Here is a 113,599-nt window from a genome sequence, read left to right as displayed (position 1 = left end):
GGCAGGAAAAGCGAACGGCGCACGGAGCATCGCGCGGTAGTTGCGCGACACCAGGAGCGCCGTTAGCACGACGGCAAGACCGGCGCCGGTCGGCAAAACCGGCAATATCGCGAGGCGCGCAACGGGGATGGCGAGCAGCAGGCAGGCGCCGCTGATTGCCAGCGCAAGCAGCCATTGCAACACCGAATTGCTGATTGGGCGGCGGGCATGATCGCGCAGGGGCAGGACCAGGACCGGCAGGGCCAGGCAGCACACGCTCGCCGTCGCCACTAAGCCGTCTGCGTCGGCGCCGGACAAGGCGCTGTGCAGGAAAGCCGCGCTTGCAGCAATTGCCCATACCACCAGGCAGCTGCGCAGCAGCGTCGACGCCAGCAGGCGGTTGAAACGCGGCGCGGTGGCGGGCATGGCCGGCGCCAGCCTGAGCAAGGGCTGGCCGGCGGGCTTGTCCGACATGCCGGCCAAGAGCATCGCATGCAGCTGAAACAGGACCAGCGGCATCAGGCTCCACATCCAGCCCGTCTTCTCGACCCACGCGCCAGCCGCGGGATCCCTACTCATATGGACCAGGCCCATCAGCGCCAGTCCGAGCAGGCCCACGGCGCCGATGGCGAGCACGATGCCGCCCGCTTGCAGGCCGGGCCCGGCACCATGCAGCAGCATGCCGCCCAGGTCGCGCCGGCTGGCCGCCCGGCGTAACGACCGGGTCTGCCACCAGCGCATGAACCGTCCACCCTCGTAATTGCCGAACGTGTGCTTGCTGCGCCACAGACCCGGTTTCGACAGCAGGCGCCAATGCCGGTCTCCGCCCTGCGGGAGGATCGCGCGCATTGTCGCCAGGCCCGGCAGCACCAGCACAGCCGCGACCAGCGGCAAAAAGGCCGCATGCGCCATCATGGCGCGTACCGTTTCCGGCACGAAGGAAGGCAGGCCCATCAGTGGCCAGATTGCGATCATGACCACGGCGCCTGCGCTGCTTCCGGTTGCCGCCAATCCCATGCCGAGCGACGCCACCATGAACCACACCACGGGCAGGGAAATAGTGGACGCGCTTCCGGCATTGGCTGCCGCGATGCCGACTATGCACAACAGCCAGACCGCCGTGCCCAGCTCCAGCAGGCGCGCACGCATGCCGGGAGTCAGCTGGGCATTGGCGGGCGTATTGAGCTTGAAGGCGCCGGGCAGATAGCCCCAGGCCAGGGTCAGCAGGGCCGCACCGAACAGCATATTGCAGCCCCACCTCAGTGCGGTCGCCGCATCATGGGCGTCCATTGCGAACACCACGGCCGCCAGCGCCGCGGCCGGCGTCAGCCACAGGGCTATACGATGGGCATACGGATGCACCTGCGCCAGCGCCGCCCGCCACAGCAGTCCATACAATGCCAGGCGCGCGCTCACCGGGTCACCTCGATGAACAGGTCTTCCAGGTTCGACGGCACGCGCACACCAGCCGGCACGTGACCGGCGGCGCCATCGAGCAGGTCGTCCAGGTCGCCTTCGAGCGCGATGCGCCCGTCCTTCAGGAAGGCAACATCCAGCGCCACCCGCTCCAGGTCGGTGAGGATATGGGTCGAGAACACCACCGTGGTGCCGCGCTCGATGACGCCGTCGATCAGCTCGGTGAGAAAATCGCGTCGGCCGGCCGGGTCCAGCGCCGACACCGGTTCGTCCAGCACCAGCAGCTCGGGATCATGGGCCAGCGCGCGGACGATCGACAGGCGCTGCTGCTCGCCGCCCGACAAACTCCGGATCGGCTTGTTGCGCAGCGCGATATCGATGCCCCAGCGATCCAGCAAGCCTTCCACCTTGGCGTCATTCCAGCGCGGATACAGCGCCTTGAAGTAGTCCAGCATCTGCAGCGGCGTCATCCAGTCGAAAAGGTCGGATTTCTGCGGCACGTAGCCGATGCGCGCGCGGGTCGCGTCCGACAGCGCGTCGGGCGATTCGCCGAACAGCGCGATGCTGCCACCGTCGATCTCGCGCAGCCCCAGCAGGCACTCCATCAGGGTCGACTTGCCGGCGCCATTGCGTCCCAGCAGGCCGATCACCTGTCCCTGCCCGACTTCCCAGTCGAGGCCATCGAGGACGGGCTTGCTGTCGAAGCGCTTGGCGACGCCGCGCATCAGGATCGGGGATGCAGTCATGCTGATTCCTTCAGGATTTGGGTAAACAGGGTAAGGATGGCGTCGGGATCGAGCTCGAGCTCGCGCGCCTCGCGCGCGGCGCGCTCCAGGGTCGGCCGCAGCAGCGCCAGGCGCTCGCCGGCGTCGCTGACGCTGCGCGGGCGATCCGCGACCACCATGCCGACACCACGCCGACGCTCGAGCACGCCTTCCAGCTCGAGCAGCCCGTAGGCTTTCGAGACGGTCATCGGGTTGACCGCGAGCTGCAACGCGGTCTCGCGCACCGAGGGCAGCGCATCGCCCGGCGCCAGCTGGCCGCCGGCCGCCATGCGGCGCACCTGATCGACCAGTTGCCGGTAGATCGGCTCGGTCGATCCGGGGACGATCGAGAACAGTTGGGGAGAATGGCTGGTCATTGCGTATTTGTGTATTAGTCGGTTAATACACTAGACTTGGATTACGACCTTGTCAACCTCGACCGCGATTTCATGCACGGTGGGTGCGTGCTGCCGTCCGCGAAAACCAGGGACGAAAAAAAACCGGAGCCTCGGCTCCGGTCTTCGTCCATTCAACGCTACCGATTACAGATGCACGGTAATCTGCGGCATCAGATCGTCGAAGGTACGGCCATTGCCGTTCTCGCCGATCGCATGCATCTTCCACTCGCCGCCATGGCGGTACAGCTTGGCCATGATCTGGGCCGAGTGCGAGCCGGTCACCGACAGGTTGAAGCGCGCCACCTCTTGCTGGTTCGCTGCATTGATCAGGCGGCAGTAGGCGTTCTCGACGGTCGAGAAATTCTGGCCGGTGAAGCTGTTCACCGTGAACACCAGTGCCTTGACGTTCGTCGGCACGGCGCTCAGGTCGACGCTGATCTGCTCGTCGTCGCCATCGCCGGCGCCGGTGCGGTTGTCGCCCGTGTGGACGATGCTGCCGTCACGGCTCTTGAGCTGGCGGAACCAGACCGTATCGATCGCATTGTTCGATTCATCGAACATCACCACCGAGGCGTCCAGGTCGACGGCTTCGGACTTGCCGCCGCCGAAGCCGAAGAAGCCCTTCGACTTGATCGCATCCCAGCCGAGACCCATCGTGACGCGGGAGAGTCCACCGCCGCCTTCCTTGTCCAGGGAAATCTTCTGTCCCTTTTGCAGATTGACTGACATTGTTTTAGCTCCTTATTTTGCGGGCGCCTGCATCCAGGCTTTGAATGCGGTGCGGTTACGCGAACAGACATAGACCTTGCCACGACCCGAGAAGCGCAGGACCATGCCCTCGCCGCTGGTCTGGCTGTTGATCAGGTTACCCAGGAAGCCGCCGCTGGTGCCGGTCGTGATCGAGATCTCGTAGCGCAGGGTGCTGTCCCAGCACACCACGTGCGAGTTGTCGATGATCGCGTCCTTGCCCGGTTCGACGTCGAGGCTCGACATGGAACCGAAGCCCGACACCACCACCTGGCCCTGGCCGCCCGTCTCGGTGACGAAGAAGCCGCCGCTCTGCGCGAACAGGGCATTGCCCAGGCTCTGCGTGCGCACCTTCAACTCCACACCCGAGGTGGCGGCGACAAAGGCGCCATCGCTGATGATGTAGTTGTTCGGACCGACGTCGACCACCTGCATCGCGCCCGGCAGGGTCGGCGACAGCAGGCAGTCGCCACCGCCGCGGGTCGCTTCGATGTGCTGCTGGAAGAACGACTCGCCGTTGGCGAAGGTGCGCATCAACGCGCTACCGAGTCCACCCTTCATCTTGCCCTTGAGATCGAGGGTCGATTCCATCATCACCATCGCGTCGGATTCGCAATAGATGGTCTCGCCCTGTTTCATCGACACATGCAGGAAGGGATCGACGTCCCCGGTCACGGTAAATACTGGCATTTGGCTCCCTTTCATGAGGCGGTCCCCAACGGACCGCCCCTACATTACCTTAAACGTTCACGCCGTAGTTACGGGCGAGTGGCCCCAGGCCGCCGTTGAAGCCCTGGCCGATGGCGCGGAACTTCCAGTCGGCGCCGTTGCGGTAGATCTCGCCGAAGATCATCGCCGCTTCGGTCGAGCTGTCTTCCGACAGGTCGTAGCGGGCGACTTCCTGGTTGTTGGCGTTGTTGACGCAGCGGATGAAGGCCTTGCCGACCATGCCGAAGTTCTGGCGGCGCGCTTCGGCGTCGTGGATGGTCACGCCCAGCACGACCTTGTCGATGTCGGCCGGCACCTTGGCCAGGTCGATGGTGACGAATTCGTCGTCGCCTTCGCCGGCGCCGGTGGTGTTGTCGCCCGAGTGGACGATCGAGCCGTCGGCCGATTTCAGGTTGTTATAGAAGATGAAGTCGCTGTCCGACCGCACCTTGCCGGACGTGTTCAGCAGGAACACGGCGCCGTCGAGGTCGAAGGCTGCGCCATCGGTGGCGCGAGTGTCCCAGCCGAGGCCGACTTTCAGCGAAGTCAGGCCCGGAGCTTCTTTCGACAGGTTGACGTTACCGCCTTTTTGCAGACTGATTGCCATGATGAAAATCTCCTAATGAATGAACACCGGTTGCAAACGCAGCGAGCTGGTGTTCTGCCGCTCGCCGCGGATCCTGCACCGCTCCCGGCGGGAGCGGCTATTCATCACACGCCGCTTTCCAGCGCCGCGTGCTTTTTCTTGTACTGCAGCGAACTCCACAGCGACGCCAGGATGAAGGCCACGCCGACGCCGCCGGTGATCAGCTCTGGCACGTGCCACTTCATGCTCGCCAGCATGATCACGGCCAGGATGCCGATCGCGTAGTGCGCGCCATGCTCCAGGTAGACGTATTCGTCCAGCGTGCCCTTGCGCACCAGGAACACGGTCATCGAACGCACGAACATCGCGCCGATCGCCAGGCCCAGCATGATGATCACGACGTCGCTGGTGATCGCGAAGGCGCCGATCACGCCGTCGAACGAAAACGAGGCATCCAGCACTTCGAGGTACAGGAAGCCGCCGATACCGCCCTTCTTGACCGCGTCGCCGACGCTGCCGCCGTCAGACTCGCTCTTTTCCAGCATGCTGCTGAGCATATCGACACCCACATAGACCAGGATGCCCCACATGCCTGCGATCAGGACCACCATCTTCTGCGCTTCGTCAACATAGGTCATGCTGAACAGCAGCGCGGCGATCGCGATCATCACGGCGATCGAGGACACCTTGCCCAGCGCGCCAATCTTTTGCTCGAAGTTGCCCAGCCAGTGGGTTTCCTTCTCGTCGTCGAGCATGAAGTTCAGGAACACCAGCAGCAGGAACATGCCGCCGAAGGCCGCTACTTCAGCGTGGTGGTTGGTCAGGTGGGTCGAGAACGCCTTCGGATCGGACAGCGCCAGGTTCCACACTTCCATCGCGCCAAGATCCGCGGCCACGGCCACGATCACCAGCGGGAACACCAGGCGCATGCCGAACACGGCGATGATGATGCCGACGCCCAGGAACAGCTTGATCCAGAACTCGTCCCAGCCCTTGAGCACCGAGGCATTGACCACGGCGTTGTCGAAGGACAGAGAGACTTCCATCACCGACAGGATGGCGGCCACGCCCAGCGCGGTGATCGCGCCGGCCATGCCGCCATGCTCGTAGCCCCACCAGGCGGCCAGTGTCAGGCAGACTGCGGTCACGATGAACGACCAGGTAAAGTACTTCATTAGTTTTTCCCTCTTATAAGTTGTGTGCCAATGGTGTCGGCCGATGCATTGTAGCCGCTGGCAATATATTGAAAAAGCGAAGATAATCGAAAGATTACTTCCGAAAAACAGAAGATATGAATCACTCGCCACCCAATTTCCGCCACCTTTATTACTTCTGGGTGGTTGCCAAGGAAGGCAGCATCACGCGCGCCGCCGAGCGCCTTGGCTTGGCGATCCAGACTGTCAGTACACAGCTTACCTTGCTTGAGCAGGCTTTTGGCAAGGCATTGTTCACCCAGCAAGGCCGGCGCCTGAACCTGACCGAGGCCGGCCGCCTGGCGCTGTCCTATGCCGACCAGATCTTCCTGCTGGGAGAGCAGATGCAGGAAGCGCTGGACGCCTCGGACAGCGCCCGCATCCGGCTTGCGGTGGGCATCTCGGATTCGCTGCCCAAGTTCACCGCCTACCGCCTGCTCGAGGTGACGACCCAGCTCGCCACGCCAGTGCGCCTGGTCTGCCATGAAGACGAATACGAGGCCCTGCTGGGCGACCTGGCCCTGCACAAGCTGGACGTGGTGCTGACCGACCGCGCGGTGCCGACCGGGACCACCCTGCGCGTGTTCAGCCACCTGCTGTCCGAGAACGAGATGTTCGTGGTCGGCGCCCCGGCCCTGGCCAGGAACTACCGCAAGGATTTTCCGGCCTCGCTGCACGGCGCACCGATCCTGCTCCCGACCCGCAACAATGCCCTGCGCGGCAAGATCGACGACTGGTTCGAGCGCCACGCGATCCGGCCCGACGTGGTCGGCGAGTTCGAAGACAACGCCCTGCTCAACACCTTCGGCCGGCGCGGGCTCGGCCTGTTCTTCACCCCGGCGGCGCCGGTGGCCGATATCAAGATCCAGCTCGGCGCCGAGCTGGTGGGCCGGGTGCCCGAGGTGCGCGAGCACTTCTATGCGATCTCGAACGAACGCAAGATCAAGCATCCGGCGGTCGAGGCCATCCTGGCCGCCGTGCACAGGGAAGCGCTGGGAGGGCAGTAAGAACCTATCCCGGTAGGTTCTAAGGGGAGTAAAGACGAACCAGGTTGTACAATGCCCTTTGGCTTTGCCTTTTGTTAATACAAAACCAGTATGGAAAACATCTTATTCCTCGTTCTCGCCTTCTTCCTGGTGGCGCTGAACGGCTTCTTCGTGGCGGCCGAGTTCAGTATCGTCACGCTGCGCAAGACCCGCGTGCGCGCGATCGCCAAGACCACGGGCCTGCGCGGACGCATCCTGACCAAGGTCCACGGCCAGCTCGACGCCTACCTGTCGGCCTGCCAGCTCGGCATCACCCTGGCCTCGCTGGGCTTGGGCTGGGTCGGCGAACCGGCCTTTGCCAGCCTGCTCGAGCCGGTGTTCGCCTTCCTCGGCGTGACCTCCGAAGAACTGATCCACGGCGTGTCCTTCGTCGTCGCCTTCTCGGTGATCTCGTTCCTGCACATCGTGGTCGGCGAGCTGGCGCCCAAGTCGCTGGCGATCCGGCTGCCGGAATCGGTGGCCCTGTGGTGCGCCATGCCGCTGTACGCTTTCTACTGGGCGATGTACCCGGCGATCTACGTCCTGAACGCCAGCGCCAACACCGTGCTGCGCATGGCCGGCCTGGCCGGCGCCGGTGGCCACGACACCCATTACTCGCTCGACGAGCTCAAGCTCATCCTGCGCACCAATACCAACACCACCACGCCGGGCGAGAAGATCACCCAGGACGACCGCAACATCCTGGCCCAGTCGCTCGACTTCAGCACCTTGCAGGTGTCCGAGCTGATGCGGCCGATCAACGAGGTCAGCGCCCTGTACGCCAGCCGCTCGCTGGAAGAGAACCTGGAAACCGTGCGCCGCAACCGCTTTTCGCGCTACCCGTATTTCGATGAAGAAGGCGAGGAGGTGCTGGGCATCATCCACCTGAAGGACCTGTATTTCGCGCTGCAGGCGGGCCGCCCGGTCACCGACCTGACGCAGTTCCTGCGTCCGGTCGAGTCGATCTCGGCACGCACCCCGGCCCAGGACATCTTCCGGCGCTTCCGCGGCGGCGCGCCGCACTTCGCCCTGATCGGCGAAAAAGGCAAGCGTCCGGTCGGCTTCGTCACCCTGGACAATCTGCTGGGGGCGATGGTGGGCGAAATCCGAGACGAGTTCCGGATGAACGAAAACGACTGGCTCAAGCAGACCGACGGTACCTATATCGGCAAGGCCAGCCTGCCGATCTTCTCGCTCGAACGCCTGCTTGGCATCGACATCGACAACGAGCAGATGGGACTGGAAGACGTGGAATCGGTCGGCGGCCTGCTGATGGAAAAACTGGGCGACATCCCCAAGCAGGGCCAGCGCATCGAATTCCCGCATTTCGACGTGGTGGTCAGGAAAATGAACGGGCCACGCATCTTGCTGGTCAAAGTCATACCGCAATTGACCCGCACAAATGAGAACGACGAGCGCGACTGAGGCGTTAACACCCTTTTTCACCCTGACCGCATGCCGCTTTTGCTGACTTCGCAGACGAAAAATGTTATTTTTGAGGCACGGCTGCGTGAAAATACTAGAAGGCATTAAATGTCCATCAAGACTCGCAACAATGTCCATGTGACCGGCCAGGGAGCGGCCACGATGGTATTTGCACACGGTTTCGGCTGCGACCAGACCATGTGGCGCTTTCTCGCGCCTGCCTACCACGAACGGTTCCGCGTCATCACCTATGACCTGACGGGCTGCGGTGGCTCCGACCTGGCGGCCTACGACCGCGCCAAATACGCGTCGCTGCACGGCCACGCCGACGACCTGCTCGAGATCGTGGACGAGTTCGCCACCGGGCCGACCGTGCTGGTGGGCCACTCGGTCAGCGCCATGATCGGCATGCTGGCCACCATCGCGGCGCCCGAACGCTTCGCGGCCCAGGCCATGATCGGCCCCTCCCCTTGCTACATCAACGATGGCGACTATGTCGGCGGCTTCAGCCGCGAAGACATCGGCGAGCTGCTCGACACCATGGAAGCGAACTACCTCGGCTGGGCGCAGAGCCTGGCCCCGGCCATCATGGGCGCCCCCAACCGGCCCGACCTGCGCGAGGAACTGACCAACAGCTTCTGCCGCAACGATCCCGACATCGCGCGCCACTTCGCCTGCGTCACCTTCCTGTCCGACCACCGGGCCGACGTGGCCAGGTCGACCGTGCCGGCCCTGATCCTGCAGTGCAGCGATGACCTGATCGCGCCGCGCACGGTCGGCGAATGGCTGCACCGTAACCTGCCCAGCAGCAGCCTGGCCATCATCGACAACGTCGGCCACTGCCCGCACATGAGCGCGCCGCACGCCAGCTCGCGCGCGATCGACGTCTTCCTCGCGCAGACGCTGCGCTAGCCTTCGATGAACGCCGCCCTGCCCGCCGTCGATACCTTTTATGAGCAGGCGGCGTGCGGGCTGCTGGCGACCGATGCAGGCGGCATGATCGTGCGCGCCAACGCCACCATCCACGCCTGGCTCGGCGCGCAAGCCGATGCCCTGACCGGCAAGCTGCGTTTCTGCGACCTGCTGTCGGTCGGCGCCCGCCTGTTCCACCACACCCGCTGCGTGCCGCTGCTGCAGCTCGAAGGCGCGGTGAACGAAGTCCAGGTCGACCTGCTCACCGTCGATGGCCGGCACCTGCCGGTGCTGCTTAATATCGTGCGCCATTCCGACGCCGACGGCGGCCACCTGGACCACTGGGCCGTGTTCAGGTCGGGCGCGCGCCACGCCTACGAACACGCCCTGCTCGGCGCGCGCAAGGTGGCCGAGGAAGCGCTCGAGGCACAGCGCGCGACCGACCTGCAGCTGCAGGCGCTGAACCTGCAACTGACGGCGGCCGACCGCCGCAAGGACGAATTCCTGGCCACCCTGTCGCACGAGCTGCGCAACCCGCTGGCGCCGATGCGCAGCGCGGTCGACGTCTTCAAGCTCAAATACGGCAGCAACGCCGACGAGCGCCTGCTGCAGGCCTTCGACCGCCAGCTGCGCCACCTGACGCAGCTGGTGGACGACCTGATGGACGTCTCGCGCATCACCCAGAACCGCATGCGGCTGCGGCGCACGCCGATCGACCTGGCGCCGCTGGTGCGCGGCGCGGCCCAGGACATGGCGCCGGCCATGGCGGCGGCCCGCCATACCCTGCGCCTGTCGGTGCCGGATGCGGCGCTGGTGGTCGACGGCGACGCCACCCGCCTGGCGCAAGTGGTCATCAACCTGCTGGCCAATGCCGCCAAGTACACGCCGGACGGTGGCCAGATCGATGTCGAACTCGCCCGCGCGGATGACCACGCCGAGCTGCGCGTGCGCGACAACGGCATCGGCATTCCGCCGGACGCGCTGGGCGCGGTCTTTAATATGTTCGCCCAGCTCGAACCGGCCCTCGACCGGGCTAGAGGCGGGCTCGGCATCGGACTGGCGCTGGCGCGCGGCATCGTCGACCTGCATGGCGGCACGATCCTGGTCGAGAGCGCCGGGTCCGGCCTGGGCAGCGAATTTACCCTGCGCCTGCCGCTGATCGCCGGCTGCGCCGCGCCGGAAGCGACGACGGCCCCGAGCGCGCTGGTCTCGCCCAGGCGAGTGCTGGTGGTGGACGACAACTTCGATACCGCCGAGACCATGTCGCTGGCGCTGGAACTATTCGGCTGCGAGACACGCATGGCGCACACCGCGGCCGCCGCGCTGGAAGTCGCGGCCGAATTCGCTCCCGACGTCGCCCTGCTCGATATCGGGCTGCCCGACTACAACGGCTACGAGCTCGCGCGGCGCCTGCGCGCCCTGCCTCGCGGGCTGGACACGACGCTCATTGCCGCCACCGGCTGGGGCCAGGACAAGGACCGCACGCTGGCGCTGGACGCGGGCTTCGATCATCATTTGACCAAGCCGATCGATTTCGAGCAGCTGCGCCTGCTGTTACGATGAGCGATTGTGAAACTCGAGCACGATCCATGACCATCCAGTTTTCACTGCTTCCCCGGCTGGCTGCGGGCCTGTTGTGCGTGGCCTCGCTGATGCATGCGGGCGCCGCTGCCGCCTGCGAGCGACGTTATCCTGAAGCCAATAAAGACGACCTCACCCGCCACGTCGCCCTGTCGGCACGCTGGCCGGACGCACAGATCCTGCAGAACCTGCGGCTGCAGATCGACCGCGCCGAAGTCAGGCAGACCGAGAGCAAGGACGCGCTCAAGACCGAGTATGGCTACTTCGGGCGCGCGGTCACGATCACGCGTTCGGTCAAGAACGGCGTCGAGGTGCAGCTGCTGGAAAAAGGCAGGGACAAGCTGGTGTGGAAGTTGGGCAGCTGCTGAGCTAGCCGATGTCCTCGTCGTGCTTGACGATTGGATCCTCGGTCCCGGTCCACTCGCTCATCAGGGAGTAGCCGACCGCCAGCAGCACCGGCCCGATGAACATGCCGACAAAGCCGAAGGCGATCACGCCGCCCAGCACCCCGAGCAGGGTCAGCAGGAACGGCAGGCTGCTGCCGCGGCTGATCAGCATCGGCCGTACGACGTTGTCGACGCCACTGATCAACACCGTGCCCCAGATCGCCATGAAGATCGCCCAACCCGTCTCACCATGGGCGAACAGCCACACCGTGGCGCCGCCCCACACCAGCGGCGGGCCGAGCGGAATCAGGGACGTCAGGAACACCAGCACCGACAGCAGAGGCACCGCCGGCACGCCGGCAATCGCAAACCCGACCGCCGCCACCAGCGCCTGGGCCAGCGCCGTGCCCAGCAGGCCGTACATCACGCCGCGCACGGTCTGGCTGACCGTGTGCTGGATCGATTCGGCGCCCTCGCCCATCACCTTGCGCATCGTCACCGCGATGACGGCCAGCAGCGCATTGCCGTCGCGGTACAGGAAGAAGCTGACGAAGGCCGCCAGGCTCATTTGCACGACGCCGGTGCCGAGCATGATGCCGCCCTTGACCAGCCAGGTACGGGCCGGCTCGATCATGCGCTGGGCCAGCGCCAGCATCTGCTCGCGGCTGGCGATCAGGTCGTGCAAGTAGGTGTCGAGCGTTCCGCCGACAAGAGGGATATCACGGATCCAGGCCGGCGGCGCCAGTTCGCGGTGCTCGACCAGGACGCGCAATTGACCGAAGCCGCGCGCGACGTCGTCGCCCAGGTTGTAGGCCACCATCGACAGCGGGATGATGAACAGCAGGGTCAGGGTAAGCGTCATCGTCAGCGCCGCGATCGTGCGCTGGCCGCGCAGCTCGCGCAGCAGGCGCAGGTACAGTGGCCAGGTCGAGATGGCGACCGCGGCGGCGAACAGGATGGCCGGCAGGAAGGGACGCAGGACGTAGAGACAGCCCAGCGTCAGCAGGACGACGATGGCGATGCGGGTGTAGTTTCTTCCTGGTCGCGCTTCCATGCCGTCCTGTGCCGATGGTGTTTACACCATCATAGCAGTTGGCGCAGGTCGTGGGCGATGAGTGCCGGCCCCTGCCCGTGGCGCACGAACAGGCGCAGCCGGCCCTGTTTGTCGAACACGAAGCTGCCGGCCGTGTGGTCCACCGTGTAGGTGCCGGGATCGGCGCCCGGCACCTTGGCGTAGAACACCTTGAATTCCTTGGCTACCCTGGCCGTCGCGGCGGCGTCGCCGTACAGGCCGACGAAGCGCTTGTCGAAGGCCGGCACGTAATGCGACAGCAGTTCCTGGGTGTCGCGCTCGGGGTCGACGGTGATGAACAGCACCTGCACGTCGGCGCTCGAGGGGCCCAGTTCATTCATTACCGTGGCCATCTCGGCCATCGTGGTCGGGCAGACGTCGGGGCACTGGGTGTAGCCGAAGAAGATCACCACCACCTTGCCCTTGTAATCTTCGAGCGTGCGCGGCTTGCCGGTGTGGTCGGTGAGCGCAAAACCCTTGGCGTAGTCGACGCCGGTGACGTCGGTGTTGTGGAAGGCCGGTGGCTTGTCGCCGAGTTTGTCGCAACCGCTTGCCAGCAGCGCGACGGCCGTGAATCCCAGTACGCCCAAGAGTTTCTTCATCGTTGAACCCGTCCTATCCGAACCTGAAGTAATGGTCGACCAACAAGGCCGCGAACAGCAGCGACAGGTAGACGATCGACCAGGTGAAGGTCTTGCGCGCCGCCATATCGCTGTAGTTGCGGTGCACCCGCCACGCATGGCGCAGGAAGATGGCGTTGAGCGGCACCGCGGCCGCCAGGTAGATCAGGCCGCTCATGCCGACCGCGAACGGGAGCAAGGTGGTCGCGGCCAGGCCGATCGTGTACAGCCACACCTGCAGGCCGGTGAATTTCATGCCGTGGGTGATCGGCAGCATCGGCAGGCCCGAGCGGGCATAGTCGTCGCGGCGATACATGGCCAGCACCCAGAAATGCGGCGGGGTCCACATGAAGATGATCAGGACCAGCAGCCAGGCTTCCATCGGCACTTCGTTGGCCACCGCGGCCCAGCCCAGCGCCGGCGGCATCGCGCCCGACAGGCCGCCGATCACGATGTTCTGCGAGGTGTTCGGCTTGAGCAAAAGGGTATAGATGAAGGCATAGCCGACGAAGGTGACGAAGGTCAGCCACATGGTCAGCGGATTGACGAAGGCGTACAGGATGACCATGCCCAGGCCGCCCAGCACGAGCGAAAAGGTGATCGTCTGCGACTGGCTCAGTTCGCCCGATGCGGTGGCGCGGCGCGCGGTGCGCGCCATGCGCGCATCGACCTCGGCCTCGACCAGGCAATTCACCGCGAAGGCGGCGGCAGCCAGCAGCCAGATGCCGGCCGTGCCGGCGACCAGCGTCTGCCAGCCCGGGAAGCCGTCGGTGGCGAGGAACATCCCGATCACGGCGCAGAACACCGCCAGCTGCGTCACGCGCGGCTTGGTCAGGGTCCAGTATTGCGAGAACCGGCTCGAGGTTTTGGGGATGGCTGTCTGGATCGTCATCTGGGGGCGCTAGCAGGCGCGGCAACTTCTGGCGCCGGGGTGGCGCGGGCCGCGTCGAGTTGGAACTTCACCCGGTAGTTTAACATGGTCACCAGAATGACAAGCAGGGCGGCCCCGGCGTTATGCATCACGGCGATCGCCAGCGGGAAGTCGAAATACACGGTGGCGATGCCGGTGAACAGCTGCACGACCATCACCAGCAGCAGCCGGCGCGCGGTCTTGCCGACTTCCGGCAGATGCCAGGCGCGCCAGGCCGCCAGGCCCAGCACCAGCACCACCGCCAGCGCGAACGCCCGGTGCACCCAGTGGATCGCCACCAGGGCCGAGAACGGCAGGTAATGCCCTTCCTTGGTCATGCCCAGCTCGCGCCACAGGTGGAAGCCGTGCTCGAAGTCGAGTTCCGGCACCAGTGCGCCCTGGCACAGCGGGAAGGTGTCGCAAGCCATGGTGGCGTAGTTGGTGCTCACCCACCCGCCAAGCGCGATCTGCGCCGTCAGGACGACGGCTGCCAGCAGCGACAGGATACGCAGGCCGCGCAGGCGGCGCACGAGGCCCAGGCCCTGGCTGCGTAGCAGCGGCGGTGGTTTCAGCAGATAGTCTTCGCGGCAGCCCATCCAGACCAGCATCGCCAGCAGCATCATGCCCAGCAACAGGTGGATGGTGACGATCACCGGCTGCAGCTTGAGGGTGACGGTCCAGGCGCCGAAGGCGCCCTGCACCAGCACCGACACCAGCAGCGCCAGCGGCATGCCGGGCTTGAAGACCTCATTGTGGGTGCGCCGCCATTGCTTGACCGATGTGAAAAGCAGCGCCAGGATCAGCGCGCCGATACCCATCGCCAGGTAGCGGTGGATCATCTCGATCCAGGCCTTGGCGACGGTCACCGGGCCGGTCGGCATCGCGGCCTCGGCGGCGGCGATGTGTTCATGGGCCAGGAAGGGATTGGCTTCGCCATAGCAGCCCGGCCAGTCCGGGCAACCGAGGCCCGAGTCGGTCAGGCGGGTGAAGCCGCCGAACACGATCAGGTCGAAGGTCAGGAACACCATCACCCACACCAGCTTGCGGTATTTATTGGGGTCGGTCGACATCCAGACGATCGCCAGCGGCAGGCTGGCGACGAGTAGTCCCATCAGGAGCAGATGAAGCAGTGAAGACAGATCCATGTATTTCTTTTAACTGTGACTATGAAGCTCAACCTTGGAGGCTCAACCGATCGACGAGGCCTTGAGCAGCTTGGCGATGTCCTTGTACACGCGGCCCGGTTCCGGCTGGTAGGGGAAGCGCATCATGAGGTTGCCGAGCGGGTCGATCAGGTAGATGTGGTCGCCCATCTTTTGGCCCGACTCGACCGGCAGCCATTGCGCCACCGTCGCGGCGGGCGCGCGCAGCAGCTCCATGCCGTCGTACTCGCGCATCAGCACGGTATCGAGCGGCTCGTTATCGGTGATCAGCCAGACGCGCTCCATGCGTTCCATATTCTTGCCCTGCATGGTGCGCCACTGGCGCATCGCGTACAGCTGGCGCTGGCACTCGTCTTCGCAGACGCCACCGCCCACGCGCAGCATGACCCACTTGCCCTTCAGGTCGGCCAGGGTGCGCGGTTTGCCGTCGAGCGTGGTGGTGGCCATCTCGGGGATCGGCAAGGCGCGCGCGTCGAGGATGGTGCCGTAATTGGTGCGGCCATCCGGCTTGACGATATAGAAGGTGATGTACGACACGATGATCGGCAGCGCGCAGATCAGGAGCACGATCATCAGCTTCATGCGGCCGCGACGGCGCGCTGCGTTGGGGTCGCTCGGAGGTTTTGGGTCAGCGATTTGTTCTTGAGCCACGTCGGAATCCCGTTATCACATAAAAAAGAAGGGCCAGCGCCGCCAGTGCATACCACTGGAAGGCGTAGCCGCGATGTTTGTCGATGCCCGCATCGGGCGCGGGCCAGTTGCGGGCGAGCGCGTCGCGGCGGCCGGCGGCCTGGGTCTGCTGCACCAGGAAGGGCTGCAGCTTCAGGCCGCTGGCCGCGGCGAGCGCCTCGGGCGTCAGGTTCTGGACCATGGCGCCGGGCGTCAACGGCGGCCCCTCGCCCAGGTCCATCACCTTCCCGGCGCCCGACACGATCCGGCCCTTGAGCAGGAGCGGGCCGGCGGGCGTGGCAAACGCGGGCAGCTTGCCATATTCGGCCCCGGCGGGCCGCGGCAACCAGCCACGCAACACCAGCACGTGCGTGTCTGAGCCCGCTATTTTAAACGGCATTGCGAGATAGAACCCGGACTGGCTTCCCATGGGCCGATTGGCGAGGAAGACCGGCCAGCCGGCGACGAACTCGCCCTGCAGGCGCACGGTCCGGAATTCGTCATCCGGGCTGAGCATGGTGGAAGGGGTGATTTCGAGCAGCGGTTCGGCGGCGCGCGCCAGCTGGCGCGCCTGCAGCTCGGTTTTATAGGCGGCCCGGCCCTGTTGCCAGTTGCCGAGCAGGATGCCGATGATGGCCACGACCAGGGCCGCGGCAAAGGCCACGGGGCGAAAACGGAAGCCGAACCGCATTACAATGAAGCCTCAACCTTTCGCAGGTCCACCATGAAAATCTTCGTCGCCATCGCCTTCGTCCTGATCCTGGCCAGCCTTGGGTCGGCCCTGTTCTTCCTGATGCGCGACAAGGGGCGCAGCAACCGCACCGTCAATGCGCTGGCGATGCGGGTCGGCTTGTCGATCGTCTTGTTTCTTTGTTTGCTGGCGGCCTACCAGTTGGGGTGGATCGCCCCAACCGGCTTGCGTTGAACCTTACAGCCAATAGATGACGACGTACAGCCCCAGCCACACCACGTCGACAAAGTGCCAATACCATGCGGCGCCTTCGAAGCCGAAGTGGTTATCTGCCGTAAAGTGCCCTTTCATGACACGATACAGGATCACCGCCAGCATGATCGCACCCATCGTCACGTGGAAGCCGTGGAAGCCGGTCAGCATGAAGAACGTCGAACCGTAGATGCCCGAGGTCATCTTGAGGTTCAGGTCGCGGTAGGCGTGGATGTATTCGTAAGCCTGGAAGCCCATGAACACGGCGCCCAGCAGGATCGTCGCCGCCAGCCAGATCGCGGTCTTGTTGCGATGTCCGGCGCGCAGCGCGTGGTGGGCGATGGTCAGCGTCACGCCCGAGGTCAGAAGCAGCGCGGTATTGATGGTCGGGATCGGGAACGGTCCCATGGTACGGAAGCCGTCGACGATGTTGGCCGGGCCGGTGTTGCCCCACTGGGCCGAGAAGTCGGGCCACAGGATCTGGTGGTCGAGGTCGGCCAGCCAGGGCATCGAGATCGCGCGCGCATAGAACAGCGCGCCGAAGAAGGCGCCGAAGAACATCACCTCAGAGAAAATGAACCAGCTCATCGACCAGCGGTAGGACAGGTCGATGCGCTTGCCGTAGAGCCCGGCTTCGGATTCGCGGATCGCGTCGCCGAACCAGAAGTACAGCACCACCAGCATGGCGGCGATGCCGGCCAGGCACACGGCCGGCGCCCATGACATGCTGTTGACCCAGCCGGATGCGCCGGCCATCGTCACCAGCATCGAGATGCCGGCCAGCAGCGGCCAGCGGGAGGGGCCGGGGACGTAGTAATAGGGGGCGGTGCTTGGGGAAGTCACTGGTGACGAACTCATGGTTATCTCCTTCGTGATTCTATTTATGCTGCGTCTATTCTGATGACCTTAGGTTCTCGCCTGCGCGGGAACGACGTTGTTTGGGTGTGACTAAACTGTTGATACTGCGAACCGCACCGCCAGCATGATCAGGCCGATGAAGATCGCGACGCCAATCAAGCCGGCGATGATGACGTGCACCGGGTTCAGGTTGGCGGCATCGTTTTCGTAGTCCTTGCGCTTGCGTACGCCGAAGAAGGACCAGAACACGGCCTTCATGGTGGCGAGGAAATTCGCCTTGCGCTGGTGTGGCTTATCCATTCTTTCCAGATCCGGGTGGCGCTGCCGCCGCCCTGAACGCGCCGCCGATCTCGAAGAAGGTGTACGACAGCGTGATGTTCTTCACTTCGCGCGGCAGCTTGGGATCGATGAAGAATACCACCGGCATCTGGCGCGCCTCGTTCGGCCCCATGGTCTGCTCCTGGAAGCAGAAGCAATCCACCTTCATGAAATGCGGCGTGGCCGATTGCGGCGCGTAGCTCGGGATCGCCTGGGCCTTGACCGCCCTGCCCTGGGTGTTGACCACCTCGTACATGACGGTGGCCAGCTCGCCCGGGTGCACGTCGATGCTGCGCGTGGTCGGGCGGAAGCGCCACGGCCCCTGCGAATTGCCGTCCAGCTCGATGGTGATCGTGCGCGACTTGTCGACCTGGGTGTTGGTGGGCGCGGCGACGAACTCGCCCTTCTGGGTCAGCACATTAATACCGAGCACCTCGCAGACCTGGCGGTACACCGGTATCAGCGCATAGCCGAAGCCGAACATCCCGATCGCCACCACCACCAGCTTGCCGAGCATGGTGCGATTCAAGCGTAGCAACTTGCTGCTCATGGCCGACCTCAGCTCAGCAAGGTGAACTTGACGAACACGCTGGCGAAGAAGAACAGCGCCAGGCCGCCCACCCACAGGGCGGTCCGGACATTGTTCGGTTTGCGCGCGCTCATCATTTCACCAGCGGTGGATGTTCGAAGGTGTGGAACGGCGCCGGGCTCGGCACGGTCCACTCCAGGCCTTCCGCGCCTTCCCACGGTTTCGCAGGGGCCTTGGCGCCGCCGCGGATGGTCGGCAGCACCACCGCGAACAGGAAGTACACCTGGGAAAAGCCGAAGCCGAAGGCGCCGATCGACACGATCATATTGAAGTCGGTGAACTGCACCGCATAGTCGGCATAGCGGCGCGGCATGCCGGCCAGTCCCAGGAAGTGCATTGGGAAGAAGGTGATGTTGAACGTGATCAAGGAAAGCCAGAAGTGGATCTTGCCGCGGCCTTCAGGATACATATGGCCGGTCCACTTCGGCGCCCAGTAATAGAAGCCGGCGAACAGCGCGAACAGCGAGCCGGCCACCAGCACGTAGTGGAAGTGAGCCACCACGTAATAGGTGTCATGTACCTGGATGTCGATCGGGGTCACGGCCAGGATCAGGCCGGTGAAGCCGCCCATCGTGAACACGAAGATGAAGCCGACCGCGAACAGCATCGGGGTCTCGAAGGTCATCGAGCCCTTCCACATGGTGGCGACCCAGTTGAACACCTTCACGCCGGTCGGCACCGAGATCAGCATGGTGGCGTACATGAAGAACAGCTGCGAGGTCACCGGCATGCCGGTGGTGAACATGTGGTGGGCCCAGACGACGAACGACAGGATCGCGATCGAGGCGGTCGCGTACACCATCGAGGCGTAGCCGAACAGGGGCTTCCTCGCAAAGGCCGGGATGATCTGCGAGACGATGCCGAAGGCCGGCAAGATCATGATGTAGACCTCTGGGTGGCCGAAGAACCAGAAGATGTGCTGGTACATCACCGGGTCGCCGCCGCCGGCGGCGTTGAAGAACGAGGTGCCGAAATGGCGGTCGGTCAGGGTCATGGTGATGGCCCCGGCCAGCACCGGCATCACGGCGATGAGCAGGTAGGCGGTGATCAGCCAGGTCCAGCAGAACATCGGCATCTTCATCAGCGTCATGCCCGGCGCGCGCATGTTCAGGATGGTGACGATGATGTTAATCGAGCCCATGATCGACGAGGCGCCCATGATGTGCATGGCAAAAATCGCCATGTCCATGCCGACGCCCATCTGGGTCGACAGCGGCGCATACAGGGTCCAGCCGGCAGCGGTGGCGCCGCCCGGCACCAGGAAGGAACCGGCCAGCAGCAGCGCGGCCGGCGGTAGCAGCCAGAACGAGAAGTTGTTCATGCGCGCGAACGCCATGTCCGAGGCGCCCACCTGCAGCGGCAGCATCCAGTTGGCAAAGCCCACGAAGGCCGGCATGATCGCGCCGAACACCATCACCAGGCCGTGCATGGTAGTGAGCTGGTTGAAGAATTCGGGACGCACGAATTGCAGGCCGGGCTGGAACAGCTCGGCGCGGATCATCAGCGCCAGCACGCCGCCCGAGAGCAGCATGATGAACGAGAACCATAAATACAGCGTGCCGATATCCTTGTGGTTGGTGGCGAACAGCCAGCGGCGCCAGCCGTGTGGATGGTCGTGATGGTCGTCGTGGCCGTGGTCGTGGCTGTGCGCCTGGTCGTGCTCGTGATTGTGGCCGTGGTCGATCGTCGTGGTGCTCATGTCGTTACCCCTGCATTATTTGCGTGCGGCCAGGACTTCGGCCGGTTGAACGATATTTTCCGCAGCCTTGTTCGACCAGGTATTGCGGGTATAGGTGATCACGGCGGCGATCTCGGTATCGGACAACTGTTTCCACGCCGGCATTTCGGTCGGGAACTTGCCGGACTTCTGGCCGTTGAGCAGGATGTCGATCTGGTGTGCCTTCTCGCCCAGCACGTTCGGCGAGCCGTCCAGCGCCGCGAACGCGGCCGGCACGCCCTTGCCGTTGGCCTGGTGGCAGGCCACGCAGTTGGCGGCGTAGACCTGCTCACCGCGGACCTTGAGTTCGTCGATGGTCCAGGTCTTGGTCGGATCGTCGGCCAGGGCCGCCATTTCCTTCTGCTTGCCTTCGACCCAGGCGGTGTATTCGGCGTCAGTCACCACGCGCACCACGATCGGCATGAAGGCATGGTCCTTGCCGCACAGCTCGACGCAGTTGCCGCGATAGACGCCGGTCTTCTCGGCGCGGAACCAGCCGTCGCGGACAAAACCGGGGATGGCGTCCTGCTTGATCGCGAACGCCGGAACGGTCCAGGCGTGGATCACGTCATTGGCTGTGAACACCATGCGGATTTTCTTGTTCACCGGGACCACCATCTCGTTATCGACTTCGAGCAGGTAGTTCTCGGTGCGCGCCTCGGTGGGCTTGACGCCCGGCTCGCCGATCTGGGAGCGCGGGGTGGACAGGTTCGACAGGAACGAGATGCCTTCGCCCTCGCCTTTCAGGTAGTCGTAGCCCCACTTCCACTGCATGCCGGTGGCCTTGATGGTGAGGTCGGCGTTCGAGGTGTCCTTCAGGGCGACCACGGTCTTGGTCGCGGGCAGCGCCATGCCGATGACGATCAGGAACGGCACCACGGTCCAGGCGATCTCGACGGCGGTGGACTCGTGGAAGGTGGCGGGTTTGTGGCCCAGCGATTTGCGGTGCTTGAACACCGAATAGAACATGACGCCGAATACAGCGACGAAGATCACCAGGCAGACGATCATCATCCAGTTGTGCAATGAATAGATGTCGGCGCCGACGGCGGTGACGGGGGCCTGCATATTGAGCTGGTGCTCGAGAGGCCGGCCTGTGATCGGCTGTTGCTGCGCCCATGTCGGCGCAGAAACAGCTACTGCGAGTACGGCAAAGCCGGACAGCACGGCCTTCAGTCGCGTTGCATATGTCATGTATGTCCCCAACCACCCAAAAAATAAGAATATTTTTAACGGGCCAGCAATTCCGTGAACGAACCGCTGCCGCTCCGTACTGTTCACAGAGGGCTTGCCGGGTCGTCCCGCGAAATTGCGCTGCGGAATGGTGGGAAACCATCTCGCCCCCTGGCAATACGTTGCTGCCAGGACCGGGCGACTCTGCGACTGCTGCAATTCTTTTTTCTACTTTTCGCCCGAATCTGCCGCTTTTTTAAGCGATTCTATTGGTCAGACGAAAAAAATAGCAATTGATTATATCTAAAGCACTAATTTTTATTCAAGGAAAATCGCCCTGATTGCAATATGTGCCATGCAGAACGGGTATTAGGGCTTGCGAGGCTGGAAGCGCACGATCGACTCGCCCGAGGCAGTGGTGCGCGGCGCGGGGCGGAAGGCGTGGCCGTAGATGACTTCGAAAGTCAGGCCGAGCTTGCCGTCCGGGCGGCGCTGCGCCTCCAGGGCGTCGAGCATGCGCTGCCAGGCCGCGCGGCCGATCAGGCCGCGGCGGCGCGATTCCAGCGGATTGCCGCCCAGCGCCCGCACGTCCGCCAGCACCGCCTGCGGCGTGTCGTAGGTGACGGTGATGCGTTCCATGTCCATCACGGGCGTCGAAAAGCCGGCCTCGACCAGCTGGTCGCCGAAATCGTGCATATCGACGAAGGGCAAGGTGTGCGGGTAGGCATCGAGCGCGGCGAAGGCGCTGCGCACCTCGGTGAACGTGTCCGGGCCAAAACAGGAAAACATCAGCAGGCCCTCCACCCGCAGCACGCGGCGCCACTCGGCGAACACGCGGTCGGGCAGCGGGTGCCAGTGCAGCGCCAGGTTCGACCACAGCAGGTCGAGCGAATTCGGTCCGAACGGCAGGTTGCCATAGTCGCCGCACAGCACGTCGACGCCGGCCTTGGACGGCATCAGGCGCGTCAGCAGCTGGTTCAGCGCGCCGCCCTGCGCTACCGGCCCCTTGGCCGCGCGCGCCATGGCCCCTGCCCCATCGAGGCCCAGGATCTGGGCCGCTGGATAGGTTTTCTGCAGCAAGGCCAGGTCGGCGCCGGCGCCGCAACCCGCGTCCAGCACCTGCTTCGGGACGAGTTTGACGAGGCTCAGGCGCTCATGCATCCGTGCCGCGATCTCGCGGCGCAGGAAATCCGACGGGGCGATGCGTTCGGGACGCGCAAACAGCTCGCGCGCGCGGGACAGGTCGATCGGGGCACTCAGCCTGGACGACGATTGAGGAGAAGCCATGGGATGCAAGTCGAGATGAGATAATGTTGGCAGTTTAACCGGTTGTGGGAAGTCGAGCCGATGCTGGACCTTCGCGCACTGCCCGGCCGCCTGCTGGGCGCCATGCTGCCGTCCGCCTGCGCCTTGTGCGCAGGCTATTCGGGTCAAGCCGTGTGCGCGGCCTGCGAGCAGGCCTACGTCCTGCCCGTGACGCGCTGCCCGTGCTGCGCCAATCCGACCGGCGCGCCCGATCTCGGCCGTCATTGCGGCGCCTGCCTGGCCGACAGGCCCGCCTTCGACGCCACGGTGGCCGCCTGCGATTACGCGGCGCCGCTCGACGGCCTGGTGCTGCAGCTGAAATTCGGGGGCCAGCTGGCGCTGGCGCCGTGGATGGCGCGCGTGCTGCAGGGCGCCATTGCACGTGCAGCGCCAGCATTGCCTGACATGCTTTGCCCGGTACCGCTGGGGCAAGGCCGCCTGGTCGAGCGCGGCTACAACCAGGCGCTCGAGGTGGCGCGGCCGCTGGCCCGCGCCTTGCGCGTGGCCGTAGCGCCGCGGCTCTTGCAACGGGTGCGGGAAACCCAGGCGCAGTCGAATGCCGCGCCGGGAGAACGCAAGAAGAATGTGCGCGGGGCGTTCGGGGTGGACGCCGCGTGCGACGTGCGCGGACGCCATGTGGGCGTGGTCGACGACGTCATGTCGAGCGGGCATACGCTCGATGAAGTCGCGACGGTCCTGAAACGGGCCGGCGCCGCGCGCGTCACGAACCTCGTGTTCGCGCGCACCCCGCCGCATGCCTGACCTATCACTGAGATCACTGAAATCACCGAGGAGAAGTACCTTGTTTCACGTCGTCCTGGTCGAACCAGAAATTCCGCCGAATACCGGCAATGTGATCCGCCTGTGCGCCAACGCCGGCGCCCAGCTGCACCTGATCGAACCGCTCGGCTTTCCGCTGGACGACGCCAAGATGCGCCGCGCCGGACTGGATTACCACGAGTACGCCGATATGAAGGTGCACAAGGACTGGGATGCCTTCCTCGAGACGGTCAAGCCCGACCGGTCGCGCCTGTTCGCGCTCACCACGCACGGCTCCTCGCCGTTCGCCGAGGCCAGCTTCCAGGCGGGCGACGTGTTCGTGTTCGGACCGGAGTCGCGCGGCCTGGCGCCGGCCTTCAGGGAAACCTTCCCGCCGGCCCAGCGCATCCGGCTGCCGATGCGGCCCGACAACCGCAGCCTGAATCTGTCGAACACGGTGGCGATCGTGGTGTACGAGGCCTGGCGCCAGAATGGTTACCAGGGCGGGGCTTAGTGTTGCGCCTTGCCTGACGCGACCTGTCGTCTGCCCGAACGTCGCCTCAGACGGCCTCCACAGCTCAATTCCCGGAATCCTCGAGGCTCGATGCGGCGTACGGCCCGTCTGCCGCAAGCAGGTCCGCGATCGCATGGTAGCCATACAGAAGCGCCAGCGCATGTGGCGTCAAGCCCGCATGCGAGACAAGATCGCGCCTCGCCCCGGCCTCGACCAGTGCACGCGCCGCATCGGCATGGCCATGCCAGACCGCGTCGTGCAAGGCGCTCAAGCCATTGTAGTCACCCTGCGCGTCGATCGCGGCCACATGACCTCCGGCACATGGCCCTGTCAGGATGCGCACCACATCGGCGTGCCCGAAGTACGCCGCTTCATGCACGACCGTGGCCTTCATCGGACCGCAGACCAGTCGCGCGTCGGCGCCTGCATCGAGCAGCCTGCGCGCGATCTGCGCGTGGCCCATGCGCGCAGCCATGCCGAGCGGCGTGCAATCCTCGTCCGGACCGCCAATGGCGGGCGCGCGTTGGTCCAGCGGATGCCCCAGGGCGATCAGGCGCTCCACGGCTGTGAGGTCGCCCTGCTTGACCGCTGTCATCAACGCCTGGTCGCGGGTGCGCGCCGCATCGCGCGCTTCGCGTGCCACGATCAGGCCGGCGATCGTGTCGAGGCCATCCTCGCGCGCCAGTTCGAGCGCATTCCGGCCGGCATGACCGCGCGGCGTGGTGCGTGCGCCGCGATCGAGCAACAGCGCCACGACCCCCGCGTGCTTGTGCAAGACTGCATCCATCAGCGCCGTGTGGCCGATGCTGGGCGACTGCAGATCGATGAACGCACCGTGCGCCAGCAGCAGAGCCGCCACATCGGGATTGCCCGACTGCGCCGCCTTGTGCAGGGCCGTGGCGCCCATGCGCGGATCGAGCGTGTGGACATCGGCGCCTGCCGTGAGCAGGAGTTCGACGATCTGCGACTGGCCCAGGCCGGCCGCGATCATCAGCGGTGTGAAACCGTCGGGCCCGCGCCGGCTCACATCGGCGCCCCGGTCGACCAGCACGCGCACCGAATCGATGCTCCCGCTGCGAATCGCGGTCAAGAGATTCATGGCGCCCCCAGCGCGCCGAGAAACTTGAGCAATTCGGCATTCAGACGGTCGGCCGCCTCGTGCTGGACCCAGTGGCCCACACCCTCGAGCCGCACTTGGCCAACCAGGCCCGGTTGTCCGCGCCGCAGTTCGGCCATTGTGGGCGGCGTCTTGTGGAAGAACTGGCACAGGCCATCTTCTGCCCCCCAGATGTAGAGGGACGGCTGCCGGATGACGGCGCCCTTGAAGGCGGAAAGCAGGTCGAACGAGCCTTGCGTGGCCCGGTAATGGTTCAGGCCACCGCGAAATCCCGTTTTTTCGAAGGCCGCGATGGTGTGCCGTACATAGGCGGGGTCGGCCCACGCCGGCAGCGTGGCTGGCGCAGGACGCAACAGGCTGCGACGTGGGTCGATCGGGTCCCAGCGCTGATCCGCCGGCGGGCTGGCGGAAGGCCAGTACAGGATGGATGGAATCGACTGCGCGGGCGGCGCGAACAGCGCTTCGGCGCCAGGCTTGATCCACTCGAGCGCGTAATAGCGATCGCCCAGTCCGCGCTTGCGCAGATCCTGGTACAGGCTCGCCTCGCCACGCGGCGCAAACGGAATGCTGATGCTGACCAGCGCGCGGAAGCGGTCGGGCCGCATCAGCGCAGCGCGCTGGGCGTGGTCCGCGCCCCAGTCGTGGCCGACGACGACGGCCGTGTCGATCTTGAGGGCGTCGAGCACGCCCACCAGGTCGCCCACCGTGTACATCGACGTGTACAGAGCGGGGTCGCGCGGCGCGAAGCTCTGGCCGAAGCCGCGCATGTCGAGCGCTACCGCCCGGTAACCTGCGGCGGCGACGGCCCGCATCTGGCTGCGCCAGGTGTCGGCGGTATCGGGAAAGCCGTGACAGAACAGCACTGCGGGGCCGGCGCCCTGCTCGATGACGCGGAACGGTTCACCGTTGATTCGAAGCAAGCTCTGGCGCACCGGCAAAGCGCCCGTTGCCGACGCTGCCAACGCGCCGGGCGCGACCAGGCCGAGACCGGCAAGCGATGCGGCGCGCAGCACGCTGCGCCTGCCCGCCAGTCGCGGCGCACCTCTGTCGGCGTTCGGGTCGCGCAGTGAATGCGCGGCCGGGATAGGGAACGAATTTGGTATCGGAATCATGCGAGCAATCTCCTGGTGGGTGTCGATCGGTGACGGCGCTTTCTGTCACAATGTGGCTGACAAGATCAGCACGCACCGCCTGCGCCATTCATATTACGTTTAGTAGGTTACCATAGGTAACATGAATGTGCAGGCGAATCGTGTCGCTACGCGTAAGGACGAGCATTGACGAACAAATTACCCCGGGCCGATCGCAGGGCCCAATTGCTGGAGACCGCATACGCCATCGTGCGTGAACACGGCACCGATGCCCTCACGCTTGGCGCCCTGGCAAAAGAAGCCGGCGTGAGCAAACCGATCGCCTACAGCCATTTCGAGACCCGCTCGGGCTTGTTGACCGCGCTGTACCAGGAAATCAACGAACGCCGGCTCGCCGCGGTGGCGGCCGAATTGACCGATACGCCCGCGAACCTGCCGGCCATCGCGCGCATGATGGCGGCCGCGTACATGAGCTGCCATGCGGCGCTGGGACCCGAGTGGCACGCCATCGGCGCGGCGATGCAGGGCGACGCCGCGATGCACGCGTGCCATGAGCGCATCATCGACGGCTACGTCGACTTCTTCCACGACGCGCTCGCGCCCGTGTCACCACTCGAGAGTGAGCCGCTGCGCCGGCGCTGCATCGGCATCATCGGCGCGGCCGAGGCGCTGTCGGCCGCGATGGTGCGCGGACACGTGAGCGAACGGTTGGCGGCGGCCGATCTCGAGTCCCTCATCGTCGCTGCGCTGGCGCCGGCCGCCAGCGCCGTCCATTAGCCGGACGGGCCCAGCGCCCGAGACATCATCGGTGGGATGGCCAAGCCAATGACTCGATTCATTGCCAATCGAAATTCATGCAAGTCATTTGCTGCTGTGAGCTTTGCGCCATCGACCGGCGAGCCATGACAGAGTGACAGCCGGAATGGAAAGAATAGCGGCGTAGAGAATCCCTGCGCCCAACAATGCAGAGACGCCGGAATACGCGAGAATGACCGGGATCTGGGCGAACATGACAATGGCGCCTGCGGACCATTGGGAGCTTTTCAGCATTGCCCCCATGACCACGGATAAAGCGAGCGCGGCGGGGTAGATGACGGTCCAGTAACTGGCCAGGTCCCATGGTTCCTCAACGCCTGTAATGACGGAGACACCGGCCCAGAAAACCAGGGATACAACGCAGGCAGCAATGAGTGCCATAAATTTCCTCGATGTAGACTGCAACGCGCAGTCCATTGAATGCCAATACTGCGGCGAGCGCAGCGAGAATGTGCCTGTTTATTTCCTTGTTCTGCCGCTACCCGTGCGCCTCTTCGCAACCTCATCATTACGCCAGACGTGCGATCAGTTCCGAATGCTCGGGCCAGTCCTTCCTGAGGAGACTCTCATCCCCGATCTCGAATTCGTCGAATTCAAAGCCCGGGGCTACCGTACAACCCACCAGGCTGTAGCCCTCGGACTCTTCGCATTCGGCGGCGAACCAGCGCCCGGCAGGAACCAGCGCCTGGAAATTCGTACCTTCATGCCGCAACGGATTAGCGAGCCTGAGAACGCTGAGTCCTCCACCGGACTCCAGGATGTAGACGCGAAGTGGCGCACCATCATAAAAATGCCACATTTCGTCGGATCGGATCCGGTGCCAGGTTGATCTCTCGTTTCCGCGCAAAAGGTAATAGATCGCGGTCGAAGCAGAGCGGCTGACCGCGTCCTCACTCCTGTTCACACGGTGCTCACTTCGGTATGTTTCCTTGAAGTGGCCTCCTTCCGGATGCGGCATGAGCGACAGCAGAGAGATCAGATGGTCCGAACTGGTTTCAGGAGTCATGGCGTGCCTCGGGTCAAAGGGTCATTGTTTTCAGGAAGGTCATCGGTTGACAAAGGATCGATCCGAACTCAGGCCACGCCTTCGCCAAAGGCGCCGGCACGAAACGCCAGCGCGCAAAAGCGTTCGCCGATCAGGCGATGCGCCTCTTCCTCGGGATGCAGTTCGTCAGGCAAAGGATAACGCGCATTGTCCTCTGGGCCGTAAAGCGCGCTGCCGTCGAGGTAATGGATATTCGCATCGTCCGGCGCCCGCTGCCGGACGATATTCTGCAGCTGCTCGCGGATCACGCCCAGGGTCAGCTTGCCCTGCCTGCGCTCGGCGTCGTTGCCCATCGCCCGAAACAGCAGCGTCCCTTTTTCCAGCGCCTTGCCATCGAACATGGTCGGGCCGGGCGTGGTCTCATGGATCGGGCACCAGGTCGGCGAGATCACCAGCAGCGGCGTGGTCGGATGCCCTTCCCTGATCGTATCGAGAAAACCGTGGACGGCCGGTCCGAAGGCGCGCAGGCGCATCGCATCCGTGTTGACGAGGTTGATCCCGAGCTTGAGGCTGATCACGTCGGCCGGCAGGTCACGGATCGTGCGCGCCGTGAACGGATCCAATAATGCACTGCCGCCAAAGCCCAGGTTGAGCAGGTCAACGCCAGCCAGCCGGGCGGCGACCGCCGGCCAGATACCGGTGGGATTGGTCGCGTTCGAGCCCTGGCTGATGGAACTGCCATGGTGCAGCCAGCGGCGCTGGCCCAGGCCCGTCAGCGGCGCGATCGGCGCATCGGCATGCAGCGCCACCAGCTCGGTCGTCTCGTCATGCGGCAGCCAGATCTCCACCGTCTTGTCGCCCGGCGGCAGGCCGGCAAAACGCAGCCGCTGCACGTCGCCCGGCTGCACCCTGGCCGCGCCTGACAATACGTCGATGTCCATGATCTTGCCGCCCGGCGCGCTGGCCTGCTGCGTCAGCTCGCCATCGACGAGCAGGTCATAGATGCCGTCCGGGCGCGGCGCCATGGCGCCATAGCGGCGCTTGGTCGGCAACACGACCAGTTCCATGACCGTCGCCGCGGTGCGCAGCGCCAGGCGCACGCCGGAAGGCTGCGCCTCCACCATCGCCAGCTGCGGATCCTGGTACTGGGCGCGTGCCCAAGCCGGCAGGCGGTGTGGCAGCAGGCCCGCTTCGGTGCACTCGAGTTCGACGGCGCCATGAACCAGGTCCCGCGTGATCGGTGAGTGGAAGGACAGCGTCATCACGATATTCCTCGGAAAATTTATGCAGCGCTCATTATAAGGACCCCAGCCGTTGACACCAGCGGCGTCGATGCGTACTTTGCTCATCCATTGCCCTGCCCTGGAGATCGCGCTTGCCCAGATCGCCGATGCCCACTCGCCGCCGCCTGGTGCTCGCCCTCGCCTCGCTCGGCCTGCCCGCCCTTGCCCGCCAGCCGGTGGTGAACGACGCGACGCAGCTGAACCCGGTGAATGTCGAGCGCATCCTGGTTCCGCGCACCGTGGACCAGATCGTCACCGCGCTGCGCGCGCATGCAGGCCCGGTCTCGATCGGCGGCGCCCGCTACAGCATGGGCGGCCAGATCGCCGCCGAACGATCGCTGCACCTCGATATGCGCGGTTTCGACCAGGTAGTGCGCTTCGTGCCCGCCGAGCGCAGCATCACGGTCCAGCCGGGCATCACCTGGCGCCGCATCCAGGCTGTCATCGATCCGCACGACCTGGCGCTGCAAGTGATGCAGTCGTATGCCGACTTCACCGTGGGCGGCTCGCTTGGCGTCAATGCCCACGGCCGCTATGTCGGGCAAGGTCCGCTGGTGTCGAGCGTGGAAGCGATCCGTCTAATGCTGGCCGACGGCACGCTGCTCGCCGCCAGCCCCACCCGCAACAGCGATCTCTTTTATGGCGCGATCGGCGGTTATGGCGGCATCGGCGTGATCGTCGAAGCGACCCTGCGCCTGGCCGACAACGGCCCGCTCGAGCGGCGCTCGCAGGTCATGTCGCTGTCAAGCTACCGCCGTTTCTTCGAAGCGCGTATCGGCGCCGATCCGGATGCCGTGATGCACAACGCCACCTTGTATCCCGACGACTACTCGCTGGTGCGCGCGGTGACTTTTTCGCGTACCCTCCGCGCGGTGACATTGCCTAACCGTCTCACCGCAACGGGCGGCGATTACCGCATCGAACGCCGGCTGCAGGAAGTGATCTCGGCTTCGCACTGGGGCAAGGAGCTGCGCCGGCGCATCCTCGAGCCGCTCCTCTATTCGACCGACGCGGTCGAGTGGCGCAACCACCAGGCTGGCCTCGACATCCATTCGCTCGCGCCGCTGGCCGGCGCCGGGACCGCCTACGCACTGCAAGAGTATTTCGTGCCGGTCGCGGCGATGGAGCGCTTCGCCGGGCGGCTGCGCGCCATCCTGCGTCAGCACCATGTGAACGTGATCAACGTCTCGATCCGCCATGCGCGCAAGGACCCGGGCACGCTGCTGGCCTGGGCCCGCAGCGACGTGTTCGCCTTCGTGCTGTACTACCGCCAGCAGACCGCGCCGCGCGACCGGGACGCGGTGCGCGCCTGGACCCGCGCGCTGGTCGACGCCGCGACGGCGCTGGGCGGCTCCTATTACCTGCCCTACCAGATCCACGCGACCGTGGCGCAATTCCACGCCGCCTATCCGGAGGCCGAACGCTTTTTCGCGCTCAAGCGCAGGGTCGATCCGGCGTACAGGTTCCGCAACAAGCTGTGGGACGCGTACCATACCGGTTGATCCAAACAATGAAAAGAAAGCCAACACCATGCTGATACGTGTCTTCACGACCGATGACCAATCCGAATCCACCCTGGCGATGGAAACGCAGGTCGATGCCGCCGCGCTGATGGCGATGGCGCAGCCGCGCGCAGCCGAGGCGCACGAACGTGGCGCCGAATGGACCGCGGGCGCCATCCCCTTCTTCGTCCAGGAACTGGTCGATGCGCTGCAAGCGGGCAAACCCGGCCAGGAAATCGAGATGCAGGCGACGAACGCCGCGATGGCTGCATGGCTCTACGACTCGGTCCACGACGGCGTGAGCGCCGACATCTTCGCGCAGTGCGACCTGGTGTTCACGCTGTCGGAGGGCGGCGTGGTGCAATACGACCGCACGCCCGCCGGCGCAAGCTAACGGCTGGTCTAAGCGGACCGCCCGGCGGCTTCGCGCGCCAGCACACGCAGGGCGTCTACCAGGCGATCCAGCTCACCCGTCGTCGTGGTCAGCGCCACCGTCACGCGCACGACGCTCGTGTCTCCCACGTGGCGCTCGACCGTGAACACGCCAAAGCGCTCCAGCAGCGCGCGCTGTACCTCGCGCGCCGTCGTGCCGGCTATCGTGAACGCCGCCAGCGCCGTGCCGCCGTCGAGCGGCGTCAGCAGGCGCAATCCCGGCAGCTCGGCCACGCGCCTCATCCAGTAGCTGCGCAGCCAGTTCAGGCGCGCTTCCTTCGCCGCGGCCCCACCAAGCATCGCATGGACATCGAGCGCGCTTGGCGCCGCCATGATGGCGCTCACCGGCGGCATGCCCGCATGCAGGCGGGCGCGGATGTCGTCGTCCGCATAGTCGCGGTCACCGAAATGCGGCTCGATCTTCTGCAGCTGAGAAGCGCGGATATAGACGAAGCCCAGTCCCGGGGGCGCGCCGATCCACTTATGCAGATTGAAGCCGGCGAAGTCGACGCCCAGCGCCTGCACGTCCACCGCCACCTGTCCCAGCGCATGCGCGCTGTCGACCAGCACGTCGATGCCGCGTTCGCGCGCCAGCGCCACGATCTCGCGCACCGGCGCCTGCTGACCATTGGCCGGATAGACCTGGGACAGCAACATCAGCTTCAAGCCCGGCGTGTCGCGGATCGCCGCCGCATACCGTTCGAGCAGTGCGTTGCGGCTCAGCGGCAAGGTGAGTTGCAGTTCGACCGGACGCGCGCCGCGCCGTCCTTCGAGCCAGGCCATCGCGTAGCGCATGGCCGGATAGTCCAGGTTCGACCACAGCACCGCGTCGCCCGCCTCCAGAGCGCGATACTGCCCAATCAGCACCTGCATCGATTCGCTGGCGCTGCGCGTGAGCAGGATCTCGTGCGGCTCGGCGTTGATCAGCTGCGCCAGGCGCGCGCGCAGGGTTTCGGCATGCTTGTGCCCGAACTCGCCGCGCAGGAAAGGACTCAGGTGCGCGTTGGTATACCGAATCGCCTCCTCCAGCGCCTGCTGCACCGGCAGCGCCATCGCCCCGAAATAGCCGTGCTCGAGATTGACGATGGCGTCCGGCGCGCGCGGATACAGTGCGTCGAGATCGGCAGGCAGGGCAGGAAACGGCGACATGCCGGTCAGCCGCGAATGCGCGCCACCAGCTTGGTGGTCGAGCGGTCATGCTCGAAGTCGATCGCGACCGCCCGGCCGCCATAGGCCAGCACCGCCTTGCCTTCGGGGATCTGGTCCATCACGTAATCGCCACCCTTGGCGTAGATGTCGGGCCGGCCCTCCTGCACCACTTCCAGCGCCGTGTCCTCGTCGAACTCGACCACCAGGCTCACCGATTCCAGCGCCGCCAGCACCGCCATGCGGTCGGCCAGCGTGTTGTGCGGCCGGTCGTCGCCCTTGCCCAGGCGCTTGACCGAGGCATCGGTGTTCGCCGCCACCACCAGCGCCCCTCCCAACTCGCGCGCTTGCGCCAGGTAGGTCACGTGGCCGCGGTGCAGGATGTCGAACACGCCGTTGGTCAGCACGACCGGTTTCGGCAGTGCGGCGATACGCGCAGCCAGTTCGGCGCGCGTGCAGAGTTTGTTTTCAAATGAAGGCATGGATGAATAAAGCAAAAGTCAGTGTGTTGGAGGTTCGTCGTCGGGTTCTTCCTCGATCGCCATCGACAGCTCGGCCGGTTGCACCGCGCCGCCGCCCGGTTCCCGGCGCTCGCCCGACAGCTTGATCTGCAGTCGCAGGCCGTTGGCCGAGTCGGCATTGCGGATCGCCTCGTCGTAGCCGATCAGGCCCTTGTTGTACAGGTCGAACAAGGCCTGGTCGAAGGTGCACATGCCCAGTTCGCGCGACTTGTGCATGATCTCCTTGATGTTCTGGAAGTTCCCTTTCAGGATCATCTCGCCGATGGTCGGCGTGTTCAGCAGGATCTCGATGGCCGCCTTGCGGCCCTTGCCATCCTCGGTGCGCACCAGGCGCTGCGAGACGATGGCGCGCAGGTTCGACGACAGGTCCATCAGCAGCTGATTGCGCCGCTCTTCCGGGAAGAAGTTGATGATCCGGTCCATCGTCTGGTTGGCGTTATTGGCGTGCAGCGTGCCCAGGCACAGGTGGCCGGTTTCGGCAAAGGCGATCGCATGTTCCATCGTCTCGGTATCGCGGATCTCGCCGATCAGGATCACGTCCGGCGCCTGGCGCAGCGTGTTCTTGAGCGCGTGATGCCACGACAGGGTGTCGACGCCCACTTCGCGGTGCGTCACCAGGCACTGCTTGTTCTTGTGGACGTACTCCACCGGGTCTTCCACCGTGATGATGTGGCCGGCCGAGTTGCTGTTGCGGTAGTCGATCATCGCCGCCAGCGTGGTCGACTTGCCGGACCCGGTGCCGCCCACGACCAGCACCAGGCCGCGCTTGGTCATCACCACGTCCTTGAGCACCTCGGGCAGGTCGAGCTTTTCGAAGTTGGGGATCTCGGAGGCGATCGTGCGCACCACCATGCCCACGCTCTGCTGCTGCACATAGACGTTGACGCGGAAACGGCAGACGCCCGGCAGCGAGATCGCGAAATTGCACTCCATCTCGGCCTCGAACTCGGCGCGCTGGCGCTCGTTCATGATCGACAGCGCCAGTGCGCGCGTGACTTCGCCCGTCAGGCGCTGCTGGCTGAGCGCCTTCATCGCCCCCTGGTGTTTGATGCTTGGAGGAAAGTCAGCCGAGATGAAGAGGTCGGAGCCGCCCTGGTGGTGCATCACCGTCAGGAGCTTGTGGATATAGGCCTGGGCTTGTGCCGGGCCGAACGTCGAGGACATGCGGGCCTTTCAAAAATTGCAGCAACCTAACCTGCCGGGCAATTATATCGACTATGATTCTCGTTAAACTATTATTTCATGGCTAAAACGGGTCTGCCGCCCCGGTCCGCCGCCCCCGGCGCCGGCCACGGTGCGCTACCCGAAACATATAAACATGACACTGACCGAGCTGAAATACATTGTCGCCGTCGCGCGCGCCAAACACTTCGGCCATGCTGCCGAGGCCTGTTTCGTGGCCCAGCCCACCCTGTCCGTCGCCATCAAGAAGCTCGAGGACGAACTGGGCGTGACCTTGTTCGAGCGTGGCGGCTCCGAAGTCTCCGTGACGCCGCTGGGCGCCCAGATCGTGGCCCAGGCCGAGCGGGTGCTGGAACAGACCGCCGCCATCAAGGAGCTGGCCAAGCAGAACAAGGACCCGCTGGCCGGCCCGCTGCGCCTGGGCGTGATCTACACCATCGGGCCCTACCTGCTGCCGCCACTGGTGAAGAACCTGATCGACACCGTGCCGCAGATGCCGCTGGTGCTGCAAGAGAACTACACGCATAAACTGCTGGAGCTGCTGCGCCAGGGCGAGCTGGACGCCGCCATCATGGCGCTGCCGTTGCCCGACCACGGCATGTCGGTGCAGCCGCTGTACGACGAGCCCTTCGTGGTGGCCATGCCGCGCAGCCATCCGTGGGCGGGCCGCAAGGAAATCTCGGCCGAAGACCTGAAAAGCGAAACCATGCTGCTGCTGGGGGCCGGCCACTGCTTCCGCGACCAGGTGCTTGAGGTGTGCCCGGAAATGGCGCGCTTCTCGGCGCCGGTGGCCGGCAACGGCATGCAGCGCACCTTCGAAGGCTCGTCGCTCGAGACGATCCGCCACATGGTCGCCAGCGGCATCGGCCTGACCGTGCTGCCGCGCGCCTCGGTGGCCGATATGCGCGACCCGAACGGTCTATTGGCCTATGTGCCCTTCTCGCCGCCGGCGCCATCGCGCCGCGTGGTGATCGCCTGGCGCAAGAGCTTCACCCGCCGCGCCGCGATCGATGCGGTGGTGCGCGCGGTGGGCGAATGCCACCTGCCGGGCGTCGAGATGGTCATGCTCGAGGCTGCGGCGTAGATTTGTCGAGCACCACCAGGCCAGGCTCGGCCTCGGCCGCGGCCTCATTGCCGCTGCCGACCAGCTGTTCCCTGGCCTCGGCCAGCTGCTCCGGCGAGAACACGATTCTCTGGGTCGGGAAGGCGATGCTGATGCCTGCCGCATCGAGCCGCTCGTAGATGGTCAAGAGCAGGGTCTCGCGGATGATCACCTGGGTATCGAATTCGCTCACGTTGATGTATGACCAGATGTCGACGTTGAAGGCCCGGTCGCTGATGCTGCCCAGCCGGGCGCGGTGACCCTCGGCCATGTTCTTCTCTTCAGTCAGCACCTGCTGGACGATTGAAATCGCCTCCTTCAGCTTGGCCGGCGAGGTGGCCGGTTCCACCGCGATGGTCGGGTTGAACAGGAAGCGGTCGCGCGCCGCGAAGTTCTCGATCTGGCGCGCCGACAGGTCGCCATTGGGGATGGTGACGACAGTGCGCTCGCCGGTGCGGATGCGGGTCGAGCGGATGCCCACGTCTTCCACCGTGCCGACCACGTCGCCGACCTTGACGAAGTCGCCCACCTGCAGCGGCTTGTCGGCGATCACCGTGACGCTGCCGACCAGGTTTTCCACCGTCTTCTGGGCGCCCAGCGCCAGCGCGATACCGCCGATACCCAGCGCCGCGATACCGGTCGTGACGTCGATGCCGAAGGTGCCGAGGATGGCAATGCCCGAGAACACCAGCAGCAGGATCTTGGCGGCGCGCCGCGCCAGCGTGATGACGGCCACCACCTGGCGCCGCTGGCTGCGCTGCATGCGCGCGGTGGCCAGCTCGGCGACGGCATCGATCAGCCGCAGGCCGAACCACACCAGCGCGATGACCGAGACGATGCCGGTATAGCGCAGCAGGGTCGTGCGCGCGACGATCGACACCGGCAGCCGTTCGGCCCAGCTGTAGAACAGGCCGACTGCGATCAGCAGGCTGGCCGGCGGCAGCGCCGCCTCCATGAAGCGCACCAGGCCGTTGGCATCCGCGTCGGGCACCAGCCTGCGCATGGCAGCGACGATCAGGGCAGCCACCGTCCACAGGCCGCCGAAGATCAGCACACCAAGCCCGACCAGCATCGCCCAATCCTTCAGCGGCGCGCCGGCAAAGGAAAACTCGTTCTTGTCGGGCTCCTGCACCACCGGCTCCTGGCGCGCCGCCTGTGCGACCTGGTCGATCGTTTCGCGCGACACGCGCCAGACCTGGTGGTCGCCGTCCTGGCTGCGCGTCAGCAGGACCGGGACCTTCTTGTCCTGGATGGTCAGCACACCAACATTTTCCTGCTCGGCCGGCAGGTCGTCGTCGATCTTGCCGATGGCTTCGTTCGACAGCGCGACGAAGGGCGACAGCGAACCGCCGTTGTCCAGCAGCGCATGGAAGTTGCGCGCCTGCGAGATGGCGTTGGTACGCTGGCGGTTGGTTCCGGCCGGTGTATCGAGGTACTGGGCGGCGCGATCGTAATCAGGCTCGGCCAGGGCGGAAATCAGACCCGAGACCATCGAGCGCGGCGTCTCGCGCTTGAGCGGATCAGGAATGACTTCCTCGGCGGGCGCCGCTTCTTCGGCCTGGCCGGCGGCGAAGGCGGTCGGTGACAGTGGCCCCGCCAGGGCGATCAACAACAGGAACAAGAAACTGAAATGGGCGCGCATAAGCAAGTCGACTCCTTTGACTGGGCATCTGGCCGATGCGGAACAAAAGCAAAAGCTGAAAATGAAAACGGACAATCTCATGTCCGCTTTCAACAAAGTCTAGCATCCGGCCGAGTCCGGCCCTCGCACTATTGCCCAGCTTCTACGTTCATTCCACCGCCAACGCCGTCCAAACCGCGGCAAACGCCCATTTATCGGCCATCTCCGCGATGGCCTTGGCGGTGGGCTTGCCGGCGCCGTGGCCAGCCTGGGTCTCGATGCGCACCAGGTGCGGACGCGGCCCGGCATCGATGTGCTGGAGCGCCGCGACGTACTTGAAGGTATGGGCAGGGACGACACGGTCGTCGGTATCGGCCGTCGTGGCGAGGATGGCCGGATAGCGTTTGCCGGCCGCCACGTTGTGATACGGCGAATAGGACAGCAAAGTGCGGAACTGTTCTTCATTGGCCGGATCGCCGAATTCGCCCACCCACAGGCGCCCGCCCGTGAAATGGTGGAAGCGCAGCATGTCCATCACGCCGACACCGGGCAAGGCCGCCGCGAACAGTTCCGGTCTCTGGTTGACGACCACGCCCACCAGCAGGCCACCGCCGGATTCGCCATGCACGGCCAGGCCGTCCGGCGTCACGATGCCTTGCGCGTGCAGGTATTCGGCGGCGGCCAGAAGATCGTCGTAGCTGGTCTGCTTTTTGTCGAGGCGGGCCGCTTCGTGCCAGGCCTTGCCATATTCTCCGCCGCCGCGGATATTGGCGATCGCCACGATGCCACCCTGCTCGATCCAGGCCAGCAGGCTGGGCTCGTAGTACGAGATCATGCTGATGCCGAAGCCGCCGTAACCATGCAGCAGGGTTGGCGCCGGCCCCGTGACGTCGTTGCGGCGGATGAGGAACATCGGCACTTGGGCGCCGTCACGCGCCGCATAGAAGCGCTGTTCGACCACGATGTGTTCCAGGTCGGCGTCGACCGTTGGCGCCGCCCACGCGCTGGCCGTGTTCGCAGCCACGTCGTAGCGGTAGATCGTCGTCGGCGCATTGAAACTGGTGAAGACGAAGAAGGCTTCGTTGTCGTCGAAGTGGCCCTGGAAGCCGCCCGCGCTGCCGATGCCGGGCAGCGGCACGATGCCATCCGGCCGGCCGTCGAGCGTAAAGCGCCGCAGCTGGGTTTTTACGTCAACCAGATAGGTGCCGATCAGGCGGCCGCCAACCAGGCGCGCATCGCCCAGCACGGCGCTGTCCTCGGCGACCAGTTCCCGCGGCGCGGCGCCGGGGTCGGCCAGGTCGAGGGTGGCGATCCGGCGCCGTTCGGCGCCCTCGCTGGTCAGCAGGTACAAGGTGCTGCCGGCGTCGCCCACCGGCGACCATTCGGCGTCGAAGCCTTTGACCACGGTGCGCGGCTGCCAGCGTTCGTCGTGCAGGTCGATGACGACGAGGTTATTGGTCTGGGTGCCGGGCGTGGACGTGATCACCGCGTAACGGCCGCTGTCGGTCACCTCGACGAAGTGCAGCAGCTCGGGACGTTCTGGTGTCGCATACAGCAGCCGGTCGTCCGACTGCGGCGTGCCCAGCGCATGGAAATAGACCGCGTGGTCGGCCAGTGCGGCATCGCCCGCCGTCGATTCGGGATAGCGCGTGTAGAAAAAGCCGGCGCCATCGAGCGCCCAGGCGATGGTCGTGAAGCGGGCCCAGGCCAACGCATCGTCGAGGATTTTTCCGCTGGCGACCTCGATCACCTTGATGGTGCGCCAGTCGGCGCCGTCTTTCTGCACGGCGTAGGCGAGCAGCGCGCCGTCCCGCGATGGCGCCCACTCGGCCAGCGCGAGGGTGCCGTGTTCGGACCAGGTATTGGGGTCGATCAGCACGCGGTCCGGGCCGTCGACGCTGTCGCGCACCAGCAAGGTCGCCTGATTCTCGAGGCCGGGATTGCGGGTGTAGAAATAACGCCCGCCCCGCTCGCGCGGGATCGTGAATTTCTCGTGATTCTGCAGCGCTTCGAGCCGCGCGCGGAAAACCTCGCGGCCCGGCAGCTCGGCCAGGCAGGCATTCGTCACCGCGTTCTGCTCCGCGATCCAGGCCGCGACCTCGCCGTCGCTGCGCGCATCGCCTTCCAGCCAGCGGTAAGGATCGTCGATCCGCTGTCCGTGCAGGATGTCAAAGGTGTCGATGCGGCGGGTGGAGGGATAGACGATGGGATGCATGGCGGATCTCCTTATTCAGGCAAGGACCGGATCGCAGATCGGCAGGGTGCTGGCCACGCGAATGGCGTGCGCCAGGCGGTCGATCACGTCCTGGGTGGTGAAGGTTTGCCGCTGCTTCACGGCGGCGATGCTGATGGTTTCGTCGACCACGCGAATGGCGGCCATGACGGTCGCGGCGCACAGCCGCACTTCGAGGTCCCTGGGTGAACGCTCCAGGCGGTCGGCGACGATCGCGGCCAGCGCGTCTTCGGCGCGCTGGGTCGCCATCAGCCAGGAAGCGCGCAGGTCCGGCTCGTCCGGCAGCATGGCCAAGAGGCGCACGGCCAGCACATCGTCGGCCAGGTCATTGGGGGAACGCTCGCTATCCAGGCAGGCCTGCAACCAGGACTCGATCGATGCGTCGCGTGGCCAGTCGCGCAGCATGGCGATGAAGCGCAGCGAGGTCGCATCGAACAGTGGCTCGACGCAGCTTTCCTTGTTGCGGAAGTAGCGCCAGACCGTGCGCTTCGACAGGCCGGCCGCCGCAGCGATGTCGTCGCCGCTGGTCGCGGCCACGCCGCGTTCCACGAACAGCCTTGCCGCGTGGCGCGATACCGCCAGTCTTGCTTCGTCGTGCACTCCCATGATGCTCCATACCTGTCACTTAGTGACGCTTACTATGTCACTAAGTGACAGGCATGTCAAACGCCCTGCCTCGGAGCTCAGTCGCGCTTGCGGCGGCGCGCCAGCAGCAGGCCCACCATCAGCGGCAGCATCATGGCCACGGTCGATGGTTCCGGCACCTGCGCCACGATCGAGAAGGTATCGCCCGCCGACAGGCCGGTGGTGTCGAGCAGCCAGTCGCTGCGGCCGTCCAGGAAGGTCGGATTGCCGAACAGGACGTCGGCCGTCTCGCCATTGGCGAACTTGATGACGGCGTTATTGCTCGAGTAGCTGGCCGCGGCGCCGGAGAACGAGGACACGCTGCCCGCCGCTGCGTAGCCGATGCCCTGCAGGCCGAAGTTGAACTGGTACATCGACAGTCCCACGAGGTTGCGGATGATGGCGTTGAAGCTCAGCGGGCCGGCCAGGTCGGCTTCTTCCAGCACGAAGTTCAGCGTGGTGGTGCTGAAGTCGACCAGGTCGAGATCGAACGACACGACGCCGGCTTCGCTGTAGTCGGTCACGATGTTGGCGCCGCTGCTGCTCGTCAGGACGACGGCGCTGGCGGAGTGCGACAAGGTCAGCGCGCTCAGGGCGACGGCGGTGGCGGCGACGAGTTTGTTCATGTTCATGTTCGGGTTCCTTGTGATTGAAGGTGACGGTTACAGCGGGCCCTTGGCCCACGGGCCCGAGATCGCGAAGGTCACGCCCGGGGTCTGGATGTTCACGAACAGGTAGCGGCCGGTGGGGTCGAAGCAGGCGCCCGCGAATTCGTTGCCGCGACGATCACCGGCCAGCGAGGTCAGCTTGCCAGCACCCTGCAATTGTTCAGCCGTCAGGTTGATATTGTTCTTGGCAAAGATATACGCATCGCCCGCGCCGGTCAGGCCCATCAGGCGCTGGCCGTAGCCGAAATGGTCGGTGATGGCGCTCGACGCGTCTTCGCAGATCAGGATCGCGTTGCGCGGGCTGACCGTCAGGTTATCGCCCATATTGCCCACCAGCTGGCTCGGGCTCGAGTAGATGCATTTCAGGGTCTGGCGCGCCAGGTCGAGTTCCCAGATCGCGCCGCGGTTGACGTGGCCGCCCGAGGTGTCCATCACGTACATCTTGCCCTCGGCATACCAGATGCCTTCGCCGCGGTTCATGCGCAGCGCGCCCTTGGTCCAGCCCTGCACGAAGGGACCTGCGGCGCTGTTGATCGTCTCGCCGTTGAGGCCCACGCCGCTGCCGCGATTGGCGTCCGGATTGGCGATCGGCACCCACTCCAGTTCATAGGTATCGTCGACCGAGGCCACCGCCAGGTTGACGTTGTTGCGGCCCTTGACCTTGGCCATCTCGAGCACGCCGCCCATCGCCAGCGAACCGGGCGCGCCGGTCTTGACGTCGGGGATGTAGCGGTAGAAGCCCGACTTGCCCGAGGAATCCTCGGTCAGGTAGACATTGCTGTTGTTCGGGTCGACGGCGGCGGCTTCGTGCGCGAAGCGGCCCATATTGACGATAGCCTGGCCCGTGACCTGCTGCGGATCGGCCGTCACTTCGAACACATAGCCATGCTTCTTGCCGCCGGCGCTGACCGTGTCCGAACCGATCTCTTCGCAGGTCAGCCAGGTGCCCCAGGGGGTGATGCCGCCGGCGCAGTTCTGCTGGGTGCCGCCCAGGCTCGGGGTCATGCTGACCCAGTCGCCGTCGCGGAACACCAGGTTCGTGGTGCCGCCGCAGGAACGGTTGCTCGAGCTGCCGCTCACATTGCCGGTGTCGTACAGGCCGTAGGCATTGATGAAATTGACAGCGGCACTGCCGCTGATTTCATGATTGCGTACCAACACCTGTTCCGTACTGCGACCAACCTTGCGCGTGACGATCACGCCCATGCCGTCGTGGCCGCCCGGGCAGGGACGGCCGTCGCTCATGGTGTCGCCGCGCCAGCCATAACTCTTGTAGCTGAAGCCCGGCGGCAGTTGCAGCAGCGGCAGGCCGGTGGCCAGGTCGTTGACCGGGGCGATCGGACCGTAAGGGCTGTCGACCAGGGCGGTCGCGCCATTGGCCGCCAGCGCTTCGCGGGCGTGCAGCGCGGCGAAGGCGCCGACGAAAGGCAGCGCGGAAGCGCCGGCCATGCCCTTGAGCAGGTTGCGCCGCGAAAGCGACATATCGTGTTCGTTCATTGAGATACTCCAAAGAATAGGATCGAGCCGGTGGTCCGGCGTCTGGTGTCGTTGGCGGCGCCCCTGCATCAGGCCCATCCCGTCCCTACCACCCCCGGTAGGACTGATGCATTAAAACAAACAAAAATGTCAAATCCATGACGATAAAATGACAACAATGATGCATTCGCCATGCAGTAAAGACACGGCCGTGTCATGCAAAAACGATAGCGCCCGCATGCACAAGGCCACATAGCCGCCATGTCGCCAAACGGGCTAGAATCGCTGCTTCCTGCTCAACAGTGCTTCTCTGACAAGACGCGATTCACCATGAACAAGCTGGCGCTCTATTTCCGCCTGGTCCGGGCCGACAAGCCGATCGGCATTCTTCTCTTGCTGTGGCCCACCCTGTGGGCGCTGTGGATGGCGTCCGGCGGCGTGCCGGACCTGCAGGTGCTGGCGATCTTCGTCATCGGCACGGCGCTGATGCGCTCGGCCGGCTGCGCCATCAACGACTACGCCGACCGCGACTTCGACCGCCATGTCAAGCGCACCGTCGACCGTCCGCTCACCAGCGGCAAGATCAGCGGCAAGGAAGCGGTGATGGTGGCGGCGGTGCTGGCCATCGTGTCCTTCCTGCTGATCCTGCCGCTGAACGCGCTGACCAAGCAGCTGTCGGTGGTGGCGGTGGTGGTGGCCGGCACCTATCCCTATTTCAAGCGCTTCTTCGCGATCCCCCAGGCCTATCTCGGCATCGCCTTCGGCTTCGGCATCCCGATGGCCTTTGCCGCCGTGCAAAACCAGGTGCCGGCCGTGGCCTGGTGGCTCTTGGCGTCGAACGTGTTCTGGGCCGTGGCCTACGACACCGCCTACGCCATGGTCGACCGCGACGACGACCTCAAGCTCGGCATGCGCACCTCGGCCATCACCTTCGGGCGCTTCGACGTGGCCGCGATCATGCTGTGCTACGGCGCCTCGCTGGCGATCCTCCTGCTGTGCGGCTGGTCGCTGGGCCTGCGCTGGTGGTTCGTGGGCGGGGTGGCGGTGGCCGGCTGCATCGCGCTCTACCACTACACCCTGATCCGCGATCGCGACCGCATGAAGTGCTTCAAAGCCTTCCGCCACAACAACTGGCTGGGGGCCGCACTGTTCATTGGTGTCGCGCTCGACTATGCATTAGGTTAATATTGTCCAAAAGGCATTCACCCACCACACACAAGAGGCTCACGATGATTGAAAAAATCCCGACCCAGACCGGCACCCGCGACCAACTGGTCAGCGACCTGAAGACCGTGATCCACGACGCCGAATCCTGGCTGCGCAACGGCGGCCAGCTGACTGGCGAAGAACTGAAGGCCGCCAAGGCAAAGTTCGAGCAGACCCTGGCATCGGCCAAGATCGGCCTGATCCACGCCGAAGAAACCGTGGTCGAGCGCACCAAGGTCGCCGCCAAGGCCACCGACGAATACGTCAAGGACAACCCGTGGAAGTCGGTCGGTCTGGGCGCTGCAGTCGGCGTCGTGATCGGCATGCTGATCGCGCGTAAATAAGATGACGATTTCCGCGACCGTCGGAAGGATAGGATCCAACCTGCTCGCCATGGTGCGGACCAGGCTGGAACTGGCAGCGATCGAGCTGCAGGAAGAGACGCACCGGCTGATCGGCTATCTGGCCTGGGGCGTCGCGGCCGCCTTTTTCGCGGTGGTCGCGGTATTGCTGGCGATCCTGTTCGTGCTGGTCCTGTTCTGGGACACGCATCGCCTGCTGGCGATCGGCGTCATGACGGGGCTGTTCGCGTTGCTCGGCCTGCTCGCCTTCTTCAAGGTGCGCGGCGACCTGGTAACCCGTCCGCCGCTGATGGCCGCCACGCTGGCCGAACTGCGCAAGGATGCGCAAGCCGTCAAAGGAGAGCCTGTCCATGAGCAGCAATGAAACCCTGGCGGCGCGCCGCCGCCTGCTGGCCGCCCAGTGCGCCGAACAGCGCGCACTGATGGCGCATGACGTGGCGCTGCTGCGCCATCCGTCCGAACTGGGCGGCGCCCCCGGCTACGTGGCGCAGCACAAGACCGCCGTCCTGGCCGCCGCCGGCCTGGGACTGGGCTTTTTGATCACCAAGCCGAAGTGGGTAGTCGGCGCGGTGACCGGCGCCCTGTCCGCCTACAAGCTGGCGCAGAAGGTATTGCCGGTGCTGGGCTGGAGGAAGTTCGAGATCCACTGATCCGGGTGCGCGTGAACGCGCCAACCGGGCCGCTGTCCAACCGGACGAGCGACCACGGTTGGAGGCGATATGCGCACACGAATCCTGCGGCCTGTTCTGGCGCTGACCTTCCTGGCACTGACCTTCCTGCTGCCGCTCTCGGCGGCAGCCATGCAGGCGCAGCCGCCAGATACGCTCGCTGCGCGCATCGATGGCGCCTATCGCGTCGGCGCCTTCTCCCTGTCCTTCTCCAATAACGGCCTGCGCATCAGCCATGCGGCCGAGCCGGCGCGCATCCTGTGGGCCAGCGTGCCCGGCCGCGCCTTCCTGGGCGCGGCGCAAAGCCAGGCCGACATCCGCCAGTTCGGCACGCCCGACGGCTCCTACCGCATCGATGAACGCCTGCTGGCGCAGTGACTTAGTCAGAGCATCGATGCGCTCGAGCCCGCGCCGGACACGCTGGTCGTGCGCGGCCGCTTGCGCGGTCCGGGCTGCGACGTGGGCTACCGCCTGGCATTCGACGGGGCCGATGCCAACCAGCTGCGCTTTCGCCTGCAACTCGACGGGCCACAAGCCGCACAACTGAACCGCAGCTTCGTGCGCCACGCCTCGAGCGCCGACGAACGCTACTTCGGCATGGGCCAGCAACTGACCTGGTTCGACCAGAAGGGCAAGACCATCCCGGTGCTGGTACAGGAACACGGCGTCGGCCGTGGCCTGCCCGGCTTCACCCAGCTGTTCGACCTGCTCGAAGGCGGCGGTGGCGGCAGCGAGGTGTCCACCGGCGCGCCGGAGCCCCACTACCTCAGCAGCAAGCTCAATTCGCTATTCCTCGAAAACACCGAGTACAGCATCTTCGATTTTCAGCATCCCGAGCGGGTGGAGATCAAACTATTCACGAGCGCGCTGACGGGCCGCATCCTGTACGGCCGCACGCCGCTCGAGCTGATCCGCGAGTACACGGCCTATGCGGGCCGCATGCCGCCCCTGCCGGACTGGGTCGGGCGCGGCGCGATCGTCTCGGTCCAGGGCGGCACCGACGAGGCCAACAGAAGCTCGATACCTTCGAGCGCGCCGGCATTCCACTCGCGGGACTGTGGATCCAGGATTGGCCGGGCGTGCGCATCACGAACGCCGGCAAGCAGCTGTGGTGGAACTGGGAGCTCGATGAAAGCTACTACCCGCGCTGGGACGCACTGGTCGACCGGCTCGCGCGCCTCGGCGCCCGCATGCTGGTCTACATCAATCCCTTCCTCAGCACCGAGGCCGGCCACGACAGCCTGTACCAGCAGGCACGCCAGGCCGGCTACCTCGTCAAGAAACAGGACGGCACGCCCTATCTGATCCGCAACACCAATTTCGATGCCGCGCTGGTCGACCTCAGCAACCCCGAGGCGCGCACCTGGATCAAGAACGTCATCAAGAACGAACTCCTCGGCAGCACCCGCGCGTCCGGCTGGATGGCCGATTTCGGCGAGGCTCTGCCATTCGATGCGGTACTGGCGAACGGCAACGACCCGGCCACCTGGCATAACCGCTATCCCGAGGAATGGGCGGCGGTGAACCGCGAAGCGATGATGGAGGCCGGACGCGAAGGCGATGTCATCGCCTTCCACCGTTCGGGCTTCACCCGCAGTCCGGGTCAAGGCACCCTGTTCTGGCTCGGCGACCAGTTGCAGACGTGGGACGGCTACGACGGCATCCGCACCGCGATCGTCGGCATGCTGTCGGGCGGCGTGTCGGGCTTCAGCCTGCTGCACAGCGATACCGGCGGCTACAACGCCTTCGGCGTGACGGTGCTCGGCCGGCAGGTGCCCATCATCGCGCGCAACAAGGAATTGTGGATGCGCTGGGTCGAGCTCAATGCGTTCACGGGCGTGCTGCGCACCCACGAGGGACTGAATCCGGCCATCAGCTGGCAGGTGGATAGCGATGCCGAGACACTGGCCCACTTCGCGCGTATGAGCAAGATTTTTCGGGCGCTGGGTTCTTATCGGCAGGGGTTGATGCAAGAGGCGGCGGACAGCGGTGCGCCGCTGGTGCGGCATCCTTTTCTGGAGTTTCCTTCCGATCCGGTTACCTACGGGCTGCGCTACCAGTACATGCTGGGGTCGGACTTCATGGTGGCGCCGGTGGTGACGCGGGGCGCGCAATCGGTGCGGCTTTATCTGCCAGCCGGGACCTGGACCGAGCTCTGGGCCGGCCGTCCCTTCGATGCCGGCGCGGGCGCGTGGACCGAGGTCGCGGCGCCGTTTGGCAAGCCGGCCGTGTTCTACAAGGCGGGTTCTGCCGCGGGCGAGCGCCTGGTTGCGGCGTTGAAATTAGAAGGACTCAATTAAGCGTCCTTGGCTACGTATAGCACCCGTCAGTTCTCTGAGGTTGCCATGGACGCGACCTCCGAATACACTCAGTCGTTTCGAGCGTCTGCTATCGACCAGGAGCGGACCTCCGCTGAGTCGTAACATTTTTGCACGAGATGAGCGATCAATACATCTTTTCACGCTTTATGACGAAGCGCGCGAGACCAAAAGAATCACTTTACATTGCTCCCGCTCCCAACGTTTGCTGCACTGAACCAACTCATGGCAAGATTGCAGCATGACTACCAAACCTGATTACGAGTCTCTGTTCAGAGCATCGCCTTATCCGTCATTGGTGCTGGATACGACGCTTACTATCCTTGACGCTAATCATGCCTACCTTAAAGCAGTTGACAGACTCGCTGAAGATTTGCTGGGGAGATCCCACTTCGATGCCTTTCCTAACAATCCCACTGACCCTTCATCGACGACGAACTCCAAACAGGTGAAATCGTCGATGGAGCGTGCTATCGCGAGCGGTAAGCCGGATATAACACCCGTGCTTCGTTACGCTATTCCGGTCGGTGGCAGCGACAACGCTGAATTTGTAGATAGGTACTGGAACGCCGTTCATACACCTGTATTTGGAGACAATGGCAAGGTCACTATTGTTATTCATAACCCAATTGACGTCACCTCCCTTTACGTCTTCGACCGGGATTCAAAAGAAAATCCCGATAGTGCATATTCTGACGAAGAGTCCAGCGCGAACGCGTTGAGTCGTGCGCAGCTACACGAGGCCATGACGAGGGTATTGAAGGACGAGCGCAGTCACCTGCGTAACCTGTTCAATCAGTCGCCAGGCTTCGTTGCAGTAACTATGGGACCAACTCATGTCTTTGAAATGGTCAACAATGCGTACGAAAAGTTGGTGGGTCGCGGCGACCTGCTTGGCAAGCCTGCGCTCGAGGCAATACCGGAACTTTTCGACCAAAGATTAAAGGCAGGCCTTGATAGCGCGTATGAGACTGGTAAACCCTGGGTCGGGCATGGCATCAAAGTAGATATTCGTTCGAAAGCTGACGGCAATATGATCGAACATTACATCGATCTGATTTATCAGCCGTTTTACAGTCCTGACAATAAGGTTGTCGGGGTATTTGCGCAGGGGCATGATGTTACGGAAGCTTATAAGGCGAGTATTGCTCTACAGGATGCCGACCGGCGCAAGGACGAGTTTCTCGCGATGCTGGCACATGAGCTCAGAAACCCGCTAGCGCCTATCGGCGCGGCTGCTGAACTTCTGCAGCGGGTCAAGCTTGACGAGGATCGGGTTAAAAAAACTAGTGCTGTCATCGGGCGCCAGGTAAAGCACATGACTGGGCTCATTGATGACATGCTTGACGTCTCACGCGTGACGCGTGGCCTAATCAAACTAGAGAACGGAGTAGTAGATATCCACCAAGTGGTCTCCGAGGCGGTTGAGCAGGTCAGTCCTCTGATCCGGTCGAGAAGACACGAGCTGACACTGCGCCTTGCGTCGCAGACGGCTTTGATTCAAGGTGACAAGAAGCGCCTTGTCCAGGTACTGGCCAACATCCTCAACAATGCCGCCAAGTACACTGCCGAGGGCGGCCATCTTGTGCTGTGTACTTCGGTCGAAGACCAGCAAGTCCTGGTTGAAGTGACCGATGATGGGATCGGCATGACGCCGCAGACCGTGACACATGCTTTCGATCTCTTTGCGCAGGCTGAGCGCTCATCTGACCGGTCTTCTGGCGGCCTGGGGCTAGGGTTGGCGTTGGTGAAGAGTCTGGTAGAGCTGCATGGTGGTGATATTTCCTGCAAGAGTAAAGGGCTTGGCCACGGCAGTACCTTCTCTATTTATTTACCGCGGCTGGGCGAGCCGGAACAGACTGCATTATCCACTGGTAGCGAAGACGTCACTCCGCCAGTCCCAACTGCGTCGTTAAAAATTCTCGTGGTAGACGACAACATAGATGCGGCGGAGATGCTCAAACTACTGTTGGAGGCGATGGGACATGAAGTGCTCGTCGAACATGGAGCGCTTCAAGCACTGGAGAAGGCCAAGCGCCATGCACCGCAAGTCTGCCTGATCGACATCGGCCTCCCGGAGATCGACGGCAATGAAGTCGCTCGGCGTTTGAGGAACCAATCAGAAAACGCCACCGCAGTGCTCGTTGCCGTCACCGGCTATGGACAGGAGAGTGATCGCGTTAGCGCCTTGGCTGCTGGGTTCGATCATCACCTGGTCAAGCCGGTTGATACTTCGGTGCTCACCTCAGTTCTCTCTGCAATCGGTAAGCACTAAACGGCCACTTTGGGTCGGTTGCGGTCCTTCGTGACAGTCTGCGATTTTTCGTCCCTTGCAATGCTGAGTTCAATGGCCGCCTTCGGCCAGAAGCGGTCGCTCGCGAGAAGAGAAGTCCCGACCTAAAGTTCGGCACCGAACAGGTTTGACGAAAAAATGATAACAATGAAATTTAGCAGACTCACAAGCGCGGTCATTCTGATTGCCGCATTCGCTTCCAGTCCCTCAGATGCCGTCGAACCTAAGATCTACACGGTGGTAAGTAACGGCGTCAAATTTCGGCATTTTGAAGTTGACCTCTCATCAACGAACACTTTGCTCCCACGCGACATTACAGGCCGCGAGCGTTTAGACGATACGTCTGAGAACTTCAAATATGGTCAGTTCGAAGTCTTTATCCGGCCGACGTCGCTCAGCTTACCGAACCGTTGTAATGGCAACTATATCGTTCGGATGCCCCAATCGATTGACGAAGATGGGCACGAAGTCGAACGAAAACAGAAGTTGTACTACCAAATCGAGCAAGCAGCGCATGACCCCGTGAAGGTTGTACCGGTCGTGCTGGAATTATCAGAAGATCCCGCCTACGCATGCAACCTCTTCTTCCGTACTGATGCGAGAGGTCGGCACATCGACTATGTTGGGAAGATTCGGCGCTAACGTCGGGATTGGGTCGGTTTCTGCCCTTCGTGACAGTTTGCGACCTTTCGCACATGACGGCCTGTTATACTGAGCTCAACGGCCGGGTTAGGTCAAAACCGGACTAAATATGACATGACATACTGCCACAATTCAACGATGAGCGAGCACGTCAGCGCGGTGAGCGCTTTGCATAGCGTCTAAATTCTGGAATGGAAAACTTCGAAATGCCGAACGCTTTCGTCGGGCCGCCCAAACTAGAGACTGACTTAGTATTTGGTAACTTCCGAACTGTAAGGACACCGTTGTTCTTGGTATGACTGGGCTCGACGTGCGCTGACATTTCAGTCAGGTCATTGTTGTCATGCCTACGAGTACGACGCTGTTCTGTGCTGGCGCGGTAGATGGCGGCAGCGGCTGCATCGAATGGTTTTTTGCTACTCATCCGTGGCCTTTCAACGAGGTTATGTGGAACATTGTCAGTGTACGTCCTTTTGGACTTGAAGCAGTACATTTATGTAAATGGTCGTACTAGATTGAAAGATGCCGGGCTTGAGCAGAAGAAGGGAGCCGTCCGCGATGTTGCGGGCAACGCGCGACAATTCCTTTTCCTTCATCTGCAACAGTATTTGGCCACTCTCACAGCCATGAAGTTTGCCTAAAGGCGAGTGCGCGCCATGGCGCGCCTGCTTGCGTACTAGTATTGCGACTCTGAAAGGAGAGATGACAGTATGCTTCGAGCCCGCTCCCGTCCTTCGTGGCAGTCAGCGATTTTTGAGTCTTGGCAACCTGCCATGTTACTCAACGCAGGAATCGGCCAGAAGCTGCCGCTCGCTTGGGGCCCCTAAACGATCAACTGCTGCCAGTGCAATCTACGGGGCAATTTGAAGACAGGAAAAAAATGCTAATACCAGTTGTTCAAGTCAATCCAACCTTTACTGGAGATTGGAAAGCCGACAAGCATATTGTAAAGGAGATAGCAGAGTCACCTATGACAGCGCAGACTGCTTACGAGCATGCTCAAGTAGTCATGACCCTGTTTAATCGACTAACTTACGGAACTCCTTCAGCCCCTGACTATCCAATGCGCTCAGGCCTTGTTCGCAAAGTTTATGATGAGCTATTCCCTATTGCTTATTTCGCAAAATTATATTTTAGCGAATCTAGCGAAGTCGTTATCTGCTGGCATGACGGGAATCAACAATTCGATGCAACTGTAAAGGATGAGCGGCCTGGCCCAGGCGAATCGCGGATTAATTATTTGGAGGTCACTACCCTTCAGAATGGGGAAGATGCACATCTCCTTTCGCGAATGGCAAAAGAAAACACAATTTGCATTGAAGGAGATCAGGACCAATTTAACTATCTGCGTAAAGTCGACTTACTTAAAGTAGCGCTCAAAAAAAAGGCCGCAATTAAATACCCCCCTCAAACAGCTCTGCTGGTGTACACCGATGAAGATAGAATCCAACGATTTTCTTTCGGGAAAGATTTTCGTAAGGTTGACAGAAAGGGGAGTTTTGCCGCGGCACTTGAGGAAATGCAGGATTTCCTAACGGGTTTTTCAGCAGTCTTTGTTTATAGCAAGCACGAAATTTATTGTTCTCTAACGATGCACATAGAGTAGGCACCGGCATTCAACTTTACTTGGCATATCAGTGAAAAATTAACATGTGCATTGACTGGCTGCCGCCGACCAGAAGCGCCCCCCAATATTGGTAGCGCCGCATCTTGCATTGAATTATTTACAATAAAAATAAAAATAAATATTAAATACTGAAATTTATGAAATATAAAACGATCCTTTCCGACGAGCTGAGCATTTTTCTGCTAATGAAAAAGCTCTCGTTACTTGCTGAGGTTGTGGAGGTTAGGAAAATTAACCATCACCCCGATTACGATTTCAGTGAGTATAGGGGCCCTGTAACTCAGACCTATTTTTTTAAGGATGAGCAACCGAAGCCTGATGATTTTTTTCGGTCTATCATGCGGAAATTTTCGATAGCCGTATACTCCATTGGGATGATATCCGCGAGTTAAGCAACAGTTTGGATTTGAATGCCTGCCCTGATGAGGAAAGTGAATGGATTTTGGCACAGGCTGTGGCAAATGACGCGAACTTCATTGGCGAAATTGGATACGACAAAATTTCGCAATTTTCTTTGCAGAAGTTGGAACTAACGGAAATTGACAACCCGAATGGTTGCGTAAAATTGCAAGGCTCGTTCGAAGGGGATGGTTATGGAATTTCGCAACCAGACTGGGCTTTGTACGCTGTGATTCGCTTCAAGGGCTTCAAAGAAGATTTCAATGATGGTGAGTTTTATCGGCAGTTATTGGTAGAAAGTTATCAGTTGCGTTCCAAAGGTGACCATCGAGTAAGTTATTTTCTTGCGTACGCGGCCTTAGAGGGCTTTATCAATCGGAAACTTAATTCCGAAAGCGAAAGTGGTCGCCTGAGTGAAAAAGGACGCGATTTATTTCGGCGAAGCTTCCCAGCCTCTGACCTGGTAAAACACCAAATTTATTCAAATGTTGTGAACGACTTTAACAATGTACTTACCTCCACTCGAAACGATATCGCACACGGACGCCTAGTCGAGGTTAACGCAAATCAATCGAGGCATATGCTCCTTGTGGCGCTTCTGTTTGTCAGTTCCGTTTCGTTTCAAGCGGAGACCTTTGCAGATATTTTCCGGAAAGACAATTCTCCAGTTTAGTTTGACTAGACCTGATTCACGAAAATATATTTCAAATGAAAATATAAAAGAGTTGCCTATTCCGGTTGGGTTAATTAAGAAAAAAGTGCGAAGGTCCGCAAAGGGTCGGTTCCGGCTTTTCGTGACAGTAAGCGACTTTTCCCGCCTTGGTGGACTGCTATGCTGAGCTCAACGGCCGCGTTCGGCCAAGAGCTGGCTGCACTGTCCGCATCATCCTTCTGGAATGATCATTGGGCTACCACGTTTGAACCACCTAGCCGACGAAGAAACAAGACCTCAACCTAGCAAATAAATTCTGATGTTCACCCAGCAAATATTTACAACGGCGCTCCCTGCATTCCTCCAATATCTAGTTGCGCCTACGACCCTGGCACTTTTTATCATATTGGCCTTTTTTTATTGGCGCAGTGGATCATCTCATCCTGTGATATTAAAAATTTGGCTCGTTATGTTCGGCCAATCCGAGGTAAATTCTGCCTCGATTAAGAAATTTTCGGATGATGAACTTGATTTAATGAAGTTTCGGTATCTGACGGGCATTAAGGCGGCGACTTTGCGTCGAGCTGAGCGGCTTATCAGATGGTCAACTGATAACGACATAGAGTTACGCTTAATCCGTAACGCTGGAGAATATTTTGACATCGAGAAACCAGAGCCGACAGATTCACTTCTTAACTTAGTTCCCGGCCATGTCCTTTGGCGGATGTTGCCACTAGCCCTAATTGCTCCATTTCTTATAATTTCGCTTGGCACAACCCAGTATAATCGCGCGATAATTAAGGTAATAGCTACCGATAAATATTTTACCATAGATCGAGAATACGCGACTCGTCCTTTTGACAATAAGCGAATTTATTTAAAGGATTGCTCTGATCTAAAATATTCTGAATACATCGACAAAGTTAGCCTTAACGTACTTTGCGAGATTGGTTCGAGTCAAGCCGCATCTAATGCACTTGCGGATTACATCGAAACACAAAAACAAGTAGCCTTGCTGGCATCCGCATATATGCTCGCTGTATTTCTTTGGCTTTTAAAAGGAATTATGCGGGCAGATGCAGCCCTGAAGATAAGAAAAGCTCTAAGGTCTAGGCAAGCAGCGGCTTAGTTTCTAAATTCAACCGGTGCCGCCCATCAGTATGTGTTGCTGAATAGAGTCTGCTTGGGCAGCTTGAAGTGCCGAACAATTAGTACAAAGTCCAGCGGCGGCTAAGCCGGTTTGCCGACCTTTCCCAAGCAGCATTCAGGCAGCAATATGATATAAACCGCAGCGTCTGCTTTGGGTCGGTTGCGGACGTACCCATGCTCAGTCCGAGCATGAAAGTAGCAGTGTTTTTGCAGCGCATTTACGACGCGCTGCTGCAACCGCCCCGCGAACACCACCAGATCATATGGGATGATCGCTCATCTATTGACGGTATGCCGAACGGTTCTGTCAGGCGCCCCTAGTCGCTGCCCAGTTCCTCACCCAATTCGCATCCACGCGCCGCCGCCGCCTTCATCGCCGCGACGATGGCCTCCTTCACGCCGGCCGCCTCCATGCTGGTGATCGCCGCATGCGTGGTCCCACCCTTGGAGGTCACGCGCTGGCGCAGCACCTCGACCGACTCGTCCGACTGCGCCGCCAGTTGCGCTGCGCCGGTGAAGGTGGCCAGCGCCAGCTCCCTGCCCTGCTCCGCGTTCAAGCCCATTTGCAGTGCCGCCTCCTGCATCGCTTCCAGGAAGAAGAACACATAGGCCGGCCCGCTGCCCGACACCGCCGTCACCGGATCGATCTGCGCCTCGTCATTCAGCCACACGGTCTTGCCGACCGCGCGCATCACGGTATCGGCCTGCGCGCGCTGGGCCTCGGTCACGCCCGGCTGCGCCACCAGGCCGGTCACGCCCATGCCGATCAGCGCCGGCGTGTTCGGCATCGTGCGCACGATCGCGTCATAGCCGCCGAGCCAACGCGACAAGTCGCTGCTGCGGATGCCGGCGGCGATCGACAGCACCAGGTGGCGATTCAACAGCGGCGCCAGCTCGGCCGCGACTTCGCGCATCTGCTGCGGCTTGACCGCCAGCACCACGACTTCGCTCTCCTTGACCTGTTCGTCGATCGCCGTCGCGATGCGCACACCATACTGTTGCGACAGGCGCTCCAGCGCTTCCGGGTTGCGGTCGACGACGTGGATGTTCGCGCCCGAACCCGCCTGGCGGACGATGCCCGAAATGAGCGCCGCGGCCATATTGCCGCCGCCGATGAACGTGATCTTCATGTGTTTTTCCTGTTATTCGTAATTGCGTACGCCAAAGATGGCGCTGCCGATGCGCACGATGGTCGCGCCTTCCGCGATCGCCGCCGCCATATCGCCCGACATGCCCATCGACAGCGTATCGAGCGCCAGGCCGTCGGCGCGCAGGGCGTCGTGCAGCATGCGCAGGCGGGCAAAGGCGGCGCGCTGCTGCCCGGGTTCGGTTGCGCGTTCGGGAATGGCCATCAAGCCGCGCAGACGCAGGTTCGGCAACTGCGCCACCGCGCGCGCCAGTTCGGGCAACTCGGCCTCGGACGCGCCGCTCTTGCTGGCCTCGCCGCTGATGTTCACCTGCAGGCAGATATTCAAGGGGCCGAGTTCAGGCGGGCGCTGCTCGGACAGGCGCTGGGCGATCTTGAGGCGATCGACCGTGTGCACCCAGTGGAAGCTGGCCGCGATCGGGCGGGTCTTGTTGCTCTGGATGGGGCCGATGAAATGCCATTCGATCGGCGCATCGGGTTGCGCCTGCGCGACGTTCACGATCTTGTCGAGCGCTTCTTGCAGATAATTTTCGCCGAACGCACGTTGTCCAGACGCCATCGCATCCAGCACGGCTTGCGCGGGAAACGTCTTGGAAACCGCGAGCAGTTGTACCTCGTCCCGGGCGCGTCCGGCGGCCTGGACAGCCTCCCCGATTGTCGCTTCGACAGCTTGCAAGTTGGCGGCGATTATGGACATAATGATTTTCTATAGGAAATATTTTTCGGGCGGCGATGATGACAAAGGCGCACCTCGAGCCACTGGGATTATAAATGGACATTTCGGAATTACTCGCCTTCTCGGTCAAGAACAAGGCCTCGGACTTGCACCTGTCGGCCGGCCTGCCGCCGATGATCCGCGTGCATGGCGACGTGCGCCGCATTAACCTGCCGCCGCTCGAGCACAAGGACGTGCACGGCATGATCTATGACATCATGAACGACGGCCAGCGCAAGCAGTACGAAGAAGTGCTGGAGTGCGACTTCTCGTTCGCGATCCCCGGCCTGGCGCGCTTCCGCGTCAACGCCTTCAACCAGGAACGCGGCGCGTCGGCCGTGCTGCGCACGATTCCGTCCAAGATCCTGAGCCTGGAAGAACTGAACGCGCCGAAGATCTTCGCCGACCTGGCCATGAAGCCGCGCGGCCTGGTGCTGGTGACCGGCCCGACCGGCTCGGGCAAGTCGACCACGCTGGCCGCGATGGTGAACCACCTCAACGAGAACGAATACGGCCACATCCTCACCATCGAAGACCCGATCGAATTCGTGCACGACTCCAAGAAGTGCCTGATCAACCAGCGCGAAGTCGGTCCGCATACGCTGTCGTTCAACAACGCGCTGCGTTCGGCGCTGCGCGAAGACCCGGACGCGATCCTGGTCGGCGAACTGCGCGACCTGGAAACCATCCGCCTGGCGCTGTCGGCAGCCGAAACGGGCCACCTGGTGTTCGGCACCCTGCACACCTCGTCGGCAGCCAAGACCATCGACCGTATCGTCGACGTGTTTCCGGCCGAAGAGAAGGAGATGGTGCGCGCGATGCTGTCCGAGTCGCTCCAGGCGGTGATCTCGCAGACGCTGCTCAAGACCAAGGACGGCTCGGGCCGCGTGGCGGCGCACGAGATCATGATCGGCACCCCGGCGATCCGCAACCTGATCCGCGAAGCCAAGATCGCCCAGATGTACTCGGCCATCCAGACCGGCAGCAATGTCGGCATGCAGACGCTGGACCAGAACCTGACGGAGCTGGTGCGCCGCAACGTGATCTCGACCGGCGCCGCGCGCGCCGCGGCCAAGATCCCGGAAAACTTCCTCGGCTAAGGATCATCCAGATGGAACGCGACCAGGCATCCAAGTTCATGTTCGACCTGCTGCGCCTGATGGTGAGCAAGGGCGGTTCGGACCTGTTCATCACGGCGGGCTTTCCGCCGGCGATCAAGATCGACGGCCGCATGACGCCGGTGTCGAGCCAGCCGCTCACCGCCGGCCACACGGCCGACCTGGCGCGCGCGATCATGAACGACAAGCAGGCGGCCGGCTTCGAGCTCACGCGCGAAGCGAACTTCGCGATCACCCCGGGCGACCTGGGACGCTTCCGCGTTTCGGCCTTCATGCAGATGGGTTGCGTGGGCATGGTGCTGCGCGTGATTACTACCGCGATCCCCAAGTTCGAAGACCTCGACCTGCCCGACACGCTCAAGGACGTCGTGATGACCAAGCGCGGCCTGGTGATCATGGTCGGCGCCACGGGCTCGGGCAAATCGACCACCTTGGCGGCGATGGTCGGCTACCGCAACGAGAACAGCTACGGCCACATCATCACGGTCGAGGACCCGGTGGAATTCGTCCACCCGCACCGCAACTGCGTGATCACGCAGCGCGAAGTGGGCGTGGACACCGAGAGCTTCGAGGCGGCGCTGAAGAATTCGCTGCGCCAGGCGCCGGACGTGATCCAGATCGGAGAGATCCGCGACCGCGAGACGATGGAACACGCGATCGCCTTCGCCGAAACCGGCCACCTATGCCTGGCCACCCTGCACGCCAACAGCGCCAACCAGGCGCTGGACCGCATCATCAACTTCTTCCCCGAGGAGCGCAGGCAGCAGCTGCTGATGGATCTGTCGCTGAACCTCAAGGGACTGATTTCGCAGCGCCTGATTCCAAAGAAGGAAGCCAAGGGGCGCGTAGTGGCGATCGAGGTCCTGCTGAATTCTCCGCTGATCTCGGACCTGATCTTCAAGGGTGAGGTGCACGAGATCAAGGAGATCATGAAGAAGTCGCGCGAGCTGGGGATGCAGACTTTCGATCAGGCCTTGTTCGACCTGTACGAGGCGGACAAGATCACTTATGAAGATGCGCTGCGCAATGCGGATTCGGTAAATGACCTGCGCTTGAACATCAAGCTCAATAGCAAGCACGCGAAGAATCGGGATTTTTCGAGTGGGACGGAGAAGTTGGGGTTGATCTGATGGTCGGCGTACTGCGGCCATCTACTTCACGCACCGCCAACATCTCCTTCCACCACCATCGCCTGCCCGTCGTTCCCGCGAAGGCGGGAACCTAAGTGTGCATGCATAGCCACTAACGTTCGTGCTAGTAGCTGCGCGAAGAACTTAGGTTCCCGCCTGCGCGGGAACGACGTGTTCAGGCCAACGATGGAATAGCGCAACAGGCACTCAGACAATTCAGAACCGCGACTCCAGCGTCACCCTCGCCATGGTCTGCCCTTCACTGAAACTGGTCCTGCGCAGCGTTCCGAATTCATCGGTATAGCGCGAATCCGAGACCCCATCCTGACGCAGCAGATTCGACGCCGCCAGCCGCAGCTGGTACTTCGGATTGAACTTCCACAGCGCATACACATCCAGATCGCGCCGCACGCTCTGGTAGCGCGACTGCTCCACATTGACCCGCACCGGGCCGCCGTCCTTGAACGCGAAGCTGGCGCCGGTGCTCAGTTTGCCGTCGCGGGTCTTGTAGTCGATGCCGAGCGTCGCCGACAGCGGCACCTGCTGGTCCAGGCGATTGTCCGGCCCCGGCACCGCATCCACCTCGGACCAGTTGCGCGACACGCTCGCGCGCAGGTCGATCTCGGGAACGTCGGCGAGCACCGCCGACAGCGGGAACTTCGCTTCCAGCTCCAGGCTGCGCGTGAGCGCGTCGCCGTCGTTGACCGGGGTCTGGATCCAGCGGCCGTCTTCCAGGATCAGGCCCTGGCGCGTGTAATCCTCGATGCGGCGCACCGACACGCTGGCGCTGAGCAGCGCCTTCTCGGCCCACCAGTGCTCGTAGGCGGCGTCGATGCCGGTCGCCAGTTCCGGCTGCAGGTCGGGATTGCCGCGGTAATCGGGCTCGGTCTGGCTGTTGTTCGGCGTCGTGAAGCGGCGCGGGATCAGGTTGCCGGCGGACGGCGCCTTGAACGTGCGGGTCAGGGCCAGGCGCACCTGGTCGCGGCTGTCCGGGATCTTGTACAGGGTCTGGGCCAGCGGCGAGAACACGCTGGCGCGGTTGGTGCTGGTCTCGAAGGTATTGCCCTCGCTGGTCGTCTCCAGCCCCTCCCAGCGCAGGCCGGCATACATCGACCACTGCTTGCTCACGTTCCACTCGTCCTGGATGTACAGCGCCAGGCGTTTGATGGTGGCGTCATACTCCTCGTTCGATGCAAGCTCGCGCCCCGCCAAGGGGAACACCTCGACTTCGCCGCGCTCGTCCTCGCGCCGCGTGTAGCCGGCATCCCAGCCCATCGCCAGCGCATGGTCTTTCCTCCACGGCGTCGTGTACTTGCCGACCGAGGTCAGGCCGCGTTCATCGACGGCGCTCAATACGCTGGAGTCGCGCGCCAGGCGATCGAGGTTGTAGTCAAACTCGCGCCAGTCGCCGCGATTGCGCATGCCGTTGACGCCGAGCTTGAGGTCGAGCTTCGCCCCCTCTTCCAGGTTGTGCACCCAGTTCAGGTCCGTGCGCAGCATCGCCTGGTTGCCGCCGCTGTTCATGTCGCGTACGTCGTACGGCGGCGGCGCGCCAAGCTCGGTCGTGGTGACGGCATAGCCATGGTAGTCGTTGCGGTTATACGAAACCATCGTCTGCCAGCTGACCGTGTCGCCATTCTCGAGCGTCCAGTTCAGGCGCGGCGTGAGATTGAAACCCTGCGGACTGCCGCTGTCATTCTGCTCGGTGCGGCGCAGCTGCGTCAGGCGGCCTTCCGGATCGGTCTGCGTTTCCTCGTACGGCTGCGGGCGGTCGAAGTTGTAGCGCCAGACGCTGGCGCCGAGCGAGTACGACAGCCCATCGAGACGGTCCGACATGTTCAGGCTCGCGCTCGGGTTGCTGGCGTCCTCGCTCTTGCCGTAGCCGACCCGCAGTTCGCGCTGGGCCTTGCGCACCACCCGCTTGAGCACGATATTGATGGTGCCGGCGATCGACTGGGTAGAAAATTCTGCACTGGCCGCGCGCAGGATCTCGATCCGTTCGATGACGTCGGGCGACAGCTGGTCGATGTCGAAGCCGGCCGGCGCCCGCTCGCCATTGATCAGGATCTGCGTGTAGCCGCTGCCCAGGCCGCGCATGCGGATCTCGCCCGCCCCACGACCGCCGCCACCGCCGACGGTGATGCCGGGCAGGCGCTTGAAGACGTCGAGCACCGAAGTGTCGCCATAGCGCTTGATCTCTTCGGTCGAGACCACGATGCGGCTGGCGGTGTCGTCACGCCGCGGGTCATAGCTGTTGGCATCGGCCTTGACCTCGACCTTCTGCATGGCATCTAGGCTGGCCGGCGGCGGGTCGGATGGCGGGCTGACTTGTGCGGCGGCGGGTAGTGCGAACAGTGACGAAAGGGTCAGCGCGATGAGCGTCGGTCTGAGCATCGGGGCGGGGATGAAGTGGACAAAGGTCCCCGCATTCTGTCACAGCTCGCCGCCCTCAAACCGCCTTGCCGGAATTATTCATCCGGCATATCGCCTGTATTTACCGGGCGTCTTTACCGTGGCCCCATGCCGCCACCCGGAGGACCGAAGCCCGGCCCGCTCGGTCCACGCGGGCCGCGCCCGCCGCCGAAGGTGCCGAAGCGGTACGACAGGCCGACGTAGACCAGGCGCCCGTCCTGGCGGCGCAGGCTGTATTCGCGCAGGCGGTCGGTCTCGGTGATCGATTCCGATTTCTGCGAGTCGAACAGGTCGTTGACGTTGACGACCAGGCTCAGGGCCTGGCTCAGGTTGTGGCGGTAATTCAGGTCGGCGGTGCGGGTCGGCTGGCGATAGCCCTCGCCGAACAGCGTCTTGCCCTGGGCATTGAGCACCAGCTGCAGGCTGTTGGCCGGATTGAACTGGTAGTTGAAGCGCGCGCGGCCGGCGATCGAGGTCGCGCTGCGCTTGTCGTCGTCCACGTTGCCGAGCACCGACTGCTCCGAATAGCCGATATTGCCGCTGGCATTGATGGTCAGCTTGGGCGTGGCGCGGCCGCTGAAGGTGAATTCCAGACCGCCCGAGCGGCTGGTGCCCGCGTTCTCGCGCGTGGTCAGCAGCACGGTGTCCGAGATGAAGTAGCGGCGCTCCGAGATCAGGTCGGTGTCGCGGCGCGCATACAGGCGCACATTGGTCTCGACGTTGCCAAGCTTGGTCTCGACGCCCAGTTCGAGCGAGTCGGACTCGGTCGGCATCAGCGCGGGATTGCCCGACGAGACGTTCGTTTCGTCGCGGTAGATCACGAAGGGATTCAGGTCCGAGGCGCCGGGACGGCGGATGCGGTGCGCATAGCTCAGGCGCAGCGCCGTGCTGTCCGACAGGTCGTAGGTGAGGAAGGCGCTGGGGATCGCTTCCAGGTAGTGGTTGCCGGCCTTGATCCCGGTCGTGACCTGGTCCATGTCGAGATCGGTGTATTCGGTGCGCAGGCCGCCCAGCACGCCCCACTTCTGGCCCAGGCGCATCTGGTAGGTGCCATACAGCGCCAGCGTGGTGTCGACCAGCTCGAAGCGGTTGGTGCGGGATGCGTTGACGCTTTCGAACAGGGTGCCCGGATCGACATTGAGGAAGCGGGTGTCGATCACGCTGCTGTTGCTTATCACCTTGTAACCCAGCTTGAGCACACCCGCCTCGCCCGGACGCTCGTAGTCGCCGGTGAAGTCGATGATGCGGGTCTCGTTCAGGTTGTCCTGGCGCGTCAGCGGATCGGACGAATTGATCGGCCGCACCGTGTAGTCGCTGGCGAAGCGGGCATCGCCCTCGCCACGGGTACCAGAGAGGCGCAGGTCGGCCTTGAAGATCTCGCCCGGCAGTTCTCCCTTGTGGTCGAGGCTCGCGCTCAGGCTGGCGCTGCGGTTGCTGTTGTCGCGCACGGTCGAGCGCAGGTAGTCGCTCTCGACCGCCCCGGACGCGTCGGCGCCGCGATAGCGCTCGGACGAGAGGCCATCCTGGTTATTGGCGTTGAAGCTGGCCTTGACCGACACCACGTCCTTCTCGCCCAGGTTGTAGGTGAGCGAGCCGTTGAAGCCGGCCGACTCGGTGTCGTTTTCGCTGGTCGAGGTCTGCACGCTGCTGGCCAGGGCGCCGGTGGCCGGGTCGATGCGGTCGCGCGTCGTCTCGCCGGTCGAGCCGCGGCTGTCGCGGCGGCCGAACAGCGCGCCCTGCACGCTCAGGCGTCCTCCCGTGTAGCTGCCGAAGGTGGAGGCATTGAAGCGGCCTTCCTGGCCAGCGTTGACATTGACCGTCCCGAAGCTGCCCGGCGTGCGTTCGCGCCGCATCACCAGGTTGATGATCGGCCCGCCGCCGCCTTCGTTGCCGAACTGCGCGCCGGGATTGTTGATCACCTCCACGGACTCCAGGTCGGCGGCCGGCAGCGCGCCCAGGGCGGCGGCGCGGTTCTCGCCCTGCATCATGGCGGACGGCTTGCCGTCGATGAGGATCTGCACATTGCTGCGGCCGCGCAGGGTCACATTGCCGTCCGGGTCCACCGCGACCGACGGCACCTTGTTCAGGGTGTCGGCGATGGTGTCGTTGCTCGCGGCCGCATCGCTCTTGACGTCATAGGCCTGGCGATCGATGCGGTTCGACGAGCGCACCGCGCTGACCGAGACCGTCGACTGGACCGGGACCTCGGCCTGGGCCGGGTGCGCCTCCGACGCCGGGGTTGCCGGCGCCGTGGCGACCGGCGTGGGCGCCGCGGGCGGCTGCTGGACGCTGGCGTGGGCGCTGATAGGAACAATCAACGTGGTGGCCACGATCGGCGCGAGCAGCAAGACGGAAGAATGATGACGTGGCATGAAAACCCGGGATGCTGGACAATTGGACGAGCGTAATTGTCGCACGCGATTTGACCGAAAATCGTTAAGAAATGCTAAGACGCAATAAAAGTCACCGCCATGATTCATCCCGCGAGGTCGCGCCAAGACGCCGTGCACGTCGCGCCGCCTTCGCGTAAACTTGGCGATTCAACCACAAGGAGAATGCCATGACCGCCTACGATTTCAACGCCACCGCCCTCGACGGCCAGCCGGTCGACCTGGCACGCTATCGCGGCAAGGCGCTCCTGATCGTCAATACCGCCAGCGCCTGCGGCTTCACCCCGCAATACCAGGGTCTGGAACAACTGCAGCGCAACTTTGCGGACCAGGGCCTGGTGGTGCTGGGCTTTCCGTGCAACCAGTTCGGCCACCAGGAGCCGGGCAGCGAGGCCGAGATCGGCGCCTTCTGCGAAAAGAACTACGGCGTGACTTTCCCGATGTTCGCCAAGATCGACGTCAACGGCGACGACGCCCATCCGCTGTTCCGTTTCCTGAAAGGCGAGGCGCCGGGCGTGCTGGGCACGGAGGCAATCAAGTGGAACTTCACCAAGTTCCTGGTCAACAAGGACGGCGCGGTGGTCAAGCGCTACGCGCCGGCTACCAAGCCAGAAGAACTGACGGGCGATATCGAGAAGCTGCTGGCGGCCTGACGCCGCCGCAAGGCGAATCAGTTAGCGAGGACGGTCACTTCGTCATCCGGCCCCGGCTCGCACGCCGCGCCGAGCGGCTCCCAACCGCGCCGCACGACGATGCGGCCCTCGTCGTGGCAGATCTCCACGCGCTGCGTCTGCGGTGCGCGCTGGCGCACGAAGGCTTCGATCGAGGCCGGCACGCTCACCTGCAGCGCGAGGGCGTGCAGGTCGTCCACCGGATGGTCGTTCACATGCACCAGCGGCACGAACTGTCCGGCGAACATCAGCATATGTCCCGGGACCCTGACTGGCCCGGCGACGTAGCCCTGCGCGCGCAGCCAGCCCTGCGCCTGCTCGCGCACTTGCCCTCCCTGTCCTTCCACGCCTCCCCAGGCGCCGGCCAGCAGTTCGGCCACCCACTGGTTGCAGTTCTGGTAATCGGTGCCGAAGGCATAGGCGTTGGCGCTGTACTTCCCTGCCAGCAGCGCCAGTGCCAGCCCCTTGTCGCGCGCTGCGCGTTCGAGCTGCGCGCCGTCTTGATCAGGCAGGAACAGCAACGACACATGGCCGCTGGATGGCGCGTCGGCCCCGAGCGCGAAGCCCGAGATGCCCTGGTCGAACAGGTGCGGACGCGCATCTTCGCAGGCGTAGTACAGCTGGCGAATGGCCCAGGCGCCGTCGGCGTCGTCGCGCAGCGCGACACCGGCATGCGAATACAGCAGGCCGAAGCGGCTCAGATCCACGCCGGCGCGGGAGACGAGGGCGACCTTGCCGCCCGAGCGTTCGAGTTCCTGGCGGACCACGCCGGCAAAGCGCAGCACACGGTCCTGCTCGAGCGCGGTGATGTCGCTCTCGCGCTCGCAGAAGGTCGGCAGGCCGGCCCAGGCGGCGCCGCTCAAGGTGGCGCACAGGCCGAGCGCCAACGCGGCGGTCGCCCTGCGCAGCCGCATCAGATGACGACTTTGCGTGACGCCAGGTCGCGCTGCCACTCGTCCTGCAGCGCCAGGAAGAATGGACGCTGGGTGTCGGCATGGGCGAATTCGTAGCCGTAGACGCGCTCGTTTACGCGCACCACCTCGCCCGCATTGACCTGGCGCTGAGCCATGGCGCGGTTCGGCACGTCGAGGAAGAAGGTGCGGGCCTGGCCGGCTTCGGCGCGCAGGGTCAGGCGGGTGGTGTCGGGCTTATTCGGGGCTTGCGCGATGTCGATCACGCGGTAATCGCCCGCCGCCACCTTGTTGTCGCCACTCGAGCTGGTGCTGGAATCGCTGATCGAATCCGAAATACTGGCCGACGACGCCGAGCCGGCGCTGGAGGCCGAGGAGGCGAAGCTTTCGGCGTGGGCCGGGATGGCGCAGGCGATCGCGAACATGCCGAAGCACAGGGAACGTGAAAAGATTGGCAAGGTCATAAGAGGCTTTCGTAGTCGAGCAAAACGCTCACATGGTACAAGCCCTTGCACTCGAACACCATAGTGCCGTCGTAACCGCTTGTGACAAGCGCACGGATTCGTCGTCAGCGCGTCTGTATGCGCGCCACGCCGTGGATCGTGCAGCCACGGCTGACGTTGTCAAGGAAGCGGATGGCCTCGGTCATCGACACGCCCGGCGGCAGCAGGCCGCCCAGTGCGGCGTTCTCGTTCAACTGGTCGAGGCCGTAGGCGATGGCGCGCGACACGTCACGCGCCATGTGGCCGTCGCTGTTGTACAGCGCGTCGTAGACGCCGGCGGCTTCCCAGACCGGCACCAGGCCGGGGCTGCTACTGTCTTCGAAGACCACGGCGGCCGGGCCGCCCTCGTCGTCACGCACGAGTTGGAAGGTAAAGCTCAAGATCGTTCCTGGTAATTGTCACTGATTTGCCACTGGGTTCCCGCCGATTGCCGGGTTCGGCGCGATCCTAACACGACCAGGAAATCGGCGTTGCCGCCCGCCGGCAATCAGCGCAAGGCCCGCTCCAGCAGCTCGATCCAGTGCGTCACCGGCTTGTCCGTCCCCGACTGCAGGTGGCTCAGGCAGCCGATGTTCGCCGACACGATCTCCTGCGCGCCGGTCGCATCCAGGCTAGCCAACTTGCGGTCGCGAAGCTGGTGCGCGATCTCGGGCTGCAGCACCGAATAGGCGCCGGCCGAGCCGCAGCACAGGTGGTTGTCGGCGCACAGCACCACGTCCACGCCGGCCGCGTGCAGCACGCTTTCGACCTTGCCGCGGATTTGCTGGCCGTGCTGCAGGGTGCAGGGCGGGTGATACACCACGCGCGGCGCGTCCTTCCCATGCGCCCGCATCCTGATCTGCTCCTCGAACTGCGGCAGGATCTCGGAGAGGTCGCGCGTGATCTCGCTGATGCGGCGGGCCTTGTCGGCATAATCCGGATCGTGCGCCAGCAGGTGGCCGTATTCCTTGACCGTGACGCCGCAGCCGGAGGCGGTCATCACGATCGCCTCGACCTGCCCCTGCTCCACAGACGGCCACCAGGCATCGACGTTGCGGCGCATGTCGTCCAGGCCGCCGTCCTGGTCGTTCATGTGGTAGCGCAGCGCGCCGCAGCAGCCGGCCTTCGGCGCCACCACCAGCTGCACGCCGAGAGAATCGAACACGCGCGCCGTGGCGGCATTGATATTCGGCGCCATCGCCGGCTGCACGCAGCCGTCCAGCAGCAGCATCTTGCGCGGATGGACCCGGGTCGGCCAGTGGCCGGCGGCGCGTGCCGGCTGCAGCTTGTCCTGAAGCCCTGCAGGCAACAGCGGCCGCAGCACCTGCCCCGCCCTGAAAGCCGGCTTGAACACACTGGCGCGCGGCAGGCATTCCTTGAGCGTGGCGCGCTTGATCCTTTCATTCAAGGGACGCGGCACCCGCTCGTCGACCAGCTTGCGGCCGATGTCGACCAGGCGCCCATACTTGACGCCGGACGGACAGGTGGTTTCGCAGTTGCGGCAGGTGAGGCAACGGTCCAGGTGGAGCTGGGTCTTGCGGGTCGGCTGCGCGCCTTCGAGCACCTGCTTGATCAGGTAGATGCGGCCGCGCGGGCCATCGAGTTCGTCGCCCAGCAGTTGATAGGTCGGGCAAGTGGCGGTGCAGAAGCCGCAGTGCACGCAGGCGCGCAGGATCGCTTCGGCTTCGGCGCCTTCGCGCGTGCCCTTGATGAAATCGGCGAGTGTCGTTTGCATGGATCAGGCGCTTTCGGGGTACAGGCGGCCCGGGTTGAAGATGTGGGCGGGGTCGAAGGCATCCTTCATGCGCGCATGGATGCGCGCCAGCGCCGGCGCCAGCGGCTGGAACACGCCACTGCCCTTGTCGCCGCCACGGAACAGGGTCGCATGGCCGCCGCAGGCTTGCACCGTGCGCCGGATCGCCCCGGCCGTCGCGGCGTCGCCTCCGGCGCGCAGCCAGCGCTGGGCGCCGCCCCACTCGATCAGCTGGTCGCCGCCGAGCACCAAAGCTCCGGTGGTCGATGGCACCGACAGGCGCCACAAGGGTTCGCGCTCCAGGAAGAATGCATGACGCTGTTCGCGCATATTGGCCCAGAACGCAGCCGCATCCGGATGTGGCACCGTTTCGCCGCCCAGCAGCCGCATCGCGGCGTCGACCGCCGCCTCGGCGCCAGACAGGCGCAACGCCAGCTGGCCGCCGCACCAGGCGCTGCCCGATAGCGGCAAGGGCTGGCCGCCCCATTCGTTGAGGCGGCGGATGGCGTCGATCTCGCTCATCTCGAAGCGCAGCGTGGCTTCGGCGAAGGGCCGCGGCAGCACCTTCAAGGACACTTCCAGCAGCAGGCCGAGCGTACCCATCGAACCGGCCAGCATGCGCGAGACGTCGTAGCCGGCCACGTTCTTCATCACCTTGCCGCCAAACGACAGTACGTCGCCCTTCCCGTCCAGCAGCCTGGCGCCGAGCACGAAGTCGCGCGTGGCGCCACTGCTGGCGCGCCGCGGGCCGCACAGGCCCGCGGCGACGGTGCCGCCCACGGTGGCGCCGGCCCTGAAATGCGGCGGCTCGAAGGCCAGCATCTGGTTGTGCTGCGCGAGCAACGCCTCGATCTCGGCCAGCGGCGTGCCGCAGCACGCCGTGATCACCAGTTCGGTCGGCTCGTAGTCGACGATGCCGGCGTAGTCGCGGGTGTCGAGGATGGTGCCCTGTGGTGCACCGCCATACCAGTCCTTGCTGCCGCCGCCACGGATGCGCAGCGGTTCACGCTCATGCGCCGCGGCCCGTACCCGCTCCTGGAATCGTTCGATCGTTCCCATATGGCTCTCGTTCAAAAACGCGGCAGGTCCGGGAATGGAACCTCGCCGTGGTGCACGTGCAGCTTGCCGAATTCGGCGCAGCGGTGCGGGGTCGGGATCGCCTTGTCCGGATTGAGCAGCGCGACCGGGTCGAAGGCATGCTTGACCGCGAAGAAGGCGTCGAGCTCCTTGCGGCCGAACTGCACGCACATCGAGTCGATCTTTTCCTTGCCCACGCCATGCTCGCCGGTGATGGTGCCGCCCACTTCGACGCACAGCGCCAGGATCGCGGCCCCGAACGCTTCGGCGCGCTCGAATTCGCCGGGCGCGCTGGCGTCGAACAGGATCAGCGGATGCATATTGCCGTCGCCGGCGTGGAACACGTTCGAGCAGCGCAGACCATACGTCTGTTCCATTGCGGCGATGCCGGCCAGCACCCGCGCCAGCTGCTTGCGCGGGATGGTGCCGTCCATGCAGTAATAGTCGGGCGAGATGCGGCCCGCCGCCGGGAAGGCGTTCTTGCGGCCGGACCAGAAGCGCACCCGCTCCGCTTCGCTCTGCGACACCGCGATCGCGGTCGCGCCGGCGCGCTCGAGCACCGCGCTCATGCGCGCGATCTCCTCGGCCACCTCGAGCGCCGTGCCGTCGGCCTCGCACAGCAGGATGGCGGCGGCGTCGAGGTCGTAGCCGGCCTGCACGAAGGGCTCGACCATGCGCACCGAAGTGCGGTCCATCATCTCGAGGCCGGCCGGGATGATGCCGGCCGCGATCACGTCGGCCACCGCATTGCCGGCCGTGACCACATCGTTGAACGAGGCCATGATGACCTGGGCCAGCGCCGGCTTGGGCACCAGCTTCACCGTCACCTCGGTGACGATGCCGAGCATGCCCTCGGAACCGATGAACACGGCCAGCAGGTCGAGTCCCGGCGCATCGAGCGCCGCGCCGCCCAGTTCGACGACGTCGCCCTCGATGGTGGCTACCCGCACCCGCAGCACGTTGTGTACCGTCAGGCCGTATTTGAGGCAGTGCACGCCGCCCGCATTCTCGGCCACGTTGCCGCCGATGGTGCAGGCGATCTGCGACGACGGGTCGGGGGCATAGTAGAGGCCGAACGGCGCGGCGGCCTCGGAGATCGCCAGGTTGCGCACGCCCGGTTGCACGACGGCGGTGCGCGCCAGCGGATCGACGCGCTTGATCTGGCTCATGCGTGCGGTGGACAGCACGACGCCATCGCGGATCGGCAGCGCGCCGCCCGACAGGCCGGTGCCGGCGCCGCGCGGCACCACCGGCACCTGTAACTCACGGCAGACGTCGAGGATGGCCAGCACCTGCGCCTCGTCGGTCGGCAGGGTCACGACCAGCGGCAGCTGGCGATAGGCGGCCAGGCCATCGCATTCGTAGGGCCGGGTGTCTTCGGGGTCGGACAGGACGCAGGACGCCGGCAGGCGCGCGCGCAGGGCCGCCGCCACCTGCGCGCGGCGCGGCGCCGGGTCGGGTTGAAAGGCATGATCGGGCATGCTTCGATTGTAAGCAGAAGCAAGCACATTGGCCACGTTTTGTCGTATGCTCATCCCATCGTTTTTTCTCACCAACGCATAAGGCAACATCATGGGCAACCGCCTCTCGAAAATCGCGACCCGCACCGGCGACGACGGCAGCACCGGCCTGGGCGACGGCAGCCGTACCGGCAAGGACAGTGCGCGCATCCACGCGCTGGGCGAAGTCGACGAACTCAATTCCTTCGTCGGCCTGCTGCTGTGCGAAGACATGCCGACCGCATTACGCGAAGAGCTGGTCTCGATCCAGCACGACCTGTTCGACCTGGGCGGCGAGCTGTGCATCCCCGGCTACCAGATGATCAAGGAAGAGCACGTGGCGCGCCTGGACGGCCTGCTCGAGAAGTACAACGCCGACCTGCCGGTCCTGAAGGAATTCATCCTGCCGGCCGGCTCGCGCGCGGCCTCCACCGCCCACGTCTGCCGCACCGTGTGCCGGCGCGCCGAGCGCGCCATCGTGGCCCTGTCGAAGGCCGAGCAGATCCACGCCCACCCGCGCCAGTACGTCAACCGCCTGTCCGACCTGATGTTCGTGCTGGCTCGCGTGCTGAACCGCCATGCCGGCGGCAGCGACGTGCTGTGGCAGCACGAACGCAAGCGGGGCTGATCCATGGAAGACAAGGTGATGGACGACTTCATCGGCGTATTCGACGACGCGCTCAGTGCGCAGCAATGCGATGCGCTGCTGGCGCGCTTCGAGGCCAGCGACAAGGTGGTGCGCGGGCGCACCGGCAACGGCGTCGACGTCGACAAGAAGGACAGCTACGACATCACCATCAACCTGCACCGCGAATGGGACGACGTCACCCAGCTGCTGCTCGAGACGATGTCGCGCCACCTGGTGCAGTACGTCGACCGCTACCGCATGCTGCTGATGGGATCCCTGTCGCCAACTCTGGAGCATCCGCAGACCGGCACGCCGACGGTGCTATCGATGGACAACTTCGAGGAAGTGGGCCGTCCGTATATTGAAGAACTGGTGCGCGTGCTGTACCGCCCCGGCACCATCAATCTGCAGAAGTACCGGCAGGCCAGCGGCGGCTACCATCACTGGCATTCCGAGATCTATCCGCAGAACGCCAGCTGCGATTCGCTGCACCGGGTGCTGCTGTGGATGTTCTACCTCAACGACGTGGAAGATGGCGGAGAGACCGAGTTCCTGTACCAGGGCCGCAAGATCGCACCAAAAAAGGGGCGGCTGGTGATCGCGCCGGCGGGTTTCACCCATACCCACCGCGGCAATGTGGCCAGGAGCGGCGACAAATACATCGCTACTTCCTGGATCCTGTACCAGCGCGCCGAGGCGCTGTTCGGCCAGCCCGGCTAGCAAGAAAGTCGTCCCAGGCGGGCCACTCGCCCCACTGCTCGAGCAGGTAGTCGATGAACACCCTGACCTTTTGCGGCAGGAAGCGGTTCTCCAGATAGACGGCCAGCACCTGGCTGCCGAACATGCCCACCGGCCGCGCCGCCGGCAACACATGCAGCGCGCGGCCGGCGCGGATATCCTCGCCCACGACGAAGGTCGGCAGCAGGGCGATGCCGGCGCCGCCCAGCATGGCTTCGCGCAGCGCCTGGCTGCTGTTGATCGTCAATGCGCTGGCGGGCTTGAGCCGGACCGGCGCGCCGTCCATGTCGAATTCCCAGACCGCGCCAGGCCCCGCCTCGCCGAAGGTCAGGCAGCGCGCCGCCGCCAGGCCGGCGACGTCGGGCGGCATGCCGCAGCGCCGCACGTAATCGGGCGAGGCCGCCAGCACGTAGCGCAGCGGCGCCACCGGACGCGCGACGACGCTCATCAGGTCGATCTTCGGCGACAGCCGCAGCGCGATGTCGATGCCTTCTTCCACCAGGTCGACGTGACGGTCGGTCAGGCTCAGGACCACGCGCACCTCGGGGTAGCGCGCCATGAAGCCGGGCAGCAGCGCGGCCAGTTGCGCGTTCCCGAACGCCATCGAGGTCGACACGCGCAGCGTGCCGCCAGGCCCCGACTGCTGTCCCGCCGCCGCCGCCTCGACGGCCCTGCCCGCGTCGATCATGCGCACCGCGTGCTGGTAGATGTCACGGCCCGCTTCGCTCAGGCCGATGCGGCGCGTCGAGCGGTTCAGCAGCTTGACCTGTAGCGCCTTCTCCAGCCGCGCCACCGCCTTGCTGACGCTGGCCTTGGTCGTGCCCATGCGGCGCGCCGCTTCCGAAAAACTGCCCGCCTCGACCACCTGGACGAAAGGCCACAGATCTGAAAAATCGCGCGGCGCCAGCTCGCTCATGGCATCCCCTTTGGAAACAATATGTTATCGCTTGAGCGTATTGTATCCATAAACAGGTGGACGTAATCTGGTCTCCCGACGACCGGAGACGATCATGACGGCATCCAGCAGTTCCAGACTCACGTTTTCGGCGCCCTCGTCCACCCTGCCCTTCCTGTTCATCCTGATGTGGAGTTCGGGCTACGTGGTCGGCAAACTCGCGCTGCCCTACGCCGGACCGTTCACCCTGCTGTTCCTGCGTTTCGCGGTGGCGGCGCTGGTGCTGCTGGCGATCGCGCTGCTCACACGGGCGCCGTGGCCAGCCGGCTGGAAGCCGGCGGCGCACCTGGTGGTGGTCGGCCTGCTGATGCAGGCGCTGCAGTTTTCCAGCCTGTACACCGGCCTGAAGCTCGGCGTGAGCGCCGGCGTATCGGCCCTGATCGTCGGCACCATGCCGCTGTTTACCGCGCTCGGGGCCAGCGTGTTCCTGCATGAACGGGTCAGCGGCCGGCAGTGGCTGGGCCTCGCGACGGGCCTGGGCGGCGTGGCGCTGGTGGTGGCCGACCGGATCGGCGGCGCCAGCCTCGCCGGCCTGGGCGCGGTGAGCCTGGCGCTGGCGGGCATCACGCTCGGCACCCTGTATCAGAAAAAGTATTGCGCCAATGCCGATCTGCGTACTGGCGGCTGCATCCAGCTGGCGGTCGCCAGCATCGTCGCGCTGCCACTCGCCCTGGTGGTGGAAGGGTTCGAGGTGCGCTGGACCACGCAACTGCTGCTGGCTTCCGGCTGGCTGTCGATCGTCAATTCGATCGGCGCCGTCAGCCTGCTATTTTTCATGATCCGCAAGGGCGAGGCCAGCAAGGTGGCCAGCCTGTTCTACCTGATCCCCGGCACGACCGCCCTGATGGGATTCGCCGTGCTCGGCGAAACGCCGGGTGCAATGACGCTGGCAGGTTTCGCCGTCACGGCCGGCGCAGTCCATGTTTGCGCCCGCAAGCCTGCTTGACACGCACTCCTGGCATCGGCGCGGATACTGCCCCCGCAAAAAAAAACCACTTTCACGAGAAAGCGGTTTTTTTTCGAGAAGCGAGCTCAGCCGTTATTCACCACCAGCCGCGGCTCGCCCTGCGCCACCAGGCGCGCACGGATCGACGCCGCGATGCCCTTGGCATCCAGGCCGACCGATGCCAGCAGCGCTTGCGGATCGCCCTGGTCGATGAAGCTGTCCGGCAGGCCCAGGTTGAGCACCGGCTTGGCAATGCCAGCTTCGGCCAGTGCTTCCATCACGGCGGCGCCAGCGCCGCCCATGATGCAGCCCTCTTCCACCGTCACCAGCAGGTCGTGCTCCTGCGCCAGGCGCTTGACCAGCTCGACGTCGAGCGGCTTCACGAAGCGCATGTTCGCCACAGTTGCATCGAGTTCGTCGCCTGCCTTCAGGCTTGGCGCCACCATCGAGCCGAACGCCAGGATCGCGACGTCCTTGCCGGTGCGGCGCACCTCGCCCTTGCCGATCTCGATCGAGGTCAAGGCCTCCACCAATGGAGCGCCGACGCCGGCGCCGCGCGGATAGCGCACCGCGGCCGGGCCGGGATAGTGATAGGCGGTGGTTAGCATCTGGCGGCACTCGTTTTCATCCGAGGCGGCCATCACCACCATATTCGGGATGCAGCGCAGATAAGCCAGGTCGTAGTTGCCGGCGTGGGTTGCGCCGTCGGCGCCGACCAGGCCCGCGCGGTCCAGCGCGAAGGTCACGTCCAGGTTCTGCAACGCCACGTCGTGGATCAGCTGGTCGTAGGCGCGCTGCAGGAAGGTCGAATAGATCGCGACCACCGGCTTGACGCCTTCGGTGGCCATGCCGGCCGCGAAGGTCACCGAATGCTGCTCGGCGATGCCGACATCGAAGTAGCGCTGCGGGTACTCCTGGTGGAAGCGCACCATGCCCGAGCCTTCGCGCATGGCGGGCGTGATGCCGACCAGGCGTTTATCGGCGGCCGCCATGTCGCACAGCCAGTTGCCGAATACCTCGGTGTAGGTGATCTTGCCCGGGGCGGTGGCCGGCTTGATGCCCTCGAGGTGGTTGAACTTGCCGGTGCCGTGGTACAGGATCGGCTCGGCCTCGGCCAGCTTGTAGCCTTGGCCCTTCTTGGTCACCACGTGCAGGAACTGCGGGCCCTTGAGCTTCTTGATGTTTTCCAGCGTCGGGATCAGCGAATCGAGATCATGGCCGTCGATCGGGCCGATGTAATTGAAGCCGAATTCCTCGAACATCGTGGCCGGGACCACCATGCCCTTGGCGTGCTCTTCGAGCTTGCGCGCGAGATCGAGCACCGGCGCCGGCAGCACGCTCTTGCCCACGTTCTTGGCCGCGGCGTAGAACTGGCCCGACAGCAGGCGCGCCAGGTAGCGGTTCAGGGCGCCGACCGGCGGCGAGATCGACATATCGTTGTCGTTCAGGATGACCAGCAGATTGACGTCGTCCTCTACACCGGCGTTATTCAGCGCCTCGAACGCCATGCCGGCGGTCATGGAGCCGTCGCCGATGACGGCGATCGCATGGCGGTCCTCGCCCTTGATCTTGGCCGCTGCGGCCATGCCCAGGGCCGCCGAGATCGAGGTCGACGAGTGGGCGGTGCCGAAGGTGTCGTACTCGCTCTCGTCGCGCTTCGGGAAGCCCGACAGGCCGTTCAGCTGGCGCAGGGTGGGCATGCGGCCGCGACGGCCGGTGAGAATCTTGTGCGAATAGGTCTGGTGGCCGACGTCCCACACGATGCGGTCGCGCGGCGTGTCGTACACGTAGTGCAGCGCGATCGTCAGTTCCACTGTGCCCAGGTTGGACGACAGGTGGCCGCCGGTCCTGGACACCGACTCGAGCAGGAACTGGCGCAGCTCGTGCGCCAGCGGGGTGAGCTGGGTGCGCGGCAGCTTGCGCAGGTCGGATGGTTCGTTGATTTTTTCTAGCAGGTTCATTTAGGCCTTCCGCTGCACGATCAGGTCTGCCAGTTCGCGCAGACGCTGTGCTTTGTCTCCAAATGGCGCCAGCGCTTCGTGCGCGTCACGCCGCAGTTGCTCGGCCAGCGCGCGCGATGGCTCCAGGCCGAGGATCGACACATAGGTCGGTTTATTGTCGGCCGCGTCCTTGCCGGCGGTCTTGCCCAGCGTGGCCGAATCGGCGGTGGCGTCGAGCACGTCGTCGACCACCTGGAACGCCAGTCCCACCGCGGCGGAATACGCGTCCAATGCCTGCAGCTCTTGCTGCGCCAGGTCGCGGCCGGCGAGCGCGCCGAGCAGCACGGACACGCGCAGCATGGCGCCGGTTTTCAACTGGTGCATGCGTTCGAGCTGTTCGCGGGTGAGCGACAGGCCAACGCTATCGAGGTCGATCGCCTGGCCGCCGCACATGCCGGCGGAGCCCGCCGCTTGCGCCAGCAGGCGCACCATCGTCAACTGGCGCGCCGGCGGCACCACTGCGACATCAAGGTCGGCCACCACCTCGAACGCTTGCGCCTGCAAGGTGTCGCCGACCAGCAGCGCGGTCGCTTCGTCATAGGCCACGTGCACCGTCGGCTTGCCGCGGCGCAGGGCGTCGTCGTCCATGCACGGCATGTCGTCGTGCACCAGCGAATACACGTGGATCATCTCCACCGCGCTCGCGACCCGGGCCAGCGTCTGTGGATCGGCGTCGAACAGCGCGCCGGCGGCATACGCCAGCAGCGGGCGTACGCGCTTGCCGCCACCGAGCGTGGTGTAGCGCATCGCCTCGTGCAGCTTGTGCGGCACCCGGTCGGCTGGGGGCAGGAAGGTGTCGAGCGCTTCCTCGACCCTGGCCTGGACGGCGCGGGTCCAGGCGCTGAAATCCTGCGCCGTCATGAGGTCTGGCGTCATTGCGCCGCCTCGTCGTCGCTGAATGGCTTGAGCATGTCGCCTTCGAGCACCTTGACCTGGGACTCGACTTTTTCGAGCTGGGCCGCGCAATACTTGACCAGTTCGGAGCCGCGCGCATACGCCGCGACCGAGGCTTCCAGCGGCAAGGCGCCGGATTCCATCTGTGTCACGAGCTGCGCCAGTTCGGCCATCGCCTGCTCGAAGGATTGCGGAGGCGCCGCCGCTGGCGCGCTATCCGCTGTCATATTCTTTGCCATAAGTCGCTATCGTGAAGGCGCCGAGTTGTGCGCCATGGGTCAATCCAATCGCGTATTTTAGATCAATCCCACCCCACGGGGGGCGCACATTGCAGCATTCATAACTAGCAAGTGCGTCAACAATCCGGCCGACGCCCCCACCCAGCCCTTCTCTCCAACATGAAAACCATGCCTCATCGGCAACACATCAAGCGCCGTGCACCACAAACTCGCGCCGGCCCAAGACGGTAGAGCCTGTTACGCAGTATAATCTCCGGTTCTGTCCGAAATACCGTATTCCTCTACTTAAATACTGGTCTTTGGATTCTTTCTCTTCTTTGGAAGCTACCTTAAAGGGGGGTTGGGATGTCCGATCTGGCTACCCACGCCAAGCTGGCGCGCTCGAACGCACAGCTTCCGGTAAATGTTTATTTTGACGACGCGCTCCTCAAGCGCGAGATGCAGCAACTGTTCCACAATGGCCCGCGCTACATCGGCCATGAATTGATGGTGCCGGAAACCGGGGACTTCGCGACGCTCGCCTCCGAGCACGAAGGCCGCATGCTGGTGCGTAACGCCGGGGGCATCGAAGTGCTGTCCAACGTCTGCCGCCACCGCCAGGCGCTGATGTTCAATGGCCGCGGCAATGCGAAGAACATCGTATGCCCGCTGCACCGCTGGACCTATGACCTGAAGGGCGAATTGATCGGCGCACCGCATTTCGCGGACACGCCGTGCCTGAACCTGTCGAAAACCCCGCTGCAGAACTGGAATGGCCTGCTGTTCGAACAGAATGGCTACAACGTGATGGACAAGCTGGGCAAGCTGTCGGTGACGAAGGACCTCGACTTCTCGGGCTATATGTTCGACCACGTCGAAATCCACGAGTGTGACTACAACTGGAAGACCTTCATCGAGGTCTACCTGGAGGACTACCACGTCGAACCGTTCCACCCGGGCCTGGGCAACTTCGTCTCGTGCGACGACCTGAAATGGGAATTCGGCAGCGACTACAGCGTGCAGACCGTGGGCGTGAACCGCGCGCTGCAGAAGGCTGGCTCGCCGGCCTATAAACGCTGGCAGGAACAGGTTCTGAAGTTCAACAACGGCCAGCCGCCCAAGTACGGCGCGATCTGGCTGACGCTGTACCCGAACATCATGGTCGAGTGGTACCCGAACGTGCTGGTGGTGTCGACCCTGTGGCCGGACGGCCCGCAGAAGACCCGCAACGTGGTCGAGTTCTACTACCCTGAAGAGATCGTGCTGTTCGAGCGCGAATTCGTCGAGGCCGAACGCGCCGCCTACATGGAGACGGCTGTCGAGGACGACGAGATCGGCCTGCGCATGGACGCCGGCCGCAAGATCCTGGTGGCGCGCGGCGTCAACGAAGTCGGTCCGTACCAGTCGCCGATGGAAGACGGCATGCAGCACTTCCACGAGTGGTATCGCAGCAGGATCACCTTGTAACTCCCATGTCGTAAAACCGGCGCCGCACCCTGGCGCCACGGACCGCGCGGCGCCAATGCCGCACGGTCTTTCACTGGAAATCCGATGGCTTCCCTCTGGATGTTGTACGCCAGCTTCGCGTTCGCCGCCATGGGCGCGGGCGTGAAGCTGGCTTCCGAGTTCTATTCCACCTCCGAACTCCTGATGTACCGGGGCCTGATCGGCACCCTCATCCTGCTCATCATGGTTCGACACCAGGGCGGCACCTTCAAGACGGATTTCGGCAAGGCCCACCTGTGGCGCAGCCTGGTCGGCGTGACTTCGCTGTGGCTGTGGTTCTTCGCGATTGGCCGCCTGCCGCTGGCCACCGCGATGACGCTCAACTACATGGCCCCGATCTGGATCGCGGCCGGGATGTTCGCCATGGGCTGGTGGACGAAAACCAAGCATGCCGAATGGCCGCTGGTGGTGGCGATCGCCTCCAGCTTCTTCGGCGTGACCATGGTGCTGCAACCGGCGGTCGAGAGCCAGCAGTGGCTGGGCGGCCTGGCCGGCGTGTGTTCGTCGATGATCTCGGCCATGGCCTACATGCAGGTGCGCAAGCTCGGCCAGTTGGGAGAGCCCGAATACCGCGTGGTGTTCTACTTCTCGCTGACCACGACCGTGGTCGGCCTGTTTGCGACCGTGGCCGGCGACGGGCCGCAGGGCGCGCTGTTCCATTCGCACACCCCGTACGGCTTCCTGCTGCTGCTGGGGATCGGCGGCGCCGCCCTGATCGCCCAGATGTGTATGACCCGCGCCTACCGCGTGGGCAAGGTGCTGGTGGTGGCCAACCTGCAGTACACCGGCATCGTGTTTTCCACCCTGTGGGGCCTGATCCTGTGGGGCGACGCCTTCGACTGGCATGTGTGGCTGGGCATCGGCGTGATCCTGCTCTCGGGACTGGCCGCGACGTTCTACAATACCCGCAAGACGGCGCGCGGCGCCGTCGTCAAGGACCAGGACCCCGTGGTCAGCGAATCGTAGAAGGAGACTTTACGCCATGTTCAAGACCCTGATTTCGGCCAGCCAGCTGGCCGCCCAACTCGACGACCCGAAGTGGGTGGTGGTGGACTGCCGCCACGACCTGATGAACCTCGCCGCCGGGCGCGAAGGCTATGCCGCCGGCCACCTGCCGAACGCGGTGTTCGCCGACATCGAGACCGTGCTGTCGGGCGCCAAGCGCGGCCCTGATGGCGTGTTCCTCGGCCGCCATCCGCTGCCCGAAAAGGAAACGCTTGCGCAAGCCCTGCGCGGGTTCGGCATCGGCGACGACACGCAAGTGGTCGCCTACGACGCCCACGGCGGCATGTTCGCCGCGCGCCTGTGGTGGCTGCTGCGCTGGCTGGGCCACGAGGCGGTGGCGGTGCTCGATGGCGGCATGGCGGCCTGGCAGGCGCTGGGCCAGCCCTTGTCGACCGGGGCCCCCGTCAAGCCGCATGGGTCGCTGAGCATCCGCGCGCCCTTCGTGCCCACGGTGACGGTGCGCGAGGTGATGGACAACCTGGAAAGCGGCCAGCGCATCGTGATCGACGCCCGCGCGGCCGACCGCTTCCGCGGCGAGAACGAAACCATCGACCCGGTCGGCGGCCACATCCCGGGCGCAAAGAACCGCTTCTTCAAGGACAACCTGCAGGCTGACGGCCGCTTCAAGGCCCCGGAAGACCTGCGCGCCGAGTTCGGCGCCCTGGTCGACGATCCGCAACGCGCCATCATGCAGTGCGGCTCGGGTGTGACCGCGTGCCACAACCTGCTGGCGCTGGAAGTGGCGGGCATGCCGGGGGCAAGCCTGTATCCGGGATCGTGGAGCGAGTGGGTCGGCGATTCGTCGCGGCCGGTCGCGAAAGGCGCGGATTGAAAAACAAAAGGGCTTCGTCACGAAGCCCTTTTCTTCTGGGTCAGAATGCGTGCAGCGCCACCACGATCGCCACACCGAGGCCGATCAGGAACACCTGCGGCACCGTCTCCTTCAGCGTCGCCCGGCGCTGCATCTGCGGCATCAAATCGCTCACCGCGATATAGATGAAGCCCGACGACGCAAACACCAGCACATAGGGAATCAGGCCGCTGGCCTGGTCCAGCGTGAAGTAGCCGAGCAGGCCGCCCGCCACCGCCAGCAGGCTGCACAGCAGGTTGAACACATAGGCGCGCAGGCGCGAGAAGCCGGCGTTGAGCAGGACGATGAAGTCGCCGATTTCTTGCGGGATTTCGTGGGCGACGATGGCCAGCGCGGTCACGATGCCCACTTCCGGGTCGGCCAGGAAGGCCGCCGCGATCAGGATGCCGTCGGTGAAGTTGTGCATGCCGTCGCCGAGCAGGATCATCCAGCCCGACTTGCCGGCCTCGCGCGCGTCATGGCCGTGGGCGTGATGATGCCCGTCGCCCTCGTGGTGGTGCGAATGGCGCAGCAGCGCCACTTTTTCCAGTAAAAAGAACGCCAGCAGGCCCGCCAGCAGCGTGGCGAACAGGCTCTTGATGTCGGCGCCCGATTCGAAGGCTTCCGGCAGCGCGTGCAGCAGCGACGTCGCCAGCATGATGCCGACCGACAGGCTGACCATCTTTTCGACCACTTTCGACAGCAGGGCGAACGAGAAAAGCGCAGCCCCGGAAATGCTGACGACGCCGGCGATCACGGTCGCCAGCAGGATGGAACTCAGGGTCGGGTCGAAAAGCGGGTCGATTTGAAAGCCTCTTGTTCTGTTCTTGCGACGATCCGCAAACCGGACATTGTACCGCTCCCGGCCCGCGGTCGTCCAAGACCCGCCGAAAGAAGCAGGCCCTGTTCAGGCTTCAGGCGACGCCGTGCTTGCGGAACCAGGCCAGCGCGCGGTTCCAGCCATCCTTGGCGTCGGCCTCGTTGTAGTTCGGGCGGTAGTCGGCGTGGAAAGCGTGGTCGGCATCCGGATACACGTGGATGGTCGAACGGCTGTTGCCCTTGTCGAGGGCGGCCTGCATGCGCTTGACCGTGTCGAGCGGGATGCCGTTGTCCTTGCCGCCGTACAGGCCCAGCACCGGCACCTTGAGGTTCTGGGCGACGTCGACCGGGTGCTTCGGCGTGTTGGGGGTCGCCTCGCCCACCAGGCGGCCGTACCAGGCCACGCCGGCCTTGACGTCCAAGTTGTGCGCCGCGTACAGCCAGGTGATGCGTCCGCCCCAGCAGAAACCGGTGATTCCCAGTTTGCTGGTATCTCCGCCGCGCTGCTTGGCCCAGGCCACCACGGTGTCGAGGTCGGACATGACCTGCGCGTCCGGGGTCCTGGACACGATGTTCTTGATCAGTTCAGCGGTATTGGGCGCCTTGGTCGCGTCGCCCTGGCGCACGAACAGGTCGGGCGCGACCGCCATATAACCCTGCTTGGCGAAGCGGCGCGCCACGTCCTTGATGTGTTCATGCACGCCGAAGATCTCGGACACCACCAGGATCACCGGGACGTTGGTCTTGCCGCGCGGCTGGGCGCGGTAGACGGGTACGTCCTGGCCCTCGATCACGAGGATGCTGTCGGCCGCGTCGAGGCCCTCGGCATCGGTCTGGATCTGGGTTTGCGCAACCACCGGCAGCGCGGCCGCAGCGAAGCCGGTGCCGACCGCGGCCTTCAAAAAGTCGCGCCGCTTCACGCCATCGTCATAGGCGCTGGCGCCCAGCAGGCTGTGGGCATCGTTGACAAGATCTTTCATGGACATCCCCTTTCTGGTCAGTGTTGGACAGGCTTGCCAGTCTAGCATCGCCGGGGCCGGCTGCACGCCCGGCACGGATGAGCGCAAGTCGTGGCCGGAATGACACACATGCGTAAAGAATATTTAAGTAATGAGAATGATTCGCATTATAATTCTCATCTTGAAAAATAAAAATCGCGTCGCACCGGTGTGAGTGCCGGGGCCGAAACGGCCGGCATCCGCGTTCCACACCAACCATCCATGTTCATGACCCATCCATCCCGTCGTTCCGCCCATCGTTTCACCCTGCATGCCACCGCCACCGCCGTCCTGGGCATCCTGCCAAGCTGGCACGCCATGGCGGAAGACGCGCCTGAAGTTCCGTCCGTCGTCTCCGAGGTCAAAATCACCGGCGCCAGGGACGCCACCACCGAAGGCAGCGGCTCGTACACCACGACCGGTCCGCTCGCCACCGGCGCGCGCCTGAACCTCACGCCGCGCGAGACGCCGCAATCGATGTCGATCGTGACGCGCGCACGCATGGAAGAGCAAGGCCTGCAGACGCTGGCCGAGACCATGCAGCAGGTAACCGGCATCTACGTCAACTACAACGACACCGAACGGGTCACCTATAACGCGCGCGGCTACGCGGTGAACAACTTCCAGGTCGACGGCATGCTGAACCTGTTCGGCAGCTCGCTCAAGGCGAACGGCGACAACGTCGTCTACGACCGGATCGAGGTGGTGCGTGGCGCCACCGGCCTGACCACCGGCGCGGGCGATCCCTCCGCCACCATCAACCAGGTGCGCAAGCGTCCGACCAAGACATTCCAGGGCAATGCCGCCGTGCGCGTTGGCACCCACGACCTGCGACGCGCCGAAGTGGACGTGTCGGGTCCGATCGCCTACGAAGGAAAACTGCGCGGCCGCTTCGTCACCGCCAAGCAGGAAGCCAAGTCGTTCCGCCCCTTGTACGAGCAGGACCTGGGCGCCGTCTATGGCATCCTCGAGGCCGACCTCGGTTCGGCCACGACGCTGGCGGTGGGCTACGAGCGCCAGAAATCCGATCCGCGCGGCTCGACCTGGGGCACCGTCCCCTACTGGAATGCCGACGGTTCGCTGGCCAATATGCCGCACGACCTGAACCTGTCCACGCCGTGGGCATCCTGGAATATGGTCGAAAAGAAGACGTTCGCCACGCTCGAACACCGCATCGGCGGCGACTGGCGCTTGCGCGCCGGCTGGACCAAGGCCGACCGCGTGCAGGACGGCAGCCTCTACTTCGGCTATGGCGGCTACCCGCGCGCCGACGGCAGCGGCATCACCGTTGCGTACGGCCGCTTCCCGGCCGACGAGACGATGGACGTGCTCGAGCTGAACATCGACGGCAAGTTCGACCTGTTCGGCCGCCGTCACGACCTGGTCTTCGGCTGGGGCAAGGCCGACCGCGAGACCATCTCGCCGCGGATCACCCTCGGCGCGGTTCCCGCCGGCTATGGCATGATCCCGAACTGGCAGACCTGGACCGGCGACGTGCCCGAGTTCCCGAGCACGGTCGGCGCGCATCCGACCAGCATCAACAACGTCGACCAGAGGGCGGCCTTCGTGGCCACCCGCCTGAACTTGTCCGATGCGCTCAAGGCGGTCGTCGGCGCACGCCATGGCAAGTACACGACGCGCACGCGCAACTTCAGCGAAGCGGGGGCGGCAACCAGCACAACGGGCTTCACCAACGACGATATCGTCACTCCCTACGTCGGCCTGCTGTTCGACCTGAACCAGCAATGGACCGCCTATACCGCCTACACCAGCATCTTCCAGCCGCAGAACTTCCGCGATGCGAACAACGAGTTCCTGGATCCGGTCGACGGCAATAATATCGAGGCCGGCGTGAAGGCCGAGCTGTTCGAGCGCCGCCTCAATTTCTCGGCGGCGGTCTTCCGCAGCAAGAAGGACAATGTGGCCGAGATCGACGACAGCGTGCCGCCGAATTCGCTCCCCGGCGCGGCCCAGGCCTACCGCACCACCGGCAAGGGCAATGTGGTCGATGGCGTCGAGGTGGAAGCCTCGGGTCAGTTCATGCGTCAATGGAATCTGTCGGCCGGCTATAGCCACACCCGTTCGCGCAACGCCCAAGGCGCCGCGATCAACACCGTCATCCCGCGCAACCTGCTGCGCGTCTTCACCAGCTACCGCTTCGGCGACGACGGCCGCTACTCGGTCGGCGGCGGCGTGAACTGGCAAAGCAATCTGTGGAACGCGGCGCAAAAGCCGACCGGCAGCTTCAATGCCAGCGGCGCACCGGTCACCGCCACCGCGCGCATCGAACAGGGTTCGATCTGGCTGACGAACCTGATGGCGAGCTACCGCATCAACGAACACCTGACCGCCAGCGTCAATGTGAGCAATGTGTTCGACAAGATCTACTACAACCGGGTCGGCTTCTACAACGGCCTGCACTATGCGGAGCCGCGCACCGCGTCGGCGACCCTGCGCGCCACGTTCTGAACGGCGCCCATTCCGCCCCTGCGCGCTCCGGCGGGGCGGCAGCGGGCAAGCTCATCTTTCCGGCTATCCAATATCTGAACCGGAAAGGCATGTGAGCTTTATACTTGTCGGCTCATCGCGGACAAGACAGGAATTTTCGTGCACCGGCTGGAAGACTATTTCACGCAACTGCAATCGACCTTGCCGCCGGACGGCCCTGGCTTCAGCGCCGCCGTCCTGTGCGACGGCAAGCCCGTATTCGCGCTTCACCACGGCATGGCATCGCTCGAACTGAAGGTGCCCTTGTCGTCCGACTCGGCCTATTACCTCGCCTCGGAATCCAAGCAGTTCACCGCCGCCTGCGTGCTGTCGCTGGTGCGCGAGGGCGCCATCGGGCTCGATGACGATGTCTGCGCCCACCTGCCGGAGCTGGCGAATTTCGAACAGCCCTTCCCGCTGCGCAGCCTGCTCAATCACAGCAGCGGCATTCCCGACTATTTCCAGTTCATCGAATGCCAGTTGTCGCGCCACGAGGCCGACTACTTCGACAACCGGATGATCCTGGCGCTGATCAAGCGTCTCGACACCGTCGTCTTCCCCACGTCGACCGGCTACCGCTACAGCAACAGCAACTACATCCTGCTCGCTACCCTGGTGGAGCGCCTGAGCGGCATGCCGCTCGGCCGCTATGCGAGAGAGAAGCTGTTCGATCCGCTGGGCATGCGGCGCATCGCGTTCGACGAGGATCGCTTCAGCATCATCGAACACCGGGTCTTCAGCTATGAGGCCGATGCTGGACGTCCGTTCGGCTACAAGCAGCACCTGGGCAATGCCAATACCGTCGGCGACGGCGGTGTGTATGCCAGCGTCAATGAGTTGCTACGCTGGGAAAAGGAGTGGCACCGCCAGTGGGCCGATCCATCGAGCCTGCTGCATGCGATGCTGCAGCCATCGGCCTTGCTGGACGGTTCGGTGCCGGCTTACCGCTTCGGGCTGGAGGTGATCCAGCGCGCAGGCCATGACGTCGTGTTCCACAGCGGCGGCCTGTGGGGCTTCGACACGCTGATCCTCAGGATTCCAGCCCGCGGCATGTCGGTCATCCAGCTGGCCAATTGCGAGGCGGCGCAGTCAGATATCGAGAAGATCGTGGCCGCCGCGCTCGATTGAGAGCGGATCGGAAAAGCGCCTATCTGGCCTGCTCGAACAACAGCGGCACCTTACCGGCGGCTGCGAGCCGCTCCATATAGGCGCGCACGGCCGGCGGGAACTGCAGCCCATCGACGATGCTCAGCGAACGCAGGATCGGCCACAGCTTGACGTCGCTGATGCCGACCGCGTCGCGCCCGGCCAGCAGCGGCGCGAGCGCCTCGAGTTTCGTGTTCATCTTGCCGATGTAGCGCGCGCTGTCGGCGCGCAGCGCATCCAGGTCGCCAAAGGCGCGTTCCTCGCGCTGGCGATAGGCTTCGCGCGCGGACGGCGTGGCCAGCTCGGCGAAATCGCCTTCGGTAAAGCGTGGGATGAACAGCTTGAGGGCCAGCGGCCACGCGGCATCGCCCCAGGCATCCAGGGCCGCCTCGGGCGGTCCGTCGAACATGGGCGTGCCCAGCGTGTCGACATAGCGCACGATGTCGAGGCTCTCGCCCATATGGCTGCCGTCGGGCTTTTCCAGGATCGGCACGGCCTTCTTGCCGACCAGGCGCGTGGGCGTGGCGGCATCGTCTTCCATGAGAACGACGGTCTCGAAGGCCAGGTCTTTCAGGCCCAGGGCCAGCCGCGCGCGGCTGCAGAAAGGGCAATGCTCGTAGATATAGAGTTTCAAGATTTCTCCATGGACGAGGCGAAGGCGCGCCTCGCCAGCCTGTCTCACTCAGTGCGCCTCTTCCCAGTTCTTCCCCACGCCGGTCTCGGCCACCAACGGCACCTTCAGCTCGGCCACGCCCGCCATCAGCTCCGGCAGCTTGACCCGCACCAGTTCCAGCTCGCCTTCCGGCACTTCGAGCACCAGTTCGTCGTGCACCTGCATGATCATGCGGGTGCCCAGCTTCTCGCTCTCGATCCAGCCCTGCACCGCGATCATCGCCAGCTTGATCAGGTCGGCCGCCGTGCCCTGCATCGGCGCATTGATTGCCGCGCGTTCGGCGCCGGCGCGGCGCGGGCCGTTCGGCGAATTGATCTCGGGCAGCCAGAGGCGGCGACCGAATACGGTTTCGACGTAGCCGCGCGCCTTCGCTTCCAGGCGCGTGTTGTCCATATACTGCTTCACGCCCGAGAAGCGCGCGAAATAACGCTCGATGTAGTTGGCAGCCGCGGCGCGTTCGATGCCCAGGTTGGCGGCCAGGCCGAAGGCGCTCATGCCGTAGATCAGGCCGAAGTTGATCACCTTGGCGTAGCGGCGCTGCTCGCTTTGCACGTCGGCCGGGTTGACGCCGAAGATTTCGGCGGCGGTGGCGCGGTGGATGTCCTCGCCGTCGGCGAAAGCCTTGAGCATCGCGGCGTCGCCCGAGATGTGCGCCATGATGCGCAACTCGATCTGCGAATAGTCGGCCGAGACGATCACGTGGCCAGGTGCCGCGACGAAGGCTTCGCGGATGCGGCGACCTTCGGCGTTACGCACCGGGATGTTCTGCAGGTTCGGCTCGTTCGACGACAGGCGGCCGGTAATCGCCACCGCTTGCGCATAATTGGTATGAACCCTTCCGGTATTCGGGTTGACCATCTTCGGCAGCTTGTCGGTATAGGTCGACTTCAGCTTCGACATGCCGCGGTGCTCGAGCAGGATCTTCGGCAGCGGATAATCCTCGGCCAGCTTCTGCAGCACTTCTTCGTCGGTCGACGGCGCGCCGGTGGCGGTCTTCTTGATCACCGGCAGGCCAAGCTTGCCGAAGAAGATCTCGCCGATCTGTTTCGGCGAACCCAGGTTGAACGGACCGCCCGCCGCCTCGTAGGCCTGCTGCTCCAGCTCCATCATGCGTTTGCCCAGTTCGCCCGATTGCACGTCGAGCAGCGCGCTGTCGATCAGCACGCCGTTGCGCTCGATCTTGTGCAGCACTTCCATGGTCGGCATTTCGATCTCGCGGTAGATATACGCAAGACCCTTGTCCTTCTCGACTTCCGGCAGCATGCTCTGGTGCAGGCGCAGGGTGATGTCCGAATCCTCGCCGGCATACTCGGTGGCGCGCCCCAGTTCGACCTGGTCGAAGCAGATCTGCTTGGCGCCCTTGCCGCACACGTCCACGTAGGGAATCGTGGTGTAGCCGAGGTGGCGCATCGCCATCGTGTCCATATCGTGCGGCTTGTGCGACTCGAACACATACGATTGCAGCAGCGTGTCGTGCACGATGCCTTTCAAGGTTACGCCATGGTTGGCGAAGATGTGCATATCGTACTTGAGGTTCTGGCCCACCTTCGGCTTGGCCGGGTTCTCCAGCCAGCCGCGCATCTTTTCCAGCACGTGCTCGCGCGACAGCTGGTCCGGCGCGCCGGCGTAGCGGTGCGCCACCGGGATGTAGGCGCCCTTGCCCACTTCGACCGACAGCGAAATGCCGACCATTTCGGCCGTCATCGGGTCGAGCGAGGTGGTTTCGGTGTCCACCGAGGTCAGTTCGGCCGCCTCGGCCAGCGCCAGCCATTTGTCCAGTTGCTCGTCGGTGAGGATGGTTTCGTACTCGCCTTTGATGACCGGCATGCCGGCATAGCTCGCCGCGCCTTCCGGCGAATTGAGGGCGCCGCCGCCCGGCGCAGTGCCAGCGGCCGGCCGCACGCTGCCATCCGCTGCCTTGGCGCCGCCCAGGTCACGCAGCATGGTCTTGAAGCCGTAGCGCGCGAAGAAATCGCGCAGCGCTTCGGCGTCTTCCGGACGGCCCACCAGCGTTTCCTCGAACGAGATCACGTGCTTGACCAGGTCGCAGTCGGTCTTGACGGTGATCAGCTCACGGCCTTTCGGCAGCCACTCCAGGGCCGCCTGCAGATTGGCGCCGACGGCGCCTTTGACACTGGCCGCGTTCTCGATCACGCCATCCAGCGAACCGTGCAGGGTCAGCCATTTGACGGCCGTCTTGGGGCCGCACTTGGCCACGCCCGGCACATTGTCGACGGTGTCGCCCACCAGGGTCAGGTAGTCGATGATGCGGTTCGGCGGCACGCCGAACTTGGCCAGCACGCCGGCTTCGTCCATGCGCTCGTTGGTCATGGTATTGATCAGCATGACCTTGTCGTTGACCAGCTGGGCCAGGTCCTTGTCGCCGGTCGAGACCACGGTCTTCATGCCGCGCGCCGTCGCCTGCACCGCCAGGGTGCCGATCACGTCATCCGCTTCGACGCCGTCGACCATCAGGATCGGCCAGCCCATGTAACGCACCACTTCGTGGATCGGTTCGATCTGCTTGCCCAGGTCTTCCGGCATCGAGGCGCGCGTCGCCTTGTATTCGGGATACAGGTCGTCGCGGAAGGTCTTGCCCTTGGCGTCGAATACGCAGGCGATATAGGCCGCCGGGAAGTCGGCGCGCAGGCGGCGCAGCATATTGACCATGCCGTGCATGGCGCCGGTCGGGAAGCCGTCCGGGCTGCGCAGGTCGGGCAGCGCGTGGTAGGCGCGATAAAGATAACTGGAACCGTCAACGAGCAGCAGGGTATTGTCCATAAGGGGGAGGCATTCAGGATTTCGGCAGGCGGCGCCATCCGTGGCGCCAGGGTAAGCGCCATTATCGCAGAATCCGTATCGGCAGCCGCGCCTGAGCTTCAAGACACTTGCCCCTATGAAAACATAAGGTTTTGGCACACTTTTCACAGGGAAGTGACGCTGTTTGCTACAATGGACTAAACGACATTAGGTGACCATCATGCTGCGCTCGACACCCCGCTACGCCCTCCTGACGCTTTGTCTGCTCGCCGGCTCGGCCGCGGCCCAGCAGTCGGCGTTGCCTCCGACGCAATCGACGCCGACCCCGCCGCAGAACCAGCAGCGCCCCAGCGATGCGCCGCCCCAGCTCGAACGCATCGAGCCGGGCAGCGACACGCCGGCGACCACGATTCCGCCGCGCGAGCGCACCAAGATCACCGAGCGCCGCAGCAATGACGGCACGGTCACCCAGGTCGAGGTAGAAAGCGGCCCGAGCCGCTACACCATGAAACCCAACGTTGCACCAGGTAACGCCCAACCCGGCGATGCCACTGCCAACAACATCCGTGCCCCACAATGGACGGTGATGGAATTCGACTTTGGCAATCCCAAGAAGCAGGACACAGCCGATCAGCCGGTTGCGCCGGCCCCTGCGCGTCCGGGCGTGCCCGCCCGCGCCGACGTGCCGCCGCCGCCCGCGCTGGAGCCGACCACCAAACAATGATCCCACCAGCCGCGGCGCTTGTGTCGCGGCGGCGGGCTCTCACCTATTCTTTTGTTAGCACATGGCAGTATTTACCGCGGTCTCGCTGGATGACCTTCACCAGTGGATCAAGCAGTACCCGCTCGGCCAGGCCGTCGGGCTCGAAGGCATTTCCTCCGGCATCGATAACAGCAATTTTTTCTTGAATACAGCGCATGGCCCGCAGTCCGGCCAGTATGTGCTGACGATCTTCGAGAACCTGCGCTTCGACCAGCTCCCCTTCTACGTCAAGCTGATGGCCCACCTGGCCGAACGCGGCATTCCGGTGCCGGCGCCGGTGCCGAACACGGACGGCGAACTGGTGGTCGCGCTGCACGGCAAGCCGGCGATCATCGTCAGCCGCCTGCAAGGCAGCTCCCAGCTCGACCCGCAGCCGGTGCACTGCGCCGAAGTGGGCCGCATGCTGGCGCGCATGCACCTGGCGGCCCAGGATTTCGCCCTGCATCAGCCCAATCTGCGTGGCCTGGACTGGTGGGTGGAAACCGCGCCGGCCGTCCTGCCCTTCCTCAGTGAAGCGGAAGCCGCGCTGCTGCGCAGCGAAGTGGCCTACCAGAGTGAATTCGCCGCCGGCGCCACCTATGCCGGCCTGGCGCGCGGCCCCGTGCACGCCGACCTGTTCCGCAACAACGTGATGTTCGAGGGCGAGCGCCTGAGCGGCTGCTTCGACTTTTATTTCGCCGGCGTCGACACCTGGCTGTACGACGTCGCCGTGACCGTCAACGACTGGTGCGTCGACCTGGCCACCGGCGTTCTTGACGCGGCCCGGGTGCGCGCCTTGCTGGACGCTTACCATGAGGTGCGGCCATTTACCGACGACGAACGCGCCGCGTGGCAGCCGATGCTGCGCGCCGGCGCGCTTCGCTTCTGGCTGTCGCGCCTGTATGATCTGCATCTTCCCCGTGCGGCCGAGCTGTTGACGCCGCACGATCCGACCCATTTCGAACGCATCCTGCGCGAGCGCATCGCTCGCCCGGCGCCGAATTTGCCCTAAATGAACAATTTGCCTGCTATCACCGGCTGGATCTGGCTCAAACGCGGCGCCAGCCTGTTCCGTCAACAACCCGCGGCCCTCACCACGCTGCTGTTCGCCAACATCCTGATCAGCATCCTGATCAGCGCCGTGCCGCTGCTGGGGCCGATGGTGGCGGTGGTGCTGATCCCCTCGTTCTCGATGGCCTTCATGATGGGTTGCTCGCTGATCGAAAGCGGCCAGCGCGTCTCGCCCGCGGTGCTGCTGACGGGATTCCGCAAGCCGGTGTTCCGCCAATTGTGCAAGGTCGGTGTGGTCTACCTGGGCGTGTCGCTGGTGCTGGCGCTGATCACCCGTTTCGCCGTCGATGCGACGTTCTGGGAGCAGGTCCGGGCCCAGGGCACGACCGGCACCCCGGCCGTGCTGGCAGGATCGGACGTGCTGGCGATGTTCCTGATCTTCGCGGTCGACGTCGCGGCACTGATCTCGCTGTGCTTCGCCGCCCCGCTCACCTACTGGCAAAAGATGCCGCCGTTCAAGGCCGTGTTCTACAGCTTCTTTGCCGTGAAACGCAGCGCCGGCGTGTTCCTGGTGCTGCTGGCGGCCTGGTTCGCGATCTTCTTTGCGGTGTGCATGGTGATCGCCATGCTGCTGGGCGGGAACAATCTCGCGCGGGTGGTGATCATGTGGGTGATCTTCCTGTTCATCCTGCTGCTGCAGTGCGCGATGTATGCGGGGTATCGGGAGATTTTCGGCAAGCCGGAAGCGACGTCGGCTGACAAGGTCAGCCTCGAGAAGTGACTTGAAGGTGGGACACCTCTAACGCCACAATTCGTGCTGTAATAAGTACGTCGTCCCCGCCTTCGCGCTACGCTGAGCCTACATCTTTAACATATATTTGGCGTATGCTGAATCATTGAAGTGTGGACTCAGCGGAGGTCGCCATGACTTCTCTCGAACTGCTCAGAGATGAGCATTGCATTGGCGAATTTGGGGACGAACGTCTCTGCAGAACTGGAATACTTCTCCATAGTCGAATATCAGAACGGGGCACGGTCTGCTTACGCCGTTTAAGCGATGATCGTGCGACCCAAAGGCGTTTTCATCGTCTATTGGAGCATCCGAACGTGACGCCGCAAGAGATTATTCGTCACGGCACTGAGCGTACGGCACAAGTCGTAGCGGGCCGTCATGTGCTGGCAATTCAAGACACCAGCGAGCTCGACTACACCCCTCACGCCCGACGCACTAGCGGGCTGGGCGGTATCAGCAGCAACAAGGGATGTGGATTGTTCATTCATCCGGTGTTGGTAATCGATGCCGAAAGTCACGCTTGCCTGGGCCTTGCTCATCAAGCCGCCTGGGTCCGGGAAGTGACGACGGAGCGACCACGGGAGCGCAGGCCCATCGAAGAAAAAGAGTCGATGCGCTGGATCGACGGAGCGAAGGCTGCCGAAAAGCGTTTGTACCGAGCCGCTTCGGTGACAGTAGTTGCAGATCGCGAGAGCGACATCTACGAGGAGTGGGATCGCATCCCAAACAAACGCACCCACCTCATTACGCGAGCGCGTCACGATCGTGAACTCGAAGGGGGAGGCACGTTATTCGGCTGGTTGGCTGCGCAGCCAGCAGCAGCCTGCATGAAGTTGGAAGTACCAGTTCGGAGCGCAGGCAAAGCATATCGAAGCACCGACGGCGCTCGTAGCGGCGCGCGATCTGCTCACTGCGCCCACATGGACGTCCGGTATGGAACGGTAAGTATCCGGCGTCCCAAAGGCTGCAAGGCCAAGCAGCCGAACATCGTTTTATCCGTCGTGGAGTTAAGTGAATCGCCGGACACCGTACTGCCTGGAGAGGCAGCGGTCCACTGGGTGCTGCTGACGACTCACGACGTGGAGATGACCGAGCAAGCGCTCCAGATCGTAGAGTGGTATCAGCAACGCTGGAACATAGAACAACTATTCCGTATCCTCAAGCGCCAAGGACTCGATATCGAATCGAGCCAGATCGAGCAAGCAGACGAGCTCTTGAAACTGGCAGCTATCGCCACATTGGTATCAGCAAAAACGCTGCAACTGGTGAACGCGCGCGACGGCAACACGAGTCAATCTGCAAGCGACGCCTTCGACGAAGACGAGATTACAGTCCTAGGGAAATTGCAAGGAAAGCTCGAAGGGCGGACTGAAAGACTGAAGAATCCTTACGTTGCCCGCAGCTTGGCTTGGGCAACGTGGATCATTGCCCGTCTCGGAGGTTGGACGGGCTACGCGAGAGAGGCCAGGGCAGGCCCCATCACGATGCGGCACGGACTCGAACGCTTCGGCAGCATGATGCAAGGCTGGAAGCTTGCACAGATGTGGGCTTAGCCTAGCGCCTTCGCGGGGACGACGTTTTTGGGCTAGCGGTGGAGCTTGCAGCGGCGGCCTGCGTACATTACAAAACGACAGACGTAAAAAAACCGGCCCGCAGGCCGGTTCTTCTTACCGAAGTAAAGAATTACTTGGTGGTAGCAGCAGCGTCAGCAGCTTTCTCAGCCGAACCTTGAGCAGCAGCAGCTGCGTCGGTTGCGGTGTTGGCAGCAGCAGCAGCGTCAGCGGCAGCAGCGTCAGCAGCAGCTGGTGCGGTTGCGTCAGCAGCTGGGGTAGCGGTTGCGTCAACTGGTGCGACAGCAGCTGGGGTTTCGGTAGCAGCTGGTGCGACTGGAGCTTCTTCTTTCTTAGCGCAAGCAGCCAGGGTAACAGCGAACAGGGAGGCGATCAGCAGGGTTTTTTTCATGATTTTTCCTTAGTATTTACAAGAGTCGAACACTTGTTGCGATTAATAATTACCGGTAATTATTTCTCGGTGGAATTCTCGTGCTTTTACAAATAGCGTTAACGCCATAGACGCAACGGAACCTTCCTGATTGATATTATAGACAATTTTACAGTTTCGCAATAGCGAACACATGCCGCAACGAAAGAAATTTGCGTATGAATAAGCTTCATATTGTTACAAGATGCAACGTGGCTAAGAAACACGGCGATATGTAACTATCTGGCGTTTTTAACGCAACTATTGCGATTGCTCATAAGCCTGTTGCGGACATTTGCAATGCAAGATGTGACTCTTGCCAGATCGCTTCGAAGCGGTGCCGCGAAAGCTCGCAGGCGGCAGGATCGTCGAAAGCCGCCTCGCCACGCAGATGGTCGCTATGAAAGCGGCGCACGATGTGCCGGTCGTCGCCGATACAGAAGGAATCGGTGAGCTGGCGCAGGCTGCGCGGAGTCTGCCGGCACTCGCACAGATGGCCATAGTCGCGCAGCAGGCGCAAGAAGCGCGGATAGTGGCGCTCGATGTGGGAAGGACCGTGCAGTGCCAGGCGCAGCCGGCCGCCGCGGGCAAGAAAGCTCCGCAGCGCGGTGTCGGCCCTGGTACTGCCGAGTGGAAAGACCGAGAAGTCGGGATCGAAGACGGCCAGGGTGGCCTGTGACGCTTCGATGCAGGCGAGAAACTGCGCCTCGCAGTCGAGGCGGGTGTCGAAGGCAATCGTGCGTGGTTCGCTCATCGACACCTCGTCCATCAGCCCAGCTCGACCCAGCCGTCCTGGTACCAGGTGTACAGGGCTTCGAGCACGTCGTCGGTGGCCTTGTCCAGCACGGCGCCAGCGATGCGGCGCTCGTTGGCCAGCACGTCCAGCACCGCCTTGTCGGCGCGGCCGACGGCGAACGATTCGCCGTTGATGAAGACGTGCTTGCCGCGGTACAGCATCAGGGTCTTGCTGGACAGCTTGATGCCGCGCTTGGCGGCGGTTTCCATGAAGCGGCCCACGGTCAGCGGTTTCGCCGGGCCGGTGAAGAACACATTGTGCTTGGGTTCGGACATGTGCTCGCCCAGGAACACGGTCACGTCTTCCTCATCCCAGCGCACCTTGTTCAATTCTTCGGTGACCGTGTCCAGCATATCGCGTGGAATCTCGGCCGGGTTCTTGGCCGGCTTTAATTCTGGATCGCCATAACGGCCAGGCAAATCGATGGAGTCGGCCATGAATTGCAGGAAGGCTTCGCCCAATTCCTGGAACGAAGGGGAGCGGAAGCCGATCGAATAGGTCATGCATTCGCCTTCGGCAATGCCGTCGTGGGCATAATGCGGCGGCAGGTACAGCATATCGCCCGGTTCGAGCACGAATTCTTCTTCGGGCTTGAAATTGGCCAGGATCTTGAGCGGCAAGCCTTCGACCAGGGTCAGGTCTTGCTGCGAACCGATCTTCCAGCGGCGCTTGCCGTGGGCCTGCAGCAGGAATACATCGTAAGAATCATAGTGGGGGCCGACGCCGGCGCCATCGGTGGCGAAACTGATCATCAGGTCGTCCAGGCGCGCATCGGGCACGAAGCGGAACTGGCGCAGCAGGTCGTCGGCGCCTTCGTCGTACAGGTTCACGCCCTGGACCAGCATCGTCCAGTTGGGTTCGGTGCGGGCCGGGAGTTCGGCCAGGGGGCCGTGCTGCATGTCCCAGTTGCCGTCGCGCTGGGTGACCAGGCGCGATTCGACGTGATTCTGGCGCGCCATCTCGGCCAGTTTCTCGAACTTGAGCAGGGGCTTGAAGCCGGGGATGGCGCCACGGATCAGGAGTGGTTTCTTGTGCCAATAATCGCGCAGAAACTCGGCGGGAGTGATATTCCCGAGAAGCGGTAATTTTTTCATGCGTCATTATAACCAGCCGGGCAAGTCGTAGAACCCATCGGGGGTATAATCCGAGCCTTACAATGAAAGGATGTGCGATGAAGATTGCCAAAGACACGGTCGTGACGGTTAACTACAAGTTGTCGGATGCCCAGAACAACCTGATCGAAGAAGGCGCGCAGCCGATGGTTTACCTGCACGGCGGCTACGAGAATACCCTGCCGAAGATCGAAGAAGAACTCGATGGCAAGGAAGTCGGCTATTCGTCGACCATCCAGGTAGAACCGGACGACGCGTTTGGCGATTACGAGCCAGAGCTGGTCAAGGTCGAAGAGCGCGCCCGCCTGCCGGAGCCGATCGAAGTCGGCATGCAGTTCGAAGGCATGGCTGAAGGCGGCGACGACGAGCCGGTGATCTTCACCGTGACCGAAATCGCCGAAGACAAGGTGGTCCTGGACGGCAACCACCCACTGGCCGGCATGGCCCTGCGCTTCGATCTGTCGGTGATCGACGTGCGCGCAGCCACCGCCGAAGAAATCCAGCACGGCCACGTGCATGGCGCGGGCGGTCATCATCATGAGATGGACGATAGCGACGAGGGTGACCACTTCCGTAGTCAGCCGCTGCAGTAATGCTTTGGTGGTGGGAGGAGTGACTTGGGTTCCCGCCAAGGCGCCCGGCGAGGGCGGGAACGACGGTTTTACGTGTGGTGGTTGCTAGCAACACCATTGGCCCGCAACCTTCGTACGTCGTTCCCGCGAAGGCGGGAACCTAAGCCCTCGTGCATACCCAAGTCCTCACGCCCACCCCAAATCCTCACGCCCACCACCACCGCGAAACAATCACTGCTTCGCATCCTCCACCCCAAACTCCGCTTCCTTCCCCACCTTCACATTCACCTCGACCGCCTTCGTCCCCACCGACAGCTGTCCCAGGTTGCCGTTCCACTCGATCTCCGGCTTCTTCCCATGCGGCTTGCCGCCGTCGACCAACAAGACCTTGCCATCGAATTTGACCGCCTGGCCCTGGATCTGGCGTCGCACCTCCTCGAACCCGTCCTTCTCCACCGGATCGCGCCGCAGCAGGCCGCGCAGCCCCGCCGGCTGGTCCAGGTAGAACGGTCGCACCGCGCCTTCCGAAAACAGCACCAGCGCCTCTGCCTTGTCGCTGCGCGCGATCGCGAACAGGCGGTTCAGCCAGAAGCGGTTGGCGACCGTCCGGTCTTCGTACTCGCTATTGCGGCCGGCCGCCGGCAGGAAGTGGTTGTTGCCGGCCGGGAGATTGATGGTGGCATACAGCACCTTGCCCACCTTCCAGTGCGCATTCTCGGCGTAGCTGCGAAAACGCGGGCTGGCCGACAGTTGGGTCAGGTGGATTTTCTCGCGGCCCAGCGACTCGGGCTCGCCATGGAATAGTTCGCGCAGGCGGTTCAGGCGCTCGATCGCATTGGTGCGGTTGGCCGAGTTGCGGCAGGCGGTCCAGTCGCTGCCGGCCAGCGACACGACGGTCGGCCGTCGGGCGCGCTCGATGATGTCGCGCCGCTCCTGGTACAGCCGGTCGCCGCAGCTTTCCTTCTCGCCTTTGATGCCGTTGATGACGACGAAGGCCAGCGATTTTTCGGACGAATCGGCCAGCGCCGCTTTCAGGCGCGCCTCGCCGTCCTCGCCCGAGTCGTTGCCGATCACCGCGAACCGGTGAGCGTTGCTGTCCGCCTTGTCCTTCGCGCCGGCAAGCGACGCGACGGACAGCAGGGCGGCCAGCAGGAGTGATCGGCGCCGTGCTTGCATCAGGCGGCGAGGCGCTTGAGCTCGTAGAGACGTTCGAGCGCTTCGCGTGGCGTGAGCGCGTCCGGGTCGATCGCATCGAGCGCGTCGCGCAGGCCGTCGTCCTGCGGTTCGGCTTGTGCAAATGCCGGCGCTGGGGCCTCGCCGATTTCTTCCTCGGCGAGCGGCGCCGCGAACAGGTCGCGCTGCGGCGTCGCATCCAGCGCCTGCGCTTCCAGGCGCGCCAGGTGCTTGCGCGCGGCCTTGATCACCGGTTGCGGCACGCCCGCCAGCTGCGCCACCTGCAGGCCGTAGCTCTGCGAGGCGGGGCCAATCTGCACGGCGTGCAGGAACACGATGCTGTCCTTGTGCTCGACCGCCGACAGGTGCACGTTGGAGGCGCTCGGATAGGTCTCGGGCAGTTGGGTCAGCTCGAAGTAGTGCGTTGCGAACAGCGTGAAGCTGCGGCTGGTGTCGATCAGGTGGCGCGCGATCGCCCAGGCCAGCGCCAGGCCGTCGAAGGTCGAGGTGCCGCGGCCGACTTCGTCCATCAGCACCAGCGAGTGCTCGGTGGCGCCGTTCAGGATCGCAGCCGATTCGGTCATCTCGACCATGAAGGTCGAACGGCCGTTGGCCAGGTCGTCGCTGGCGCCGATGCGGGTGAAGATGCGGTCGATCGGGCCGAGCGTCGCGCTGGTGGCCGGCACGTAGCTGCCGACATAGGCCAGCAGCGTGATCAGGGCCACCTGGCGCATGAAGGTCGATTTACCGCCCATGTTCGGGCCGGTGATCAACAGCAGGCGCCGGTCGTTGGACAGCTTGCAGTCGTTGGCGATGAAACGCTCGATCTGGTTTTCCACCACCGGATGGCGGCCTTCGACGATGGTCAGGCATGGCGCATCGGAGAGGACCGGCGCGCACCAGTTGTGGCGCAGCGCGTGGCTCGACAGCGCCACCAGCACGTCGACCTGGGCCAGCGCGCGCGCGATGGTCTGCAGGCAGCCGATGTGCGGGGCGAGGTCGGCCAGCAACTGGTCGTACAGGATTTTTTCGCGCGCCAGCGCACGGTCTTGCGCCGACAGGGCCTTGTCTTCGAAGGCCTTCAGTTCGGGCGTGATGTAGCGTTCGCAGTTCTTGAGGGTCTGGCGGCGGCGGTAGTCGTCCGGCACCTTGTCGGTCTGGCCGTTGGTGACTTCGATGTAGAAGCCGTGCACCTTGTTGTACTCGACCCGCAGGTTGGCGATGCCGGTGCGGGCGCGCTCGCGCGTCTCGAGGTCGACCAGGAACTGGCCGGCGTTCTCGGACAGCGCGCGCAGCTCATCGAGCTCGGCGTCGAAGCCGCGCGCGAACACGCCGCCATCGCGCACCATCGCCGCCGGCTCTTCCATCACGGCGCGCGTCAGCAGGTCGACGCACGCGCCCGGCGTGGCGAGATCGTCGTGGATCTCGCGCAGCAGGCAGGTGTCGCCCGGGATGAAGCAGCGCGCCAACTGTTCGCGCACCACCGGCAAAGCTTTGAGTCCATCCCGCAGGGCGGCCAGGTCGCGTGGCCGCGCGGTGAGCAGGGCGATGCGCGTGGTGATGCGTTCGATGTCCGGCACCTGGGCCAGGGTCGACGACAGCGCGTCGTTGGCATCGGCCTGGATCAGCGCTTCGATCGACTGGTGGCGGCTGCGCGCGACGCTCTGGTCGCGGCGCGCATGGTGCAGCCAGTGACGCAGCAGGCGCGAGCCCATCGCGGTGCGGCAGCCGTCGAGCAGCGAGAACAGGGTAGGCGACTCCTGGCCGCGGATGGTTTCGGTCAGTTCCAGGTTGCGGCGCGTGGCGGCGTCCAGGCCGATGTATTCGTTCTCGGTTTCGCAGGCGAGACCACGCACGTGCTGCAGGCCGCGGCCTTGGGTCGATTGCGCATAGCGCAGCAGCGCGCCGGCCGCACCGAATGCGGCGCCCAGGCCGTCGGCGCCGAAGCCGGTGAGGGTGGTCACGCCCAGCTGCTCGAGCAGGGCGCCGTGGCCCTTGACGACGTCGAAATGCCATTCGGGCACACGTTGGGTGTGCGCGTGGACGCCGTCGCTCTCGAACATGTCGGCGCAATCGGCGCGCAGGATCTCGGCCGGCGCGATGCGTTCGAGTTCGTGCGCCAGGCGCTGTTCGACGCCGCGGGCATCGCCCGAGAATTCCATCAGGCGCAGGTTGCCGCTGGCGAGCGACAGCCAGGCAAGGCCGGCGGTGACGGTCTTGCGTTGATTGATCAGGCACAGCGCCAGCAGCGGGCGTTCGGCCTTTTCGGGCAGCAGGTCGGAATCGGTGAGGGTGCCAGGCGTGACCACGCGCACCACCTTGCGTTCGACCGGACCCTTCGACAGGGCCGGGTCGCCGATCTGCTCGCAGATGGCGCAGGATTCGCCCAGCTTGACCAGCTTGGCCAGGTAGCCGTCCAGCGAGTGGAAGGGCACGCCGGCCATCTTGATCGGCTGGTCGCCCGACTTGCCGCGCGCGGTGAGCGTGATGCCGAGCACGCGCGAGGCTTTCTCCGCGTCGTCGAAGAACAGCTCGTAGAAGTCGCCCATGCGGTAGAACACCAGCATGGTGGGGTAGTCGGCCTTGATGCCTAAATATTGCTGCATCATCGGAGTGAGCTTTTCCGTCGCGCTGTTCTTGATGGCGGCGGCGTTGATTTCTTTGGGGGCGGTGGTCATGTCGTCTGAATCGGTACGGCTTGGCGCGTGAAAGGCCAGGACTTGACATTTTAACCCGATCGACCCGGCAGTCCGCTGCAAAGATCGTCGTTGCTCAAGAGTTTTTGGTCTAGAACGACAATGGCCGGCATAAGCCGGCCATCTTTTCAACGATTACTGTTTCGCCGCAGCCTCCGCCTGCGTGATCCAGCTATCGAACAGTTCCTGGTGGAACTTGATCCACCCCGCCGTATGGCGCGCGATCTCGGCCTGCGAATTCTGCCCTTCACGCACACGATCGTTCTGTGCATTGATATCGGCAATCGGCAAGCGCATGACCTCGAACAGCTTCACCGCCGCCGGATTCTTCTCGGCCCAGGCGCGATTCACGACGAAGCGCGTGGTGTTGACGGCAAACCCGTAATCGCTGCCATCGGCCAGGCGGGTATTGGCGTTTTGCGGGTTCGACGAGTGCGGCACCTGCAGCCACACGACATCCTTGCCCGGCACCAGCACGCTGCTCACCCAGTAAGGCGTCCATGTGTAATACAGGATCGATTCACCGCGCTTGTAGCGGCCAATCGTATCGGCGATCAGCGCCGAATAGCTGCCCTGCACGTGCGTTACCGTCGGACGCAGTTTGTAGCCGTCCATATGATGCTCGATCATGGCCTCGCAGCCCCAGCCCGGATCGCAACCGGTCAGGTCTGCCTTGCCGTCGCCGTCATGGTCGAACAGCTTGGCGATGGCCGGGTCGCGCAACTGGTCGATATTGGTGATGTTGTGCTTCTGGGCCGTGGCCTTGTCGATCAGGTAGCCCTGGGCGGCAGGACCGGCGTAGCTGCCGGTGCGCAGCAGCTTGGCGTCACCGCCTGCGTTGTCGTAATAATCCTGGTGCAAAGGGTCCCAATGCACTGCGAGGAAGGTCGCGTCGCCGTTGCCGACGGCGATGTGCGCGGTCGGATAGGCGACTTCCTTGATCGACTGCGTTTCGTAGCCCAGCTGTTCCAGGGCGCGATTGGCCAGCATGGTCTGGAAGGTTTCCTCGGCCAGCGAGCTTTGCAGGGCTTGCACCTTGATGCCCTTGCCGGGCAGGTCGGCGCCTGGTGTTTGCGCCGTCGCGATGCCGGTGGAGAGGGCGAGTCCGGCGAGCACGAGGGCCGAGATCCAGCGAAACGCGCGCTGCGTTTTATAGGTGGCGTTGAAGTGTTCGGTTTGACGCATCGGTATCCTTTCTAGTCTTATTGTGCGGTGGCAGGCTTGGTGGACGGGGCCGCGTCGGAGCCGGCGGAATCGCCGACCCGGCGCAGGACGAAGCCGACCGGACCGGTCTGGTACCAGTGGCGCACGCCGCGGCGCGGTTGCCCCATGGCCTGGGTCAGGCGGTCCAGCATGATGGCCAGCAGGACGATGCCGAGACCGCCCACGGTGGCCAGGCCCATGTCCAGGCGGCCAATACCGCGCAACACCATCTGGCCGAGGCCGCCGACCGCGATCATCGAGGCGATCACCACCATCGACAGCGACAGCATCAGCGATTGGTTGATGCCGGCCATGATCGACGGCATTGCCAGCGGCAGCTGCACGCGGCTCAAGAGCTGCCACGGCGAGGCGCCATAGGCGCGCGCCGCCTCGATCAGGTCGGGACGCACCTGGCGAATGCCGAGGTTGGTCAGGCGCACCAGCGGCGGCAGGGCGAAGATGATGGTGACGATCACGCCCGGCGCATTGCCGATGCCGAACAGCATGACCACCGGCACCAGGTAGACGAAGGCGGGCGTCGTCTGCATCGCGTCAAGCACGGGGCGCAGGATGTTTTGCGCACGGTCACTGCTGGCCAGGAAGATCCCCAGCGGTAGACCGATCACCAGGCAGAACACCAGCGAGGTGAGCACCAGCGACAGGGTGACCATCGCTTCCGGCCACACGCCCAGCATGGCGACCGCCACCAGCGCCAGCACGGTGCCGACGGCCAGCGCACGGCTGGTGAACTGCCATGCCAGCAGGCCGATGATGGCGATCAGCACCAGGGATGGCACGGCCAGCAGCAACTGGCTGGAGCCGGTCAGTGTCGCGTCGATTGGCGCGCGCACGGCCTGGAAGAAGGGGCGGAAATTCTCCACAACCCAGCCCAGCCCGTCGTTGATCCAGGATTGCAGCGGCAGCGCGCCATCGAGGAGGTGCGCCAGGTCGAAACTGCTGGCGTGCTCGGGCGTGACGCCCGGCGCTGCCGCGTCGAGCCAGGAGGTGTCGCTCGGCGGCGTCGGCAGCCAGGGATTGATCTGGGCGGCCGCTTCCGCAGCCTGTCCTGCAGCCGGCTGTACCGCGGCCGGTTGTACTGCTGTGATGTTCTCGGTCATGCTCATGCTTGTCCTTTCTGATGCTGTGCCTCGGGAATGGCAGGCGTGTCGGGGTCGAGGAATTTCAGCAAGGTGGTCTTGCTGATCGCGCCGCACAGGCGTCCGTCATCGCCCACCACCGGTACGGCATACGGCAGTTGCGCCACCTGGCCGAACAGTCCGGCGACAGGCTCGTCCGCCTTGATGGTCTGTACGTCTGCCAGGAAGGCATGCGCCAGGCCCAGCGGGCCGGTATGGCCGTCGAGGGCGTCGCGCAGGGAGTCCACCGACACCAGGCCGAGGAATTCGCGCTGCGGATTGACGACGTAGGCGTAGGTCCGGTCCTGCTCCTCCAGCATGGAGAGAGCCGCGCGCGAACCGCGGGTCGGCGATTCCGACACCACGATCTGGCTCTTGCGGGCGATGTCGCTGGCCTTGAAGACCGCCGCCGCATCGACGCCGCGCACGAAATTGCGCACGTAGTCGTTGGCGGGCTTGCGCAGGATTTCCTCGGGCGTGCCGACCTGCACCACGTGGCCATCCTTCATGATGGCGATCCGGTCGCCGATGCGCATCGCTTCGTCGAGGTCGTGCGAAATGAAGACGATGGTGCGGCGCTTGATCTGCTGCAGGCGCAGCAGCTCGGATTGCATCTCGGTGCGCATGATCGGGTCGAGCGCCGAAAACGCCTCGTCCATCAGCAGGATCGATGGATCGCTGGCCAGTGCTCTGGCTAGGCCCACGCGCTGCTGCATGCCGCCGGACAGTTCGTCGGGATAGCTGGCGGCATAGCCCGCGAGCCCAACCTGGGCCAAAGCTTGCCGGGCCTGCTCATGGCGCTCGGCCCTGGGAATGCCGGCCAGCTCCATGCCGAAGGCGGTGTTGTCGAGCACGGTGATATGCGGCAGCAGGGCGAACGACTGGAACACCATGCTGATGTCCTTGCGGCGCAAGGCGCGCAACTCGGCGTCCGGCAGCGTGTTGATGTCGTTGCCGTCGACCAGGATGCGACCGTCGGTCGGCTCGATCAGGCGGTTGAGCATGCGCACCAGGGTCGACTTGCCCGAGCCGGACAAGCCCATGATGACGAAGATCTCGCCCGCTTCGATGGTGAAGGTGGCGTCGAACACGCCGATCGTGCAGCCGGTCTTGGCCAGGATGTCTTGCTTGTTGGCGCCCTGGCGAACCAGCGCCAGCGCGTCGTCGGACTGGTCGCCGTACACCTTGAAGACATGGTCGATGATGATTTGTTTTGCCACGTTGTTGTTCTCCTTCGATTTGGCGAATGGAATGAAACCCTGCAGCCAATGGCGTTCATGGGAATCGATGGACCCGAGCCGTCGGCAGTGCAATTGGCGCGCAAGCGTGCAGGCGGCCGAAAGGGCAGGCACGTTTGGCCGGCGGGGCGGGTGCTGACGCGGATTGCGTCAAACGTTTACGGGATGCTGGCGCTAGGCCTAAGAGCTATTTCCCACCCAACGGATGGCAAATAAGGTGCAGCAGGGGTGTTGCTAAAAATAACTATTGTCTAGTGGGCATGAATTATAAAGCAAGCCCAATGATAAGTCAATCTGATTTATTTATTCGACGCGCGCGGTGCCGGGCAGCTATCGTTTGTGCTGGGTCCGCCATGCGCCTGGCGCCAGGCCCATCATTTTTCGGAACGTCCGGCCAAAATGAACCGGATCCGCAAAGCCAGTGGCGTGCGCCACCTCGCCCAGGCTCGCATCGGAAGCGGACAGCAACTGCTGCGCGCGCCGGATACGGGCGGCGAGCTGCCACTGGTAGGGCGCCAGCCCGGTCGAGATCTTGAACGCGCGGCTGAAATGTGCTTGCGACAGGTTGACCAGCAATGCCAGGGTTTCCAGCTCGACACGGTGCGGGAGATTCGCTTCCATGTAATCGATCACCCGTCGCAACTGCCACGGAGCAAGTCCGCCGGTCTTGAATTCCGTGATGCGCGGCGCTGCGAACAGCTGCGACGACACAGCGGTAATAATGCCGTCGCCATACAGGTGCATGGACGGGTCGGGGTTATGGACTGCCTCGGAAAGCAGCTTGACCAGGTTCCAGATCCGGTCATTGGCGAAGCGCAGCCTCGGGACGCTGGTCCGGCCCGCGTCCAATGTCGTTGCAAGGCGTTCGCTCAAGACGTCGAGGTCGAACACGAGCACGGCGTCGACGACGCGTCGCGCGTTTTTTGAGTGACCCCATATTTCCATGCCGGCCGGCGCGAAATACATATGTCGCGGCACATGCTCGACGGGGCATGGACGATCTGGATGAAAGCGCGGCTCGCATGCGCCCCCGTGCTCTTCCAGCACCACGCTCAGGCGCGCGTGGTCGCGATGTGGCAGGACGCTCGTGCCTTCGCCGTCACAGTCGTAGCCGGTGACAACCAGCTGGACGCCGCTCCACGCGCGGCCTGCCTGCGAGAGGCCGATGATGTTGTGGGGGAGCGGCGGGGGCGTGACCATTGGGGCGCTAATAATGTTCTCCTAACACTGACTTCGTCGATCCGGCGCAGCAGGAATGAACCAACGATAGCAGGATTGAACATTGTCGCGCCTATATCGGATTGGTATCGTTCTATCTCCAACGCATGGGCGTCAGGACGATTTTGCTGGCCGCGCGTGGTGCGCGCTAGTGCCGTTCCCGGATGTGCTGTGTTGCGCATCCGGGAACGCCTGCGCCTGCCGTTGCGCCTGGCGCAGTGTCATATGAATGCATCAAATGAGTGAGACAAGCGAGGAGAGTTGATGGCTGGAGCAAGCCTGGGGCAGACGATCGGCCCGGTGGTCGTCCTGATGGGGGCGGCCGTGATCGCCGTGCCGTTGTTCCGGCGGCTGGGCCTTGGCGCGGTCCTCGGCTATTTTGGCGCGGGCATCCTGGTGGGGCCGTCGGTGCTGGCCCTGGTCACCGATGCGCGCTCGATCCTGCACTTCTCCGAGCTGGGCGTGGTGATGTTCCTGTTCGTGATCGGGCTGGAACTGCGGCCGCACAAGCTGTGGGCGATGCGCGGCCAGATCTTCGGCCTGGGCCTGGCCCAGGTGTCCGCCGCGACCGCCGCGCTGGCGCTGACCGGCTATGCGATGTTCGGCCTGTCCGGGCCGGCCGCCTTCGTCGCCGGCGCGGGCTTCGTCCTGTCCTCGACCGCCGTCATCATGACGGCGCTGCAGGACCGGGGCGAGATCGCCAGCGAGCAGGGGCAGAAGTCGGTCGCCATCCTGTTGTTCGAGGACTTGATGATCGTGCCGCTGCTGGCGGTGGTCGCCTTCCTGGCGCCGCCGCTGCAAGGACAGCATGGGCAGGGATGGTCCGACCTGCTGCTGGCCATCGGCGCGCTGGCGGTGCTGCTGGGCGTGGCGCGCTGGGGACTTGACCCGTTCTTCGCCTTGCTGGCCAGGTCGCGCACGCGCGAAGTCCTGACCGCGGGCGCCCTGCTGGTGGTCCTGTGCGCGGCGCTGCTGATGGAATTGGCCGGCCTGTCGATGGCGATGGGCGCCTTCCTGGCCGGCGTGATGCTGTCCAGTTCAAGCTACCGGCACCAGATCGAAAGCGATATCGAGCCGTTCCGCGGCCTGCTCATGGGGCTGTTCTTCCTGGCGGTGGGCATGTCGCTCGACCTGGCCATCGTCGCGGCCGAATGGCGGCTGCTGCTGGCCATGCTGTTCTGCTTCATGGTCGCGAAGGGCATCGTCGTTCACGTGGTCGCGCGCCTGTTCGGCGCCAGTAACCACCAGGCCCTGCACCGCACCTCGATGTTCCTGCAGGGTGGAGAATTCGCCTTCGTGCTGTATGCCGCAGCCCTCTCGGCGGGCGTGCTCGACGAGCGCGAAAATGCCTTGTTCGCCACCGTCGTGATCCTCTCGATGGCGCTCTCGCCCCTGCTGACGCTCGTGACCGACCGCCTCTTGCGGCATGAGAAATCGATGGACGGCGTCGAGCATGCGCGCGACCTGAAGGGGCGGGTGCTCGTCATCGGCTTCGGCCGTTTCGGCCAGATCGCTTCCCAAGTGCTGCTGTCCAGCGGCGTCAAGCTGGCGGTGATCGACAAGGATCCCGACCGCATCCGCGATGCGCAGCGCTTCGGCTTCAAGGTGTTCTTCGGCGAAGGCACCAGGATGGACACCCTGCGCCATTCCGGCGCCGGGCAAGCCGACGCGATCATGGTGTGCGTCGACGAGCCCAAGGCCGCGAACGACATCGTGGCCTTGGCCAGGCGCGAATTTCCGCAGGCCCGGCTGCTGGTGCGCAGCTACGATCGCGGCCACGCCATCACCCTGATCCGCGCCGGCGTGGATTATCAGGTGCGCGAGACCGTCGAATCGGCCTACCTGATGGGCGCCGAAGGCCTGCGCGCGCTGGGCGTGGCCGAGGCCGACGTCCAGGAAGCCGCGGCCGACATCCGCCGGCGCGATGCCGAGCGGCTGGCCGAACAAATCCATGGCGACGAGCTGTCGGGCCGCGATCACCTGCACCTGCCCGTCATGCCGCAGCCGCTGGGCAAGCCGGCCACCTAGCCGCTGACGGCAGTATCATGCAGCGACGCCGTGTGGCACAACCGGGAGCATCGTAGTGGATATCGAAGAGTTGCAGACATTCGTGGAAGTCGCCGATGCCGGCGGCATTTCGGCGGCCGCGCTCCGGCTTGGGGTGTCCAAGTCGATCGTCAGCCGGCGCCTGGCCCGGCTCGAGGAGGAGCTGGGCATCCAGCTGCTGTCGCGCACCACCCGCGGCGCGGCGCTCACCGAAGCCGGCACCACCTTTCGCGACTATGCGGCCAGGGTCTGCGCCGAGATCGCCCTGGCGCGCGAGACGATCCTGCCCGCCGGCGAACTGCGCGGCCGCCTGCGCATCGCCGCGCCGCTGTCGTTCGGACCGACCCACTTCGCGCCGGTGCTGGCGGAAATGGCGCGGCTTCACCCGCGGCTGCAGATCCACACCTGCTACAGCGACCACAATGTGGACCTCATCGCGGACGGTTACGACTGCGCGATACGGCTCGGCTACCTGCAGGATTCCAACCTGGTGGCGCGGCGGATCGGGCCGATCTATGGGGTCACCGTTGCGAGTCCCGCCTACATCGCAGCCCACGGAGCGCCCGAGACCCCGGACCAGCTGTTGTCGCACCAGGCCCTGATGCAGGGCACCGAGGCCTGGCAGTTCCTGGATGGCGAAAAGATCGTGTCGGTGCGGCCCCAGGGACGCTTCAAGGCCGACAACGGCACCGCGCTGGTCGCGGCCGCGCTGGCGGGGGTGGGCGTCGCCTATTTGCCCTATGGCCTGATGCATGAGTACCTGGATGCCGGCGCGCTCGTTCCGGTCATGACGCGCTATCCGCCACCGCCGGCCGGCGCCTACGTCGTGCGCCCGCCGGGCCAGCATCCGGCGCGCAAGATCCGCATCCTGACCGATCTGCTGGTGGCGTATTTCGACACCAAGCCGCCGATCGCCAGCGCCTGGCCCCGCGCCTAGGCCTTTCCCTCAATTTCACTAATGGAGTAACGAGAACCATGATTGACATGATCATCGAGCAGCGCCGCCGCAGCCTGGGCGGCAGTTTCGAAGTCGGCCGCGTGCTGCCGTTCGCCAAGCAGCGCATGGTCGGACCGTTCATCTTCTTCGACCATATCGGGCCGCTCGACCTGGCGCCGGGCCTCGACCGCAGCGCCGACGTGCGCGCGCATCCCCATATCGGCCTGTCGACGGTGACCTATCTGTTCTCAGGCCGCATCATGCACCGCGACAGCGTGGGCGTCGAACAGGAGATCCATCCGCACGAAGTCAACTGGATGACCGCGGGCAGCGGCATCACGCACAGCGAGCGCTTCGAGCACGCGCGGGCGCACGGCGACCACCTGCACGGCATCCAGGCCTGGGTTGCGCTGCCGAACGGGATGGAAGAAATCGCGCCGTCGTTCTCGCACCATTCCGGCGCCGACCTGCCGCAGTGGAAGGATGGCGGCGTCACCGGCCAGCTCATCGCCGGCAGCGCCTATGGCCTCTCCGCCGCCGCGAAAACCTGTTCGCCGCTGTTCTACGCCCATCTCGATATGCAGCCGGGATCGACCGCCGAGATCCCCGGCGGCTACAAGGAGCGCGCCCTGTACATCGCCACCGGCGCGGTGGAAATGGACGGCATGCGCCACGAGAGCGGCCGCATGCTGGTGCTGGGGGCTGCCGCATCGCGCGTCAAGGCGCTGGAGCACGCGACCGTGATGGTGCTGGGCGGGGAGCCGGTCGGCGAGCGCCACCTGTACTGGAACTTCGTCTCGTCTTCCAGGGATCGCCTGGCGCAGGCGGCGGCCGACTGGCAGGCGGGCAGGATGAAGCTGCCGGATGCGGACGACAAGGAGTTCACTCCGCTGCCGGATGCACCGCCGCCGCCGGTGGCGGCCAATGGCGCCGCCGTCGATCGTGCACCGCCTTTATGAAAGGTGCCGCTGTGTCGATCGACCACTTCCCCATTGGCCTCGAGATGGATGTCGCCTATCCCGAATTCCAGGTCAGGCTGACGCTGCTGTCGTCGACACAGCTGAAGTTCGAGATCAAGGACGGGCCGTTTGCCCGATCCGAGATCGTCGCCATCCAGGTCGCCCCGCTGGGCAACGGCATGTTTGCAGTGAGCTGGCAAGAAAGTGACGGCGCCAGCGTCGTCAATGTCCAGGACTACGACTGTGGCGTGATCCACTCGTACGCGACGCTTCCCGGCGGCAGATTCCTGCGCATGGAAGGCGCCATCACCGTCACGCGGCCTGCGCTACAGGCATCGGACGAGCGGCCGCGGCGCAACAAGGCGCTGGTGCTCGAGGCGATGACCTCGCTGTTCCAGGCGCACGACGCATCGGCGGTCAACCGCCTCTATTCCGCGGACTACATCCAGCACAATCCCGACATCCCGCAAGGGCGTGACGCCCTGCGGGCGCTGGTGGCCGGCATGTCGAAAGACGTTCACTACGAGCCGGGCATGATGGTCGCCGAGGGCGACCTGGTTGCCATTCACGGACGCATCCGGGGCTGGGCCGAGGCGCCACAAGTGGTGGTCGACCTGTTCCGTATCGAGGATGGCAGGCTGGCCGAACACTGGGACGTGTTGCAGGATGAGGTGCCGGTCACGACGGCTGGAGGCGTGGCGATGTTCGACCATCGGGAAGGACAACGCAGCGTCCCTCGATGACGATGCGGTCGCCGCATACGGCCGCGAACCCGCCTTCGGTATCGCTCTGGAACAGCGCAACGCTCGCACCCAGGGGGACCGGCTGGCGGAAGCGGCACCAGACCGATGTGATCTCCCGGCCGGATGCCGTTTGCAGCAGCGAACAGGCTTTCGCCAGCGTATGCGCCCCGTGGATGATCGGTGCGCGCATGCCCATCAGGCGCGCCGACCATGGCCATAGGTGGATCGGATTCCAGTCGCCCGACAAGGCCGCATAGCGCCGCCCGGCGTCATGCGCGACCGTCCACCCTCCAAGTGCGTTGCCATGCGGCGCCGCAGGCGGCGGCGCATCGCGGCCCGAGCGGCTGCCGCGCCTGATCAGATAAGTGCTGTCGCAGGAAAATGCCAGCCGTTCGCCGTCGAAGGCGCGCGTCTCCAGCACGGCGTGCAAGGCGCCGTTCGGGGCCGGGGGCGGCAGTTGCAAGGCGGTCGTCACAGCCAATGGCGCGTCAGGCACGACCGGGCCGTGCATCGCCAGCCGGTTCTCGACATGGATCAGGCCTGGAATGCGAAACGGGATCGGGCAGGCCAGCATGGTCGCCAGCTGCGCGCGCTGCGCCAGCAGGTACAGGAAGGTGAGCGGAACGGCATCGCCCTTGAACCCAAACGCGGCGTTATAGCGGCGCAGGTGACCGGAGTCGATCCGGTCGAGGCGCCAGGTGGCGCCGGCCTGGCCGGTCGACGGGCGCGCCGGACGCTTGAGCAGCGCCCGCAGCAGCATGGCTCCGCCAAAAGGAGGAAGCGGAGATAGGGAAGACAGGGGCGCAGTGCTCATCGGCGCAGGATAACATTCCCACCTCGGATCCTGACGCAGCAAGATCCGTCAACTAACCGCAGGAACCGTCATTGCCGCTAGATCGTCGCATTGCTACCTTATTGCTTCCCAAGCACGCCCCGGTGCTTGGCCAATTTAAGGATAGACAAAATGAGCAAGAATGGACTCAAGGCGCTTCTGCGTCCAGAAGACAGCATCGTCGTTCTCATCGACCACCAGCCATTCCAGTTCGCATGCCTGAAAAGCCATGAGCCGACCATGATCATCAATAACGTGGTTGGCCTGGCCAAGGCGGCAAAAGTCTTCAATGTGCCGACGATCCTGACCACCGTGCTGGAAGAACGCGGCGGTTATCTCATCAAGGAACTGCAGGCAGTCTTCCCTGAACAAAAGCCGATCGACCGCACCTTCATCAACACCTGGGAAGACACCAAGGTCACCGACATCGTGAAAAAGAGCGGCCGCAAGCAGCTGGTGCTTGCCGGTCTGTACACCGAGATCTGCCTGGCGATGCCGGCGATCCAGGCCGCAGGCGAAGACTACGATGTCTTCGTCGTCACCGACGCATCCGGCGGCGTGAGCGAGGAAGCGCACGACATGGCTGTGCGCCGCATGGTTGCAGCCGGCTGCACGCCGATCACCTGGTTTGCCATCGTGTCCGAGTGGCAGCGCGACTATGCGCGCGAGAGCACGCTCGAGGGCGTAACCAACATCATCTACGAAAACGGCGGCGCCGCCTCGGTGGCCCTGTCATGGGAAACCCAACTGCTCAGCGCCCCCCGCGCCAAGAATCAGGCCTGATCAGCGGCAGCGCGCCACGAGCGCGTGGCGCGCTGCCATGCCACACAAAGGAAAGCAATGCGACAGCAGGGTATCGTCGTACTCGCCGACGCGTCGACGGGACGATTCGGCCTGCGCCTGGCCGATGGCAGCCATGTGCTGGCCGAGCAGCTGGATGTCCAGCCGCTGCATGAGGGCGATGAATTCTACGGTTGGATGGACGCGCTTGGTGTGGAGGCGCTGACCGCCGCTTGCGGGAACGGCGTCAGCGTCTTCGTCCTGGCGCATGGCCTGTCGCGCGAGGCCATCGAAGAGGAACTCGGGGTGACGATTCCGCAGAATCGCCACTGCCCTTTTTGCCGGCTACGACTCAGGCCGCCTTAGCCTGGGTCACGCGCCGCGTGATGTGCGCCAGCGCGGCGTCGACCTGGTCGATCAGCACCAGGCACAGGTCGCCCTCGTCCAGGCGGTCGAGCGCGCGGTCGATGGCGACGAACTCGCCATCGATCTCTTCCACGTGCCCGGTGCGGGTGGCGCCCGCCAGGCCCGCGCGCAGCAGCGCAATCACCTCGCCGTCGGCGCGGCCGCGCTGGCACTGGTCCTGGTACAGCAGCACGTCGTCGAAGGACTTGCCGAGGATTTCGGTCTGCTGGCGGATGTCCTGGTCGCGGCGGTCGCCGGCGCCGCTGATCACCACCGAGCGGCGCTTGGCCGGCATGCCTTCCACTGCATTGACCAGCGCGGCGATCGCGTCCGGATTGTGGCCATAGTCGGCGATCACGGTCGCGCCGCGGTAGTCGAACACATTGAAGCGGCCCGGCGCGTTGTCGCTCTCGCCCACGAAGGTCTTCAGGCCCAGGCGGATCGCTTCCCACGACGTGCCTACGCCCCAGGCGGCGGCCACCGACGCCATCACGTTCTCGACCTGGAAGCCCACCACGCCGCCACGGGTGATCGGCACTTCCTTCAAATCGATGCGTTCGACGAATTGGCCCTGCGCCGCCACCAGATAACCCTCATCGACGAAGACGACGCGGCGGCCCTGGGCGCGGTGCATCGCCATGATCGGATTGCCGACGTCCTGGGCGAAGAAGGTGACTTCGCCGCGGGTCTTCTCGGCCATCGCCGCCACGGTCGGGTCGGCGGCGTTAAGCACCGCCATGCCGCCCACGGCCACGTTCTGCACGATCACGCGTTTCAGCACGGCCAGGTCTTCCAGCGTGGTGATGTAGTTCAGGCCCAGGTGGTCGCCCGAACCGATATTGGTCACCACTGCGACCTGGCATTTGTCGTAGGCCAGGCCTTCGCGCAGCAGGCCGCCGCGCGCCGTCTCGAACACGGCGGCGTCGACGTCCGGGTGCAGCAGCACGTTGCGCGCGCTGCGCGGACCGCTGCAGTCGCCGCTGTCGATGCGGCGGCCTTCGATGTAGACGCCGTCGGTATTGGTCATGCCGGTGCGCAGGCCCGAGGCAGTGAGCAGGTGCGCGATCAGGCGCACGGTGGTGGTCTTGCCATTGGTGCCGGTCACGGCCACCACCGGGATGCGGCCGTCGTCGCCCTCCTTGAACAGGGTGTCCATGATTGCTTCGCCGATCGCGCGCGGCTTGCCGAACGATGGCGCCAGGTGCATGCGCAGGCCCGGCGCGGCATTGACTTCGACGATGCCGCCGCTCACGTCTTCGATCGGTTTCAGTATGCTGTCGGCCACCAGGTCGACGCCGCAGATGTCCAGGCCGATCATGTGGGCGGCGGCGATCGCGCGCTCGGCCACTTCAGGATGGACGTCGTCGGTCACGTCGGTGGCGGTGCCGCCGGTCGACAGGTTGGCGTTGTTGCGCAGGACCACGCGCTGGCCCAGGGCCGGGACCGAGTCGGCATTCATCCCTTGCTGCACCAGGGTGCCCAGGGCGATGTCGTCGAAGCGGATCTTGGTCAGCGAGGTCGCATGGCCGTCGCCGCGGCGCGGGTCGCGGTTGACCGCGTCGACCAGTTCGCGCACGGTGTGCTTGCCGTCGCCGATCACCTGCGGCGGTTCACGGCGTGCGGCGGCGACCATCTTGTCGCCGACCACCAGCAGGCGGTAGTCGTGGCCCGGCAGGTAGCGCTCGACCAGGATGTCGTCGCGGAACTCGCTGGCTGCCTTGAAACCGGCGTCTAGCTGTTCGCGGGTGGTGACATTGACCGTCACGCCCTTGCCCTGGTTGCCGTCCTTCGGCTTGATCACGACCGGCAGGCCGATTTCCAGGGCCGCGGCCCAGGCGTCGTCAGGGTCGATCACGCCGCGGCCTTGCGGCACCGGCACGCCGGCCGCGTCCAGCAGCTTCTTGGTCAGTTCCTTGTCCTGGGCGATCGATTCGGCGATGGCGCCGGTGGCGTCGATCTCGGCGGCCTGGATGCGGCGCTGGCGGCTGCCCCAGCCGAACATCACCATGCTGCCTTCGGTCATGCGGCGGAACGGGATGTTGCGGGCCACGGCGGCCTGCACGATCGAGCCGGTCGATGGGCCCAGGCGCACGTCTTCGTCCAGATCGCGCAATTGCTTGAGCGCGGCGGCCAGGTCGAACGGGGTGTCGGCGCGGGCCGACCCGATCAGCTGCTGCGCCAGGGCCAAAGCCAGGCGGCCGACGTCTTCTTCGCTGTACTCGACCACCACCTGGTAGATGCCGGTTTCCAGGGTGGCGGTGGTGCGGCTGAAGGTCACCGGGCAGCCGGCTTCGGCCTGCAGGGTCAGCGCCACCAGTTCCAGCACGTGCGACAGCGGTACCGTGTCGTCGTGGCCGAAGGGTTGCAGGGCGCCCATCTGCGGGAAGCGCACGCGCAGGCGCGATTCGAAACCATTCAAGGTGGCGATCGATTCTTCTTCCGGCGTGCACGCCACGATGGCCTCGACCGAAGTGTGATGGCTCCAGAGATTTGGGCCACGCAGGGCCCGTACGCGAGATACTTCCATAAACCGTCTTCCTTTATTAATGGATTACTTCTTCGGCGTCGCGTCGAAGGCGCGCAGGCCACCGCACAGCAGGTCGCTCGGCACGCCGAGGGCCCACGCGGCGGCCACTGCGGCCAGCACGTTCTCCGGGTACTTCACGGTCGACGGCTTCATCGCCGCCAGCGCGATCAGCAGCGTCTCTTGTTCGCCCGCGGCCAGCACGATGCGGCCGTCGCGTGCGAACACCACGCGTTCGCCGTCCTGGCGGTGCGCGGCCAGGACAGGGTTGGTTTCGTCGGCCGCGTAATAGATCACGCTGCCGTCGCACAGCTCGGCCAGGCCGGCCACCTGTTCGTCTGCCGCGTTCAGCACCGCCACGCCGTCCGGCAGGATCACGTCGACCTGGCTGCGGATCACGGTGCGCATCGCATCGGCATCGCGCACATGGAATTCGGCCACGTCCTCGATGCCGTTCATGTCGGTCACCACGCCCACCGCGCAGCGGTCGTAGGGCAGGCCGTCCTGCAGGATCGAGCGCGCGTTCGATTCGAACACGGCGGTTTCCACGTTGCGGTTGATCAGGATGCGCTGGGCCGCATCGACGCCGGTCGAATCGCGATTGGAGATTGCGCGCGCGTTCAGGTACAGGCCTTCGCCGTTGGCGACGCCGACTTCCTTGCCCGTGATGTTGACCAGGCAGCCGACCAGGCGCGTGATCAGGCTACAGCCCTTCGAACCGGTCACGCCGACCACCGGGATGCGCGCCGTTTCGCCCTCTGCGAACAGGTGGTCGACGATGTCCTTGCCGACGTTGCGCGCTGTGCCGCTGGCCGGCTTCATGTGGGCCAGCAGGCCCGGGCTGGCATTGACTTCGATGATGGCGCCGCGCTGCTCTTGGAGGGGACGCGAGATGTCTTCGCACACCAGGTCGATGCCGGCGATGTCCAGGCCGACGATGCGCGCGGCCAGGGCGGCGGCGTGGGCGACGTCGGGGTGCACCAGGTCGGTCACGTCGTCGGCGACGTTGCCGTTCACCTGGATCAGCACTTTCTGGCCTTCAGGCGGGACCGAGTCGGGGCTCAGGCCCTGGCGCTGCAGCTGCAGCTGGTTTTCTTCGCTCTCGCGCGGCTTGACGGGGCTTAAGGGGAATTCCTCGCTCTCGCCGCGGCGCGGGTCGACGTTGATCTGGGTTTCGCACAGCTCGGCCACGTTCTGGCGGCCGTCGCCCGTCACCCAGACCGACTCGCCGCGCGCGGCAGCCACCACCTTGCGGCCGACCACCAGCAGGCGGTGTTCGTTGCCGGTGATGAAGCGTTCGACCAGCACCGATCTGCTCTCACCCTCCACCGAAGCGATCGTGTAGGCGGCCTTGACCTCAAGCTCGGTCAGCAGGTTGAGCGACACGCCGCGGCCGTGGTTGGCGTCGATCGGTTTCACGACCACCGGCAGGCCGATGTCCTGGGCTTCTTCCCATGCGTCCTCTTGGCTGCGCGCGATCGCACCTTCCGGCACCGGCACGCCGCACGAGGAGAGCAGCGACTTGGTCATGTCCTTGTCGCTGGCGATGCCTTCGGCGATCGCGCTGGTGCGGTCGGTCTCGGCGGTCCAGATGCGGCGTTGAAAGGCGCCGTAGCCGAGCTGCACCAGGTTGCCGTCGGTCAGGCGGATCGACGGGATGCGGCGATCGGTGGCGGCGTCCACGATGTGGGCGGTGGACGGGCCCAGGCAGTGGCGGTCGACCATATCGGTCAGGCGCGCGACTTCGCTGGAAAGGTCGAACGGCCCGTCGTTGATCGCGGCCATCATCAGGCGGTGGGCGACGTCGAGCGCGGCGCGGCCGACGGTTTCATCGCGGGTGCGGAAGGCCATCTTGTAGATGGCGTGTTCTCCGGTCGAGCGGGTCTTGCCGAAGCCGGTCTTCATGCCGGCCAGGTTCTGCACCTCGAGC

Annotated in this window: 107 protein-coding genes (2 of these 107 cut by a window edge); 45 read left to right on the top strand and 62 right to left on the bottom strand. The window is 64.2% G+C overall.

Going from position 1 to position 113,599, the window contains the following annotated elements; genetic code table 11:
- The 7 genes from SOM61_RS03605 to SOM61_RS03575 all read right to left on the bottom strand — a co-directional run.
- Positions 1-1,395, bottom strand: partial view of a hypothetical protein gene (locus SOM61_RS03605; protein WP_320472824.1) — the 5' portion only. It extends 15 nt beyond the left edge of the window; only the first 1,395 of its 1,410 coding nucleotides appear in the window; it begins with the start codon at positions 1,393-1,395; its stop codon lies beyond the left edge, outside the window.
- Positions 1,392-2,141: an ABC transporter ATP-binding protein gene (locus tag SOM61_RS03600; protein ID WP_320472823.1), complete on the bottom strand. Its 750-nt coding sequence runs from the start codon at positions 2,139-2,141 to the stop codon at positions 1,392-1,394. Before SOM61_RS03600 ends, SOM61_RS03605 begins: the two co-directional genes overlap by 4 nt.
- Positions 2,138-2,536 (bottom strand): GntR family transcriptional regulator, encoded by a 399-nt coding sequence (locus tag SOM61_RS03595; protein WP_320472822.1) that lies wholly within the window; start codon positions 2,534-2,536, stop codon positions 2,138-2,140. The genes SOM61_RS03600 and SOM61_RS03595 overlap by 4 nt, the downstream gene beginning before the upstream one ends.
- A 165-nt stretch (positions 2,537-2,701) precedes the next feature.
- A complete protein-coding gene (locus SOM61_RS03590; protein ID WP_320472821.1) occupies positions 2,702-3,286 on the bottom strand; it encodes a TerD family protein in 585 nt (194 codons plus the stop codon).
- 12 nt (positions 3,287-3,298) lie between these two features.
- Positions 3,299-3,994, bottom strand: a complete 696-nt coding sequence (locus SOM61_RS03585) for a TIGR00266 family protein (RefSeq protein WP_320472820.1) — start codon at positions 3,992-3,994, stop codon at positions 3,299-3,301.
- A gap of 49 nt (positions 3,995-4,043) precedes the next feature.
- Positions 4,044-4,619, bottom strand: coding sequence for a TerD family protein (locus SOM61_RS03580; protein ID WP_320472819.1), 576 nt, complete (start codon positions 4,617-4,619; stop codon positions 4,044-4,046).
- Positions 4,620-4,723: 104 nt separating this feature from the next.
- Positions 4,724-5,773 (bottom strand): DUF475 domain-containing protein, encoded by a 1,050-nt coding sequence (locus SOM61_RS03575; protein ID WP_147933686.1) that lies wholly within the window; start codon positions 5,771-5,773, stop codon positions 4,724-4,726.
- A 116-nt stretch (positions 5,774-5,889) separates the two neighbouring features.
- Here SOM61_RS03575 and nhaR point away from each other — a divergent pair, with 116 nt between their 5' ends.
- The 5 genes from nhaR (at position 5,890) to SOM61_RS03550 (ending at position 11,102) form a co-directional block, all read left to right on the top strand.
- The gene (gene nhaR, locus SOM61_RS03570; protein WP_320472818.1) at positions 5,890-6,798 is read left to right on the top strand and encodes a transcriptional activator NhaR; all 909 of its coding nucleotides are present in this window, start codon (positions 5,890-5,892) and stop codon (positions 6,796-6,798) included.
- A gap of 90 nt (positions 6,799-6,888) precedes the next feature.
- Positions 6,889-8,241, top strand: coding sequence for a hemolysin family protein (locus SOM61_RS03565; RefSeq protein WP_320472817.1), 1,353 nt, complete (start codon positions 6,889-6,891; stop codon positions 8,239-8,241).
- 108 nt (positions 8,242-8,349) lie between these two features.
- Complete coding sequence (locus tag SOM61_RS03560) at positions 8,350-9,153, top strand: alpha/beta fold hydrolase (RefSeq protein WP_320472816.1); 804 nt, start codon at positions 8,350-8,352, stop codon at positions 9,151-9,153.
- Between the two features lie 6 nt (positions 9,154-9,159).
- Positions 9,160-10,716, top strand: coding sequence for a hybrid sensor histidine kinase/response regulator (locus SOM61_RS03555; RefSeq protein WP_320472815.1), 1,557 nt, complete (start codon positions 9,160-9,162; stop codon positions 10,714-10,716).
- Between the two features lie 26 nt (positions 10,717-10,742).
- Positions 10,743-11,102, top strand: a complete 360-nt coding sequence (locus SOM61_RS03550; RefSeq protein WP_320472814.1) for a hypothetical protein — start codon at positions 10,743-10,745, stop codon at positions 11,100-11,102.
- A 1-nt stretch (position 11,103) separates the two neighbouring features.
- On the opposite strand, the gene SOM61_RS03545 is transcribed toward SOM61_RS03550, so the two are convergent.
- From SOM61_RS03545 to SOM61_RS03520, 6 genes are read right to left on the bottom strand one after another with little or no spacing between them, the layout of a single operon-like run.
- The gene (locus SOM61_RS03545; RefSeq protein WP_320472813.1) at positions 11,104-12,174 is read right to left on the bottom strand and encodes an AI-2E family transporter; all 1,071 of its coding nucleotides are present in this window, start codon (positions 12,172-12,174) and stop codon (positions 11,104-11,106) included.
- A gap of 29 nt (positions 12,175-12,203) precedes the next feature.
- Positions 12,204-12,794, bottom strand: coding sequence for an SCO family protein (locus SOM61_RS03540; RefSeq protein ID WP_320472812.1), 591 nt, complete (start codon positions 12,792-12,794; stop codon positions 12,204-12,206).
- Between the two features lie 13 nt (positions 12,795-12,807).
- Positions 12,808-13,704, bottom strand: coding sequence for a heme o synthase (gene cyoE, locus SOM61_RS03535; RefSeq protein WP_320472811.1), 897 nt, complete (start codon positions 13,702-13,704; stop codon positions 12,808-12,810).
- Positions 13,701-14,867 carry a COX15/CtaA family protein gene (locus SOM61_RS03530; RefSeq protein ID WP_320472810.1) on the bottom strand — a complete coding sequence of 389 codons (1,167 nt, stop codon included), beginning with the start codon at positions 14,865-14,867 and terminating at the stop codon, positions 13,701-13,703. Before SOM61_RS03530 ends, cyoE begins: the two co-directional genes overlap by 4 nt.
- A 42-nt stretch (positions 14,868-14,909) precedes the next feature.
- Positions 14,910-15,467, bottom strand: a complete 558-nt coding sequence (locus SOM61_RS03525; protein WP_320472809.1) for an SCO family protein — start codon at positions 15,465-15,467, stop codon at positions 14,910-14,912.
- 46 nt (positions 15,468-15,513) lie between these two features.
- On the bottom strand, positions 15,514-16,245 hold the full coding sequence (locus SOM61_RS03520; protein WP_320472808.1) for an SURF1 family protein: 732 nt from the start codon (positions 16,243-16,245) through the stop codon (positions 15,514-15,516).
- 33 nt (positions 16,246-16,278) lie between these two features.
- On the opposite strand from SOM61_RS03520, the gene SOM61_RS03515 reads away from it, so the two are divergent.
- Positions 16,279-16,479 (top strand): twin transmembrane helix small protein, encoded by a 201-nt coding sequence (locus tag SOM61_RS03515; RefSeq protein WP_123069972.1) that lies wholly within the window; start codon positions 16,279-16,281, stop codon positions 16,477-16,479.
- Positions 16,480-16,482: 3 nt separating this feature from the next.
- On the opposite strand, the gene SOM61_RS03510 is transcribed toward SOM61_RS03515, so the two are convergent.
- The 6 genes from SOM61_RS03510 to SOM61_RS03485 form a co-directional block, all read right to left on the bottom strand.
- Positions 16,483-17,355: a cytochrome c oxidase subunit 3 gene (locus SOM61_RS03510; RefSeq protein ID WP_320472807.1), complete on the bottom strand. Its 873-nt coding sequence runs from the start codon at positions 17,353-17,355 to the stop codon at positions 16,483-16,485.
- 90 nt (positions 17,356-17,445) lie between these two features.
- The gene (locus SOM61_RS03505) at positions 17,446-17,655 is read right to left on the bottom strand and encodes a DUF2970 domain-containing protein (RefSeq protein ID WP_320472806.1); all 210 of its coding nucleotides are present in this window, start codon (positions 17,653-17,655) and stop codon (positions 17,446-17,448) included.
- Positions 17,648-18,223 carry a cytochrome c oxidase assembly protein gene (locus SOM61_RS03500; protein WP_320472805.1) on the bottom strand — a complete coding sequence of 192 codons (576 nt, stop codon included), beginning with the start codon at positions 18,221-18,223 and terminating at the stop codon, positions 17,648-17,650. The genes SOM61_RS03505 and SOM61_RS03500 overlap by 8 nt, the downstream gene beginning before the upstream one ends.
- A 112-nt stretch (positions 18,224-18,335) precedes the next feature.
- Entirely contained in the window at positions 18,336-19,961 is a 1,626-nt protein-coding gene (ctaD, locus tag SOM61_RS03495) for a cytochrome c oxidase subunit I (protein WP_320472804.1), read from the bottom strand.
- A 15-nt stretch (positions 19,962-19,976) separates the two neighbouring features.
- Positions 19,977-21,173: a cytochrome c oxidase subunit II gene (gene coxB, locus SOM61_RS03490; protein ID WP_320472803.1), complete on the bottom strand. Its 1,197-nt coding sequence runs from the start codon at positions 21,171-21,173 to the stop codon at positions 19,977-19,979.
- Between the two features lie 348 nt (positions 21,174-21,521).
- Positions 21,522-22,439 (bottom strand): methyltransferase domain-containing protein, encoded by a 918-nt coding sequence (locus SOM61_RS03485; protein WP_320472802.1) that lies wholly within the window; start codon positions 22,437-22,439, stop codon positions 21,522-21,524.
- Between the two features lie 60 nt (positions 22,440-22,499).
- Here SOM61_RS03485 and SOM61_RS03480 point away from each other — a divergent pair, with 60 nt between their 5' ends.
- Positions 22,500-23,219, top strand: coding sequence for a ComF family protein (locus SOM61_RS03480; RefSeq protein ID WP_320472801.1), 720 nt, complete (start codon positions 22,500-22,502; stop codon positions 23,217-23,219).
- 40 nt (positions 23,220-23,259) lie between these two features.
- On the top strand, positions 23,260-23,730 hold the full coding sequence (gene trmL / locus SOM61_RS03475; RefSeq protein WP_320472800.1) for a tRNA (uridine(34)/cytosine(34)/5-carboxymethylaminomethyluridine(34)-2'-O)-methyltransferase TrmL: 471 nt from the start codon (positions 23,260-23,262) through the stop codon (positions 23,728-23,730).
- Between the two features lie 64 nt (positions 23,731-23,794).
- Here the strand turns inward: trmL and SOM61_RS03470 are convergent, their stop codons facing one another.
- Together SOM61_RS03470 and SOM61_RS03465 are read right to left on the bottom strand one after the other, a co-directional pair.
- Positions 23,795-24,829: an ankyrin repeat domain-containing protein gene (locus SOM61_RS03470; RefSeq protein WP_320472799.1), complete on the bottom strand. Its 1,035-nt coding sequence runs from the start codon at positions 24,827-24,829 to the stop codon at positions 23,795-23,797.
- Positions 24,826-25,959, bottom strand: a complete 1,134-nt coding sequence (locus SOM61_RS03465) for an alpha/beta fold hydrolase (protein ID WP_320472798.1) — start codon at positions 25,957-25,959, stop codon at positions 24,826-24,828. The genes SOM61_RS03470 and SOM61_RS03465 overlap by 4 nt, the downstream gene beginning before the upstream one ends.
- Positions 25,960-26,163: 204 nt before the next feature.
- On the opposite strand from SOM61_RS03465, the gene SOM61_RS03460 reads away from it, so the two are divergent.
- A complete protein-coding gene (locus tag SOM61_RS03460; RefSeq protein ID WP_320472797.1) occupies positions 26,164-26,715 on the top strand; it encodes a TetR/AcrR family transcriptional regulator in 552 nt (183 codons plus the stop codon).
- 84 nt (positions 26,716-26,799) lie between these two features.
- On the opposite strand, the gene SOM61_RS03455 is transcribed toward SOM61_RS03460, so the two are convergent.
- The 3 genes from SOM61_RS03455 to SOM61_RS03445 all read right to left on the bottom strand — a co-directional run bounded on the left by SOM61_RS03455 (position 26,800) and on the right by SOM61_RS03445 (position 29,001).
- Positions 26,800-27,135 carry a hypothetical protein gene (locus SOM61_RS03455; RefSeq protein ID WP_320472796.1) on the bottom strand — a complete coding sequence of 112 codons (336 nt, stop codon included), beginning with the start codon at positions 27,133-27,135 and terminating at the stop codon, positions 26,800-26,802.
- Positions 27,136-27,262: 127 nt separating this feature from the next.
- A complete protein-coding gene (locus SOM61_RS03450; RefSeq protein WP_320472795.1) occupies positions 27,263-27,760 on the bottom strand; it encodes a cupin domain-containing protein in 498 nt (165 codons plus the stop codon).
- Between the two features lie 68 nt (positions 27,761-27,828).
- On the bottom strand, positions 27,829-29,001 hold the full coding sequence (locus tag SOM61_RS03445) for a GDSL-type esterase/lipase family protein (protein ID WP_320472794.1): 1,173 nt from the start codon (positions 28,999-29,001) through the stop codon (positions 27,829-27,831).
- A 128-nt stretch (positions 29,002-29,129) separates the two neighbouring features.
- Between SOM61_RS03445 and SOM61_RS03440 the strand changes: the two genes are divergently transcribed.
- Both SOM61_RS03440 and SOM61_RS03435 read left to right on the top strand, forming a co-directional pair.
- Entirely contained in the window at positions 29,130-30,524 is a 1,395-nt protein-coding gene (locus SOM61_RS03440) for an FAD-binding oxidoreductase (protein WP_320472793.1), read from the top strand.
- Between the two features lie 28 nt (positions 30,525-30,552).
- Positions 30,553-30,918 carry a hypothetical protein gene (locus SOM61_RS03435; RefSeq protein WP_320472792.1) on the top strand — a complete coding sequence of 122 codons (366 nt, stop codon included), beginning with the start codon at positions 30,553-30,555 and terminating at the stop codon, positions 30,916-30,918.
- A gap of 8 nt (positions 30,919-30,926) precedes the next feature.
- Here SOM61_RS03435 and SOM61_RS03430 read toward each other — a convergent pair whose 3' ends face one another.
- The 3 genes from SOM61_RS03430 to SOM61_RS03420 are packed head-to-tail and all read right to left on the bottom strand — an operon-like array spanning position 30,927 to position 33,787.
- Entirely contained in the window at positions 30,927-32,105 is a 1,179-nt protein-coding gene (locus tag SOM61_RS03430; protein WP_320472791.1) for an aminotransferase class V-fold PLP-dependent enzyme, read from the bottom strand.
- Between the two features lie 5 nt (positions 32,106-32,110).
- Positions 32,111-32,584: an adenylyltransferase/cytidyltransferase family protein gene (locus tag SOM61_RS03425; RefSeq protein ID WP_320472790.1), complete on the bottom strand. Its 474-nt coding sequence runs from the start codon at positions 32,582-32,584 to the stop codon at positions 32,111-32,113.
- Between the two features lie 18 nt (positions 32,585-32,602).
- The gene (locus SOM61_RS03420) at positions 32,603-33,787 is read right to left on the bottom strand and encodes a PilT/PilU family type 4a pilus ATPase (protein WP_320472789.1); all 1,185 of its coding nucleotides are present in this window, start codon (positions 33,785-33,787) and stop codon (positions 32,603-32,605) included.
- A 154-nt stretch (positions 33,788-33,941) separates the two neighbouring features.
- Between SOM61_RS03420 and SOM61_RS03415 the strand changes: the two genes are divergently transcribed.
- Positions 33,942-34,889, top strand: a complete 948-nt coding sequence (locus tag SOM61_RS03415) for a hydrogen peroxide-inducible genes activator (protein WP_320472788.1) — start codon at positions 33,942-33,944, stop codon at positions 34,887-34,889.
- On the opposite strand, the gene SOM61_RS03410 is transcribed toward SOM61_RS03415, so the two are convergent.
- The 5 genes from SOM61_RS03410 to SOM61_RS03385 form a co-directional block, all read right to left on the bottom strand.
- On the bottom strand, positions 34,867-36,549 hold the full coding sequence (locus tag SOM61_RS03410; protein WP_320472787.1) for a mechanosensitive ion channel family protein: 1,683 nt from the start codon (positions 36,547-36,549) through the stop codon (positions 34,867-34,869). The two genes, SOM61_RS03415 and SOM61_RS03410, sit on opposite strands and share 23 nt — an antisense overlap.
- A 148-nt stretch (positions 36,550-36,697) precedes the next feature.
- Positions 36,698-38,743: a prolyl oligopeptidase family serine peptidase gene (locus tag SOM61_RS03405; RefSeq protein WP_320472786.1), complete on the bottom strand. Its 2,046-nt coding sequence runs from the start codon at positions 38,741-38,743 to the stop codon at positions 36,698-36,700.
- Positions 38,744-38,758: 15 nt separating this feature from the next.
- Positions 38,759-39,367 carry a TetR/AcrR family transcriptional regulator gene (locus tag SOM61_RS03400; protein WP_346433427.1) on the bottom strand — a complete coding sequence of 203 codons (609 nt, stop codon included), beginning with the start codon at positions 39,365-39,367 and terminating at the stop codon, positions 38,759-38,761.
- 77 nt (positions 39,368-39,444) lie between these two features.
- Positions 39,445-40,017, bottom strand: a complete 573-nt coding sequence (locus tag SOM61_RS03390; protein WP_320472785.1) for a PEP-CTERM sorting domain-containing protein — start codon at positions 40,015-40,017, stop codon at positions 39,445-39,447.
- 30 nt (positions 40,018-40,047) lie between these two features.
- A complete protein-coding gene (locus tag SOM61_RS03385; RefSeq protein ID WP_320472784.1) occupies positions 40,048-41,550 on the bottom strand; it encodes a PhoX family protein in 1,503 nt (500 codons plus the stop codon).
- A gap of 309 nt (positions 41,551-41,859) precedes the next feature.
- Between SOM61_RS03385 and ubiA the strand changes: the two genes are divergently transcribed.
- The 11 genes from ubiA (at position 41,860) to SOM61_RS03330 (ending at position 52,825) form a co-directional block, all read left to right on the top strand.
- Complete coding sequence (ubiA, locus tag SOM61_RS03380) at positions 41,860-42,714, top strand: 4-hydroxybenzoate octaprenyltransferase (RefSeq protein ID WP_320472783.1); 855 nt, start codon at positions 41,860-41,862, stop codon at positions 42,712-42,714.
- Positions 42,715-42,758: 44 nt separating this feature from the next.
- A complete protein-coding gene (locus tag SOM61_RS03375) occupies positions 42,759-43,079 on the top strand; it encodes an ElaB/YgaM/YqjD family protein (RefSeq protein ID WP_320472782.1) in 321 nt (106 codons plus the stop codon).
- Between the two features lies 1 nt (position 43,080).
- Positions 43,081-43,461 (top strand): phage holin family protein, encoded by a 381-nt coding sequence (locus tag SOM61_RS03370; RefSeq protein ID WP_320472781.1) that lies wholly within the window; start codon positions 43,081-43,083, stop codon positions 43,459-43,461.
- On the top strand, positions 43,448-43,747 hold the full coding sequence (locus SOM61_RS03365) for a hypothetical protein (protein ID WP_320472780.1): 300 nt from the start codon (positions 43,448-43,450) through the stop codon (positions 43,745-43,747). Before SOM61_RS03370 ends, SOM61_RS03365 begins: the two co-directional genes overlap by 14 nt.
- Positions 43,748-43,816: 69 nt before the next feature.
- Positions 43,817-44,143: a hypothetical protein gene (locus SOM61_RS03360; protein WP_320472779.1), complete on the top strand. Its 327-nt coding sequence runs from the start codon at positions 43,817-43,819 to the stop codon at positions 44,141-44,143.
- Between the two features lie 74 nt (positions 44,144-44,217).
- Positions 44,218-46,065 (top strand): TIM-barrel domain-containing protein, encoded by a 1,848-nt coding sequence (locus SOM61_RS03355; protein WP_320473066.1) that lies wholly within the window; start codon positions 44,218-44,220, stop codon positions 46,063-46,065.
- A gap of 259 nt (positions 46,066-46,324) precedes the next feature.
- Positions 46,325-48,358 (top strand): PAS domain-containing hybrid sensor histidine kinase/response regulator, encoded by a 2,034-nt coding sequence (locus tag SOM61_RS03350; RefSeq protein ID WP_320472778.1) that lies wholly within the window; start codon positions 46,325-46,327, stop codon positions 48,356-48,358.
- A 165-nt stretch (positions 48,359-48,523) separates the two neighbouring features.
- Positions 48,524-49,018 carry a hypothetical protein gene (locus SOM61_RS03345; protein WP_320472777.1) on the top strand — a complete coding sequence of 165 codons (495 nt, stop codon included), beginning with the start codon at positions 48,524-48,526 and terminating at the stop codon, positions 49,016-49,018.
- A 760-nt stretch (positions 49,019-49,778) separates the two neighbouring features.
- Positions 49,779-50,624 carry a hypothetical protein gene (locus SOM61_RS03340; protein WP_320472776.1) on the top strand — a complete coding sequence of 282 codons (846 nt, stop codon included), beginning with the start codon at positions 49,779-49,781 and terminating at the stop codon, positions 50,622-50,624.
- Between the two features lie 421 nt (positions 50,625-51,045).
- A complete protein-coding gene (locus SOM61_RS03335; protein ID WP_320472775.1) occupies positions 51,046-51,717 on the top strand; it encodes a hypothetical protein in 672 nt (223 codons plus the stop codon).
- A 298-nt stretch (positions 51,718-52,015) separates the two neighbouring features.
- Positions 52,016-52,825, top strand: a complete 810-nt coding sequence (locus SOM61_RS03330) for a DUF6216 family protein (protein ID WP_320472774.1) — start codon at positions 52,016-52,018, stop codon at positions 52,823-52,825.
- Positions 52,826-53,162: 337 nt separating this feature from the next.
- Here SOM61_RS03330 and proC read toward each other — a convergent pair whose 3' ends face one another.
- The gene (proC, locus tag SOM61_RS03325; protein ID WP_320472773.1) at positions 53,163-53,975 is read right to left on the bottom strand and encodes a pyrroline-5-carboxylate reductase; all 813 of its coding nucleotides are present in this window, start codon (positions 53,973-53,975) and stop codon (positions 53,163-53,165) included.
- A gap of 12 nt (positions 53,976-53,987) precedes the next feature.
- Complete coding sequence (locus SOM61_RS03320; protein WP_320472772.1) at positions 53,988-54,689, bottom strand: YggS family pyridoxal phosphate-dependent enzyme; 702 nt, start codon at positions 54,687-54,689, stop codon at positions 53,988-53,990.
- Between the two features lie 74 nt (positions 54,690-54,763).
- On the opposite strand from SOM61_RS03320, the gene SOM61_RS03315 reads away from it, so the two are divergent.
- Both SOM61_RS03315 and SOM61_RS03310 read left to right on the top strand, forming a co-directional pair.
- Positions 54,764-55,807: a type IV pilus twitching motility protein PilT gene (locus tag SOM61_RS03315; RefSeq protein ID WP_320472771.1), complete on the top strand. Its 1,044-nt coding sequence runs from the start codon at positions 54,764-54,766 to the stop codon at positions 55,805-55,807.
- A gap of 11 nt (positions 55,808-55,818) precedes the next feature.
- Positions 55,819-56,955: a PilT/PilU family type 4a pilus ATPase gene (locus SOM61_RS03310; protein ID WP_320472770.1), complete on the top strand. Its 1,137-nt coding sequence runs from the start codon at positions 55,819-55,821 to the stop codon at positions 56,953-56,955.
- Positions 56,956-57,171: 216 nt separating this feature from the next.
- Here the strand turns inward: SOM61_RS03310 and SOM61_RS03305 are convergent, their stop codons facing one another.
- Both SOM61_RS03305 and SOM61_RS03300 read right to left on the bottom strand, forming a co-directional pair.
- The gene (locus SOM61_RS03305) at positions 57,172-59,349 is read right to left on the bottom strand and encodes a TonB-dependent receptor plug domain-containing protein (RefSeq protein WP_320472769.1); all 2,178 of its coding nucleotides are present in this window, start codon (positions 59,347-59,349) and stop codon (positions 57,172-57,174) included.
- 113 nt (positions 59,350-59,462) lie between these two features.
- Positions 59,463-61,739: a TonB-dependent receptor domain-containing protein gene (locus tag SOM61_RS03300; RefSeq protein WP_320472768.1), complete on the bottom strand. Its 2,277-nt coding sequence runs from the start codon at positions 61,737-61,739 to the stop codon at positions 59,463-59,465.
- 188 nt (positions 61,740-61,927) lie between these two features.
- On the opposite strand from SOM61_RS03300, the gene SOM61_RS03295 reads away from it, so the two are divergent.
- Positions 61,928-62,410, top strand: coding sequence for a glutathione peroxidase (locus SOM61_RS03295; RefSeq protein WP_320472767.1), 483 nt, complete (start codon positions 61,928-61,930; stop codon positions 62,408-62,410).
- Between the two features lie 17 nt (positions 62,411-62,427).
- On the opposite strand, the gene SOM61_RS03290 is transcribed toward SOM61_RS03295, so the two are convergent.
- The 6 genes from SOM61_RS03290 to SOM61_RS03265 all read right to left on the bottom strand — a co-directional run bounded on the left by SOM61_RS03290 (position 62,428) and on the right by SOM61_RS03265 (position 68,132).
- On the bottom strand, positions 62,428-63,342 hold the full coding sequence (locus SOM61_RS03290; RefSeq protein WP_320472766.1) for a DUF2145 domain-containing protein: 915 nt from the start codon (positions 63,340-63,342) through the stop codon (positions 62,428-62,430).
- Positions 63,342-63,803 (bottom strand): hypothetical protein, encoded by a 462-nt coding sequence (locus tag SOM61_RS03285; protein ID WP_320472765.1) that lies wholly within the window; start codon positions 63,801-63,803, stop codon positions 63,342-63,344. The genes SOM61_RS03290 and SOM61_RS03285 overlap by 1 nt, the downstream gene beginning before the upstream one ends.
- A gap of 104 nt (positions 63,804-63,907) precedes the next feature.
- Positions 63,908-64,222, bottom strand: coding sequence for a hypothetical protein (locus SOM61_RS03280; protein ID WP_320472764.1), 315 nt, complete (start codon positions 64,220-64,222; stop codon positions 63,908-63,910).
- Between the two features lie 107 nt (positions 64,223-64,329).
- Entirely contained in the window at positions 64,330-65,556 is a 1,227-nt protein-coding gene (gene glcF, locus SOM61_RS03275; protein WP_320472763.1) for a glycolate oxidase subunit GlcF, read from the bottom strand.
- A 3-nt stretch (positions 65,557-65,559) separates the two neighbouring features.
- Positions 65,560-66,633 (bottom strand): glycolate oxidase subunit GlcE, encoded by a 1,074-nt coding sequence (glcE, locus tag SOM61_RS03270; protein WP_320472762.1) that lies wholly within the window; start codon positions 66,631-66,633, stop codon positions 65,560-65,562.
- 11 nt (positions 66,634-66,644) lie between these two features.
- Positions 66,645-68,132 (bottom strand): FAD-linked oxidase C-terminal domain-containing protein, encoded by a 1,488-nt coding sequence (locus tag SOM61_RS03265; protein WP_123071927.1) that lies wholly within the window; start codon positions 68,130-68,132, stop codon positions 66,645-66,647.
- A 91-nt stretch (positions 68,133-68,223) separates the two neighbouring features.
- Here SOM61_RS03265 and SOM61_RS03260 point away from each other — a divergent pair, with 91 nt between their 5' ends.
- Both SOM61_RS03260 and SOM61_RS03255 read left to right on the top strand, forming a co-directional pair.
- Positions 68,224-68,778: a cob(I)yrinic acid a,c-diamide adenosyltransferase gene (locus tag SOM61_RS03260; RefSeq protein WP_320472761.1), complete on the top strand. Its 555-nt coding sequence runs from the start codon at positions 68,224-68,226 to the stop codon at positions 68,776-68,778.
- 3 nt (positions 68,779-68,781) lie between these two features.
- Complete coding sequence (locus SOM61_RS03255; protein ID WP_320472760.1) at positions 68,782-69,498, top strand: 2OG-Fe(II) oxygenase; 717 nt, start codon at positions 68,782-68,784, stop codon at positions 69,496-69,498.
- Here SOM61_RS03255 and SOM61_RS03250 read toward each other — a convergent pair.
- A complete protein-coding gene (locus SOM61_RS03250) occupies positions 69,443-70,432 on the bottom strand; it encodes a LysR family transcriptional regulator (protein WP_320472759.1) in 990 nt (329 codons plus the stop codon). The genes SOM61_RS03255 and SOM61_RS03250 overlap by 56 nt on opposite strands.
- A gap of 94 nt (positions 70,433-70,526) precedes the next feature.
- Between SOM61_RS03250 and SOM61_RS03245 the strand changes: the two genes are divergently transcribed.
- A complete protein-coding gene (locus SOM61_RS03245; protein WP_320472758.1) occupies positions 70,527-71,417 on the top strand; it encodes a DMT family transporter in 891 nt (296 codons plus the stop codon).
- Between the two features lie 86 nt (positions 71,418-71,503).
- Here SOM61_RS03245 and dxs read toward each other — a convergent pair whose 3' ends face one another.
- The 3 genes from dxs to SOM61_RS03230 are packed head-to-tail and all read right to left on the bottom strand — an operon-like array spanning position 71,504 to position 74,538.
- Complete coding sequence (gene dxs / locus SOM61_RS03240; RefSeq protein WP_320472757.1) at positions 71,504-73,378, bottom strand: 1-deoxy-D-xylulose-5-phosphate synthase; 1,875 nt, start codon at positions 73,376-73,378, stop codon at positions 71,504-71,506.
- Positions 73,379-74,278 carry a polyprenyl synthetase family protein gene (locus SOM61_RS03235; RefSeq protein ID WP_320473065.1) on the bottom strand — a complete coding sequence of 300 codons (900 nt, stop codon included), beginning with the start codon at positions 74,276-74,278 and terminating at the stop codon, positions 73,379-73,381.
- Positions 74,279-74,289: 11 nt separating this feature from the next.
- Entirely contained in the window at positions 74,290-74,538 is a 249-nt protein-coding gene (locus tag SOM61_RS03230) for an exodeoxyribonuclease VII small subunit (protein ID WP_147937336.1), read from the bottom strand.
- 357 nt (positions 74,539-74,895) lie between these two features.
- Here SOM61_RS03230 and SOM61_RS03225 point away from each other — a divergent pair, with 357 nt between their 5' ends.
- The 3 genes from SOM61_RS03225 (at position 74,896) to SOM61_RS03215 (ending at position 77,872) form a co-directional block, all read left to right on the top strand.
- Positions 74,896-75,996, top strand: a complete 1,101-nt coding sequence (locus SOM61_RS03225; protein WP_320472756.1) for an aromatic ring-hydroxylating oxygenase subunit alpha — start codon at positions 74,896-74,898, stop codon at positions 75,994-75,996.
- Between the two features lie 84 nt (positions 75,997-76,080).
- On the top strand, positions 76,081-77,001 hold the full coding sequence (locus tag SOM61_RS26520) for a DMT family transporter (RefSeq protein ID WP_320472755.1): 921 nt from the start codon (positions 76,081-76,083) through the stop codon (positions 76,999-77,001).
- 16 nt (positions 77,002-77,017) lie between these two features.
- The gene (locus SOM61_RS03215) at positions 77,018-77,872 is read left to right on the top strand and encodes a sulfurtransferase (protein ID WP_320472754.1); all 855 of its coding nucleotides are present in this window, start codon (positions 77,018-77,020) and stop codon (positions 77,870-77,872) included.
- Between the two features lie 40 nt (positions 77,873-77,912).
- On the opposite strand, the gene SOM61_RS03210 is transcribed toward SOM61_RS03215, so the two are convergent.
- Both SOM61_RS03210 and SOM61_RS03205 read right to left on the bottom strand, forming a co-directional pair.
- Positions 77,913-78,647: a ZIP family metal transporter gene (locus SOM61_RS03210; RefSeq protein ID WP_137175510.1), complete on the bottom strand. Its 735-nt coding sequence runs from the start codon at positions 78,645-78,647 to the stop codon at positions 77,913-77,915.
- Positions 78,648-78,804: 157 nt separating this feature from the next.
- Entirely contained in the window at positions 78,805-79,689 is an 885-nt protein-coding gene (locus SOM61_RS03205) for a dienelactone hydrolase family protein (RefSeq protein ID WP_320472753.1), read from the bottom strand.
- Positions 79,690-79,935: 246 nt separating this feature from the next.
- Between SOM61_RS03205 and SOM61_RS03200 the strand changes: the two genes are divergently transcribed.
- Both SOM61_RS03200 and SOM61_RS03195 read left to right on the top strand, forming a co-directional pair.
- Positions 79,936-82,176 carry a TonB-dependent siderophore receptor gene (locus SOM61_RS03200; RefSeq protein WP_320472752.1) on the top strand — a complete coding sequence of 747 codons (2,241 nt, stop codon included), beginning with the start codon at positions 79,936-79,938 and terminating at the stop codon, positions 82,174-82,176.
- Between the two features lie 138 nt (positions 82,177-82,314).
- Complete coding sequence (locus SOM61_RS03195; protein ID WP_320472751.1) at positions 82,315-83,322, top strand: serine hydrolase domain-containing protein; 1,008 nt, start codon at positions 82,315-82,317, stop codon at positions 83,320-83,322.
- Between the two features lie 19 nt (positions 83,323-83,341).
- Here SOM61_RS03195 and grxB read toward each other — a convergent pair whose 3' ends face one another.
- The gene (grxB, locus tag SOM61_RS03190; RefSeq protein WP_320472750.1) at positions 83,342-83,974 is read right to left on the bottom strand and encodes a glutaredoxin 2; all 633 of its coding nucleotides are present in this window, start codon (positions 83,972-83,974) and stop codon (positions 83,342-83,344) included.
- 48 nt (positions 83,975-84,022) lie between these two features.
- Positions 84,023-86,794 (bottom strand): DNA polymerase I, encoded by a 2,772-nt coding sequence (polA, locus tag SOM61_RS03185; protein ID WP_320472749.1) that lies wholly within the window; start codon positions 86,792-86,794, stop codon positions 84,023-84,025.
- Positions 86,795-86,993: 199 nt separating this feature from the next.
- Between polA and SOM61_RS03180 the strand changes: the two genes are divergently transcribed.
- The 4 genes from SOM61_RS03180 to SOM61_RS03165 all read left to right on the top strand — a co-directional run bounded on the left by SOM61_RS03180 (position 86,994) and on the right by SOM61_RS03165 (position 90,872).
- On the top strand, positions 86,994-87,497 hold the full coding sequence (locus SOM61_RS03180; RefSeq protein ID WP_320473064.1) for a dihydrolipoyllysine-residue succinyltransferase component of 2-oxoglutarate dehydrogenase complex: 504 nt from the start codon (positions 86,994-86,996) through the stop codon (positions 87,495-87,497).
- Positions 87,498-87,558: 61 nt separating this feature from the next.
- Positions 87,559-88,527, top strand: coding sequence for a homoserine kinase (locus tag SOM61_RS03175; RefSeq protein ID WP_320472748.1), 969 nt, complete (start codon positions 87,559-87,561; stop codon positions 88,525-88,527).
- Positions 88,528-89,307 (top strand): BPSS1780 family membrane protein, encoded by a 780-nt coding sequence (locus SOM61_RS03170; RefSeq protein ID WP_320472747.1) that lies wholly within the window; start codon positions 88,528-88,530, stop codon positions 89,305-89,307.
- 143 nt (positions 89,308-89,450) lie between these two features.
- A complete protein-coding gene (locus SOM61_RS03165) occupies positions 89,451-90,872 on the top strand; it encodes an IS4 family transposase (protein WP_320472746.1) in 1,422 nt (473 codons plus the stop codon).
- Between the two features lie 130 nt (positions 90,873-91,002).
- On the opposite strand, the gene SOM61_RS03160 is transcribed toward SOM61_RS03165, so the two are convergent.
- The 3 genes from SOM61_RS03160 to SOM61_RS03150 all read right to left on the bottom strand — a co-directional run bounded on the left by SOM61_RS03160 (position 91,003) and on the right by SOM61_RS03150 (position 93,189).
- Complete coding sequence (locus SOM61_RS03160) at positions 91,003-91,281, bottom strand: hypothetical protein (protein WP_320472745.1); 279 nt, start codon at positions 91,279-91,281, stop codon at positions 91,003-91,005.
- A 292-nt stretch (positions 91,282-91,573) separates the two neighbouring features.
- Positions 91,574-92,053, bottom strand: a complete 480-nt coding sequence (locus SOM61_RS03155) for a DUF7931 domain-containing protein (protein ID WP_320472744.1) — start codon at positions 92,051-92,053, stop codon at positions 91,574-91,576.
- A 14-nt stretch (positions 92,054-92,067) separates the two neighbouring features.
- The gene (locus SOM61_RS03150) at positions 92,068-93,189 is read right to left on the bottom strand and encodes a cupin domain-containing protein (RefSeq protein WP_320472743.1); all 1,122 of its coding nucleotides are present in this window, start codon (positions 93,187-93,189) and stop codon (positions 92,068-92,070) included.
- A gap of 77 nt (positions 93,190-93,266) precedes the next feature.
- Here SOM61_RS03150 and SOM61_RS03145 point away from each other — a divergent pair, with 77 nt between their 5' ends.
- Positions 93,267-93,800: an FKBP-type peptidyl-prolyl cis-trans isomerase gene (locus tag SOM61_RS03145; RefSeq protein ID WP_320472742.1), complete on the top strand. Its 534-nt coding sequence runs from the start codon at positions 93,267-93,269 to the stop codon at positions 93,798-93,800.
- Between the two features lie 210 nt (positions 93,801-94,010).
- On the opposite strand, the gene SOM61_RS03140 is transcribed toward SOM61_RS03145, so the two are convergent.
- The 6 genes from SOM61_RS03140 to SOM61_RS03115 form a co-directional block, all read right to left on the bottom strand.
- Entirely contained in the window at positions 94,011-94,955 is a 945-nt protein-coding gene (locus SOM61_RS03140; RefSeq protein WP_320472741.1) for a hypothetical protein, read from the bottom strand.
- Positions 94,955-97,630, bottom strand: coding sequence for a DNA mismatch repair protein MutS (gene mutS, locus SOM61_RS03135; RefSeq protein ID WP_320472740.1), 2,676 nt, complete (start codon positions 97,628-97,630; stop codon positions 94,955-94,957). Before mutS ends, SOM61_RS03140 begins: the two co-directional genes overlap by 1 nt.
- Before the next feature lie 153 nt (positions 97,631-97,783).
- Complete coding sequence (gene proX / locus SOM61_RS03130; RefSeq protein WP_320472739.1) at positions 97,784-98,833, bottom strand: glycine betaine/L-proline ABC transporter substrate-binding protein ProX; 1,050 nt, start codon at positions 98,831-98,833, stop codon at positions 97,784-97,786.
- A 17-nt stretch (positions 98,834-98,850) separates the two neighbouring features.
- A complete protein-coding gene (proW, locus tag SOM61_RS03125; RefSeq protein WP_414674925.1) occupies positions 98,851-99,975 on the bottom strand; it encodes a glycine betaine/L-proline ABC transporter permease ProW in 1,125 nt (374 codons plus the stop codon).
- Positions 99,972-101,207: a glycine betaine/L-proline ABC transporter ATP-binding protein ProV gene (gene proV / locus SOM61_RS03120; protein ID WP_320472738.1), complete on the bottom strand. Its 1,236-nt coding sequence runs from the start codon at positions 101,205-101,207 to the stop codon at positions 99,972-99,974. The genes proW and proV overlap by 4 nt, the downstream gene beginning before the upstream one ends.
- 348 nt (positions 101,208-101,555) lie before the next feature.
- Entirely contained in the window at positions 101,556-102,425 is an 870-nt protein-coding gene (locus SOM61_RS03115; RefSeq protein WP_320472737.1) for an AraC family transcriptional regulator, read from the bottom strand.
- 282 nt (positions 102,426-102,707) lie between these two features.
- Here SOM61_RS03115 and SOM61_RS03110 point away from each other — a divergent pair, with 282 nt between their 5' ends.
- The 4 genes from SOM61_RS03110 to SOM61_RS03095 are packed head-to-tail and all read left to right on the top strand — an operon-like array spanning position 102,708 to position 107,128.
- The gene (locus tag SOM61_RS03110; RefSeq protein ID WP_320472736.1) at positions 102,708-104,471 is read left to right on the top strand and encodes a monovalent cation:proton antiporter-2 (CPA2) family protein; all 1,764 of its coding nucleotides are present in this window, start codon (positions 102,708-102,710) and stop codon (positions 104,469-104,471) included.
- 55 nt (positions 104,472-104,526) lie between these two features.
- Positions 104,527-105,426: a LysR family transcriptional regulator gene (locus SOM61_RS03105; protein ID WP_320472735.1), complete on the top strand. Its 900-nt coding sequence runs from the start codon at positions 104,527-104,529 to the stop codon at positions 105,424-105,426.
- Positions 105,427-105,464: 38 nt separating this feature from the next.
- Entirely contained in the window at positions 105,465-106,385 is a 921-nt protein-coding gene (locus SOM61_RS03100) for a pirin family protein (RefSeq protein WP_320472734.1), read from the top strand.
- Positions 106,382-107,128: a nuclear transport factor 2 family protein gene (locus SOM61_RS03095; RefSeq protein WP_320472733.1), complete on the top strand. Its 747-nt coding sequence runs from the start codon at positions 106,382-106,384 to the stop codon at positions 107,126-107,128. Before SOM61_RS03100 ends, SOM61_RS03095 begins: the two co-directional genes overlap by 4 nt.
- On the opposite strand, the gene SOM61_RS03090 is transcribed toward SOM61_RS03095, so the two are convergent.
- Complete coding sequence (locus SOM61_RS03090) at positions 107,064-107,888, bottom strand: MaoC family dehydratase (RefSeq protein WP_320472732.1); 825 nt, start codon at positions 107,886-107,888, stop codon at positions 107,064-107,066. The two genes, SOM61_RS03095 and SOM61_RS03090, sit on opposite strands and share 65 nt — an antisense overlap.
- A 204-nt stretch (positions 107,889-108,092) precedes the next feature.
- Here SOM61_RS03090 and SOM61_RS03085 point away from each other — a divergent pair, with 204 nt between their 5' ends.
- Entirely contained in the window at positions 108,093-108,743 is a 651-nt protein-coding gene (locus SOM61_RS03085) for a hydrolase (protein WP_320472731.1), read from the top strand.
- Between the two features lie 57 nt (positions 108,744-108,800).
- A complete protein-coding gene (locus tag SOM61_RS03080; protein WP_320472730.1) occupies positions 108,801-109,106 on the top strand; it encodes a hypothetical protein in 306 nt (101 codons plus the stop codon).
- Here SOM61_RS03080 and cphA read toward each other — a convergent pair.
- Both cphA and SOM61_RS03070 read right to left on the bottom strand, forming a co-directional pair.
- Positions 109,093-111,672: a cyanophycin synthetase gene (gene cphA, locus SOM61_RS03075; RefSeq protein WP_320472729.1), complete on the bottom strand. Its 2,580-nt coding sequence runs from the start codon at positions 111,670-111,672 to the stop codon at positions 109,093-109,095. The genes SOM61_RS03080 and cphA overlap by 14 nt on opposite strands.
- Positions 111,673-111,696: 24 nt before the next feature.
- Positions 111,697-113,599 carry the 3' portion of a cyanophycin synthetase gene (locus SOM61_RS03070; protein WP_320472728.1) on the bottom strand. 266 nt of this gene lie beyond the right edge of the window, so 1,903 of the gene's 2,169 nt are visible here — the last part of the coding sequence; the start codon falls outside the window, past its right edge — the gene reads right to left on this strand; the stop codon is at positions 111,697-111,699.

The organism is Massilia sp. CFBP9012 (assembly GCF_034045115.1).
Lineage (GTDB): Bacteria > Pseudomonadota > Gammaproteobacteria > Burkholderiales > Burkholderiaceae_D > Telluria.
This window is presented reverse-complemented; position numbering and strand designations above follow the sequence as displayed.

Bases quoted from the DNA above. Each gene is read 5' to 3' on its own strand.
- ubiA (WP_320472783.1), top strand. From the start codon at position 41,860: ATGAACAAGCTGGCGCTCTATTTCCGCCTGGTCCGGGCCGACAAGCCG.
- SOM61_RS03165 (WP_320472746.1), top strand. From the start codon at position 89,451: ATGACTTCTCTCGAACTGCTCAGAGATGAGCATTGCATTGGCGAATTT.
- ctaD (WP_320472804.1), bottom strand. From the start codon at position 19,961: ATGAGCACCACGACGATCGACCACGGCCACAATCACGAGCACGACCAG.
- SOM61_RS03180 (WP_320473064.1), top strand. From the start codon at position 86,994: ATGCTGCGCTCGACACCCCGCTACGCCCTCCTGACGCTTTGTCTGCTC.
- SOM61_RS03440 (WP_320472793.1), top strand. From the start codon at position 29,130: ATGCCCACTCGCCGCCGCCTGGTGCTCGCCCTCGCCTCGCTCGGCCTG.
- SOM61_RS03575 (WP_147933686.1), bottom strand. From the start codon at position 5,773: ATGAAGTACTTTACCTGGTCGTTCATCGTGACCGCAGTCTGCCTGACA.
- SOM61_RS03555 (WP_320472815.1), top strand. From the start codon at position 9,160: ATGAACGCCGCCCTGCCCGCCGTCGATACCTTTTATGAGCAGGCGGCG.
- SOM61_RS03400 (WP_346433427.1), bottom strand. From the start codon at position 39,367: ATGGGAGTGCACGACGAAGCAAGACTGGCGGTATCGCGCCACGCGGCA.
- glcE (WP_320472762.1), bottom strand. From the start codon at position 66,633: ATGGGAACGATCGAACGATTCCAGGAGCGGGTACGGGCCGCGGCGCAT.
- SOM61_RS03230 (WP_147937336.1), bottom strand. From the start codon at position 74,538: ATGACAGCGGATAGCGCGCCAGCGGCGGCGCCTCCGCAATCCTTCGAG.
- SOM61_RS03595 (WP_320472822.1), bottom strand. From the start codon at position 2,536: ATGACCAGCCATTCTCCCCAACTGTTCTCGATCGTCCCCGGATCGACC.
- SOM61_RS03080 (WP_320472730.1), top strand. From the start codon at position 108,801: ATGCGACAGCAGGGTATCGTCGTACTCGCCGACGCGTCGACGGGACGA.
- SOM61_RS03250 (WP_320472759.1), bottom strand. From the start codon at position 70,432: ATGAGCGAGCTGGCGCCGCGCGATTTTTCAGATCTGTGGCCTTTCGTC.
- SOM61_RS03430 (WP_320472791.1), bottom strand. From the start codon at position 32,105: ATGTCGCCGTTTCCTGCCCTGCCTGCCGATCTCGACGCACTGTATCCG.
- SOM61_RS03200 (WP_320472752.1), top strand. From the start codon at position 79,936: ATGACCCATCCATCCCGTCGTTCCGCCCATCGTTTCACCCTGCATGCC.
- SOM61_RS03410 (WP_320472787.1), bottom strand. From the start codon at position 36,549: ATGCGCGCCCATTTCAGTTTCTTGTTCCTGTTGTTGATCGCCCTGGCG.
- SOM61_RS03530 (WP_320472810.1), bottom strand. From the start codon at position 14,867: ATGGATCTGTCTTCACTGCTTCATCTGCTCCTGATGGGACTACTCGTC.
- SOM61_RS03085 (WP_320472731.1), top strand. From the start codon at position 108,093: ATGAGCAAGAATGGACTCAAGGCGCTTCTGCGTCCAGAAGACAGCATC.
- SOM61_RS03590 (WP_320472821.1), bottom strand. From the start codon at position 3,286: ATGTCAGTCAATCTGCAAAAGGGACAGAAGATTTCCCTGGACAAGGAA.
- SOM61_RS03405 (WP_320472786.1), bottom strand. From the start codon at position 38,743: ATGCATCCCATCGTCTATCCCTCCACCCGCCGCATCGACACCTTTGAC.
- SOM61_RS03370 (WP_320472781.1), top strand. From the start codon at position 43,081: ATGACGATTTCCGCGACCGTCGGAAGGATAGGATCCAACCTGCTCGCC.
- SOM61_RS03145 (WP_320472742.1), top strand. From the start codon at position 93,267: ATGAAGATTGCCAAAGACACGGTCGTGACGGTTAACTACAAGTTGTCG.
- SOM61_RS03260 (WP_320472761.1), top strand. From the start codon at position 68,224: ATGGGCAACCGCCTCTCGAAAATCGCGACCCGCACCGGCGACGACGGC.
- proC (WP_320472773.1), bottom strand. From the start codon at position 53,975: ATGAAGATCACGTTCATCGGCGGCGGCAATATGGCCGCGGCGCTCATT.
- SOM61_RS03445 (WP_320472794.1), bottom strand. From the start codon at position 29,001: ATGACGCTGTCCTTCCACTCACCGATCACGCGGGACCTGGTTCATGGC.
- SOM61_RS03425 (WP_320472790.1), bottom strand. From the start codon at position 32,584: ATGCCTTCATTTGAAAACAAACTCTGCACGCGCGCCGAACTGGCTGCG.
- SOM61_RS03295 (WP_320472767.1), top strand. From the start codon at position 61,928: ATGACCGCCTACGATTTCAACGCCACCGCCCTCGACGGCCAGCCGGTC.
- SOM61_RS03225 (WP_320472756.1), top strand. From the start codon at position 74,896: ATGTCCGATCTGGCTACCCACGCCAAGCTGGCGCGCTCGAACGCACAG.
- SOM61_RS03520 (WP_320472808.1), bottom strand. From the start codon at position 16,245: ATGCGGTTCGGCTTCCGTTTTCGCCCCGTGGCCTTTGCCGCGGCCCTG.
- SOM61_RS03115 (WP_320472737.1), bottom strand. From the start codon at position 102,425: ATGGTCACGCCCCCGCCGCTCCCCCACAACATCATCGGCCTCTCGCAG.
- SOM61_RS03345 (WP_320472777.1), top strand. From the start codon at position 48,524: ATGAAATTTAGCAGACTCACAAGCGCGGTCATTCTGATTGCCGCATTC.
- cphA (WP_320472729.1), bottom strand. From the start codon at position 111,672: ATGGAAGTATCTCGCGTACGGGCCCTGCGTGGCCCAAATCTCTGGAGC.
- polA (WP_320472749.1), bottom strand. From the start codon at position 86,794: ATGGACAATACCCTGCTGCTCGTTGACGGTTCCAGTTATCTTTATCGC.
- SOM61_RS03435 (WP_320472792.1), top strand. From the start codon at position 30,553: ATGCTGATACGTGTCTTCACGACCGATGACCAATCCGAATCCACCCTG.
- SOM61_RS03415 (WP_320472788.1), top strand. From the start codon at position 33,942: ATGACACTGACCGAGCTGAAATACATTGTCGCCGTCGCGCGCGCCAAA.
- SOM61_RS03485 (WP_320472802.1), bottom strand. From the start codon at position 22,439: ATGGCTTCTCCTCAATCGTCGTCCAGGCTGAGTGCCCCGATCGACCTG.
- SOM61_RS03310 (WP_320472770.1), top strand. From the start codon at position 55,819: ATGGAACGCGACCAGGCATCCAAGTTCATGTTCGACCTGCTGCGCCTG.
- SOM61_RS03300 (WP_320472768.1), bottom strand. From the start codon at position 61,739: ATGCCACGTCATCATTCTTCCGTCTTGCTGCTCGCGCCGATCGTGGCC.
- SOM61_RS03450 (WP_320472795.1), bottom strand. From the start codon at position 27,760: ATGACTCCTGAAACCAGTTCGGACCATCTGATCTCTCTGCTGTCGCTC.
- SOM61_RS03600 (WP_320472823.1), bottom strand. From the start codon at position 2,141: ATGACTGCATCCCCGATCCTGATGCGCGGCGTCGCCAAGCGCTTCGAC.
- dxs (WP_320472757.1), bottom strand. From the start codon at position 73,378: ATGAACCTGCTAGAAAAAATCAACGAACCATCCGACCTGCGCAAGCTG.
- proW (WP_414674925.1), bottom strand. From the start codon at position 99,975: ATGAGCATGACCGAGAACATCACAGCAGTACAACCGGCCGCGGTACAG.
- SOM61_RS03480 (WP_320472801.1), top strand. From the start codon at position 22,500: ATGCTGGACCTTCGCGCACTGCCCGGCCGCCTGCTGGGCGCCATGCTG.
- mutS (WP_320472740.1), bottom strand. From the start codon at position 97,630: ATGACCACCGCCCCCAAAGAAATCAACGCCGCCGCCATCAAGAACAGC.
- SOM61_RS03365 (WP_320472780.1), top strand. From the start codon at position 43,448: ATGAGCAGCAATGAAACCCTGGCGGCGCGCCGCCGCCTGCTGGCCGCC.
- SOM61_RS03155 (WP_320472744.1), bottom strand. From the start codon at position 92,053: ATGAGCGAACCACGCACGATTGCCTTCGACACCCGCCTCGACTGCGAG.
- SOM61_RS03375 (WP_320472782.1), top strand. From the start codon at position 42,759: ATGATTGAAAAAATCCCGACCCAGACCGGCACCCGCGACCAACTGGTC.
- SOM61_RS03290 (WP_320472766.1), bottom strand. From the start codon at position 63,342: ATGCGGCTGCGCAGGGCGACCGCCGCGTTGGCGCTCGGCCTGTGCGCC.
- SOM61_RS03160 (WP_320472745.1), bottom strand. From the start codon at position 91,281: ATGAAAAAAACCCTGCTGATCGCCTCCCTGTTCGCTGTTACCCTGGCT.
- SOM61_RS03095 (WP_320472733.1), top strand. From the start codon at position 106,382: ATGAAAGGTGCCGCTGTGTCGATCGACCACTTCCCCATTGGCCTCGAG.
- SOM61_RS03110 (WP_320472736.1), top strand. From the start codon at position 102,708: ATGGCTGGAGCAAGCCTGGGGCAGACGATCGGCCCGGTGGTCGTCCTG.
- SOM61_RS03525 (WP_320472809.1), bottom strand. From the start codon at position 15,467: ATGAAGCTGATGATCGTGCTCCTGATCTGCGCGCTGCCGATCATCGTG.
- SOM61_RS03540 (WP_320472812.1), bottom strand. From the start codon at position 12,794: ATGAAGAAACTCTTGGGCGTACTGGGATTCACGGCCGTCGCGCTGCTG.
- SOM61_RS03315 (WP_320472771.1), top strand. From the start codon at position 54,764: ATGGACATTTCGGAATTACTCGCCTTCTCGGTCAAGAACAAGGCCTCG.
- SOM61_RS03285 (WP_320472765.1), bottom strand. From the start codon at position 63,803: ATGACCTTGCCAATCTTTTCACGTTCCCTGTGCTTCGGCATGTTCGCG.
- SOM61_RS03330 (WP_320472774.1), top strand. From the start codon at position 52,016: ATGTTCACCCAGCAAATATTTACAACGGCGCTCCCTGCATTCCTCCAA.
- SOM61_RS03470 (WP_320472799.1), bottom strand. From the start codon at position 24,829: ATGAATCTCTTGACCGCGATTCGCAGCGGGAGCATCGATTCGGTGCGC.
- SOM61_RS03560 (WP_320472816.1), top strand. From the start codon at position 8,350: ATGTCCATCAAGACTCGCAACAATGTCCATGTGACCGGCCAGGGAGCG.
- SOM61_RS03205 (WP_320472753.1), bottom strand. From the start codon at position 79,689: ATGAAAGATCTTGTCAACGATGCCCACAGCCTGCTGGGCGCCAGCGCC.
- glcF (WP_320472763.1), bottom strand. From the start codon at position 65,556: ATGCAAACGACACTCGCCGATTTCATCAAGGGCACGCGCGAAGGCGCC.
- SOM61_RS03245 (WP_320472758.1), top strand. From the start codon at position 70,527: ATGACGGCATCCAGCAGTTCCAGACTCACGTTTTCGGCGCCCTCGTCC.
- SOM61_RS03360 (WP_320472779.1), top strand. From the start codon at position 43,817: ATGCGCACACGAATCCTGCGGCCTGTTCTGGCGCTGACCTTCCTGGCA.
- SOM61_RS03215 (WP_320472754.1), top strand. From the start codon at position 77,018: ATGTTCAAGACCCTGATTTCGGCCAGCCAGCTGGCCGCCCAACTCGAC.
- cyoE (WP_320472811.1), bottom strand. From the start codon at position 13,704: ATGACGATCCAGACAGCCATCCCCAAAACCTCGAGCCGGTTCTCGCAA.
- proX (WP_320472739.1), bottom strand. From the start codon at position 98,833: ATGCGTCAAACCGAACACTTCAACGCCACCTATAAAACGCAGCGCGCG.
- SOM61_RS03150 (WP_320472743.1), bottom strand. From the start codon at position 93,189: ATGAAAAAATTACCGCTTCTCGGGAATATCACTCCCGCCGAGTTTCTG.
- SOM61_RS26520 (WP_320472755.1), top strand. From the start codon at position 76,081: ATGGCTTCCCTCTGGATGTTGTACGCCAGCTTCGCGTTCGCCGCCATG.
- SOM61_RS03235 (WP_320473065.1), bottom strand. From the start codon at position 74,278: ATGACGGCGCAGGATTTCAGCGCCTGGACCCGCGCCGTCCAGGCCAGG.
- SOM61_RS03175 (WP_320472748.1), top strand. From the start codon at position 87,559: ATGGCAGTATTTACCGCGGTCTCGCTGGATGACCTTCACCAGTGGATC.
- SOM61_RS03265 (WP_123071927.1), bottom strand. From the start codon at position 68,132: ATGCCCGATCATGCCTTTCAACCCGACCCGGCGCCGCGCCGCGCGCAG.
- SOM61_RS03500 (WP_320472805.1), bottom strand. From the start codon at position 18,223: ATGAGCAGCAAGTTGCTACGCTTGAATCGCACCATGCTCGGCAAGCTG.
- SOM61_RS03505 (WP_320472806.1), bottom strand. From the start codon at position 17,655: ATGGATAAGCCACACCAGCGCAAGGCGAATTTCCTCGCCACCATGAAG.
- SOM61_RS03350 (WP_320472778.1), top strand. From the start codon at position 46,325: ATGACTACCAAACCTGATTACGAGTCTCTGTTCAGAGCATCGCCTTAT.
- SOM61_RS03090 (WP_320472732.1), bottom strand. From the start codon at position 107,888: ATGCTGCTGCGGGCGCTGCTCAAGCGTCCGGCGCGCCCGTCGACCGGC.
- SOM61_RS03320 (WP_320472772.1), bottom strand. From the start codon at position 54,689: ATGTCCATAATCGCCGCCAACTTGCAAGCTGTCGAAGCGACAATCGGG.
- SOM61_RS03585 (WP_320472820.1), bottom strand. From the start codon at position 3,994: ATGCCAGTATTTACCGTGACCGGGGACGTCGATCCCTTCCTGCATGTG.
- SOM61_RS03140 (WP_320472741.1), bottom strand. From the start codon at position 94,955: ATGCAAGCACGGCGCCGATCACTCCTGCTGGCCGCCCTGCTGTCCGTC.
- SOM61_RS03255 (WP_320472760.1), top strand. From the start codon at position 68,782: ATGGAAGACAAGGTGATGGACGACTTCATCGGCGTATTCGACGACGCG.
- SOM61_RS03385 (WP_320472784.1), bottom strand. From the start codon at position 41,550: ATGAACGAACACGATATGTCGCTTTCGCGGCGCAACCTGCTCAAGGGC.
- SOM61_RS03545 (WP_320472813.1), bottom strand. From the start codon at position 12,174: ATGGAAGCGCGACCAGGAAGAAACTACACCCGCATCGCCATCGTCGTC.
- SOM61_RS03170 (WP_320472747.1), top strand. From the start codon at position 88,528: ATGAACAATTTGCCTGCTATCACCGGCTGGATCTGGCTCAAACGCGGC.
- SOM61_RS03510 (WP_320472807.1), bottom strand. From the start codon at position 17,355: ATGAGTTCGTCACCAGTGACTTCCCCAAGCACCGCCCCCTATTACTAC.
- SOM61_RS03390 (WP_320472785.1), bottom strand. From the start codon at position 40,017: ATGAACATGAACAAACTCGTCGCCGCCACCGCCGTCGCCCTGAGCGCG.
- SOM61_RS03455 (WP_320472796.1), bottom strand. From the start codon at position 27,135: ATGGCACTCATTGCTGCCTGCGTTGTATCCCTGGTTTTCTGGGCCGGT.
- SOM61_RS03465 (WP_320472798.1), bottom strand. From the start codon at position 25,959: ATGATTCCGATACCAAATTCGTTCCCTATCCCGGCCGCGCATTCACTG.
- SOM61_RS03580 (WP_320472819.1), bottom strand. From the start codon at position 4,619: ATGGCAATCAGTCTGCAAAAAGGCGGTAACGTCAACCTGTCGAAAGAA.
- coxB (WP_320472803.1), bottom strand. From the start codon at position 21,173: ATGACATATGCAACGCGACTGAAGGCCGTGCTGTCCGGCTTTGCCGTA.
- SOM61_RS03565 (WP_320472817.1), top strand. From the start codon at position 6,889: ATGGAAAACATCTTATTCCTCGTTCTCGCCTTCTTCCTGGTGGCGCTG.
- nhaR (WP_320472818.1), top strand. From the start codon at position 5,890: ATGAATCACTCGCCACCCAATTTCCGCCACCTTTATTACTTCTGGGTG.
- SOM61_RS03550 (WP_320472814.1), top strand. From the start codon at position 10,743: ATGACCATCCAGTTTTCACTGCTTCCCCGGCTGGCTGCGGGCCTGTTG.
- SOM61_RS03515 (WP_123069972.1), top strand. From the start codon at position 16,279: ATGAAAATCTTCGTCGCCATCGCCTTCGTCCTGATCCTGGCCAGCCTT.
- SOM61_RS03305 (WP_320472769.1), bottom strand. From the start codon at position 59,349: ATGCTCAGACCGACGCTCATCGCGCTGACCCTTTCGTCACTGTTCGCA.
- SOM61_RS03100 (WP_320472734.1), top strand. From the start codon at position 105,465: ATGATTGACATGATCATCGAGCAGCGCCGCCGCAGCCTGGGCGGCAGT.
- SOM61_RS03420 (WP_320472789.1), bottom strand. From the start codon at position 33,787: ATGTCCTCGACGTTCGGCCCGGCACAAGCCCAGGCCTATATCCACAAG.